Annotated in this window: 74 protein-coding genes, 1 other RNA gene, 3 pseudogenes and 1 riboswitch (1 of these 79 cut by a window edge); of the genes and pseudogenes, 19 read left to right on the top strand and 59 right to left on the bottom strand. The window is 41.3% G+C overall.

What is annotated here, in order from left to right:
• The 5 genes from HMPREF9957_RS09100 to HMPREF9957_RS13800 all read right to left on the bottom strand — a co-directional run.
• Positions 1-735, bottom strand: a 735-nt coding sequence (locus tag HMPREF9957_RS09100) for a glycosyltransferase family 8 protein (protein WP_000709335.1), incomplete at its 3' end; no start/stop codon positions are given.
• A gap of 52 nt (positions 736-787) precedes the next feature.
• Positions 788-2,251, bottom strand: coding sequence for a glycosyltransferase (locus HMPREF9957_RS09095; RefSeq protein WP_000219491.1), 1,464 nt, complete (start codon positions 2,249-2,251; stop codon positions 788-790).
• A gap of 15 nt (positions 2,252-2,266) precedes the next feature.
• The gene (locus HMPREF9957_RS12290) at positions 2,267-3,538 is read right to left on the bottom strand and encodes a hypothetical protein (RefSeq protein ID WP_000966483.1); all 1,272 of its coding nucleotides are present in this window, start codon (positions 3,536-3,538) and stop codon (positions 2,267-2,269) included.
• Between the two features lie 52 nt (positions 3,539-3,590).
• Positions 3,591-4,763 carry a glycosyltransferase gene (locus tag HMPREF9957_RS09085; protein ID WP_000413732.1) on the bottom strand — a complete coding sequence of 391 codons (1,173 nt, stop codon included), beginning with the start codon at positions 4,761-4,763 and terminating at the stop codon, positions 3,591-3,593.
• Between the two features lie 357 nt (positions 4,764-5,120).
• Positions 5,121-6,029 carry an LPXTG cell wall anchor domain-containing protein gene (locus HMPREF9957_RS13800; RefSeq protein ID WP_369665126.1) on the bottom strand — a complete coding sequence of 303 codons (909 nt, stop codon included), beginning with the start codon at positions 6,027-6,029 and terminating at the stop codon, positions 5,121-5,123.
• Here HMPREF9957_RS13800 and HMPREF9957_RS13795 point away from each other — a divergent pair.
• Positions 5,926-9,984: a leucine-rich repeat protein gene (locus tag HMPREF9957_RS13795; protein WP_369665125.1), complete on the top strand. Its 4,059-nt coding sequence runs from the start codon at positions 5,926-5,928 to the stop codon at positions 9,982-9,984. The genes HMPREF9957_RS13800 and HMPREF9957_RS13795 overlap by 104 nt on opposite strands.
• A gap of 32 nt (positions 9,985-10,016) precedes the next feature.
• On the opposite strand, the pseudogene HMPREF9957_RS13790 reads toward HMPREF9957_RS13795, so the two are convergent.
• From HMPREF9957_RS13790 to HMPREF9957_RS09055, 8 genes and pseudogenes are all read right to left on the bottom strand, one after another.
• Positions 10,017-18,104 (bottom strand): annotated as a pseudogene (locus HMPREF9957_RS13790) (accessory Sec-dependent serine-rich glycoprotein adhesin); the annotation flags it as partial.
• A gap of 847 nt (positions 18,105-18,951) precedes the next feature.
• Positions 18,952-19,323 (bottom strand): annotated as a pseudogene (locus HMPREF9957_RS0102505) (Rpn family recombination-promoting nuclease/putative transposase); the annotation flags it as partial.
• Positions 19,324-19,328: 5 nt separating this feature from the next.
• Positions 19,329-19,727, bottom strand: a pseudogene (locus HMPREF9957_RS13420) (hypothetical protein); the annotation flags it as partial.
• 5 nt (positions 19,728-19,732) lie between these two features.
• Entirely contained in the window at positions 19,733-20,707 is a 975-nt protein-coding gene (locus HMPREF9957_RS09075) for an Rpn family recombination-promoting nuclease/putative transposase (RefSeq protein WP_000218321.1), read from the bottom strand.
• Positions 20,708-21,478: 771 nt separating this feature from the next.
• Positions 21,479-22,756 carry a glycosyltransferase family 8 protein gene (locus tag HMPREF9957_RS09070; RefSeq protein WP_001072752.1) on the bottom strand — a complete coding sequence of 426 codons (1,278 nt, stop codon included), beginning with the start codon at positions 22,754-22,756 and terminating at the stop codon, positions 21,479-21,481.
• A gap of 110 nt (positions 22,757-22,866) precedes the next feature.
• Positions 22,867-24,099 (bottom strand): glycosyltransferase family 8 protein, encoded by a 1,233-nt coding sequence (locus tag HMPREF9957_RS09065; protein ID WP_255263234.1) that lies wholly within the window; start codon positions 24,097-24,099, stop codon positions 22,867-22,869.
• A 146-nt stretch (positions 24,100-24,245) separates the two neighbouring features.
• Positions 24,246-25,451 carry a glycosyltransferase family 8 protein gene (locus tag HMPREF9957_RS09060; protein ID WP_001204109.1) on the bottom strand — a complete coding sequence of 402 codons (1,206 nt, stop codon included), beginning with the start codon at positions 25,449-25,451 and terminating at the stop codon, positions 24,246-24,248.
• Positions 25,452-25,909: 458 nt separating this feature from the next.
• The gene (locus HMPREF9957_RS09055; protein WP_001025437.1) at positions 25,910-27,454 is read right to left on the bottom strand and encodes a peptide chain release factor 3; all 1,545 of its coding nucleotides are present in this window, start codon (positions 27,452-27,454) and stop codon (positions 25,910-25,912) included.
• A gap of 224 nt (positions 27,455-27,678) precedes the next feature.
• On the opposite strand from HMPREF9957_RS09055, the gene HMPREF9957_RS09050 reads away from it, so the two are divergent.
• From HMPREF9957_RS09050 to nusB, 8 genes are all read left to right on the top strand, one after another.
• Complete coding sequence (locus HMPREF9957_RS09050) at positions 27,679-27,930, top strand: hypothetical protein (RefSeq protein WP_000471832.1); 252 nt, start codon at positions 27,679-27,681, stop codon at positions 27,928-27,930.
• Positions 27,923-28,168: a DUF4160 domain-containing protein gene (locus tag HMPREF9957_RS0102495; protein WP_001127467.1), complete on the top strand. Its 246-nt coding sequence runs from the start codon at positions 27,923-27,925 to the stop codon at positions 28,166-28,168. Before HMPREF9957_RS09050 ends, HMPREF9957_RS0102495 begins: the two co-directional genes overlap by 8 nt.
• Before the next feature lie 396 nt (positions 28,169-28,564).
• Entirely contained in the window at positions 28,565-28,867 is a 303-nt protein-coding gene (gene gatC / locus HMPREF9957_RS09045) for an Asp-tRNA(Asn)/Glu-tRNA(Gln) amidotransferase subunit GatC (protein WP_000705419.1), read from the top strand.
• On the top strand, positions 28,867-30,333 hold the full coding sequence (gatA, locus tag HMPREF9957_RS09040; protein ID WP_000143718.1) for an Asp-tRNA(Asn)/Glu-tRNA(Gln) amidotransferase subunit GatA: 1,467 nt from the start codon (positions 28,867-28,869) through the stop codon (positions 30,331-30,333). Before gatC ends, gatA begins: the two co-directional genes overlap by 1 nt.
• A complete protein-coding gene (gene gatB, locus HMPREF9957_RS09035; RefSeq protein WP_001008674.1) occupies positions 30,333-31,775 on the top strand; it encodes an Asp-tRNA(Asn)/Glu-tRNA(Gln) amidotransferase subunit GatB in 1,443 nt (480 codons plus the stop codon). Before gatA ends, gatB begins: the two co-directional genes overlap by 1 nt.
• A 131-nt stretch (positions 31,776-31,906) precedes the next feature.
• On the top strand, positions 31,907-32,467 hold the full coding sequence (gene efp, locus HMPREF9957_RS09030; RefSeq protein ID WP_000568643.1) for an elongation factor P: 561 nt from the start codon (positions 31,907-31,909) through the stop codon (positions 32,465-32,467).
• 21 nt (positions 32,468-32,488) lie between these two features.
• Positions 32,489-32,878 carry an Asp23/Gls24 family envelope stress response protein gene (locus HMPREF9957_RS09025; protein WP_000510577.1) on the top strand — a complete coding sequence of 130 codons (390 nt, stop codon included), beginning with the start codon at positions 32,489-32,491 and terminating at the stop codon, positions 32,876-32,878.
• The gene (nusB, locus tag HMPREF9957_RS09020; protein WP_000203634.1) at positions 32,871-33,296 is read left to right on the top strand and encodes a transcription antitermination factor NusB; all 426 of its coding nucleotides are present in this window, start codon (positions 32,871-32,873) and stop codon (positions 33,294-33,296) included. Before HMPREF9957_RS09025 ends, nusB begins: the two co-directional genes overlap by 8 nt.
• Positions 33,297-33,563: 267 nt before the next feature.
• Here the strand turns inward: nusB and HMPREF9957_RS09015 are convergent, their stop codons facing one another.
• The 13 genes from HMPREF9957_RS09015 to HMPREF9957_RS08955 form a co-directional block, all read right to left on the bottom strand.
• The gene (locus HMPREF9957_RS09015) at positions 33,564-34,331 is read right to left on the bottom strand and encodes an acetyl-CoA carboxylase carboxyl transferase subunit alpha (protein ID WP_001017385.1); all 768 of its coding nucleotides are present in this window, start codon (positions 34,329-34,331) and stop codon (positions 33,564-33,566) included.
• The gene (gene accD / locus HMPREF9957_RS09010) at positions 34,328-35,194 is read right to left on the bottom strand and encodes an acetyl-CoA carboxylase, carboxyltransferase subunit beta (protein WP_001173360.1); all 867 of its coding nucleotides are present in this window, start codon (positions 35,192-35,194) and stop codon (positions 34,328-34,330) included. The genes HMPREF9957_RS09015 and accD overlap by 4 nt, the downstream gene beginning before the upstream one ends.
• Positions 35,195-35,230: 36 nt before the next feature.
• Positions 35,231-36,598, bottom strand: a complete 1,368-nt coding sequence (accC, locus tag HMPREF9957_RS09005) for an acetyl-CoA carboxylase biotin carboxylase subunit (RefSeq protein WP_000488680.1) — start codon at positions 36,596-36,598, stop codon at positions 35,231-35,233.
• 11 nt (positions 36,599-36,609) lie between these two features.
• Positions 36,610-37,032: a 3-hydroxyacyl-ACP dehydratase FabZ gene (gene fabZ, locus HMPREF9957_RS09000; RefSeq protein WP_000565515.1), complete on the bottom strand. Its 423-nt coding sequence runs from the start codon at positions 37,030-37,032 to the stop codon at positions 36,610-36,612.
• Complete coding sequence (accB, locus tag HMPREF9957_RS08995; RefSeq protein ID WP_001052233.1) at positions 37,029-37,514, bottom strand: acetyl-CoA carboxylase biotin carboxyl carrier protein; 486 nt, start codon at positions 37,512-37,514, stop codon at positions 37,029-37,031. The genes fabZ and accB overlap by 4 nt, the downstream gene beginning before the upstream one ends.
• Positions 37,515-37,516: 2 nt before the next feature.
• The gene (gene fabF / locus HMPREF9957_RS08990) at positions 37,517-38,752 is read right to left on the bottom strand and encodes a beta-ketoacyl-ACP synthase II (RefSeq protein WP_000774074.1); all 1,236 of its coding nucleotides are present in this window, start codon (positions 38,750-38,752) and stop codon (positions 37,517-37,519) included.
• Positions 38,753-38,773: 21 nt separating this feature from the next.
• The gene (gene fabG, locus HMPREF9957_RS08985) at positions 38,774-39,505 is read right to left on the bottom strand and encodes a 3-oxoacyl-[acyl-carrier-protein] reductase (protein ID WP_001176205.1); all 732 of its coding nucleotides are present in this window, start codon (positions 39,503-39,505) and stop codon (positions 38,774-38,776) included.
• Positions 39,506-39,545: 40 nt separating this feature from the next.
• Positions 39,546-40,469, bottom strand: coding sequence for an ACP S-malonyltransferase (gene fabD, locus HMPREF9957_RS08980; RefSeq protein WP_000167632.1), 924 nt, complete (start codon positions 40,467-40,469; stop codon positions 39,546-39,548).
• Positions 40,462-41,436, bottom strand: a complete 975-nt coding sequence (fabK, locus tag HMPREF9957_RS08975) for an enoyl-[acyl-carrier-protein] reductase FabK (RefSeq protein WP_000857457.1) — start codon at positions 41,434-41,436, stop codon at positions 40,462-40,464. The genes fabD and fabK overlap by 8 nt, the downstream gene beginning before the upstream one ends.
• 223 nt (positions 41,437-41,659) lie before the next feature.
• The gene (locus HMPREF9957_RS08970; RefSeq protein ID WP_000257838.1) at positions 41,660-41,884 is read right to left on the bottom strand and encodes an acyl carrier protein; all 225 of its coding nucleotides are present in this window, start codon (positions 41,882-41,884) and stop codon (positions 41,660-41,662) included.
• A 58-nt stretch (positions 41,885-41,942) separates the two neighbouring features.
• Positions 41,943-42,917 carry a beta-ketoacyl-ACP synthase III gene (locus HMPREF9957_RS08965; RefSeq protein ID WP_000852961.1) on the bottom strand — a complete coding sequence of 325 codons (975 nt, stop codon included), beginning with the start codon at positions 42,915-42,917 and terminating at the stop codon, positions 41,943-41,945.
• On the bottom strand, positions 42,917-43,351 hold the full coding sequence (gene fabT / locus HMPREF9957_RS08960) for a fatty acid biosynthesis transcriptional regulator FabT (RefSeq protein ID WP_000386353.1): 435 nt from the start codon (positions 43,349-43,351) through the stop codon (positions 42,917-42,919). The genes HMPREF9957_RS08965 and fabT overlap by 1 nt, the downstream gene beginning before the upstream one ends.
• A 93-nt stretch (positions 43,352-43,444) precedes the next feature.
• Entirely contained in the window at positions 43,445-44,230 is a 786-nt protein-coding gene (locus HMPREF9957_RS08955; protein WP_000400063.1) for an enoyl-CoA hydratase, read from the bottom strand.
• Positions 44,231-44,637: 407 nt separating this feature from the next.
• Here HMPREF9957_RS08955 and HMPREF9957_RS08950 point away from each other — a divergent pair, with 407 nt between their 5' ends.
• The 3 genes from HMPREF9957_RS08950 (at position 44,638) to serS (ending at position 47,864) form a co-directional block, all read left to right on the top strand.
• The gene (locus HMPREF9957_RS08950; protein ID WP_000869666.1) at positions 44,638-46,002 is read left to right on the top strand and encodes an aspartate kinase; all 1,365 of its coding nucleotides are present in this window, start codon (positions 44,638-44,640) and stop codon (positions 46,000-46,002) included.
• 2 nt (positions 46,003-46,004) lie between these two features.
• Positions 46,005-46,376: a DUF956 family protein gene (locus tag HMPREF9957_RS08945; protein ID WP_000079358.1), complete on the top strand. Its 372-nt coding sequence runs from the start codon at positions 46,005-46,007 to the stop codon at positions 46,374-46,376.
• Between the two features lie 213 nt (positions 46,377-46,589).
• Positions 46,590-47,864 carry a serine--tRNA ligase gene (gene serS / locus HMPREF9957_RS08940; RefSeq protein ID WP_000884231.1) on the top strand — a complete coding sequence of 425 codons (1,275 nt, stop codon included), beginning with the start codon at positions 46,590-46,592 and terminating at the stop codon, positions 47,862-47,864.
• A 24-nt stretch (positions 47,865-47,888) separates the two neighbouring features.
• Here the strand turns inward: serS and HMPREF9957_RS08935 are convergent, their stop codons facing one another.
• From HMPREF9957_RS08935 to zapA, 6 genes are all read right to left on the bottom strand, one after another.
• Entirely contained in the window at positions 47,889-48,788 is a 900-nt protein-coding gene (locus tag HMPREF9957_RS08935; protein ID WP_000735975.1) for a TDT family transporter, read from the bottom strand.
• A gap of 108 nt (positions 48,789-48,896) precedes the next feature.
• A complete protein-coding gene (locus HMPREF9957_RS08930; protein WP_000206767.1) occupies positions 48,897-49,445 on the bottom strand; it encodes a carboxymuconolactone decarboxylase family protein in 549 nt (182 codons plus the stop codon).
• A gap of 132 nt (positions 49,446-49,577) precedes the next feature.
• Positions 49,578-50,900 (bottom strand): alanine/glycine:cation symporter family protein, encoded by a 1,323-nt coding sequence (locus HMPREF9957_RS08925; RefSeq protein ID WP_000891481.1) that lies wholly within the window; start codon positions 50,898-50,900, stop codon positions 49,578-49,580.
• Between the two features lie 90 nt (positions 50,901-50,990).
• A riboswitch (glycine riboswitch) is annotated at positions 50,991-51,079 on the bottom strand.
• A gap of 163 nt (positions 51,080-51,242) precedes the next feature.
• Complete coding sequence (locus tag HMPREF9957_RS08920) at positions 51,243-53,579, bottom strand: endonuclease MutS2 (RefSeq protein ID WP_001035055.1); 2,337 nt, start codon at positions 53,577-53,579, stop codon at positions 51,243-51,245.
• A gap of 218 nt (positions 53,580-53,797) precedes the next feature.
• Complete coding sequence (locus HMPREF9957_RS08915; protein WP_000624511.1) at positions 53,798-54,346, bottom strand: CvpA family protein; 549 nt, start codon at positions 54,344-54,346, stop codon at positions 53,798-53,800.
• Complete coding sequence (gene zapA / locus HMPREF9957_RS08910; protein WP_000002023.1) at positions 54,343-54,645, bottom strand: cell division protein ZapA; 303 nt, start codon at positions 54,643-54,645, stop codon at positions 54,343-54,345. Before zapA ends, HMPREF9957_RS08915 begins: the two co-directional genes overlap by 4 nt.
• Before the next feature lie 86 nt (positions 54,646-54,731).
• Between zapA and rnhC the strand changes: the two genes are divergently transcribed.
• From rnhC to recD2, 3 genes are all read left to right on the top strand, one after another.
• Positions 54,732-55,613: a ribonuclease HIII gene (rnhC, locus tag HMPREF9957_RS08905; RefSeq protein WP_000146890.1), complete on the top strand. Its 882-nt coding sequence runs from the start codon at positions 54,732-54,734 to the stop codon at positions 55,611-55,613.
• A gap of 3 nt (positions 55,614-55,616) precedes the next feature.
• Positions 55,617-56,231 (top strand): signal peptidase I, encoded by a 615-nt coding sequence (gene lepB / locus HMPREF9957_RS08900; protein WP_001083986.1) that lies wholly within the window; start codon positions 55,617-55,619, stop codon positions 56,229-56,231.
• 279 nt (positions 56,232-56,510) lie between these two features.
• Complete coding sequence (gene recD2 / locus HMPREF9957_RS08890) at positions 56,511-58,877, top strand: SF1B family DNA helicase RecD2 (protein ID WP_000454516.1); 2,367 nt, start codon at positions 56,511-56,513, stop codon at positions 58,875-58,877.
• Between the two features lie 47 nt (positions 58,878-58,924).
• Here recD2 and tig read toward each other — a convergent pair whose 3' ends face one another.
• The 17 genes from tig to HMPREF9957_RS08810 all read right to left on the bottom strand — a co-directional run bounded on the left by tig (position 58,925) and on the right by HMPREF9957_RS08810 (position 75,564).
• Positions 58,925-60,208 carry a trigger factor gene (tig, locus tag HMPREF9957_RS08885; protein ID WP_000116488.1) on the bottom strand — a complete coding sequence of 428 codons (1,284 nt, stop codon included), beginning with the start codon at positions 60,206-60,208 and terminating at the stop codon, positions 58,925-58,927.
• Between the two features lie 221 nt (positions 60,209-60,429).
• Positions 60,430-61,614 carry a PspC-like choline-binding domain-containing protein gene (locus HMPREF9957_RS08880; protein WP_000748700.1) on the bottom strand — a complete coding sequence of 395 codons (1,185 nt, stop codon included), beginning with the start codon at positions 61,612-61,614 and terminating at the stop codon, positions 60,430-60,432.
• A gap of 245 nt (positions 61,615-61,859) precedes the next feature.
• On the bottom strand, positions 61,860-62,492 hold the full coding sequence (locus tag HMPREF9957_RS08875; RefSeq protein WP_000698428.1) for a response regulator transcription factor: 633 nt from the start codon (positions 62,490-62,492) through the stop codon (positions 61,860-61,862).
• A gap of 13 nt (positions 62,493-62,505) precedes the next feature.
• On the bottom strand, positions 62,506-63,501 hold the full coding sequence (locus HMPREF9957_RS08870; RefSeq protein WP_000743652.1) for an envelope stress sensor histidine kinase LiaS: 996 nt from the start codon (positions 63,499-63,501) through the stop codon (positions 62,506-62,508).
• Entirely contained in the window at positions 63,498-64,196 is a 699-nt protein-coding gene (gene liaF, locus HMPREF9957_RS08865) for a cell wall-active antibiotics response protein LiaF (protein WP_001224644.1), read from the bottom strand. Before liaF ends, HMPREF9957_RS08870 begins: the two co-directional genes overlap by 4 nt.
• Positions 64,197-64,272: 76 nt before the next feature.
• Positions 64,273-65,283, bottom strand: coding sequence for a type 2 isopentenyl-diphosphate Delta-isomerase (fni, locus tag HMPREF9957_RS08860; protein ID WP_000210649.1), 1,011 nt, complete (start codon positions 65,281-65,283; stop codon positions 64,273-64,275).
• Complete coding sequence (locus HMPREF9957_RS08855; RefSeq protein ID WP_000562399.1) at positions 65,267-66,274, bottom strand: phosphomevalonate kinase; 1,008 nt, start codon at positions 66,272-66,274, stop codon at positions 65,267-65,269. Before HMPREF9957_RS08855 ends, fni begins: the two co-directional genes overlap by 17 nt.
• On the bottom strand, positions 66,261-67,214 hold the full coding sequence (mvaD, locus tag HMPREF9957_RS08850) for a diphosphomevalonate decarboxylase (RefSeq protein ID WP_000373470.1): 954 nt from the start codon (positions 67,212-67,214) through the stop codon (positions 66,261-66,263). Before mvaD ends, HMPREF9957_RS08855 begins: the two co-directional genes overlap by 14 nt.
• The gene (mvk, locus tag HMPREF9957_RS08845; RefSeq protein ID WP_000163298.1) at positions 67,196-68,074 is read right to left on the bottom strand and encodes a mevalonate kinase; all 879 of its coding nucleotides are present in this window, start codon (positions 68,072-68,074) and stop codon (positions 67,196-67,198) included. Before mvk ends, mvaD begins: the two co-directional genes overlap by 19 nt.
• A 228-nt stretch (positions 68,075-68,302) precedes the next feature.
• On the bottom strand, positions 68,303-69,280 hold the full coding sequence (locus HMPREF9957_RS08840) for an N-acetylmuramoyl-L-alanine amidase family protein (protein WP_004242503.1): 978 nt from the start codon (positions 69,278-69,280) through the stop codon (positions 68,303-68,305).
• 82 nt (positions 69,281-69,362) lie between these two features.
• Positions 69,363-70,052 (bottom strand): response regulator transcription factor, encoded by a 690-nt coding sequence (locus HMPREF9957_RS08835; protein ID WP_000518028.1) that lies wholly within the window; start codon positions 70,050-70,052, stop codon positions 69,363-69,365.
• Positions 70,053-70,063: 11 nt separating this feature from the next.
• Entirely contained in the window at positions 70,064-71,488 is a 1,425-nt protein-coding gene (gndA, locus tag HMPREF9957_RS08830; protein ID WP_000158787.1) for an NADP-dependent phosphogluconate dehydrogenase, read from the bottom strand.
• 75 nt (positions 71,489-71,563) lie between these two features.
• A complete protein-coding gene (gene mapZ, locus HMPREF9957_RS08825) occupies positions 71,564-72,970 on the bottom strand; it encodes a cell division site-positioning protein MapZ (protein WP_000039296.1) in 1,407 nt (468 codons plus the stop codon).
• A gap of 12 nt (positions 72,971-72,982) precedes the next feature.
• Positions 72,983-74,140 (bottom strand): THUMP domain-containing class I SAM-dependent RNA methyltransferase, encoded by a 1,158-nt coding sequence (locus HMPREF9957_RS08820; protein WP_000711409.1) that lies wholly within the window; start codon positions 74,138-74,140, stop codon positions 72,983-72,985.
• A gap of 84 nt (positions 74,141-74,224) precedes the next feature.
• Positions 74,225-74,605: RNase P RNA component class B (gene rnpB, locus HMPREF9957_RS12730), an RNA gene on the bottom strand.
• A gap of 20 nt (positions 74,606-74,625) precedes the next feature.
• Positions 74,626-74,967: a cell division regulator GpsB gene (gene gpsB, locus HMPREF9957_RS08815; protein WP_000146531.1), complete on the bottom strand. Its 342-nt coding sequence runs from the start codon at positions 74,965-74,967 to the stop codon at positions 74,626-74,628.
• A 69-nt stretch (positions 74,968-75,036) separates the two neighbouring features.
• Entirely contained in the window at positions 75,037-75,564 is a 528-nt protein-coding gene (locus HMPREF9957_RS08810) for an SLOG family protein (protein ID WP_000179545.1), read from the bottom strand.
• A gap of 66 nt (positions 75,565-75,630) precedes the next feature.
• On the opposite strand from HMPREF9957_RS08810, the gene recU reads away from it, so the two are divergent.
• Both recU and pbp1a read left to right on the top strand, forming a co-directional pair.
• Positions 75,631-76,227 (top strand): Holliday junction resolvase RecU, encoded by a 597-nt coding sequence (gene recU / locus HMPREF9957_RS08805; RefSeq protein ID WP_000248774.1) that lies wholly within the window; start codon positions 75,631-75,633, stop codon positions 76,225-76,227.
• Complete coding sequence (gene pbp1a, locus HMPREF9957_RS08800) at positions 76,224-78,380, top strand: penicillin-binding protein PBP1A (RefSeq protein ID WP_001040008.1); 2,157 nt, start codon at positions 76,224-76,226, stop codon at positions 78,378-78,380. The genes recU and pbp1a overlap by 4 nt, the downstream gene beginning before the upstream one ends.
• Before the next feature lie 160 nt (positions 78,381-78,540).
• On the opposite strand, the gene HMPREF9957_RS08795 is transcribed toward pbp1a, so the two are convergent.
• From HMPREF9957_RS08795 to HMPREF9957_RS08775, 5 genes are all read right to left on the bottom strand, one after another.
• The gene (locus tag HMPREF9957_RS08795) at positions 78,541-80,520 is read right to left on the bottom strand and encodes a peptide ABC transporter substrate-binding protein (RefSeq protein ID WP_000857589.1); all 1,980 of its coding nucleotides are present in this window, start codon (positions 80,518-80,520) and stop codon (positions 78,541-78,543) included.
• Between the two features lie 234 nt (positions 80,521-80,754).
• Positions 80,755-81,855: a UDP-galactopyranose mutase gene (glf, locus tag HMPREF9957_RS08790; protein ID WP_000272520.1), complete on the bottom strand. Its 1,101-nt coding sequence runs from the start codon at positions 81,853-81,855 to the stop codon at positions 80,755-80,757.
• A gap of 183 nt (positions 81,856-82,038) precedes the next feature.
• Positions 82,039-83,997 (bottom strand): peptide ABC transporter substrate-binding protein, encoded by a 1,959-nt coding sequence (locus HMPREF9957_RS08785; protein ID WP_001093133.1) that lies wholly within the window; start codon positions 83,995-83,997, stop codon positions 82,039-82,041.
• A gap of 225 nt (positions 83,998-84,222) precedes the next feature.
• A complete protein-coding gene (locus tag HMPREF9957_RS08780) occupies positions 84,223-86,190 on the bottom strand; it encodes a peptide ABC transporter substrate-binding protein (protein WP_001190859.1) in 1,968 nt (655 codons plus the stop codon).
• Between the two features lie 274 nt (positions 86,191-86,464).
• Entirely contained in the window at positions 86,465-88,075 is a 1,611-nt protein-coding gene (locus HMPREF9957_RS08775; protein WP_001156816.1) for a glycoside hydrolase family 13 protein, read from the bottom strand.
• 152 nt (positions 88,076-88,227) lie between these two features.
• Between HMPREF9957_RS08775 and HMPREF9957_RS08770 the strand changes: the two genes are divergently transcribed.
• Both HMPREF9957_RS08770 and HMPREF9957_RS08765 read left to right on the top strand, forming a co-directional pair.
• Positions 88,228-89,712, top strand: coding sequence for a DUF1846 domain-containing protein (locus HMPREF9957_RS08770; protein WP_000743586.1), 1,485 nt, complete (start codon positions 88,228-88,230; stop codon positions 89,710-89,712).
• A 94-nt stretch (positions 89,713-89,806) separates the two neighbouring features.
• Positions 89,807-90,289 (top strand): S-ribosylhomocysteine lyase, encoded by a 483-nt coding sequence (locus HMPREF9957_RS08765; RefSeq protein WP_000032548.1) that lies wholly within the window; start codon positions 89,807-89,809, stop codon positions 90,287-90,289.
• Positions 90,290-90,350: 61 nt separating this feature from the next.
• On the opposite strand, the gene HMPREF9957_RS08760 is transcribed toward HMPREF9957_RS08765, so the two are convergent.
• The 5 genes from HMPREF9957_RS08760 to rsmH form a co-directional block, all read right to left on the bottom strand.
• Positions 90,351-92,453 carry an ATP-dependent Clp protease ATP-binding subunit gene (locus tag HMPREF9957_RS08760; protein WP_001063446.1) on the bottom strand — a complete coding sequence of 701 codons (2,103 nt, stop codon included), beginning with the start codon at positions 92,451-92,453 and terminating at the stop codon, positions 90,351-90,353.
• Positions 92,454-92,792: 339 nt separating this feature from the next.
• Positions 92,793-93,773 (bottom strand): phospho-N-acetylmuramoyl-pentapeptide-transferase, encoded by a 981-nt coding sequence (mraY, locus tag HMPREF9957_RS08755; RefSeq protein ID WP_000470842.1) that lies wholly within the window; start codon positions 93,771-93,773, stop codon positions 92,793-92,795.
• A gap of 1 nt (position 93,774) precedes the next feature.
• The gene (pbp2x, locus tag HMPREF9957_RS08750; RefSeq protein ID WP_000872307.1) at positions 93,775-96,027 is read right to left on the bottom strand and encodes a penicillin-binding protein PBP2X; all 2,253 of its coding nucleotides are present in this window, start codon (positions 96,025-96,027) and stop codon (positions 93,775-93,777) included.
• A gap of 3 nt (positions 96,028-96,030) precedes the next feature.
• Positions 96,031-96,348, bottom strand: coding sequence for a cell division protein FtsL (ftsL, locus tag HMPREF9957_RS08745; RefSeq protein WP_000840840.1), 318 nt, complete (start codon positions 96,346-96,348; stop codon positions 96,031-96,033).
• Positions 96,349-96,359: 11 nt separating this feature from the next.
• Positions 96,360-96,896: the 3' portion of a 16S rRNA (cytosine(1402)-N(4))-methyltransferase RsmH gene (gene rsmH, locus HMPREF9957_RS08740; protein ID WP_000159417.1), read on the bottom strand. 414 nt of this gene lie beyond the right edge of the window; only the last 537 of its 951 coding nucleotides appear in the window; the start codon falls outside the window, past its right edge — the gene reads right to left on this strand; its stop codon occupies positions 96,360-96,362.

The raw sequence follows: 96,896 nt of genomic DNA, 5'->3' as shown, positions 1-96,896 counted from the left end.
TTCTTCATTCCAAGGTTTATTATATCCTAAGTAATGTAAGATACGAGGCATTCGATTCTCTTTTATAGTGGTTCTCTCTTTTTTAAATTCACTAATCTCGTATGCATCATATCCGACTAAAAAATTATATGTATCTTTCAAGGGTAACCATTCTTCTCCAAATGCCATAATCATAATTGATTGATCTCCATTTGGTACATGCATATAATGTTCTCGAGTCAATTCTATCAATTTTTCTCGTACATTTTCTTCTCTCCAACGCTTTAAATTAACGACTAATACTCCCGCATTCAGTTCTTTTTTGATATCATTGTGCTTTGACGGATCCAGGTCGCTATCATTTACTGCTGCTACATAACAGCCATCTAAATCATACTCTAACAAATGATCTACTTTTCCTGTTACCAGTAAATCACAATCTAAATAAAGTGCTACATCTTCTTTCACAAAATCCGCCATATAATAAATAAGAAATTTAGTTGCTGATATATGCTTACTATTATTAACATTAAACTGTCTCAATTCCTGTTCTTCTTCAGACAATCGAATATTACAAACCCTAGAATCAAATGGAGTTAACCAATTTTGCAGAGCTCCAAACCATTCTTGTGGAATACTCCCGTTATTGAAAATATATATTTTCAAATTTCTATGATAAGCACACAATGATTTTATAGTTACAATAGCTTGTTCACAATAACTTCTATCAAAACATAATACAATAGCTTTTTTCATTTTGTATTTACTCTTTCTGAATTTTACAAACAGCTTACTAAAAAGCACAAATTTAATCTTTTATCAATACTCTCCACTTTTCTGCAATGACCTCATCCAAATAAGAGGCTGCAATGCGATATGAATGCTGCGATACTTCATTTTGATTCAAATCAAAAAACTCCAATACGGCCTTCGTCATTCTTTCAACACTTTCTTCTTTATCTTGACCTTCAGAATAGGGAACTAAATAACCATTCTTCCCATTTTGAATAAAGGTAGGTGCTCCGTAAGGGACATCTAAACCTACTAATCCCATACCAGAAGCCACCCCTTCAAGTAAGGTTAGCCCCAAGGTTTCCCAAGAAGAAGTTGATAGATAGAGCTGGTGTTTTTTATACTCTTCTTTTAAATTTTGATAACCACGTAACCTTATATACTCTTCCGCATTTAGCTCTGAAATCAGTTGGTTCAATTTATGATAATCCTCCCCTTGACCATAGATATCCAAAGTAAATCCTGGTATTTTCTCTTTGACCTTTGCTCCTACCTTAATCGCTATATCGACTTGTTTGCGATAGTTTAAGCGAGCAGCAAGCATAGCCGAATAAGGAACCATCGTCTCTACATTGCTCTCGATACTTTCGATACTAGCAGCTGGTATCACACAAATCGGACAGCTAGGTAAGCCCATCTCTCTTAGATAGTTCTCCAAGTCTGTTTTTTGTGCTTCTGTCGAAACAATCATAAAGTCAAAAGAAGTCGCATGTTGAAATAAATAATGATACTCATTATTCATCGCTCCCGTTTTATATTGATGGAGAGAGTGAAGAAAAACTCCTATTTTTGCATGATTGCCATATTCCAAAATTGCCTGTGAAAAGGAAAATCTAGAGACCCTGTCCATAAGGACGACATCAGCAGAAGAAAGGGACAAGGATTGGATAAAATATTGCATCAAGTCATATTCGCCTTCAAGCCATTCTGAACCAAATCGATACCGTGTTTTTCCTAACGATTGGAAACCTTCATAGACCACTTCACTTTCGGAATTATAGAAACACCTTTTGCTCCACTGATAAGTCCCTTGGTCAAACCACTCTCTACATATCAAATGAGAAGTATAATGATCTCTCTGATAGAGTGTATCTTGATAAAAATGATCAACCTGATAAACTATTCCATCCTCACATTTCAGAAATAGCCTATGATCTTCAGATATTTGATAAACGATTTGATGCTGGTCTCTCTCAACTATCGGACTATTCTCTAGATGCAGTCTACTAATCATCTCTTCACTAGTGATAGTTGATTGTACACCTTTTTCTCCTGCTAAGTAAAAGGGAGCAATCATCATTTTATCCAGAGGAATCCCTATATGTTGAAAATAAAGAAAATCTTCTCTTGGAGGAAGGACAGAAAAGATGTAATGAACATCCAAATCCATCTTTTTAAAGATCCTAGCACGATTGGCCTGAGAACGATCTACACCATTTGGTTCGTACCCTACTAATAAGTCGAATAGATAAACTGTCACTTAATTTTTCACCTTTCAAAAAGCTCTATTGTAATCTTCTTTAGTAGAAGATTGAATCCATTTCCATTGCTTTTGCAAAGCCAAATGATACATTTCCTCTGAAACGACAACCTTTTTGATAGCATCAATCAAATCAGCCGCAGCTTGACTGGAAGATAGATGCTCAGGACAGATAAAACCTCTCCTATGCTGGGTCTCCTTAAAAGCAAATAAAAGCAACCCTTTTTCTAAGGATTCTTCCACGGCATTCAATATTTCTATACTATGGTTAATATCTAAATACAAACTACACTGAGCTAGCAAACTTTCATACTCTGCCTGGCTAATCCCTGGATGTAAATAGACATTTTCACATCGTTCAAGATCCAATAGTCTAGGTCCCATATTCGTCAGAGCAGCGATATGAAACTCAATCATCGGCAGCTTCTCAATAATTTCCTCTATTTTTTCAATTTCTTGTGTGTGAGTCATGATGAGCGCGCGATGGTGATTCACATTCATTTTTGAAGGATACAAGGGACTAATATGATGAATTTTATCGTTTGGAGCAAGGGATTCAAATACCGAATAATGATAAACGTAGAGTCGATCTACTCTTGATAAGTATTCTTCTATTTCTTGGATTTGAATCGGTTCTTTAGAAGAATAAACTGCAGAAACTTTTTGACGATCTAAGTAATCCGCTATTTCTAAATCTCCAACAACTAGCACTTCATTTTCTAAATCAAAGAGCTCTAAACAAGCCTGCCATAGTTCATCTTCAGTATAAATATGGGTGATTTCATCTTTAAATAAAGTATATAAGCTTCGCTCTACATTTTTAATCATTAGTAGAGTATTTTGAGCATCATAATAATGAACCGAGATACTCTTTTCTGATTCATCCATTATTTCCTGCTTATAACGCCAACCATTTTCTAAATAGTAATCGCAGCTTATAACTTTTCCCTGACTATCCCACCATTCAACCCTGTCTACTGTATATAATTCTTTACAACGATAGAAAATCTGACCTCGTTGAATATCTTTATCCCATATGGTTGCGCAATCTTCTTCCATACAAATTTCCCAATATTTAGGAACCACCACCCTCAAAGCTATCAATGATTCACTTTTATATTGATTTAATGATGATTTCTTCGCAAGTAGCATCGGTAAAAAATGAATGTAATCTTGAGGTCTTTCTACATAATCCAGGGTTAAAACATGAACCTCAGTACCAGAAGAAAGTACATCTTCTACAAATTGCTGCTCGGCTGGACTATACTGCTTTGTTAGATAAAGCATCTATATCTCCTTTAATTCCTCCATAATCATAAGCTGATTAAAACGACAAATCCTATAAAGATAGAATGTAATCACACATCTTTTGCGGTTCTGAACTAGAGAATACCTGATCTACATGATAGGGATTCACTACCGTATCAAATGTTAGGATTGGTTTTCCTTTTTGTTTTGCAGTTTCAATTACTTGTTGATTTTTTTCCTCATAGTTAATGTCTAAATAAATATCACACTCATCAACCAACCGATTACGATTCCAATCTAAAATAGCTGGATATAATCTCACATTTTCATATTTTCGTAAACAATTCAGAACATCACCCATCAATGTATTAGCTGCTATATGAAACATGAAATTTGGTAAATGAGTCACTAGATAATCGATCTGTTCCAATGACTGACTATCTGTCATAATAAATAGGTCACGTTTTTTTCTAGGTGTTTTATGACCCGTAATTTCTGACCAGTCCATCATTGAATATCTCCACCATACTTCTCTTAAACGAGAAAAGGATCTTAAATTCCAAGGCTTATCTCCTGAAAGATAATGAATAATCGCTGGCAATGGATCTGTCGACATCTCTAAAATAAAATACTGCTGTCTCTCCTCTGCAATTCGATCATAACCAACTTGAAAATTGTAAGTATCATCTAATACGATATAGCGTTCCCCTGCCACTCGATTAAAGACAGTTTGATCGGATTCTAGCAATGTTTCATGATCCCTATCAGTGATTTCGATTAAAGTCGCTTGAATATTTTCTTCTTTCCACAACTTATTATTAACTAGTAAGACACCCGAATTAAATCTATCTTCTAATCCATAAACAACTTTGGCCGCTGCCAAAAGTTTATCCCCAAGTTCGATTTCAAATAACTCATTTAGCGTTCTCGTTACAATCGTATCACTATCCAAATACAGCACCTTATCTTCTTCCACAAATTGTGGGATAAAGTATCTCGCAAAAGACATATGGTTCATATGAGCCCCAAACGGAGGTAACTTCCATGTTTCTGAGACCAATCCACTTGTCAGCTTCACATCAACTAATTCACTCTGTTTCTGACTCATTTTTTCACGAACACTGATAAACCATTCCTGAGGAATATCTTGATTCAAAATATAAACTTTGCAATTGTCATGATGATAGCAAATTGACTTTAATGTTGCTTCTATATATCGAATATAGCCATAATCACCAGCTAAAACAAATGTTAATTTTTCCATTGTATTTACCTATTTCCTATTTCTATTTATTTTCCAGATAATTTATAATTTATTTTCAAACTCAACAAACATCAAAGAGCACTACATACCTATAGTAGAAGAATGTTAAAAACGCTTAAAAAGATTGTGAAAGAGTATAGATTCAATTCAAATCTCGGGCTTTCTTTATACTAAATCATTTGACCTTGTCTTTAGAATATCAAATAAAATTATAAAATATTGAAAGATATTTCCATTCTAAATTATATCATCATTTTCCCTCACAAGACAACCAAAAACCCTTGAAAAGTTTAACTTTTCAAGGGTTTTCTTTCAGTATTTTTTGCTTAATAAGAAAACTTTTTATTGGTATTCTTATTAATCTTCCTGATCATTTTTACGGCGTTTCGCAAACAGACCTAGACCAGTCACAGCTGCCAAAGCTCCTAAAAGTACAGATGATTTAGAGGCTTCTGTACCAGTATTTGGCAATTGTTTTCTTGACTTACCTTCTGATTCTGTTCTTGTCTCAGAAGATAATACGTCCGCTGATGTCGATACGCTTGCTGAAGCTGGCGTATTTGCTGATGTTGATACTGAATCACTTGCTGAAGCTGATCCGCTTGTTGAGGCAGATACAGATTCAGAAACAGATGTACTTACTGAAGCTGACGCACTTGTTGACTCTGACGTTGCTTTAGAAACTGATTCGCTCACTGAGTTACTTGTTGATGCCACTTCTGAGGCTTTTTCTGAAGCTACCTTAGATGCTGACTCGCTCACTGAGTTGCTGGTTGAAGCTACTTCTGAGGCTTTCTCTGAAGCTACCTTAGATGCTGACTCGCTTACTGAGTTGCTGGTTGAAGCTACTTCTGAAGCTTTCTCTGAAGCTACCTTAGATGCTGACTCGCTCACTGAGTTACTTGTTGATGCCACTTCTGAGGCTTTTTCTGAAGTTACCTTAGAGGCTGATTCGCTCACTGAGTTACTTGTTGATGCCACTTCTGAAGCTTTCTCTGAGGTAAGTTTAGATACTGATTCGCTTACTGAGTTGCTGGTTGAAGCTACTTCTGAGGCTTTTTCTGAGGCTACCTTAGATGCTGATTCGCTTACTGAGTTGCTTGTTGAAGCCACTTCTGAGGCTTTCTCTGAAAGAACTTTAGAAACCGACTCACTTACTGAGGTGCTTGTTGAAGCTACTTCTGAGGCTTTCTCTGAAGTTACCTTAGATGCTGATTCACTTACTGAGTTACTTGTCGAAGCTACTTCTGAGGCTCTTTCTGACATAAGTTTAGAAACTAATTCGCTTACTGAGTTACTTGTTGAAGCCACTTCCGAAGATTTCTCTGAAGCGAGTTTAGACGCTGATTCGCTTACTGAGTCGCTTGTTGATACTGACGCACTTGTTGAAGCTGACTTGGATACAGATGTACTTGTTGAATCATCGACACAAGAACATTTCGGTGAAGCAGAAATACTTGCACTAATTGAAGTAGAAAGTGAAGCTGATTCTGAAGCTTTCTCTGAAGCGAGTTTAGATGCTGACTCACTTACTGAATTACTTGTTGAAGCTACTTCTGAAGCTTTCTCTGACATAAGTTTAGAAACTAATTCGCTTACTGAGTTACTTGTTGAAGCTACTTCCGAAGATTTCTCTGAGGCTTTCTCTGAAGTTACCTTAGACGCTGACTCACTTACTGAGTTACTTGTTGAAGCTACTTCTGAGGCTTTCTCTGAAGCTACCTTAGACGCTGACTCACTTACTGAGTTACTTGTCGAAGCTACTTCTGAAGCTTTCTCTGAAGCTACCTTAGAGGCTGATTCGCTTACTGAGTTACTTGTTGATGCCACTTCTGAGGCTTCTTCTGAAGTTACCTTAGAGGCTGATTCGCTTACTGAGTTACTTGTTGAAGCTACTTCTGAGGCTTTTTCTGAAGCTACCTTAGAGGCTGACTCACTTACTGAGTTACTTGTTGATGCCACTTCTGAAGCTTTCTCTGAAGCTACCTTAGATGCTGACTCGCTTACTGAGTTGCTGGTTGAGGCCACTTCTGATGCTCTTTCTGACATAAGTTTAGAAACTAATTCGCTTACTGAGTTGCTGGTTGAAGCTACTTCTGAGGCTTTTTCTGAGGTAAGTTTAGATACTGACTCACTTACTGAGTTACTTGTTGAAGCCACTTCGGAAGCTTTCTCTGAGGTAAGTTTAGATACTGACTCGCTTACTGAGTTGCTGGTTGAAGCTACTTCTGAAGCTTTCTCTGAGGCTACCTTAGAGGCTGACTCGCTCACTGAGTTGCTGGTTGAAGCTACTTCTGAAGCTTTCTCTGAAGCTACCTTAGATACTGACTCGCTTACTGAGTTGCTGGTTGAAGCTACTTCTGAAGCTTTCTCTGAAGCTACCTTAGAGGCTGACTCACTTACTGAGTTACTTGTTGAAGCTACTTCTGATGCTTTTTCTGAGGCTACCTTAGATGCTGATTCGCTTACTGAGTTACTTGTTGATGCCACTTCTGATGCTTTCTCTGAGGCAAGTTTAGATGCTGATTCGCTTACTGAGTTACTTGTTGAAGCTACTTCTGATGCTTTTTCTGAGGCAAGTTTAGAAGCTGACTCGCTTACTGAGTTGCTGGTTGAAGCCACTTCTGAGGCTACCTTAGATGCTGATTCGCTCACTGAGTTACTTGTTGATGCCACTTCTGAGGCTTTTTCTGAAGCTACCTTAGATGCTGACTCGCTCACTGAGTTGCTGGTTGAAGCTACTTCTGAAGCTTTTTCTGAAGCTACCTTAGATGCTGACTCGCTTACTGAGTTACTTGTTGAAGCCACTTCTGAAGCTTTCTCTGAAGCTACCTTAGATGCTGACTCACTTACTGAGTTACTTGTTGAAGCCACTTCTGAAGCTTTTTCTGAAGCTACCTTAGATGCTGACTCGCTTACTGAGTTGCTGGTTGAAGCTACTTCTGAAGCTTTCTCTGAGGCTACCTTAGATGCTGATTCGCTTACTGAGTTACTTGTTGATGCCACTTCTGAAGCTTTCTCTGAGGTAAGTTTAGATACTGACTCGCTTACTGAGTTGCTGGTTGAAGCTACTTCTGAAGCTACCTTAGATGCTGACTCGCTCACTGAGTTGCTGGTTGAAGCTACTTCTGAAGCTTTTTCTGAGGCTACCTTAGAGGCTGATTCGCTTACTGAGTTACTTGTTGATGCCACTTCTGATGCCACTTCGGAAGCTTTTTCTGAGGTAAGTTTAGATACTGACTCACTTACTGAGTTACTTGTTGAAGCTACTTCTGAGGCTTTTTCTGAAGCCACCTTAGATGCTGACTCGCTCACTGAGTTACTTGTTGAAGCCACTTCTGAGGCTTTCTCTGAGGTAAGTTTAGATACTGACTCGCTTACTGAGTTGCTGGTTGAAGCTACTTCTGATGCCACTTCTGAGGCTTTCTCTGAGGTAAGTTTAGATACTGACTCACTTACTGAGTTACTTGTTGATGCCACTTCTGAGGCTTTTTCTGAAGTTACCTTAGAGGCTGATTCGCTCACTGAGTTACTTGTTGAAGCTTTCTCTGAAGCTACTTCTGAAGTTACCTTAGAGGCTGATTCGCTTACTGAGTTACTTGTTGAAGCTACTTCTGATGCTTTCTCTGAAGCTACCTTAGATGCTGATTCGCTTACTGAGTTACTTGTTGAAGCTACTTCTGAAGCTTTTTCTGAGGCTACCTTAGATGCTGATTCGCTTACTGAGTTACTTGTTGATGCCACTTCGGAAGCTTTCTCTGAGGTAAGTTTAGATACTGACTCGCTTACTGAGTTGCTGGTTGAAGCTACTTCTGATGCTTTCTCTGAAGCTACCTTAGATGCTGATTCGCTTACTGAGTTACTGGTTGAAGCTACTTCTGATGCTTTTTCTGAGGCAAGTTTAGAAGCTGACTCACTTACTGAGTTGCTGGTTGAAGCCACTTCTGATGCCACTTCTGAGGCTTTCTCTGAGGTAAGTTTAGATACTGACTCACTTACTGAGTTACTTGTTGAAGCTACTTCTGAGGCTTTCTCTGAAGCTACCTTAGAGGCTGACTCGCTCACTGAGTTACTTGTTGATGCCACTTCTGAGGCTTTTTCTGAAGTTACCTTAGAGGCTGACTCGCTCACTGAGTTACTTGTTGATGCCACTTCTGAAGCTTTTTCTGAAGTTACCTTAGAGGCTGATTCGCTTACTGAGTTACTTGTTGAAGCTACTTCTGAAGCTTTTTCTGAGGCTACCTTAGAGGCTGACTCACTTACTGAGTTACTTGTTGAAGCTTTCTCTGAAGCTACTTCTGAAGCTACCTTAGAGGCTGACTCGCTCACTGAGTTACTTGTTGAAGCTACTTCTGAGGCTTTTTCTGAAGCTACCTTAGATGCTGATTCGCTTACTGAGTTACTTGTTGAAGCTACTTCTGAAGCTTTTTCTGAGGCAAGCTTAGAAGCTGACTCGCTCACTGAGTTACTTGTTGATGCCACTTCTGAAGCTTTCTCTGAGGTAAGTTTAGATACTGACTCGCTTACTGAATTGCTGGTTGAAGCTACTTCTGAAGCTTTCTCTGAGGTAAGTTTAGATACTGACTCGCTCACTGAGTTGCTGGTTGAAGCTACTTCTGAAGCTTTTTCTGAAGCCACCTTAGATGCTGACTCACTTACTGAGTTACTTGTTGAAGCCACTTCTGAGGCTTTTTCTGAAGCTACCTTAGATGCAGATTCGCTTACTGAGTTGCTGGTTGAAGCTACTTCTGAAGCTTTTTCTGAGGCTACCTTAGATACTGACTCACTTACTGAGTTGCTGGTTGAGGCTACTTCTGAAGCTTTTTCTGAAGCCACCTTAGATGCTGACTCACTTACTGAGTTACTTGTTGAAGCTTTCTCTGAGGCTACTTCTGAGGCTTTCTCTGAGGCTACCTTAGATGCTGACTCGCTTACTGAGTTGCTGGTTGAAGCCACTTCTGAAGCTTTTTCTGAAGCCACCTTAGATACTGACTCACTTACTGAGTTACTTGTTGAAGCCACTTCTGAGGCTTTCTCTGAAGCTACCTTAGAAGCTGATTCGCTTACTGAGTTACTTGTTGAAGCTACTTCTGAAGCTTTCTCTGAGGCCACCTTAGATGCAGATTCGCTTACTGAGTTGCTGGTTGAAGCTTTCTCTGAGGCCACTTCTGAGGCTTTCTCTGAAAGAACTGTTGAAGCACTTGCAGACATTGACTTGTAGATCACGTCTGATACAGGTGGTTTCACCGTATTCTGCGTACCATCTTTATAAGTAATAGTTACAGTACCGTCTGGAGATATGCTATAGCCAGCATCTCCTGATTTAATACGATTTGCAACTTCAGGGTTTGAAGCTTTCACCGCAGCAATGACAGCTTTCTTGTCTTCTTCAGTCAAGGCAGTTGCATTGGTTACTGGTACTGTCAAAGGTGTAACAGCTGGGAATTTCTCTTTCAATTTCCCTTGAACAACGATAAAGAGTTCTGTTTGTGCTTCGTTATCATTCACGTCTCTTGTAACAATTCTGCGTGTCCAACGGTTTGTTGGATACTCAGGAGTTGTTGTTCTTAAACCACTACCTTGCACCCAAGTTTCTTCTGGATTTAATCTACCCGTTGTTTCTACAGTAGCAGGATTTGTTTCTGTAGCATCCTTTACTGGACCTTCGAAGGTAGGTTTCTGAACGTTTGCACCCTCTAGCATCCCGTCTGAGGCGTGGGTAGTATCCAAGAAGTTTGTTTGTTTTTGTCTATTATCTGTAACTAGGAATTTTTTGATTTTACCACTGTTATCTTTGGCAGTAGCTACAAATCGGTATTCATCTCCAGCAAAGATTTCATAACCATCTGGTTGCCCTTGGATGATTGTCTTCTTAGGCGCCGGAACCCATTGACCAGTTGCATCCTTAATTTCAAGACCGTATGTAACTTCTGGAACTTGGTTTTCTTTGGTAATTGAACCATTTCCAACTTCTGAAGTAAAGGTGTCAGTTGTGTTTGCGCCTGCTGGAACTGATTGGGTAGCAGTCAAGGTCGCATTCTTAGTCAACAAACCATTAGCGTCATATTCGTTAACCAAGTCTGTCTTATCAAATGTAACTTCTGTTGCGCCTTGAGGAACTTCCTTGGTGTATGAACGTGTCGCATTTCCTTCGGTAACGTTCAAGGTTACAGTTGCACCTGGTTTAACATCTGTAATCGTAATTGACTGGTCTGGCAAACCACCTTTTTCAGTCATATTTTGGATAACAGGTGTCTTCAATGAAACAGCTAGGTCCGTAACAGGGATATCACGTGTTGTCGTATCCTTGTAGGTAACCCTTACAACACCATTTTGGATGGTAATGTCTTGAATACGCTCAGCTTCTCTAGCATCCCTTGTATCATGCGCTGCGCGAACTGCTGCCTTAATATCGGTTTGGTCTTGTTCAGTAAGGCTATCTGTATTCGCAACTTTAAGCAGACGACTTGGGTTGAGGCTAGCGTTCTTGTCGCTCAGTTTTCCTTGTTTCAGACGGAATGTAGAACCTAACTCTGAAGTGTTGTTCTGAGCATCGGTCGCTGTAATCGAACGAGTGACACTCCAATCTCGATAAGCGAGATCTGGTTTAACTGATCCTTCATTTGTTACATTTGTTACGGTTGCTGGATTATCTTCTGTTGCAGTAGTAGCACCAGAAATCATGGTATTTGTTGTCGTACCCCATTGACCAGCCAGAATATTCGTAGTTACATTACCTGTGTTGTCTCCTATACGAACTCCAGATGATACAACCTTACCACTATTATCCGTAAATTTCGTTTCAAATTGAAGTTTATCACCTGCATAGAAGGTATAAATAGGCCAACCGTTTTCAGTTACTGGTGTCAGTTCTTTCCATGTATTGGTTGCTTTATCCCATACCTTAACCGTGTTGCTCTTAACGAGAGGTGCTACCCTTTCACCAGTGATACTTGCAGTTGCAGTTGCTGATGTCAAGGCCTCTGGCTGGTTATTGGTTGGATTTGTTTTGGTAACTGACTGAGTGACTGTTACATTGTTGGTTCCTGATGGAAGCACACCATTATTTGCTGAATATACCGCTGCCAACTCTTCCTTGGTAAAGGTTACTGTTCCATCTTGACCAGCTGTTTTCGGAGCAAGCGCTACTCCAGCGACAGTCATGTTAACTGTTGCGCCAGGAAGGGCATTTTCTACCGTGATTGCTTGGTCTGGCAAGCCACCTTTTTCTGTTACTGTATCAGCCTTGATAGTCGGTGCTTGTGGTTTGACCTTGATGAGAACCCGAGGATCGTCTTCATGTCTTCTGTCTGGACTTGAATCAGCTGGTAGGGCTACATCTACATTGTGAGCATAGATACCTGGAGTAGCAATCTCTGTTACTAGCTGATCTTTTCCACCTCTCCAAGTAAAGGTTGTTGCTTCAGGTGCTGTTGGAGATTGTGTAGTTGGCTGAACAGCTTGTTTAGCGTCATCGATGATATATCTTAGGGAATCAACGTCACCAGCAGTTGTTTCATAGACCTGTTTTGCCTCGTATTTATAATCATTAAAGGTGAAGGAAGCAGTCGATGTCAAGGCAGGATTTGAAGCCGTTGCTGTTCCAAAACGTCCATTAGGGTATTGAGCAGTTACTGTGTAAGTCGTGCTGCTAGGACGGGCCTGAACTCCATTTTTAGTTTCGTGCAACCAGAGGTCACCAAAGTTACGACTATTGAAGCCTGTAGTGATTGGATCACCTTCATTGTTGTTTCGATAAGTATAAGACCATTTCGTTCCACTTGGAAGATCATCCGTTTTAACATATTGAGCTGTTCGTCCACCCAATTTATTGGTCTTACCAAATACTGAGTAGAAGGTACCTGTCAAACCATGTTCTGTGTAAGTTTCTAGTTTTTTGTAGACATCGTACTTGTAGTTGACTTCGTCTACCGAACCGTCTGCATAGGTCACGACTAGAGTAGCTGTTTTGTTTGTTGCATCTTCAGATACTTTCGGTACAACTTTATTGGTTGTAGGGTCAGTTACTGTCTGGTCTGCAAGATTTTTCCATGCTACAGTTGCACTAGATGGGATATCACCTGAAAGGAAGGCTCTTGGGTCTTGTTGGGACAAGTCTGTCTCGCCTTGAACAGCATAGAATTTACCAACACCATCTGCCGTTTGGTTTTTGGCCGCTGGTCTATACTTATCCGCCTGACTTTGAACAGTGATGGAAATATTTTTGGTTGCTGGATTATTTTTCTTATCCTGTGCAGCAATCGTAGTATTCAGTGTTTTCCCTTTTTGATCTACAGCTGGTGTTCCTACGATTTTACCATTTTCATAACGAAGACCTTTTGGAAGATTAGTTACTGTTGGATAGCCTTCTTTGACCCCTACACCTGCATCCGTTACACTAAGTTGGATATCTGTATCAGAAAGCGGCTCTCCTGCTGTTACCGTAAATCTTGTAGTTTCAGTTGTTTCATTATTTTTAAATGTTTTGATAACTGGTGGCGTAGTATCAACTGAGATTGCACGAGTTGTATCAGTATCACTAGTGACACCATCCGCAGTTGCTCTAGAGATCACATCTGTACCATCTTTAACAACGCTATCTGGAAGAGTGATTACACCTGTGTTTTGATCGATTGTCACTCCTGTAGGAGCATTTGGAATCGTCCATCTTCCATTGTTTTTCCGTGCTTCGATCGTTCTAGGCGCTGTCTGTCCTGTAGGTGTATAGGTTACGCTAACACGATCAGTGGTTGTCTCGCTTGCCTTTGGTGTAACCGTAATATTACCATTTTGACTGTTTACATCACCGTTTGGAGCTGTTGGTTTCACCTTAAATACAACCGTTTGTTGTTTGTCAACTGCGAAGGTTGTACGTGTTTCACTGTTTTGGTTCTTAGTTTCTGTAGGGAAAACCGCCTTGGCGATACGAGTGTATGTACCTGGATTGCTAAACGTTTCGTTAGCATTAGTGCCGTTCCATTCAAAGTTCATACCTGATGGGAAGAAAGTATCATCTTGGACTGTTCCATTATTCGTAGTTGCCAGATAATTGTGGGCATCTCCAAGTGTCGTATTAACGTTAGTCAAAACTTCGTTGTTATTAGGAAGGTTTTTCTTGACTACATCAACCACACGATATTTCATGTAGTAGGTTGCTGTATTGCTGCCATCAGATGCATGAATCTTCGCTGTATGCACACCAAGTGTCTGACCAGAAGCGACAGTACCCGAAAATTGACGATTTGCGTATTTATTTGACTCTGTCTTACCTGTTTGTGACGTAAAGTTACTTGCCGTAACTCCTCCAGGAAGATTTTCCACACGGAGAGTCGTTACTTTACCGGAGTTATCCCATGCTTTCAACATCGGATTGAAGTTTGCACCTCTGTATACAGTAAAGAGGGGATCGGTTGGTTCTGTGGTTGGCAAGTCATAACCTTGGACTTGCACTTTAGGTGCCACTCTATCAGTTACAGTAAAGTTAACTGGCACCTCATCCATCGAACCATCTGGATAGGTTACTACAACTGTACGTGTCAAGCGTCCGTCAGAAACGGTTGGATTTTCTCCAGTCTTCCATGCGTAGCTAATTGCAGCTCCAGGAGTTGTTCCCTTAACTGGCAAGGCTGATTTATTGGTAATGTATGCTTCTGCTGGTTGGTAGCCTGATAGTTGACCATTTGCTGGCAAGTCTAGTCTAGCGTTTGTAGCAGCTGTCGGATTGTATTTATCTGACTGTTTACGAACCTCGATACGGACGTAAGCATTGTTTGTATCGTTATTAGCAGCATTGTTATTGGTTAGATCAGAAGCATCATATCCAGAAATATAACGAGTCCATCCTACTGAAGCATTCGCAGCTGCACCGATTTCTTGCCCTCTACCAACTTGACCTTTAATATTTACCTTGTATGGATTGGCATCCGTTGCATTTCCAGCACGTCCCAAGTTATTGCTTTTATCTGTAAAGGCAATATTTGTTCCTTTTGAAGTATCCGTGATGCGTGCTTCATTTCTCACTGCAAACGGACTTGTACCATCAAAAGTCGTTGTCTGTCTATCATCTACCTTGACTTTATTCAGCTTACCGCTGTTATCTGTCAAGTTGACATCAACATCAAAGGCTTCTTCACGGTAAACGATAATCTTGTGTCCTTCAATCGTTGCGCCTGTGTTAGCAGTGATATTTTTGAGAGTTGGGGCAACTGTATCTGGTGCTAGGGCTGTTCCATTAGATGTCGCTCCGTCAGAGTTGAAGTTATAGCCTGTTGCTGAAACTGGGCTAAGGTCTTTAACTGTTGGTTCTGTAATAGAAACCACACCGGTACTTGCATTCACCGTTACTCCTGATGGAAGCGTATCTGTCGTTTGCCATTGAGTTCCAACTTTGTTTAGGCTGATATTCGTAGGAGCATTGGCATCTGACGGAACATAAGAAACCTTCATGCGGTCGGTATTTGCCTGTGGAGTAATTGTGACACTACCATCAACTGGTGTAGTGATTACAGGAGCTACTGGTGGTCTCTCTTTTGCTACATTCTCAAAGAAGACTTCTTTGGTATCGATAGAGTCTTTTCCTTCATTATCTTTATAGACAACTTGGACTTCTTTTGTCAATCCAACTTTACCACTTGTAATGGTTGCACCGGTCAAACCATGACTGTTCAAAACTTCTTGTTTTTCAGCTTCTGTTAGGGTTGAACCCAACTTGCTCTTGTCCATTGTTGCAGGCAAGGTTAGGTAGACTGTCTTCCCATTATAAGTCGCTTTTACAGCCATATCTTCATGGTCACCTGAACCAAACTGTGTAGCATTTCCTACCCAGTTTACAGAAGCGACGCGCAAGTTCGCAAGGTCATTGCTTTGTCCAGAAGCAACAAGACGCGTATTTGGTAGAACTTCTGCTCCACTACCGTTTTGGTTTACTTGTGTTTTATACTCGTCCATATCAGCTGGCATAGCCAATTTGTCAGCAGCTGACATTACTTTGTCAAAGCCTTGGATTACAGATGCCGCAGAAGGGATAGTTGTTCCCTTGGCGATTTCACCCGCAGTACGTCCTTCATTAATGACAGGTTCATAGACATCTGACTGGGTTACAATACGGAAAGGAAGGTCGTAGACCCCAGCACCTTTAACATTCGCTTTTAGATTGTAGCTTCCCTTCGAAAGTTTCATACCAGAACGTAGATTCGCGGTATACTGGATAGTAGTACTACTGTCATTACGTCCATCCATAGCATAGGTGACTGTTGCGTTAGAAAGTTCCGTTTTTCTTCCATCTACTCGGTCATAAATCTCTGCTATCTCATTAAGACCACTAGGTCTGGTAAAGTCGTTCAATCGCCCCCATTTTAGGAAGGTATTTGGCACACCGTCCTTCAATTGCAGATAGTAACGTTCCTGAGAACCGTTCATCTGCATGTAGTTTCTATGACGTGAGTTTTCCAAAGAACGGAAACCAGCCATATAGTAGTCTTTGGTATTTGGATCACTTGTTGTTGTATAAGTGATACGGTATCCTTCTAGACGGGCAGAACCTCTAGGGTGGAAGGCATAGATGTTTGCGGTTGCACTGTTAATTGTTTGAAAAGCAAAGTCACCTGCTTTTTTCACTTTGTCAGTAATTTTATCTGTCTGATAAAATACAGATGGATCTCTATGGGCAAAGTCATCCAAAGATGTCAAACTTCCTTTTCCGACACCGTTCGGTCCAACACCACTGGCATCGTCATAATAGAAAGAGCCACCGTTGTTGTCGGCATTCCCGACAGCCCAACGCATATCGCCTTGCTTGCTGTTGTTACGGAAGGCACCATCTCCATCATTACTAGTACCCAAAAGATTCCATCCACCACTTTGTCTATCTTTTTGATAGAAGTTCATCTGGGTAATGGTGTGACCTTTTGGTACAGTAAAGTAGAAGTATGGGTTATCGTGTGGTTCTCCACCGTCATTGAAAGTAACTTCCCAGTTCGTTGTTCGACCTGAACGAGTAGCCTTCATATAGACTTGGCTTTTAATATCTGCAACTTGAACACGAGTGGCAACATTGGCTTTCCCTGGCGGTCTATCATTTGCCTGTCGTCCCTGAGTCGCATAAAGGAAGGTTCCTTCTTTATAGATACCTTGCGCCGCAGAGTTGTGGGCAGTTGCATCATCTCTCGTCACTACATATCCAACTGTAGCTGTGGAGTAACCATATCTTGCATTGTTAGGATCGTTTTCAGCTGCACCTCCTGGAGCCTCTCTGAAACTTACCCCTCGTTCCATTTGCGTGCCATTTACAGCACTGCGTTTACCATTGCTTGCGCGGAGGACAGCATTGGCAATAGAAGCTTCTGCAGCCTTGGCTTGCTTGATAACTGCTGTAAGGTCAGCAGTTGGGTTTTTAAGAGCTTCCTCAATAGCTGTTACGGCATCATTGACCTTCGCAACTGCCGCATCTGTATTTGGTAAACCAACAGACTTAGCTAGGTATTCACCCATAGAGGCTGAAATCTTAGAAAGACGTTTGCGGTCTTCTTCAGCCTTTTTCGTTGCTGTCGCATCTGCAGATGCTGCAACCGCTGCATCTGTTGTCGCTGTCGTCAAGCTATTTGCTACAGAAGTAGGGGCGTCCAAGCTTTGACCGATATGCGCAATCGCAGTCAAGTTACGATTGATAGCATCAGTAAGAGCTGTAGTTGGTGCTGGCTCTTCCTTACGAGTAGAAGCTGCACGATCTGCAACCGTCTCTGAAGAAGCAGTTGTCACAGACTCTGCAGTTGCAGGTTTGCTTGATTCTGAACTTGCTGTTGATTGACTAGCTGATTCACTTAGAGAAGCTGACTCGCTGAGAGAAGCTGACTCACTGAGAGATTTACTTGCGCTTTCTGACAGGCTTTGAGATTGACTATCGTTTTCTGATAGACTTTGAGACTGAGTCGTAGACCCTGACTCTGGCTGACTAGCAGTTGCTGCTCCTTCTTCTGTCTTGTCTTTTACTGTCCCTAGGACTGCTGAATCTTTCAAGGCAAGAGGTTTTTCTCCTCCTACTTCTTTTTCAACAGTTACATTCTCATTTGCATATACAGGACCTTGAGTAGCCATCGCTCCCCCAAGCACCGTCCCAGCTGCTGCTATCCCTCTCAGGATATCCAGTCCAGTCAATGTAGTGGATGCTTCCTCTTCGATAACTTCAGTTGTTACCTGAGCAGTATCTACACCACCTCTCAAGACTTTAAAGAGACCAAACTGAGAAGTCGAAGCACGTAACCAATGCTTACCAGACTTGATCAATTTGAAACGGGTCACACGATCCGTCTCTCTATATTCACCGTTTTGGCGTCTAAAAAACATATTTTTAGTTTCCTTTTCCTTTGTATTTATGTGTATTTAGCAATAAAATACCAAACTATATTATACACTTTGAATTCAAGTTTTTCAATACTATACAAAACATTTTTACCTAAAAAAAAAAGCATTTTGCACGCATATTATTGCTTTTTGCGCTATTTTTTATAAAGATACTTTAAATTATTATTCAGAGCCATTTTTGGCTTCAAAATCGAGTTTTTAAGCGTTTTTATGTTATTAAATTGAGAAATATTAAATTTTCGTTACAGAAATTTGACAGCAAATTCCCAAAAATTTTTATAAAAGTTTAATTTGATTTTTTATGTTAGTTTATTAATATATTGGTTATATATTTTATCTTTTGAATACTCTGTTTTATACTCAATAAAAATCTAAGAAGGAACTAAGACGCTAACCACAGATCGTTCACTACACTACTTTGATACTCTCCATCAATCAGAAAACAATATAAACCATCAGCAATTTACGGCGAGTCCATTGATTAACATGTAATTTTAACTTCAGTTTCAAATCACTATTTAAAGCTATCGGAGACACGTTTTGTGATTTACTTTTTGTTTGGTATGAAATTTCGTTTTTTCCAGCTATGTTAGTATACTTATAGAAACAATACTTTAGAAACCTTGGTGTACTCTTCTAGCTTCAATAAACTATATCTTCCAATAAAAAAATCACATCAAGTTAAAACAAATCGATTGGGAGATGGGAGATTTAAGCCAATTTCTAACAATGTTTCAGAAAATGTATTGTACTATCTCAGATTCAATCCACTAGAAAAAAAACAGATTATTCCATCTGATGCGGAAAAATCTGTCATTGTTCTACTGATTTATAAAAATTCCTTAAACTCCGCAACGGTCATACCTAATTGCTGGCTGGCAATTTCAGGTGCCAGAAGACCTTGGCGAACCATATCTAGGAAGGCAAAAAGTTTTCCACGCTCTAGTCCCTGTTCAAGACCTTGTTCAAGACCTTCAGCCCTAGCTGTTTCCAAGGCATAGTCCTGTGCTAACAAGGCTTGTTCTTCACGCATACGTAATTGACTAAACATCTTCCTGTCCTCCTCGGACCAGCTCTTGTAGTCCAGCAGTTGATCTGCTTGGCTGATGGCTCGCTCAGGTTCTTGGGTAAAGGGTTTGTTGCCGAAAAACTCCAACCACGGCTTGCGAACGCTATCCTTGCTGGTTTCTCTGTATTTTTTAGGTCTTATTTATGATGCTCTTTCAATAGTTCTTCAAACTCAGCCACGGTCATGCCTAATTGCTCACTCGCAACCTCCGAAGTCAGAAGACCTTGGCGAACCATATCCAGGAAGGCAAAAAGTTTTCCACGCTCAAGACCTTGCTCTAAACCTTTTTCGATTCCTTGTTCAATACCTTCTGCTCTAGCTGTTTCCAAGGCATAGTCCTGTGCTAACAAGGCTTGTTCTTCACGCATACGTAATTGACTAAACATCTTCCTGTCCTCCTCGGACCAGCTCTTGTAGTCCAGCAGTTGATCTGCTTGGCTGATGGCTCGCTCAGGTTCTTGGGTAAAGGGCTTATTCCCGAAAAACTCCAACCACGGCTTGCGAACCTCGTCTTTGCTGGTTTCTCTGTATTTTTTAGGTCTTATTTATGATGCTCTTTCAATAGTTCTTCAAACTCAGCCACGGTCATGCCTAATTGCTCACTCGCAACCTCCGAAGTCAGAAGACCTTGGCGAACCATATCCAGGAAGGCAAAAAGTTTTCCACGCTCAAGACCACGTTCCAACCCTTGTTCAACTCCCTCTGCTCGTCCTTGTTCAAGCCCCTCTGCACGACCGCGTTCAAGACCACGTTCTAAGCCCTTTTCTTCAGCTTGTTCCAAGGCATAGTCCTGTGCTAACAAGGCCTGTTCTTCTCGCATACGTAATTGACTAAACATCTTCCTGTCCTCCTCGGACCAGCTCTTGTAGTCCAGCAGTTGATCTGCTTGGCTGATGGCTCGCTCGGGTTGTTGGGTAAAGGGCTTATTCCCGAAAAACTCCAACCAGGGTTTACGAATGCCATCTTTGCTGGTTTCTCTGTACTTTCTTAATTCCAAGAATGCCATCTTAACCAGATGGTTTTCCTGTCCATTGTTTGTAATTGTTAAAACCTCACCTGTCGTGTCCTCGCGCATACTAAAACTATGAAAAGCTTGCTCATCTGAGAAGTAATTACTATCTACAATAGCGATTGCGTAAACTGGTGCGATGTGCTTGTAACTCTGGTGGGTATCACCTTCACGTTGACGAATTTTTTCTAGGTTTTGATTGACCTGACTGCACAGATAAGCCCACAGGCGATTGATGAAAAAATTCTGATGATGAACTTGAATTTCAATAATTACTTGCGTACCATTATCCAACTCTGCCAAGACGTCTATACTGGTATAGAAATCCTGGGCCGAGTACGGCAGGGAAGGCAAGACATGAATATTACTCCCCTCCAAAATGGTCACATTTTTTGCTGGCAAGTCCAGCATATCGCGGATAAATTGACAAGTGATCTCTGGATTGCTAAAGATTTTCTTAGCAACCAAATCATTAGTTGGGCTGATGCCCGGATGACGTACCGTCATATTTCTTCTCCTTTCATTATAGCACATTTTTAAATCTAATTTGCTAGATTTAATGCTTCTATCTATTTATTCGGAAAAAGAGAGGAAATTGGTAGCAAATTTAAAACAATTCTATTCTTCTTCATTTCATTCTCAAATTTCCGGTCACAATCCACTTCACACTCCTCTTAAGAAGCACAAGAAGATTACCTGCAATTCAAGCATTCTATCTCCTGTAAAACAAAACCTGAGCAAATGGAAATTCCAGCAAAACTTGCTCTGATAGCCGTTTCAAATGTCTAGTTGGAATTATTAAAAGAAATGAAATAAATGATAAAAATCCTCATAGAACCCTATCAAACGACACAATCTAAGGATGACCGAAAATCAAAGGTGACTTCAGAGGTTAATCAATTAGACAGTTGATATTATATAAATTTATGTAGAAAGTCACCAAATTTTGTTAGATGTAAAGAAAATCCTTCATCAGGTGCTGACGAGAATGTAGTTTCAGACTAAAATACCATAATACATTGAAGCTGGAATAATACTCTAAGAGTTCTAAACATTGCTAGAAATTGATGTGACTTTCCCAATCGATTTGTTCGTATTTTATTTCAATCTACTACACTTGACAATATCATTCAAATCTACTGTAAACAAAAAGGACATTCTGATTAGCAGAACAGTCCTTTTTTCATATTTTATCATTGAAAGCAATTTTTTATACTATAAATCTAAGACTTTTTTGAATTTGTCAAGCTTCATAGCTAGACTCTGATTGCCCATAGACTAAAGTATATTCAAATGCTTCTTATCTGCTATCAGCTGTTTTACTCGATTCGCCATTAGTTGCGATGTTTCATAAACTTGTGCCTGTTCTCCAACATGATTGGTCTGAGGGAAAGCAAGGACTGGCGTCTTCAGTCTCAATGCAGTATCCATAGGGTCTTGCCAAGCCATTCCTTGGCTAATATCTAGCACTGCTACCGCAGTCTCTAATACATTGTCATACTTTATCGGATTAAAAGCGCTTTGATAAAAGTGAACATTGGGATATTGACCATAAGCTAGTAAAACATTACTCATCATAGTTGGGGCAAAAATATCAAAATCACACTCAGGCAAACTTTGAACAAGCTCTTCTAGACGCTCTAACTCCTCAACAGTAGTAAAAACTACTAATCTCGGACGAAGTATTGAGTGATTATATTCTGACAAGGCTAGGTTAAATAGATAAGTATTTAAAATCGTTGACCAGTCCAAGCCATAGTAAAACCACCATAGACTAGTAAATCGGTTACGGCTCATCGTTCCCCACGGCTTTTCGCCACCTATATAATGTAGCACTAAAGGTAATTGATTATCCACTAACCTTGTACGAGAAAGTCTATATTCACTTTTATCATAAACATCATAGCCTGCAAAAAAATTATAGGTATCATCAAGCGGTAACCATTCTTGACCAAAGGCCATAATCATAATAGACTGTTCACCATTTCTTACTTCTTGATAGTGTTCCTCAGATAAGTTCAACAACCAATCGCAAACATTTTCTTGTCTCCAACGTTTGATATTAACAAGCATCACACCCGAGTTTAGTTCCCATTCAACATCCTTATTTGTTCTAGGATCCAGCTCGCTATCATTAACTGCCGCTATATAATAACCGTCCAAATCATAGTCCAAAAGATGAACCACATCTCCTGTTACGATCAGATCACAATCCAGGTAAAGCGCTATATCCTCCTTAACATAATCTGCGATATAATAAATCAAAAATTTCGTAGCAGATATATGGGCGCTATTCTGAAGATTAAAGTGCCTCATCGCTAACTCTTCCTCTGGTAAACGAATATTGACAATTTCCGAATCAAAGGGCTTCAGCCATCCTTGAAGTGCAGAAAACCACTCTTGTGGAATATCCCCCTTATTAAACACATAAATTCGTAATCCACGTTGATGTGCGCATAAAGATTTAATGGTTACAATAGCTTGTTCACAATACGGCCTATCAAAGCATAAAATAATAGCTTTTTTAGCCAGTTGATTTTCCTGTAATTGATTCATCAATTCCCTTTCTATACTTTTTACACCCGATAAGAAGTAACATTTTTAGGTCAATCTATCATAGTGACTAATACCGTATGGATTTTGTCTACTCTTAAGCTTGAAGGCAATCACTTCGATAGCAGCTTTTCAATGAGTTCAAGCATTTCTTGAGGATTCTCTTCCGAGACGATTTGGCTGTATGATTCTGTATCACGATTCGTTGTATCCCATGCTAAAATAGGAAGTTGTCTTGCTTTAGCTTTACTTATCACATCAAACATCTCACGATCAGCATTGATATCCAAATAGAAGTCCAATTGGGAAAGAACACTATCTACATTGTAAAGCGTGCAATTTGGATATAGTCTTACGTTGGTGTATCCCTGAAGAGCCATAATAGATCCCGCAAAATTGGTAGGCGCCAAAAGATGAAACTCTACGTCTGGACAATTCTTCACAAGAAATTCTAGATGGGGCATCTCTAATGTTATAGTCACAACCGCTGTACGAGCTCGTACCTTTTTCACCAGTCCTCTATAGCCTGACTCTAGGGAAAATTTCCTTAATAAGACATCCGACCACTCTAAACCATAGTAAAACCACCATTCTTCTCTCAGACGGTTGAGCGTAATTTGTTGCCAAGGTTTCTCACCTGTATAATGAATCATTTTTACAGAAGCTTCTAGTAACTCAGCGTGTGGGTACCAATCATTTATATTTTGAATATAAGCGATAGAATCCATCCCTACCATGAAATTGTAGATAGGTTCTAGTTCTTTCCAACGATTTTCAAAAAGACGATTCAAAATTCCTTGATCCCCAAAATCTGTTTGATGATATTGATTGGTTAACTCAATTAGGTCTTGCGTGACGTTTTCTGCTCTCCACATATCGTTGTTAATTAACAAAAAACCAGAATTAAAAATATTCTTATAATAATCATCTCTAACTGCAGCTAAAGGAATATCCGTCAAATCTAAGTCCCACAACTCATCTATCGGTTTTCGTACAACAATATCTGAATCCAAATATAGTACACGAGACTCACTTACATACTTTGGAATAAAATACCTAAAAAAGGCCGCATATGAAAGTCCCTCAAAGGGGAGACGATAACCTTTCAGAATACTACTGTCAATCTGAACATTCACAATCTCACTATTCAAAGTCTCTAGTCTTTTTTCCATCAATTGGAACCACTCTCGCGGAAGGTCATCATTAAAAACATAAAACTTAAGATTATCATGATGAACACAAAGGGATTTTATTGTTGTCTCAACTTTATTCATATAAACATTATCTGCACCTAAGACAATCACCTTTTTCTCTTCTTTCATTCTTTGTCTCATTTCTTTTTTCATTCCCATCATATATTTGTGGAGCTTACTTTTAAATATATTTTTTAGTTTGGATTAAGTCATACACCAAAAATCCAATTAATACACACACAAGTATTTAATAGTGACAGTAGCTTATTCACAATAGGAGCTATCAAAAAGATTTTCAGCTAATTTAATAGCTTTTCAATGAGTTCAAGCATTTCTTGAGGATTCTCCTCAGAGACGATTTGGCTATACGATTCTGTATCATGATTCGTTGTATTCCATGTCAAAATAGGAATTTGTTTTGACTTAGCTTTACTTATCACATCAGACACTTCACGACCAGCATTGATATCCAAATAAAAATCCAATTGCGAAAGAACTCTGTCTACATTGTAAGGTAAGCAACTCGGATAAACTCTTACATTGGTATAAGTTTGAAGAGCTAGCACACAATCTGCAAAAGCTGTAGGCGCCAAAAGATGAAACTCTACATCTGGACAATTCTTCACAAGAAATTCTAGATGGGGCATCTCTAAGGTTGCAGTCACAACCGCAGTACAAGCTCGTACCTTTTTCACCAGTCCTCTATAGCCTGACTCTAGTGAAAATTTTCTTAATAAGACATCCGACCACTCTAAACCATAGTAAAACCACCATTCTTCTCTCAGACGATTGAGCGTAATTTGTTGCCAAGGTTTCTTTCCTGTCAAATGAATAATTTTTGCAGAGGGTTCCAGTGAATCAGCGTATGAATACCAATCATCTTTTTCATAAAGGTCAGCGATAAAATCCATCCCTACCATGAAATTGTAGATAGGCGCTAATTCTTTCCAACGGTTCTCAAAAAGACGATTCAAAATTCCCTGATCCCCATAAGCTGTTTGATGATATTGACTGGTTAACTCAATTAGGTCTTGCGTGACGTTTTCTGCTCTCCACATATCGTTGTTAATTAACAAAAAACCAGAATTAAAATTATGTGTATAAAAATCATCTCTAACTGCAGCTAAAGGAATATCCGTCAAGTCCAAGTCCCACAACTCATCTATCGGTTTTCGTACAACAATATCTGAATCCAAATATAGTACACGAGACTCACTTACATACTTTGGAATAAAATACCTAAAAAAGGCCGCATATGAAAGTTCCTCAAAGGGGAGACGATAACCTTTCAGAATACTACTGTCAATCTGAACATTTACAATCTCACTGTTCAAAGTCTCTAGTCTTTTTTCCATCAATTGGAACCACTCTCGCGGAAGGTCATCATTAAAAACATAAAACTTAAGATTATCATGATGAACACAAAGGGATTTTATTGTTGTCTCAGCTTTATCCATATAAGCATTATCTGCACCTAAGACAATCGCTTTTTTCTCGTCTCTCATTCTCTATCTCATTTCTTTTTTATTCCCATCATATGTTTGGGGAGCTTACTTCCCATTATGACGGCAAAGCGTTTAGGTAAGGCTATTTTTTACACCACGACACAGAGTTTGGCAAATCGATTCTATTTGCCAAACGTAGTTAGTAAAGCAGTTAGCTAGGCCACTCACTACCAGTTACGACGGAAAGTTTTACGAATCGATACCATTCGTGGACTTTGCCTAGTGAAGCGTTTAGGTAAGCCGATTTTTACACTACGACACTGAGTTTTACAAATCGATTCCATTTGTAAAACTCAGTTAGTGAGGCAGTTAGCTAGGTCACTCACTACCAGTTACGACGGAAAGTTTTATGAATCGATACCATTCGTGGACTTTGCCTAGTGAAGCGTTTAGGTAAGCTGCCAAAGCGGTTACCGTCAAATGACAGCAACTTTATGTTGCTAGTCATTTGTAGCGATTTACATTTTTTCTTCCAACTCTACATCTGGATACTTGTCCGCAAACCAACGGAGGGCAAAGTCATTTTCAAAGAGGAAGACTGGTTGGTCAAAACGGTCTTTGGCCAAGATGTTGCGGCTTGATGACATGCGTTCATCCAAGTCCTCAGGCTTGATCCAGCGAACGGTCTTTTTACCCATTGGGCTCATGACTACTTCCGCATTGTACTCGCCTTCCATACGGTGCTTAAAGACTTCAAACTGGAGTTGACCTACAGCGCCTAGCATATACTCACCTGTTTGGTAATTCTTATAAAGCTGAATGGCACCTTCTTGCACCAATTGCTCAATCCCCTTGTGGAAGGATTTCTGCTTCATGACATTCTTAGCAGAAACTTTCATGAAAATTTCAGGTGTAAAGGTTGGCAGGGGTTCAAATTCAAACTTGTTTTTTCCAACTGTCAAAGTATCCCCAACCTGATAAGTACCTGTATCATAAACCCCGATAATATCTCCTGCCACAGCATTGGTCACATTCTCACGACTTTCAGCCATAAACTGGGTAACATTCGACAGCTTGGCGCCCTTACCAGTACGAGGTAGATTAACACTCATACCGCGCTCAAATTCACCTGATACGATACGGACAAAGGCAATACGGTCACGGTGACGGGGATCCATGTTGGCTTGGATTTTAAAGACAAATCCTGAGAAATCCTTGTCGTAAGGATCTACAATTTCGCCATCTGTTTTCTTGTGACCATGTGGTTCTGGAGCAAACTTAAGGAAGGTTTCAAGGAAGGTCTGCACACCAAAGTTTGTCAAAGCTGAACCGAAGAAGACAGGTGTCAATTCTCCAGCAAGAATAGCTTCCTCTGAAAATTCATTCCCAGCTTCATTTAAAAGCTCAATGTCATCCTTGACTTGCTCGTAGAAAGGATTGCTACCAAAAAGCTTATCCCCATCTTCTAAACTAGCAAAACGCTCATCCCCTTTATAGAGCTCCAAGCGTTGATTATAAAGGTCATACAAGCCCTCAAAGGCTTTCCCCATCCCGATTGGCCAGTTCATCGGGTAGCTCGCAATGCCCAAGACTTCTTCCAATTCTTGCAAGAGGTCCAGTGGCTCACGACCGTCACGGTCCAGCTTGTTCATAAAGGTAAAGACTGGAATACCACGGTGCTTGACAACCTCAAACAATTTCTTGGTTTGCGCCTCGATACCCTTGGCAGAGTCCACGACCATGACCGCAGCATCCACCGCCATCAAGGTACGATAGGTATCTTCTGAGAAGTCCTCATGCCCTGGCGTGTCGAGAATATTCACGCGCTTGCCATCGTAGTCAAACTGCATAACAGATGAAGTCACCGAAATCCCACGTTGCTTCTCGATATCCATCCAGTCAGACTTGGCAAAAGTCCCTGTTTTCTTCCCTTTTACCGTACCAGCCTCACGAATCTCGCCCCCAAAGTAGAGCAACTGCTCAGTGATGGTTGTTTTCCCCGCGTCCGGGTGGGAGATAATGGCAAAGGTACGACGTTTCTTAATTTCTTCTTGAATATTCATAAGTTCTCTTTCTTTGATTCTCTATTTTTCTTGTTTCACTAGCTAAGAATGATTTCTACATTGGATTTTACCATTCCTTTCAACACTCCATTATATCGGATTTTAGCATTTTTTTCAATTTCTATCTTTATATTGAATAAAAGCTTTCCCTTGTGGTCAAATAGATAGAAAACCGTGACAATTCTAGCAAAAATGATATAATAAAACAAAAAGGAGATATAATCATGTTCAAAGAATTTGGTGTAACTAATTTAGAAGTGACAAAAGATGATATTTACAAGAATCCAAATAACCCTATTTTGCGCATGTATGATGACGATGAATTAATTGGAACCTTTAGTATTCTAACTGGAGAAGTATTGGAAAATTTGGACTTAGCAGACTATGACATTCGTTTTGCTCAAAAGCAAATTGAGCTGAATCGCGATAACTACCTTGAAACATGGAAGGATTACGTGGGACTACTACATGCCTAAATATTCTTTCTTAAAGTATGGTATTGAAATTCGTCCTAACGAACATAACCATAAAGGTCAAAAAGCACATATTCACATTTATATCCACGGAGAAGAGGTCGGCTCAATGTTTCTGAACGGTGAACTGAGAGATGGTAAATTAAAGGCAAAAGACCTAAAAATAATAAGGCAATATGTTTTAGAAAATGCAGATGAACTTCAGGCTTTATGGAATGAATACCAAAAGAGTGCATATTAAAAAAGAGTGCATATTAAAATCAAAGAATCTTAGTTTGCTAATGTACAATAAACAAAAACTATCTAGCAATTTTAATGCCTACTATTCAACTAATGCCCTACGTAGGTACTAACCATCCTACTCTCCTTGCAATTTTTAAAATAAACGTTACAATGAATACAAAAAAAGTGTTGCGTCAACAATACCCCACAGATCCGTTTAAGACGGTGGCTGTAATTACATAACTAAAAAATAGCTCGTTAACTCGCCAAAGTTAGGACGGCTATTTTTTTATCTCTTTCAAAAACCCGTTCTCCATCCTATACCTGGCTTTTTTCATCTTTCCCTCCCTTATTTATAGGAAAATATGGTAAAATAGAACAGACTAAAAATCATCATTTCACGAAAGGATGCAAGATGAAAATTACGCAAGAAGAGGTAACACACGTTGCCAATCTTTCAAAATTAAGATTCTCCGAAGAAGAAACTGCTGCCTTTGCGACTACCTTGTCTAAAATTGTTGACATGGTTGAATTGCTGGGCGAAGTTGACACAACTGGTGTCGCACCGACTACGACTATGGCTGACCGCAAGACTGTACTTCGCCCTGATGTGGCCGAAGAAGGGACAGACCGTGACCGCTTGTTTAAAAACGTACCTGAAAAAGACAACTATTATATCAAGGTACCAGCTATCCTAGACGATGGAGGAGATGCCTAATGACTTTCAACAATAAAACCATTGAAGACTTGCACAATCTCCTTGTCTCTAAGGAAATTTCTGCAACAGAATTAACCCAAGCTACGCTTGAAGATATCAAGTCTCGCGAGACAGCTATCAATGCCTTTGTCACCATCTCTGAGGAGCAGGCTCTTGCTCAAGCCAAAGCTATTGATGAAGCTGGAATTGACGCTGATAATATCCTTTCAGGAATTCCATTGGCTGTTAAGGATAACATCTCTACAGACGGTATTCTCACAACTGCTGCCTCAAAAATGCTCTACAACTATGAGCCAATTTTTGATGCGACAGCCGTTGCCAATGCAAAAGCCAAGGGCATGATTGTTGTCGGAAAGACCAACATGGACGAATTTGCCATGGGTGGTTCAGGTGAGACTTCTCACTATGGGGCCACTAAAAATGCTTGGGATCAAGGCAAAGTTCCTGGTGGCTCATCAAGTGGTTCAGCCGCAGCTGTAGCCTCAGGGCAAGTCCGCTTGTCACTTGGTTCTGATACTGGTGGTTCTATCCGCCAACCTGCTGCCTTCAACGGGATTGTTGGTCTCAAACCAACCTACGGAACGGTTTCTCGCTTCGGTCTCATTGCCTTCGGTAGCTCATTAGACCAAATCGGACCTTTCGCACCAACTGTTAAGGAAAATGCTCTATTGCTCAACGCTATTGCCAGCGAAGATGTCAAAGACTCTACTTCTGCTCCTGTCCGCATTGCCGACTTTACTTCAAAAATCGGTCAAGACATCAAGGGCATGAAAATTGCTTTGCCTAAGGAATACCTTGGTGAAGGAATTGATCCAGAGGTTAAGGAAACCATTCTTAATGCCGCTAAACACTTTGAAAAATTGGGTGCTATTGTCGAAGAAGTCAGCCTGCCTCACTCTAAATACGGTGTTGCCGTTTACTATATCATCGCTTCATCAGAAGCTTCTTCAAACTTGCAACGCTTTGATGGTATCCGTTATGGCTACCGTGCAGAAGATGCAACTAATCTTGATGAAATCTATGTAAACAGCCGTAGCCAAGGTTTCGGTGAAGAAGTGAAACGTCGTATCATGCTAGGTACTTTCAGTCTTTCATCAGGTTACTACGATGCTTACTACAAGAAAGCTGGTCAGGTCCGTACCCTCATCATTCAAGATTTCGAAAAAGTTTTTGCGGATTATGACTTGATTTTGGGACCAACTGCTCCAAGTGTTGCCTATGACTTGGATTCACTCAACCACGACCCAGTTGCCATGTACTTGGCTGACCTTTTGACCATCCCAGTCAACTTGGCAGGTCTCCCAGGAATTTCGATTCCTGCTGGCTTCTCTCAAGGTCTACCTGTCGGTCTGCAATTGATTGGTCCTAAGTATTCTGAGGAAACCATTTACCAAGCTGCTGCTGCTTTTGAAGCAACAACAGACTACCACAAACAACAACCCGTGATTTTTGGAGGTGACAACTAATGAACTTTGAAACAGTCATTGGACTTGAAGTCCACGTAGAGCTCAACACCAATTCAAAAATCTTCTCACCTACATCTGCCCACTTTGGAAATGACCAAAATGCCAACACTAACGTGATTGACTGGTCTTTCCCAGGAGTACTTCCGGTTCTCAACAAAGGTGTTGTCGATGCCGGAATCAAGGCTGCTCTTGCCCTCAACATGGACATCCATAAAAAGATGCACTTTGACCGCAAGAACTACTTCTACCCTGATAATCCTAAAGCCTACCAAATTTCTCAGTTTGATGAGCCAATCGGTTATAACGGCTGGATTGAAGTCGAACTAGAAGACGGTACGACCAAGAGAATCGGTATCGAACGTGCCCACCTAGAAGAAGACGCTGGTAAAAACACCCACGGTACAGATGGCTACTCTTATGTTGACCTCAACCGCCAAGGGGTGCCTTTGATTGAGATTGTATCTGAAGCCGACATGCGTTCGCCAGAAGAAGCCTACGCTTATCTAACAGCCCTCAAGGAAGTCATCCAGTACGCTGGTATTTCTGACGTTAAGATGGAAGAAGGTTCTATGCGTGTGGATGCCAATATCTCTCTTCGTCCGTATGGTCAAGAGAAATTCGGTACCAAAACTGAGTTGAAGAACCTCAACTCCTTCTCAAACGTTCGTAAAGGCCTTGAATACGAAGTTCAACGTCAAGCTGAAATCCTACGCTCAGGTGGTCAAATCCGCCAGGAAACACGCCGTTACGATGAAGCTAATAAAGCAACCATTCTCATGCGTGTCAAGGAAGGGGCTGCAGACTACCGCTACTTCCCAGAACCAGACCTACCTCTCTTTGAAATTTCAGACGAGTGGATTGAGGAAATGCGTACTGAATTGCCAGAGTTTCCAAAAGAACGCCGTGCGCGCTACGTGGCTGACCTTGGCTTGTCAGACTACGATGCTAGCCAGTTGACTGCAAATAAAGTCACTTCTGATTTCTTTGAAAAAGCTGTTGCTCTTGGTGGTGATGCCAAGCAAGTCTCTAACTGGCTCCAAGGAGAAGTTGCTCAATTCTTGAATGCTGAAGGAAAAACACTAGAACAAATCGAATTGACACCAGAAAACTTGGTTGAAATGATTGCCATCATCGAAGATGGCACTATCTCTTCTAAGATTGCCAAGAAAGTCTTTGTCCACCTAGCTAAAAATGGTGGTGGTGCGCGTGAATACGTTGAGAAAGCAGGTATGGTTCAAATCTCAGATCCAGCTGTCTTGATTCCAATTATCCACCAAGTATTTGCGGATAACGAAGCTGCTGTTGCCGACTTCAAGTCAGGCAAACGCAACGCAGATAAGGCCTTTACAGGATTCCTTATGAAAGCAACCAAAGGCCAAGCCAACCCACAAGTCGCCCTTAAACTCCTTGCCCAAGAATTGGCGAAGTTGAAAGAAGATTAATATGTAAAAGAAACCAGCCCTAAGGTTGGTTTTTTTCGCTCCTAACAAATCCCAATAACTATTTTGGCTTTATTTCCAGAAGATTTTATGGTAAAATGAAGAGTAATAATATTTATTAAAGAGGTAAAAACATGATTGAAGCAAGCAAATTGAAAGCTGGTATGACATTTGAAACTGCAGACGGAAAATTGATCCGCGTTTTGGAAGCTAGCCACCACAAACCAGGTAAAGGGAACACGATCATGCGTATGAAATTGCGTGATGTCCGTACTGGTTCTACATTTGACACAAGCTACCGTCCAGAAGAAAAATTCGAACAAGCTATTATCGAAACTGTGCCAGCTCAATACTTGTACAAAATGGATGAAACTGCCTACTTCATGAACACTGAAACTTACGACCAATACGAAATCCCAGTCGTAAACGTTGAAAATGAATTGCTTTACATCCTTGAAAACTCTGATGTGAAAATCCAATTCTACGGAACTGAAGTAATCGGTGTAACTGTACCAACTACTGTTGAATTGACAGTCGCTGAAACACAACCATCTATCAAAGGTGCTACTGTTACAGGTTCTGGTAAACCAGCAACTATGGAAACTGGACTTGTTGTCAACGTTCCAGACTTCATCGAAGCTGGACAAAAATTGATCATCAACACTGCAGAAGGAACTTACGTTTCTCGTGCCTAATCTCTAGAAAGAGGTCATTCTATGGGAATTGAAGAACAATTTGGCGAAATCGTTATCGCTCCACGTGTACTTGAAAAAATCATTGCCATCGCAACTGCTAAAGTTGAAGGTGTCCACTCATTTTCAAATAAATCCGTATCTGATACCCTATCAAAACTCTCTCTTGGTCGTGGTGTCTACTTAAAAGAAAGCAACGAAGAGCTAACTGCTGACATTTATCTCTACCTTGAGTACGGTGTGAAAGTACCAAAAGTGGCTCTTGCTATTCAAAAAGCAGTCAAAGATGCTGTCCGAGATATGGCTGATGTGGAACTTGCTGCTGTCAACATCCATGTTGCAGGAATCGTTCCAGATAAAACACCAAAACCTGAGTTGAAAGATCTATTTAACGAGGACTTCCTTAATGACTAGTCCATTATTAGAATCTAGACGCGAACTTCGTAAATGCGCTTTTCAAGCTCTTATGAGCCTTGAATTCGGCACAGATATGGAAACAGCTTGTCACTTTGCCTACACGCATGACCGTGAAGATGCAGATGTGCAAATCCCAGCCTTTCTGCTAAACTTGGTTTCTGGTATCCAAGCTCAAAAAGAAGAGTTGGATAAACAAATCAACCAGCACCTCAAGTCAGGCTGGACAGTTGAACGCTTGACCTTGGTCGAAAAAAACTTACTACGCTTGGGTATCTTTGAAATTACATCATTTGATACACCTCAGCTTGTAGCAGTCAATGAAGCCATTGAACTCGCTAAGAATTTTTCAGATCAAAAATCAGCCCGTTTTATCAACGGACTGCTTAGTCAATTTGTGACAGAAGAAAATGAATAATCGAAAAGGTGTTTGGTCTTCCAAGCACCTTTTGACTTTCCCCTCTGCACAGAGTAAGAACCACATAAAAACTAGAACTGGCAGTCAGTTCTAGTTTTTTGCATATTCTAAAGAATTATACTCAATGAAAATCAAAGAGCAAACTAGGAAGCTAGCCGCAGGCTGCTCAAAACACTGTTTTGAGGTTGTGGATAGAACTGACGAAGTCAGTAACCATATATACGGCAAGGCGAAGCTGACGTGGTTTGAAGAGATTTTCGAAGAGTATTAGTATTTTCTAAACCGTTGATAGCGCTCTTCCAACAACTCTTCTAACGGTTTTTGTGAAAGTAGAGCTAGCTCATCTTGGAGTTCTTTTTTGACACTCTTAATCAGTTCCTTACTAGAAAGTCCTGCTTCAGAAATCACCTTATCTACCACGTCCATTTCTAACAGCTCATGTGAAGTGATTTTCATCAGTTCTGCCGCTTCCATGGCACGACTGCCATCCTTCCATAGAATGGAAGCAAAGCCTTCTGGGCTGAGAATGGCATAGATAGAATTTTCCAGCATCCAGACACGGTCTGCGACTGCCAGAGCCAGAGCCCCACCAGAACCACCTTCACCGATAATGATAGCAATAATAGGAACTTTCAAATCACTCATTTCCATGAGATTGCGAGCGATAGCTTCCCCTTGACCACGTTCTTCCGCTCCTACACCAGGATAGGCACCTGCAGTATTGATAAAGGTCACAACTGGACGGCCAAACTTTTCAGCCTGTTTCATCAAACGTAGGGCCTTGCGGTAGCCTTCTGGGTGTGGTTGTCCAAAATTCCGTTTGAGGTTGTCTTGCAAACTCTTTCCTTTTTGGATACCAACCACTGTTACAGCTTGATCACCAAGCCAGCCAATACCACCAACAACTGCACCATCATCGCGAAAAGAACGGTCACCATGTAATTGGATAAAGTCATCAAAAATGCCTGTCGCAAAGTCCAAGCTTGTCAAGCGACTCTGCTCACGCGCTTCTCTGACTATTTTTGCAATATTCATCTTGGACTCCTTCCATGCAATCTGACTAGGCTAGCAATCGTATCTGGCAAGTCTCTTCTTTTGACAATCGCATCCACAAAGCCATGTTCCAATAGGAATTCTGCCTTTTGGAAATCCTCAGGCAAGCTTTCACGAACCGTGTTTTCAATGACACGACGCCCAGCAAAGCCGACCAAGCTCTGTGGTTCAGCTAGAATGATATCGCCTTCCATAGCGAAGGAAGCTGTCACACCACCTGTCGTTGGATCTGTCAAAATGGTCAGGTAAAAGAGACCTGCATTTGAATGGCGTTTAACTGCCGCAGAAATCTTGGCCATCTGCATGAGACTCATGATTCCTTCCTGCATACGGGCTCCACCAGAAGCTGTGAAGAGAACAACTGGCAATTGTTCGACAGTCGCATACTCAAACAATCGAGTGATTTTTTCACCTACAACCGTACCCATAGAAGCCATGATAAAGTTGGAATCCATAATCCCAAGAGCCACAGTCTGACCTTTAATAAGAGCAGTTCCTGTCACAACAGCTTCATCCAGCCCTGTTTTTTCTCGCATAGTTGCTAGTTTCTTTTGGTAACCAGGGAAATGCAAGGGATCCTTGCTTTCAATCCCTGTAAACAATTCCTTGAAGGTTCCCATATCAATCGTCAAAGCCAAGCGTTCTTGGGCAGAAATACGAAAGGTATAGCTACAGTGCGGACAGATACGCTCACTTCCCAGATCCTTCTGATAGATGGTATGCTTACAACCTGGACACTGGGAGAATAATTCATCTGGAACCTCTGGCTTGGCTTGAGGTTTTTCCCTAACCGAACGATTGGGATTGATTCGAATATACTTATCTTTTTTACTAAATAGAGCCATTGATTCCCCTTTTCGGTTTAAACTCTTGAAGTCATTTTATTCTTTTTCTTGATATTTGGGTAAGAAGGTTTCCATCAAGAAGGAAGTATCATAATCTCCAGCAATGACATTGCGATCTGAAATGAGGTCAAGCTGGAAATCTGCATTGGTCTGCACTCCTTCAATCTCTAATTCATAGAGGGCACGTTGCATTTTCATCAAGGCATCAAAACGATTTTCACCGTGAACAATGATTTTGGCAATCATACTATCATAATAGGGCGGAATAGTATAGCCTGGATAAACTGCTGAATCCACGCGCAAGCCAACTCCACCACTTGGCAGATGGAGATTAGTAATCTTACCTGGACTTGGAGCAAAGTTAAAGGCTGGATTTTCTGCATTGATACGACACTCGATGGCATGGCCGCGTAGGACAATATCTTCTTGCTTAACAGACAGGGGCTGACCTGCCGCAATGCGAATCTGTTCCTTAACGATATCCACACCTGAAACAAACTCTGTTACTGGATGTTCTACTTGTACACGAGTATTCATCTCCATGAAGTAGAAATTGCCACTGGCTTCATCAAGAAGAAACTCAATGGTCCCTGCATTTTCATAACCAACAGACTCTGCAGCTCGAACAGCAGCAGAACCAATTTCATTGCGTAGCGTTTTGCCGATTGCAATTGAAGGACTTTCTTCCAAAACCTTTTGGTTATTCCGTTGAAGAGAACAATCCCGTTCCCCCAAGTGAATCACATTTCCATGCTCATCTCCTAGGATTTGAACCTCAATGTGACGAGCTGGATAGATAACCCGTTCAATGTACATGGCACCATTGCCATAATTGGCCTTGGCTTCACTAGAGGCAGTTTCAAAGGCTGAAACGAGGTCTTCTGGTTTTTCAACCTTACGAATCCCTTTACCACCTCCACCTGCTGAAGCCTTGAGCATAACAGGATAGCCAATTTTTTCAGCAACAATCAAAGCTTCTTCAGAGTTATGCACTTCTCCATCTGAACCTGGAATGACAGGCACGCCTGCTTTAATCATCTGAGCACGCGCATTGATCTTATCCCCCATCATATCCATGACATGACCAGATGGACCGATAAACTTGATACCAACTTCTTCACACATGGTTGCAAATTTGGAATTTTCACTGAGAAATCCAAAACCTGGGTGAATGGCTTCTGCCTCAGTCAAGACTGCAGCTGATAGAACCGCATTGATATTGAGATAAGACTCTGTTGCCTTGCCAGGGCCGATACAAACTGCTTCATCTGCCAAAAGCGTATGAAGGGCTTCCTTATCAGCAGTTGAATAGACTGCTACGGTCGCAATGCCCAATTCACGCGCCGCACGGATAATACGAACCGCAATTTCACCACGATTGGCAATTAAAATTTTTCGAAACATGGAGAACCTCCTTAGTTCCCAATTGCAAAAGTAAGAGTACCACTGGCTGCAAGCTTGCCATCCACTTCAGCCTTTGCTTCAACCACGGCTATGGTGCCACGACGTTTTACAAAAGTCGCTGTCATAACCAATTGGTCGCCTGGTACAACTTGCTTCTTGAATTTAACCTTATCCATACCAGCGTAAAAGACCAGTTTTCCTTTATTTTCAGGTTTTGACAACTCCAACACACCAGCTGTTTGCGCCAAGGCTTCCATGATCAGAACACCTGGCATAACTGGATATTGAGGAAAGTGACCGTTAAAGAAAGGCTCGTTGATGGTCACATTTTTGATAGCAACAATAGTATCCTCGCTCACTTCCAAGACACGGTCCACTAGGAGCATAGGATAACGGTGGGGAAGCGCTTCTTTGATTCCTTGAATATCGATCATTTGATTCGTACCAATCCTTTACCAAACTCAACCATTTCTTCGTTAGAAACGAGAATTTCCGTTACCACACCATCCTTAGGTGCTGGGATTTCATTCATGACTTTCATGGCTTCGATAATGACCAGTGTTTGACCTTTTTTGACACTATCACCAACTGTGACGAAGGCAGGTTTATCAGGACCAGCAGCCAAGTAAGCCACCCCAACAAGTGGGCTCTCTACAATATCTCCCTCAGCAGCCACACTTGTTTCAGCTGGAGCTTGAACTTCTTCTGTTACAGGCTCTGCTGAAGCAGATGAAGGAGCTACTGGACTTGGTGTTGCTAGAACGGGCGCTGGAGCGACTGGAGGTGTAACTTCAGATACAAGTCTAGCCTCATTCTTGCTAAACTGCAACTCATCCGTCCCATTTTTATAAGAAAATTCTCTCAGACTTGACTGGTCAAATTGAGCCATCAAGTCTTTAATATCGTTTAAATTCATACTTATTTATTCTCCCAACGTTTGAAAGCAAGAACTGCATTGTGGCCACCAAAACCAAAAGTATTTGAAATAGCGTATGGAATTTCTTGCTCCAAGCCTTGTCCATAAACGACATTGGCTTCGATATAATCTGATACTTCACTTGTTCCAGCTGTCATTGGTACAAAGTTATGACGCATAGCTTCGATTGTGACGATAGCTTCTACAGCACCTGCAGCACCCAGCAAATGTCCTGTGAAAGACTTAGTTGATGATACAGGTACTTCCTTACCAAGAACAGCTACGATCGCACCACTTTCTCCTTTTTCATTAGCAGGAGTTGACGTTCCGTGAGCATTGACATAGGCTACTTGCTCTGGAGAAATCTCAGCTTCTTCCAAGGCTAGTTTGATGGCTTTGATAGCTCCTTGACCTTCTGGATGAGGAGAAGTCATATGGTAGGCATCACAGGTATTTCCGTAACCAACTACTTCGGCAAGGATGGTTGCCCCACGTTTTTCCGCGTGTTCAAGACTTTCAAGAACTAACATCCCTGAACCTTCACCCATAACAAACCCATTGCGATCCTTATCAAATGGGATAGAAGCACGAGTTGGGTCCTCTGTAGTTGAGAGAGCAGTTAGGGCTTGGAAACCAGCAATAGCAAAAGGTGTGATAGATGCTTCTGAACCACCTACCAACATTACATCTTGGAAACCAAACTTAATCGAGCGGAAGGCATCCCCAATCGCATCATTTGATGAAGCGCAGGCAGTATTGATTGATTTACAAACACCGTTTGCTCCAAAACGCATAGCAACATTTCCTGAAGCCATATTTGGCAAGGCTTTTGGAAGGGTCAATGGTTTCACACGTTTTGGTCCTTTGTCATTTAGGCGGAGCACTTGATCTTCAATTTCTTTGATTCCACCAATACCAGAGGCAACGATAACACCAAAACGATCTTTATCAAGAGCCTCTACATCTAAATTGGCATGATTAACGGCTTCTTGGGCTGCATACAAGGCATACAAAGAATAGTTATCAAAACGATTAGTATCTTTTTTTACAAAGTATTTATCAAAAGGGAAATCTTGGATTTCTGCTGCATTATGCACATCAAAGTCACTATGATCAAATTTTGTAATTTGACCAATTCCGATTTTTCCAGTTGTCAAACTATTCCAAAATTCTTCTGGTGTATTTCCGATTGGAGATGTCACTCCATAACCTGTTACTACTACACGATTTAGTTTCATCTTTTTTACCTCTAGCTTCTGCTACATACTGAGGCCGCCATCAATGGCAACCACTTGACCAGTTAGATAATCTTGGCCTGCTAAAAATACTGTCAAATCTGCAACCTGCTCTGCCTGCCCAAATTCTTTCATAGGAATTTGCGCTAGCATGGCATCTTTTACCTTGTCTGATAGGACAGCTGTCATATCAGACTCAATCATTCCCGGTGCAATAGCATTAACTCTGATATTGCGATTAGCCACTTCACGCGCCACAGACTTGGTAAAACCAATCAAACCAGCCTTAGAAGCAGCATAGTTAGCTTGACCAATATTTCCCATCAAACCAACAACACTAGACATATTAATGATAGCACCTTCTCTGGCTTTTATCATCGGTTTCAAGACTGATTGTGTCATGTTAAAGGCACCAGTCAAGTTAACCTTGAGCACTTTTTCAAAATCCGCTTCTGTCATCTTAAGCATCAGGGTATCTTGGGTAATTCCTGCATTGTTGACCAAAACATCTACTGAACCCAGCTCTGCAATAGCTTGTTCAACCATACGCTTAGCGTCTGCAAAATCCGACACATCCCCTGAAATGGGAACTACCTTGACACCATAGTTTGAAAACTCGGCTAGCAAGTCCTCTGAAATTGCCCCACGGCTGTTTAAGACAATGTTGGCTCCTGCTTGAGCAAACTTGTGGGCAATGGCAAGACCAATTCCACGACTCGAACCTGTAACAAAGATATTTTTATTTTTTAGTTGCATTCTTTTCTCCTGTTTCCTCCTGTATTTATGGGAGAAGGGATTACTTGTTTTCTAGCAAGGCTTCCAAACTCGCCTGATCTTCAACATTGGCTAGTTTAGCTGTCTTATCAATTTTTTTGACAAAGCCTGACAAGACTTTCCCCGGTCCAATCTCGATAAAGTTGGTTACGCCTGCTTCTTGCATAACTGCAATACTTTCATAGAAACGAACTGGCTCCTTGACCTGACGCGTCAAGAGTTGAGCAATGTCTTCTTTTTGCATAACTGCAGCTTCTGTATTACCAACTAGGGGACAAGTGAAATCTGAAAAACTCACCTGAGCTAGAGTTTCAGCTAGTTTCTGGCTAGCAGGCTCAAGGAGAGCGGTATGAAAGGGACCTGAAACCTTGAGAGGAATCAAGCGTTTGGAACCTGCCTCCTGCAAGAGTTCAACAGCTCGATCAACTGCAACCACTTCTCCACCAATCACGATTTGTGCAGGTGTATTATAGTTGGCTGGGGTAACCACTCCAAGTTCAGAAGCTTTTTGACAGACTTCTTCAATAACCTCTACTGGCGTATTGAGAACTGCTACCATCTTGCCAGAGCCAGCAGGAGCCGCTTCTTCCATATAGGCTCCACGCTTAGCAACCAAGGCAACCGCATCTTCAAAATCCAAGGCACCACTGGCCACCAAGGCAGAGTATTCTCCAAGAGACAAACCAGCAACCATATCAGGCTGATAGCCCTTTTCTTGCAGTAAACGGTAGATAGAAACCGAAGTCGCTAGAATGGCTGGTTGGGTATAGCGGGTCTGATTGAGTTTGTCTTCTTCCGTATCGATGAGATGACGCAAATCATAATCGAGCACCTGACTCGCTTGATCAATCGTTTCTTTGACAATAGGGTAGTGATCATAGAGATCCCGTCCCATACCTAGATACTGGGCACCTTGACCAGCAAATAAAAAGGCTGTTTTAGTCATTTCTTACAACTCCTGCCCAACGAGAGGCTTCTTCTTGAATTTTCTTAGCTGCTCCGTAATACAAATCTTTTAAGATTTCTTCAGCTGTTTCTTCTTTGGAAACAAGCCCCGCAATTTGACCTGCCATAACAGAACCACCATCCACATCACCGTGAACAACCGCTTTGGCTAGAGCACCTGCTCCCATTTGTTCAAAGATTTCCAAATCAGGATTTTCTTGTTTAAAGGCATCTTTTTCAGCTTTTTCAAAATCACGAGTCAATTGATTTTTAATTGCACGAACAGCATGGCCAAAGTGTTGAGCTGAAATCGTAGTATCAATATCTCTAGCTTTTAAAATTTTCGCCTTATAATTTGGATGGGCATTAGACTCTTTTGCAACGACAAAACGAGTTCCAACCTGAACAGCCTCTGCACCTAGCATAAAGCCAGCTGCAGCACCTTCACCATCCGCAATCCCTCCTGCCGCAATAACAGGAATAGATACAGCTGCCGCCACTTGACGCACCAAGGTCATGGTTGTTAATTTACCGATATGTCCCCCAGCTTCCATTCCTTCTGCAATAACAGCGTCCGCACCAATTTTTTCCATTCGTTTAGCTAGGGCAACGCTTGGTACAACAGGAATAACTGTAATCCCTGCTTCATGGAAACGTTCCATGTATTTACCAGGATTTCCTGCACCTGTTGTCACTACCTTAACCCCTTCCTCGATAACGAGATCTACAATATCTTCCACAAAGGGAGACAAGAGCATGATGTTGACACCAAAAGGTTTATCAGTCAACGATTTGATCTTGTCAATATTGGCCTTGACGACTTCTTTCGGTGCATTCCCACCACCGATAATGCCTAGTCCTCCAGCCTTGGAAACAGCTCCTGCCAAATCACCATCAGCAACCCAAGCCATTCCTCCTTGGAAAATAGGATACTCAATATTCAATAATTCTGTAATACGCGTTTTCATAGTGCCTCCATCGTTTCTTGCTTACGTAATAGTTCGATACCGTCATAATTTGACAATCAAACTATTGCCTAAACAAGAGGGAGCGGGTTTCCCTACTCCTTCTATCTTATATTCTTCTTATACTCTTCGAAAATCAAATTCAAACCACGTCAGCGTCACCTTGCCGTACTCAAGTACAGCCTGCGGCTAGCTTCCTAGTTTGCTCTTTGATTTTCATTGAGTATTATTTTGTTTGCTCTTCAACGTAGGCAACCAAGTCACCAACTGTTTTCAAGTCATCCTCTGCTTCGATTTGGATATCAAAAGCATCTTCGATTTCTGAGATTACTTGGAACAAGTCCAATGAATCTGCATCCAAGTCATCAAAAGTTGATTCAAGTGTTACTTCTGATGCGTCTTTCCCAAGTTCTTCAACGATAATTTCTTGTACTTTTTCAAATACTGCCATGATAGGACTCCTTTAAAATAAATAGTTTTTTATAACAATGTGTTCACCACATGATTACCTAAATTGTAAGAATGAGCGTGCCCCAGGTCAAGCCTCCACCGAAGCCTGATAGAAGAACAGTCTGGCTACCATCTAAAGGGATGAGACCTTGTTCTACACACTCTGAAAGTAAAATCGGGATACTGGCTGCACTGGTATTGCCATATTCCATCATATTGGCTGGAAGTTTATCTCGGTCGACACCAATTTTTCTAGCCATTTTATCCAAAATACGGTCATTAGCCTGATGAAGTAGCAGATAATCCAAGTCTGTCGCCTCTATAGGAGATTCATCAATAGTCTGTTTGATAGACTTGGCTACATCTCGAATAGCAAAATCAAAGACTGCGCGTCCATCCATCTTCAAAAATGAATCTGCATTTTCTTGATCTGAAAATGGAGAATGTAAGCCTGAATGTCCGTACGTTAGACATTCGCTACGACTTCCATCACTATTGAGACTCTCAGCCAAGAAATGCTCTTGCTCGCTAGCTTCTAGCAAGACACCACCAGCACCATCTCCAAACAAAACAGCTGTTGATCGGTCTGACCAATCAACTGCCTTAGAGAGGGTTTCACTACCAATCACCAAGCCTTTTTGAAAGCGACCAGAAGCGATAAACTTTTCAGCAGTTGAAAGAGCAAATACAAATCCACTGCAAGCCGCTGTTAGGTCAAAAGCAAAAGCTTTTTTTGCACCAATATTAGCTTGAACACGAGCAGCTGTAGAGGGCATCATCGAATCTGGAGTAATGGTGGCTAGGATGATAAAATCCAGCTCTTCCCCTGTGATTCCAGCTTTTGTCATCAGTTTCTTAGCAACCTCTGTAGCCAAATCACTGGTAGATTCTGTTCTTGAAATATGCCTTTGTCGTATTCCCGTCCGACTTGAAATCCACTCATCATTGGTATCCATAATCTGAGCCAAGTCGTGATTTGTAACCACTTGCTCTGGCACATAATGAGCAACCTGGCTTATTTTTGCAAAAGCCATTATTTCAAATCCTCCAAAAATTGATAAAGATTGGTCAAACCTTTGCTCATAACATCAATTTCTTCCTTACTCATACCATCAATGATTTTTTCAACCATGGCCTTGTGGAAGCGTTTATGTAGCCTATGAACCAAGCGACCCTTCTTTGTCAAATGTAGATGCACCACACGACGATCCTGCTCTGAGCGAATGCGTTCAATGTAACCCTTGCGTTCGAGATTATTCAAACTAGTCGTAACTGTCCCAAGAGTCACCATCAACTCTTTTGACACTTGACTTGGTGTCACGTCTGGGAATTTCCCAATCACATCAATCGTATGCATTTCTTTGATGGAGATATCCTTGAAACGACTACCTCTCAAGCTCACTTCCTCAATGACAAGGACATTGTTAAATATAGATGTTAAATATTCATTAATTCGTTGGTAGTCCAATCTTTCTTTCCCTCCTTCTCAAAAAAACTTTTACAATCAAAACATTTGACAAGAGAATTATATCAAAGTTCAAAGAATGATGCAAGTATTTTTTTATTTTCCTGTAAATTTAGGCCGTCTTCTCTCCGAATGAGCTCGCACTCCTTCTTTGAAATCCTCTGTTTGAGCTAAGGATTCCTGTAGATTCAGTTCTAAAGTAGCGTAATCCTGCCAGTCTTTAAATTGGCTCTCCCAAACCAACTTCTTAATGGCAGCATAGGAATTACTTGAACCACGTCTTAATTTTTTAAGAAGCTGTTCTCTCGTCTTTTCAAGTTTATCAGCTTCGGAAACACGGTAAACTAGCCCCCACTCCAGAGCTTTTTCTGCGGTCAAAGCCTCTCCTGTCATAGCTAATTGAGCAGCACGCGTCACACCGATACTGCGGCTCAAGAGATGAATTCCCCCTGCATCTGGAGCCAAGCCAACGCCAACAAAGGCTTGGATAAACTTAGCCTTATCCGTTGCAAGACAGAAATCTGCCGCAACAGCTATATTGGCTGCGGCACCTGCAACAGCACCGTCAACTTCCATTAAAACAGGTTTGGCTATTTGTTTGATTTTATAAGAAATAGCATTGACCAACTCTGCGATTTTTGTCAATGATGGAATATCATCCTCATCCACTGCCCGCTTCATCTCTACCAAATCTCCTCCAACTGAAAAGACTTTGCCATTGGCATTGATTAAGATAAAATGCACAGCCGGATCCTCTTCTGCCAAAGTCAAGGCTTCTAAAATCTCCTCACACATAGGAATATGAAAGCCATTCGCGACCTCAGGACGGTTTAAGGTAAGGATTGCCAAGTCCTCATCAAGCTGATAAATAATGTGTTCCATCTGGACTCCTTTTTATTTTTATAAGCAGTTTATACTCTTCGAAAATCTCTTCAAACCACGTCAGCTTCGCCTTGCCGTAGGTATGGTTACTGACTTCGTCAGTTCTATCCACAACCTCAAAACAGTGTTTTGAGCTGACTTCATCAGTCTTATTTACAACCTCAAAGCAGTGCTTTGAGCAGTCTGCGGCTAGCTTCCTAGTTTGCCCTTTGATTTTCATTGAAAATTAAATTATTTTATTTTCAAAATATATCTTTTTTAGGAACAGAAAGCAAGAAAAAATTGACTGAAAGTGTCTCAGCCGATTAGAAAGCATCGTTTTAGGCTAGAAAGCATCTTATTTTCTTCATTGAAAAAAGGCTTTCTTTCTGCTATAATCGTATAAAATACTTACTTTAGGAGTTCTTATGAAAGTTGTTAAATTTGGAGGTAGCTCTCTTGCCTCTGCTAGTCAATTAGAAAAAGTTTTAAACATCGTCAAAAGCGATTCAGAGCGTCGTTTTGTAGTCGTTTCTGCCCCTGGTAAACGCAATGCTGAAGATACTAAGGTTACGGATGCCTTGATTAAATACTACCGCGACTATGTTGCTGGTAACGATATTAGCAAGAGCCAAAACTGGATTATCGACCGCTATGCTGCGATGGTTAGTGAACTAGGTCTTAAACCAGCTGTGCTAGAAAAAATTTCCAAAAGCATTCGTGCCTTAGCCACTCTTCCTATCGAAGAAAATGAATTTCTCTACGATACTTTCCTAGCAGCTGGTGAAAATAACAATGCTAAATTGATTGCTGCCTACTTTAATCAAAACGGGATTGATGCACGCTATGTGCACCCTAGAGAAGCTGGTATTGTGGTCACAAGTGAGCCTGGTCACGCTCGCATCATTCCATCAAGTTATGACAAGATTGAAGAATTGACAAATACAAATGAAGTCCTTGTCATTCCTGGTTTCTTTGGAGTTACCAAGGAAAATCAAATCTGTACCTTCTCACGTGGAGGATCAGACATTACAGGTTCTATCATTGCTGCCGGTGTTAAGGCAGACCTCTATGAAAACTTTACAGACGTTGATGGTATCTTTGCAGCCCACCCTGGTATTATTCACCAACCACACTCAATCCCTGAGTTAACCTACCGTGAAATGCGTGAGTTGGCCTATGCAGGATTCTCAGTCCTTCATGACGAAGCGCTTCTTCCTGCCTACCGTGGAAAAATTCCTCTCGTTATCAAGAATACCAACAACCCTGACCATCCAGGTACTCGTATCGTTCTAAAACACAGTAGTGATGAATTTCCAGTTGTGGGAATTGCTGGTGACTCAGGCTTTGTCAGCATTAATATGTCGAAATACCTCATGAACCGTGAGGTTGGATTTGGCCGCAAGGTTCTGCAAATCCTTGAAGACCTTAACATCGGCTGGGAACATATGCCAACAGGTATCGACGATCTTTCAATCATTCTCCGTTCTCGCGAACTAACTCCTATCAAGGAAGAAGAAATCCTTCGTCAGTTGGTTCAAAAGGCTGAGGTGGACCATGCAGAAATCGAACACGACCTTTCTATCATTATGATTGTTGGAGAAAAGATGAAGAGTCATATCGGAGTAACTGCTACTGCAACTCGCGCTCTATCTGAAAATAAGATCAATATCCAGATGATGTCTCAAGGTTCTAGTGAAGTTTCTATCATGTTCGTTGTCAATAAAGACCAAGAAAAAGCAGCAATTAAAGCCCTCTACAATGCCTTTTTCGGCGAAAGTAAGGAAGACTAATCATGGCCCAATCTCTTAACAAAACAGTGCTTCTCAGCACGACAGGCACTTCCTACCTCTCTATCGCTGGGAAAGTTGGGAAATTCCTGGTCGGAGATCAGGCCTTAGAATTTTACCCCGATGTCAATGTCGAACAATTTATCCAGATTCCTTGGAGCCATATCAACCAGATTGGAGCCAATGTCACTGGGAGGAAAATCAGTCGCCACTTCGAAGTCTTTACAGACAAAGGAAAATTCCTCTTTGCTTCAAAAGATTCAGGTGCCATTCTCAAAATTGCTCGTGAAAAACTGGGGAATGACAAGGTCGTCAAACTTCCGACCCTGATTCAGACAATTAGCCAAAAATTTAAAAATCTATTTGCAAAAAAGTAGAAACTTTAGTATAATCATAGCAACGGATAAGTAGGTTATCTTCTTCTTTCAGAAAGTCTGCGGATGCTGCGAGCAGATAGGAGGGATAGGTGAAATTCTACCGTTAGTAACAATTACATACACAATCAAGTGCACACCTGTGAAGTTGGATGGAACCGTGGCCCTGCCACTCCAACGCTTTGTCAGGTGTGCTTTTTTCATAAAGGAGTTCTTATGTTAGATATCAAACGTATTCGTACAGATTTTGATGCTGTCGCAGAAAAATTGGCTACACGTGGTGTAGATGCTGCTGTCTTGAATGAGATGAAAGAAATCGATGCTAAGCGTCGTGACATCTTGGTCAAAGTTGAAACTCTCAAGGCAGAACGTAACACAGTTTCTGCTGAGATTGCCCAAGCTAAGCGCAACAAGGAAAATGCAGATGACAAGATTGCTGCCATGCAAACTCTATCTGCTGAAGTCAAAGCCTTGGATGCTGAATTGGCAGAAATAGATGCTAAATTAACAGAATTTACAACGACTCTTCCTAACATCCCAGCTGACAGTGTTCCTGTTGGGGCTGATGAAGATGACAATGTGGAAGTTCGCCGTTGGGGTACTCCACGCGAGTTTGACTTTGAGCCAAAAGCTCACTGGGATCTCGGTGAAGACCTTGGTATCCTTGATTGGGAACGCGGTGGTAAGGTAACAGGCGCTCGCTTCCTCTTCTATAAAGGCCTCGGTGCTCGTTTAGAACGTGCTATCTACAACTTTATGTTGGATGAACATGGCAAAGAAGGCTATACTGAAGTCATCACACCTTACATGGTTAACCATGACTCTATGTTTGGTACTGGTCAATATCCAAAATTCAAGGAAGATACTTTTGAATTGAGCGACAGCAATTATGTCCTTATCCCTACAGCTGAAGTTCCTCTGACAAACTACTACCGTGATGAAATCCTTGACGGCAAAGACCTGCCAATTTACTTCACTGCTATGAGTCCATCATTCCGTTCTGAGGCTGGTTCAGCTGGCCGTGATACTCGTGGCTTGATTCGTTTGCACCAATTCCACAAGGTTGAAATGGTCAAATTTGCCAAACCAGAAGAATCTTATGAAGAATTGGAAAAAATGACAGCCAACGCTGAAAACATTCTTCAAAAACTCAACCTTCCATACCGTGTCGTTGCTCTCTCTACTGGAGATATGGGCTTCTCAGCTGCGAAAACTTACGACTTGGAAGTTTGGATTCCAGCCCAAAATACTTACCGTGAAATCTCAAGCTGTTCAAACACAGAAGATTTCCAAGCCCGTCGTGCCCAAATCCGTTACCGTGATGAAGCAGATGGCAAGGTGAAATTGCTCCATACCTTGAATGGTTCTGGACTTGCAGTTGGACGTACAGTGGCTGCTATTCTTGAAAACTACCAAAATGCAGATGGTTCTGTGACCATCCCAGAAGTTCTTCGTCCATACATGGGTGGAGCTGAAGTCATCAAACCATAAAAAATAAGGTTTAGCTATTTCTAGCTAGACCTTTTTTCGTAACCAAATCAGATAAGCGCCTAATACAAAGAGTAAAATAATTAAGCAAATAGCGGTTTCAGCCACTACCAAATAATCCAAAAATGGAAGTTTCAAGATTCCCTGAGCCATCTTAAGCGAAGTAGCTGTGATAATGGTCGGGAAAGTGAGGGCTGAGAAGGCTGGTTGAAAGCCTTGCTTTAAAATATTGGGTAGGCGAGTTAAAACAAAGAAAAAGAAGGATTGAGAAGCCAAAATCATAACGATTAAGAGCCAAGTTGGTAGACTCTCTCCTCCAACTCGAACTAGAGAAGCCAAGAGTAGAGAGAAGGGAGCGCAATAGATTCCTTCTTGTCCAAGCAAGGCTAGTGGGAGTGGATGTTTCTTTAAATCGCTATAAATAAGGGGATAGAGATAGAAGGTCAAGAGAAAACCAAAACTCAAGGTCGCATAGGCAATTTCGATGATGCCTACCAGAGGATAGGTCAAGGCAGCCACCGCTATCCCCACATAGAGAACCGTCCAGCTAGGAGTCGCATGAACCCTACGACCTGGACAGGCAAACTTGATGGTGAAATCAGCAATCAAGGCCAAGTCCAAGAGAAATGAAAACCACCAGAGCCCTTGCGCTACCAAAGGAAGATGAGGGAATACGCGAAAGACATAAGTTGATAAAATCATCCCAGCCATGGGAAAGGTCGCCATCCCTGACAAAAGAGGAGGCTTGGTCAACTCTTGCTTGCTTTCCTTCCAATTAAAGAGATGAAGAATCAGAAAGTAAATCCACAAAATCAAACCTGTCAGACTCAACAGATGGGACAGAACCGGCAACGTATCTAAAATAAGATTTCCAGCTCCTGCCAAACCTAGCAAACAACCTGAAAATACTAAGGGGAGTTTTTTCATCCTAACCTCCAATAATCATGTTAGTTTCAGTATAGCATAAAAGCGCTTAAATGAGGGGATAAAAAATGAAGTCCGATTATTTCAGACTTCATTTTACTCAGATATGAATTAAGCATAAGGTTGCAATTCTGGGTTAATTGGGGTATTAGCTAGATTGTTGGCATAGTTACAGAGGCTTGCTAGACTGACACCAAGAACCACATCCAAGGCATTTTGTTGGCTATAACCAGCTTCTAAAAACTCAGCTAAGGCTTCATCTCCTACACGACCCTTGGTATTGATAACTGCCAAGGTAAACTTAGCTAGGGTGTCCAATTTAGGATCTGTTTCAATTGGAGTACGATTGCGAAGGGCTTGAAGCAGATCATCATTCATCTGGATTTGTTTGATTGAAAAGGCTGTGTGACCTGCAACACAGAAGGCACAACCATTGGTCACGGCTGCCGTGATTTGCACGACTTCGCGCTCAACGGGTGTCAGGCTATTGCGACGGTTGATAGCTCCGACAGTACGATAAGCCTCTAAAGCAGTCGGTGCATTAGCCAAGAGACCGATTAGGTTGGGAATATAGCCATTGTTATCTTTTTCTACTGTTTCAAGAACCTCTTTCACTTCTGCTGGCGCTGATTCTACTGTATGAATTGTAAATGTTGTCATTATAAAACCTCTTTTCATGTTGTTGAAATCTAGTCTATCACAGATTCTATACCGTGTATAATATATATTTTAAATTACACCGATAGAAATTTTTTATGAAAGCAAAAAAATCACACGAGCTGTGTGATTTCATTATTTGTCAAAATACTTTTTAGTCTCAGCAATGACGACTGGTGACAAGACCAACAGAGCAATCAAGTTTGGCAGAGCCATCAAAGCGTTGACAATATCTGCGATAATCCAAACCATATCCAACTCGATAAATCCTCCCAACAAGACCATGAGTACAAAGACCACACGGTAGAGCCAGATAAAGCGAACCCCAAAGAGGAACTCGAAACAGCGTTCTCCATAGTAGTTCCAACCTAGAATCGTTGTAAAGGCAAAGAGCACAAGGAAGATGGTCAAGAGGGCAGGTCCAAAATGTGAAAAGACTGTTGAGAAAGCCGACTGAGTCAAAGCCACTCCATTCAAGTCACCACTCCAAACACCAGTTACCAAGATGGTTAAACCAGTCAAGGTACAGATAATGAGGGTATCAATAAAGGTTCCTGTCATGGAAATCAAGCCCTGCTCTACCGGTTCATTTGTCTTAGCGGCAGCAGCTGCAATGGGAGCCGAACCCAGACCAGATTCGTTCGAGAAAACACCTCGCGCTACACCATTTTGAATAGCCATCCGAATGCTAGCACCGGCAAATCCACCTACCGCAGCAACAGGACTAAATGCTGATGTCAAGATTAAAGCGATTGTGGCAGGGATTTTCCCAATATTAAAGAAAATAACTGTAAGAGTTCCTAAAATATAAATGATGGCCATAAAAGGAACAACGGTTGTTGAAACCTTTGAAATGGACTTGAGTCCACCAAAGACTGCAATTGCTACAAATACAGACAACACAAGAGCTGTGATGGCTGGCGAAATAGTTGTTGTATTTTGGATAGATTCTGTAATCGAGTTAACTTGGGTAAAGGTCCCGATCCCCAACAAAGCCACTAAGACACCTGCCAGGGCAAAGAAGATAGCAAGTGGACGCCACTTTTCTCCCATACCCAGAAGGATATAGTGCATTGGACCTCCCGCTACTGCACCATGGTCGTCCTTGGTGCGGTATTTAATAGCTAGTAGTCCTTCCGCATACTTGGTAGCCATCCCAAAGAAAGCAGTCATCCACATCCAAAAGAGGGCTCCTGGGCCACCGACCTTGATAGCCGTCGCCACTCCGATAATATTTCCCGTACCAACTGTCGCTGCTAGGGCTGTACACAAGGCCGCAAAGCTGGATACATCGCCATGCCCCTTGTCCTTAGTAAAAATAAGCTGGAAGGCCTTGGGCAGACGCAAAACCTGCAAGAGTCCTAGCCGAATAGTTAGGTAAATCCCTGTTCCGACCAATAAAATCAAGAGGGGCGGTCCCCAAGCAAAAGCATCGATTGATTTAAGCAATTCTAACATTTCCTTCTCCTATCGTTTCAACCCCAAAAGAAAGAGCACATGCAAGATACATGTACTCTGGAATGCTTAGATAAATGCTAAAAAGCGGTCTATCCTAGCTCTGTCCTTTTACCTGAGAGTTTGAGCAGTTGCCTGCCTTGCCCCTTCGGTGCCTTTACGGTCTCTCCAGAGTTCCGTCCATTTACAGTCATGGAAAATCAAACGATTCCCCACTTCTATTAAACTTCATTCGGTGTTGGTATTTAATTGATTCTTATTTTACAAAAAATGTTGGCTTTTGTCAATGTGTTTATTAGTAAAAATTAGTTCAACAGTTTTTACTTTATAAAGTCCAGAATACTGCTATCCTTTAAAAGTGACAATAGTTGCGCCACTCCCTCCAGCATTTTGTGGGGCATAGCCGAAACTCTTGACATGTTTGTTTCTTTGTAGGTATTTGGTGACACCTTCACGGATGACACCTGTTCCGATACCATGGATGATATCAACTTGAGCCATATTATTAAGCAAGGCTTGATCGATAAAGGCATCTAGCTCATTCATGGCTTCTTCATAGCGCTTGCCTCGAAGGTCCAGTCTGGCTTGAGGTCCTCGACTAGAAGTTCGTTTCACGACATTGACCTGTTTCTTCTTGACTTGCTTTTCTTGCTGGGCTTGAACAAGGTCAAACTCTTTCTCTTCCAAGGTCATCTTGATCAAGCCTACTTGGGCTTCCCAGCGGCCATCTTTGAGTTGACTGGTCAAAGTACCACGCTGTCCATAACTGAGAACAACGATATCATCTCCTACCTTTGGAGCACGTTTTTTCTTGGCTTTTTGAAGAACCTTATTTTTAGACAAATCTACTTTTTCAGGAGCCAATTTTTTCAGCTTGGTCTTGGCTTCAATGATTTCATGGGGTTTGAGCTGGGACTTACTGTGGAGATTTTTGAGAATCTGGTCACTCTCACTTAGGGCCATGTCCACAATCTCAGCAGCCTGTTCACGCGCCTTATTAAGCTCGGTTTCCTTTTCACGATTGAGCTCATTGTAAAGTTTTTTTAGAGCACGGTTCATCTTGAGATTTTCTTGCTCCACCTCACGGATATTGTCCAAACGTTTACGGCTTTCCAGCGTCTGCTCTTCCAGCTGCTCAATAATCCGATTGACATCATTGTCCTGATCGACCTGCTGACTAGCATCCCCTACGATAACTTCAGATAGGCCTAGACGTTTGGCAATCTCAAAGGCATTGCTTCGACCAGGAACTCCCTGCATAAAGCGATAGGTCGGGCGTAGAGTTGCAGTATCAAACTCCATGCTGGCATTTTGCACAAAGGCTGTCTCAATACCGTAGGCCTTGAGTTCTGGATAGTGGGTGGTCGCCATAGTCTTGACTTGACGCAGGCGAAGATTCTCCAGAATAGCCATGGCAAGGGCAGCTCCCTCTTGGGGATCTGTACCAGCCCCCAACTCATCCAAAAGTAAGAGTGAATGCTGGTTGACCTTACCAAGAATATCCACAATATTGGTCATGTGGCTAGAGAAGGTAGACAAGCTCTGCTCAATAGACTGCTCATCGCCAATATCGGCAAAGATTTCTTCAAAAATACCAACACGACTTCCCTTGTCTGCTAAAATTGGCAAACCAGACTGAGCCATAACCTGCGTCAAGCCCAGAGTTTTGAGCATGATGGTCTTCCCACCTGTATTGGGACCTGTAATGACAATGGCTGTTAAATCTTGGCCAAAATGGACATCATTTGCAACGGCATTTTTGACCAAAGGATGGCAAACATGGAGCAATTGAATCTCCTGATTTTCTGATAGCTTAGGAACGACTGCTTGCCTTTCTTGGATAAAGCGGACCTTGGCACGAATCAAGTCCAGATGGCCGATAATCCAAGCATCATTGGCAATCTCAGCCGCATAAGGGCGGACACGCTCAGAAATTTCTTGGAGAATGCGAAGCATTTCATAGCGCTCATCTGCTCGCAGACTAGCAATTTCTTCGCTCAGTTTGACCACCTCACGGGGTTCGATATAGACGGTATTTCCACTAGCAGAAATATCATGAACGACACCTGCAATCTTATTGCGGTAGGTGTTTTTGACTGGTAAAACCTGACGACCATTTCTGCTGGCAACAATCCCTTCTGTCAACATCTGCGCTTTTTGCTTGAGCAAATCTTGCAAGACATCGCGTACCTGACTCTCGCTATCATGGATTTTTCGACGGATTCGCGCCAATTCTTCACTGGCAAAATTTTCAATAAAACCTGCATCATTAAAGGCTTGGAGATTTCCTTGTAATTGCGGAAAATCGTGTAATTTTTCAAACCAAAGGGCTAATTCTGTCAAGTTGACATTTTCCAGATTGGCATAAAAACTTTGCAGCTCTCGGCTAGACAGAAGCACGCGCTTCAAGAGGAGGAACTCCTCAATATTGAGGTCCGCCCCCATCTCCAAACGCTTGCAGACTCCTGCGATTTCCTTGGTTGAGAGAATAGTGAAATGCGGTTGCTCGACAAAGAGAGCCTGCATTTCCTTCATCTCAGCAAAAGCCTGTTTGATTTTATCTGCTTTAGCAGTCGGAACCAACTGTCTCAATTGCTCCAAGCCCTGCTCGGTCAACAAATGGGGTTCAAACAAAGCCTTGACCTTATTGAACTCTAATGTTTCTAATATTTTCTTATTCATCTTTATTTCCTTGTCTTTGAATGTCTAGGTGTATGATACTCAATAAAAATCAAAAAGCAAACTAGGAAGCTAGCCGCAGGTTGCTCAAAACAGTGGTTTGAGGTTGCAGATGGAAGCTGACGTGGTTTGAAGAGATTTTCGAAGAGTATTAGCTTTTTACATTCTGATAGATTCTAGCCAAATCTGTAAACAAAGGGCTAGGAAAACTCCTGCCCTTTTTATCCGATTAAATTTGTCACCCAGATTTGTTTGAGCCAACTGGTTGTTACTGGTATGCTCTGGATGATGTGTTTTGCGACGATACTCTTTTCAAGAGGATTTTGTATAGCTGCCATGGGAATAGTTGCTAGTATGGTCAAGGCCATTTGCAAGACAAATAAGGTCACCAACATGGACAAAATCCCTGCTGAAACTTGGAACAACTTACCACCCAGTTTTTTACTAGGAAGTAAGTGTAAGAGGAGACCAAGCAAACGACCGATGCTATAGACTATCCCGAAAACCAACAAATAGCCGATACCTGCATAAAAGACCTTATCCAACTGAAAGAGTTGATCCGATGGGAAAAAGAAAGTCCCCTGACCTTCCTGCGGATTTGCATAAGGGAGCAATAAATGGAATTGCTCTCCAAGCCCCTTATAAAACTGGCCAGCCATAAAAGCCGATGCCATGGCTGAAATCAGGTAATAAACCTGCAAGAGCAGACCTCTCCGATAGCCGATATAAAATCCCCAAGCCAAGACCAATAGAAGAAGGAGTGAAATCATAAGGAATCCTCAATCTTGCTCTGTTCTTGCTTGCAAGTCACAAGTTTGTGACGGAGTTCTTCTAATTCTTGCTCCTTATCATCAAATTCAATCTCACGGCTGAGCTGAGTTGATAAACAGTTGACTGCCAACAAAAGAGCGATGGTTTCATCATCTGCACTAGGCATTTGTTCTTTAATTGCTTGGTATTTTTCTGTCGCAACCTTGGCGATTTCCTCCATAAAGAGATTATCATGCTCGCTTGTCAAGGTTAACGTTTTTTTCCCGAATGTAAATTTGAATCGATTTAGATTTGCCATAAAATTCACCTCACGATATTATACCAAAATTCGCTAATTTTGTCAGTTTTTACAAATTTTACTGCTTTTGTGGTACAATAGAAACTATGGCAAGTATAACACTCACACCAAGCGAAAAGGAGATTCAGTCTTTTCTTGAACACTATCAAACCAGTCTGGCTCCCAGCAAGAATCCCTATATTCGCTACTTTTTGCGACTACCTCAAGCAACGGTTTCTATCTATACTTCTGGAAAGGTCTTGCTTCAGGGTGAAGGGGCCGAGAAATACGCTCGTTTCTTTGGCTATCAAATTGTAGAAGAAAACAGCGATCAAAATCTTCCTTTGATTGGGACGGATGAGGTAGGGAATGGTTCCTACTTTGGTGGGCTTGCAGTTGTGGCTTCCTTTGTCACACCTGACCAGCATGACTTCTTGCGAAAACTCGGTGTGGGGGATTCCAAGACACTGACCGACCAAAAGATCCGTCAGATTGCCCCTATTCTCAAAGAAAAAATCCAGCACCAGGCATTGCTTCTCTCACCAAGCAAGTACAACGAGGTCATCGGAGACCGCTACAATGCTGTTTCGGTTAAGGTAGCCCTCCATAACCAGGCTATCTATCTCCTTCTTCAAAAAGGCATTCAGCCTGAGAAAATTGTGATTGATGCCTTTACTAGTGCTAAAAATTATGACAAGTACTTGGCACAAGAGGCCAATCGTTTCAGTAATCCTATCAGCTTAGAAGAAAAGGCTGAGGGCAAATACTTGGCTGTCGCAGTTTCTTCTATCATTGCGCGTGATCTCTTTCTGGAAAATCTTGAAAATCTGGGACGAGAACTGGGCTATCAACTTCCAAGTGGAGCTGGAACGGCTTCTGATAAGGTAGCTAGCCAGATTTTGCAAGCCTATGGTATGCAGGGACTCAGCTTCTGCGCCAAGCTACACTTTAAAAATACTGAAAAAGCGAAAAAACGCTTAGAAAGGTAAGTTATGAATTCATTTAAAAATTTCTTAAAAGAGTGGGGATTGTTCCTCCTGATTCTGTCATTACTAGCTTTGAGCCGTATCTTTTTTTGGAGTAATGTCCGCGTAGAAGGGCATTCCATGGATCCTACCCTGGCGGATGGTGAAATCCTCTTTGTTGTCAAACATCTCCCTATTGACCGATTTGATATCGTGGTTGCCCATGAGGAAGACGGTAATAAGGACATCGTCAAACGTGTTATCGGAATGCCTGGCGACACCATCCGTTACGAAAACGATAAACTTTACATCAATGACAAAGAGACGGACGAGCCTTACCTAGCAGACTACATCAAACGCTTCAAGGACGACAAACTCCAAAGCACTTACTCAGGCAAGGGCTTTGAAGGAAATAAAGGAACTTTCTTTAGAAGTATCGCTCAAAAAGCCCAAGCCTTCACAGTCGATGTCAACTATAACACCAACTTTAGCTTTACTGTTCCAGAAGGAGAATACCTTCTCCTCGGAGACGACCGCTTGGTTTCGAGCGACAGCCGCCACGTAGGTACCTTCAAAGCAAAAGATATCACAGGGGAAGCTAAATTCCGCTTCTGGCCAATCACCCGTATCGGAACATTTTAAGAAATCGAAGAGGCCGAGAATCAGCAATCTCAGCCTCTTCTTCTATCGTGATAATATGATTATTCACTACCCAGTTTGATTAAGATAGAAACAAAGTTATACTCAATGAAAATCAAAGAGCAAACTAGGAAGCTAGCCGCAGGTTGCTCAAAGCACTGCTTTGAGGTTGTAGATAGAACTGACGAAGTCAGTAACATATATACGGCAAGGCGAAGCTGACGTGGTTTGAAGAGATTTTCGAAGTGTATTAACTCTCACCTATTTATGCAAAGGAATCTTATGGAAGTTTATTTTTCAGGAACCATTGAACGGATTATTTTTGAAAATCCCAGCAATTTTTATCGCATCCTTCTCCTAGAAATCGACGATACGGACGCAGAAGATTTTGATGATTTTGAAATCATTGTCACTGGCACCATGGCTGACGTGATTGAGGGAGAAGACTATACTTTTTGGGGACAAATTGTCCAGCACTCCAAGTATGGGGAACAACTGCAGATCAGTCGATATGAACGCGCAAAACCAACTAGCAAGGGCTTGGTCAAGTACTTTTCAAGTAGCCATTTCAAGGGAATTGGTCTCAAGACAGCTCAGAAAATAGTGGACACCTATGGCGACAATACCATTGACGAAATTTTGCAACACCCAGAAAAGTTAGAAGGCATCGCAGGACTATCTGCCAAAAATCGCGAGGCTTTCGTCTCCACTCTCCGTCTCAACTACGGAACGGAGATGGTCTTGGCCAAACTAGCCAACTACGGCATCCCAAATAAATTAGCCTTTCAAATTCAAGACTTTTACAAGGAAGAAACCCTTGATGTGGTTGAAAATTATCCCTACCAGTTGGTCGAGGATATCAAGGGTTTGGGCTTTACTATTGCTGACCAACTAGCTGAGGAACTAGGCATCGAAAGTCAGGCTCCTGAACGCTTCCGCGCCGGTCTAGTTCACAGTCTTTTTCAGGTCTGTATGGAAACAGGGGACACCTATGTTGAAGCACGGGAACTGCTAGAACAAACCCTTACTCTCCTTGAATCTTCTCGTCCCGTGGAACTGGACCCCAGCCAAGTAGCCCAAGAACTCTCCTACCTGATCGAAGAAGACAAGGTTCAGCAGGTTGATACCAAGATTTTTGACAACAGCCTCTTTTTCGCGGAGGAAGGCATCCGCAGTCACTTGGTTCGTATCCTTGAAAAAGGAAAACAGAAGAGCCAGGATTTAGAAACCATTCAAAAACATATCGCTACTGTCGAGGAAGAGCTGGGAATTGAGTATGATAGCATTCAAAAACAAGCTATCTGCGATGCTATCCAAAACAAGGTCTTTATCCTTACAGGTGGGCCTGGTACTGGTAAGACAACTGTTATCAATGGGATTATCGCTGTTTATGCCCTTTTAGAAGGACTTGACCTCAGGAAAAAAAGCAACCTGCCGATTCTTCTTGCCGCTCCAACTGGACGAGCCGCTCGGCGCATGAATGAATTGACAGGCTTGCCTAGCGCGACTATACACCGCCACTTGGGAATGACAGGTGACGATGATACCAGTCATCTGGAAGATTATCTGGATGCTGACTTTATCATCGTAGATGAATTTTCCATGGTAGATACTTGGCTGGCCAACCAACTCTTCTCCAACATCTCTTCTAACAGTAAGATCCTCATCGTGGGCGACAGCGACCAGCTACCGTCTGTCAGCCCTGGACAGGTTCTAGCTGACCTGCTTCATATTCCTTTGATTCCTCAGACTCGCTTGGAAAAAATTTATCGGCAAAGCGAAGAATCAACCATCGTCACCCTAGCTAGTCAGATTCGACAGGGTATCTTGCCAGCTGATTTCACCCAGAAAAAAGCTGACCGTTCCTACTTTGAAATTGCTAGTGGCCATATTCCTGCTACCATTGAAAAGATCTTAGGCGCTGCCCTCAGAAGTGGTATTCCTGCCCGTGATATCCAAGTTCTGGCTCCCATGTACCGAGGGACGGCAGGGATTGATGCCATCAACCAGCTCATGCAAGACCTCCTCAATCCACCACAAAAAGACCAACTTAGTTTTGAGGCTCCCCAGTGTCACTATCGCAAGGGAGACAAGGTCATTCACTTGGTCAATGATGCTGAAATCAATGTCTTTAATGGGGATTTAGGAGCTATCACAGACCTGATTCCTGGTAAATACACCGAGTCGAAACAAGACGAGATTGTCATTGATTTTGATGGCAACGAAGTCTCTTACCCACGTAACGAATGGTACAAGATTCGCCTAGCCTATGCCATGAGTATCCATAAGTCTCAGGGAAGTGAGTTTCCTGTTGTCATCCTACCTATCACCAGTGCTAGTAGGCGTATGCTGGAGCGCAATCTCATCTATACAGCCATTACACGCGCCAAAAGCAAGCTTATCTTACTAGGCGAATTACAGGCCTTCGACTATGCTACCCAACACATCGGAACTGCCCGAAAAACCTATCTGATTGAACGCTTCAGTGATTTATTGGAGAATGTTGAAGAAAAGCGACCAGCTGTCTCTGAAACAGCCACATCAAGTACCTCTGAACAATCCTACATCCTAACCGAAGAAAACTGGGATAGCATCCCCGCCATGATTGGGATTACAGACGCAGACCTCAAAGAGATTTTTGGAAAATAGCGCATCAGAAAACCCACCTAATCAGGTGGGATTTTATCTTATTAAGATTATTTAACTGTTGCTGTGCTTGTAATCAATTCAACTGCTTTTTTGATTGTGATATCGTGTTTCAACATATCAGCTGAAAGCAAGCTTTGTACTTGAGCAACTTCCATGTTGTAATCTGCTGCCAATTGCTCGATTTCTTTTTGGATTTCTTCTTCTGATGCATCAAATCCTTCAGCTTTGGCAACTGCTTCGATAACAAGGTTAGTCTTAGTACGTGACTCAGCTTCTGCTTGGTATTGATTGTGAAGGTCTTCTTGAGTAGTTCCAGTGATTTGGAAGTACATGTCAGGGTTGATACCTTGACGTTGCAAGTTTCCAAGGAATTCGTTTACTGAGCGGTGAACTTCTTCGTGAATCATTTCTTCTGGAAGTTCTACGATTTCAGCGTTTTCTACAGCTTTATCAATTGCTGCACCTTCAACGGCATCTTTGTAAGCTTCTTCTTTAGCTTCAGACAATTCTTTGCGGTATTTTTCTTTCAATTCAGCAAGTGTTTCAACTTCTTCGTCAATGTCTTTTGCAAGCTCATCGTCAAGAGCTGGAACTTCTTTTGCTTTTACTTCGTGGATAGTTGTCACGAATTTAGCTTCTTTACCTGCAAGGTCTTCTGCTTGGTAGTCTTCTGGGAATGTTACGATAACATCAACAGTTTCGCCAGCTGAGTGACCTACCAATTGGTCTTCGAAACCAGGGATGAATTGACCTGAACCAAGTCCAAGTGAGAAGTTTTCACCTTTTCCGCCATCAAATTCAACACCGTCGATAGAACCAACGAAGTCGATGACAACAGTGTCGCCGTTTTCAGCAGCAGCTTCTTTGATAACCAATTCAGCCAAGTTGTTGCGTTCGCGTTCGATACGCTCTTCAACGTCAGCATCAGTTACTTCTTTTTCTACATCTACTGATACTTCAAGGTTTTTGTAGTCACCCAATTTTACTTCAGGTTTTGTAACAACTTCAGCAGTGATAACCCAGTCTTGACCTTTTTCCATTGAAGTTACGTCAATTTTTGGTTGTGCAACGACTTCAAGACCAGCTTCTTTTACAGCTGCTTCATAAGCGTTTGGCAAAAGAGCGTTCATAACGTCTTGATAAAGTGACTCTTCACCAAACTTTTTGTCGAAGATAGGACGTGGAAGGTGACCTTTACGGAAACCTGGAACATTAAGAGATTTCTTCACTGAGTTGAAGACACGGTCCAATTCTGGTTTGATTTGGTCTTGAGAGATAGTGAAAGTCAAGACACCACGGTTTGTTTCTTTGTTTTCAAATGATACAGACATTCTGTCATTTCTCCTTAAAATTTTTTAAATACAGTCTATTATAACATAAACGAGCGAATTTTTTCAAGTAATGACTGCGCTTTTCAATCATGCTGGAAGTATGGTTTCTTCTTGTTTTTCTTTAGGTTTCGAATATAATCTTATAAAAGATGTTTAGTGATGGCTGATTACAGTAAAAAACGAATCGCCCACACATCCCTCATTAGGCGATTCGTTTTGTATTATTTAACCACAAGAACCTTGTAATATTCATACTTATTTGGCTGTGTAATTTTAATTTTTTGACCATAGAAACCATCGATTTCTTTGTCAAAATAATCTGAAAATCTTGATGGCAAGCGTTTCATCTTAAGAACTTCTCCAGATTGGTCTGCATATACAAGGAAATGATAGTGGGTTGTAGACATACCGTCATCAATCAATACAAAGTAACCTGTTTTAAGCTTACCTTGTCCATTATCTAAATGGTATAGTTTATTGTTATTGATTGTGAAGTTAGTAGATGGAAGTCTAAGTCGTACACCTGGGTCTTCTAGATAAAAATCATTTCCAACTTTTTTGATTTCTGATCTAGTTGTCATCTCTGGAAGTGGTAATACTCTACGACCATCTGCTCCAAAGTAATATCGACCTGGTAGATTTTGGAAATTACGAATAACAGCTTTAGGATCAATTTCTTGTCCTTCTTCTTTATTATCTACTAAAGCTAAGATTGTATTTGAAACTTGATCCCCATATTTTTCGGAAAACTTCTTGAACTCAGGTTTGATATACCAAGTGTTTTTATCCACGATAACATCAGTAAAGTTATTTCCGTCAAATTTTGCTGTAACCAGATATTCATATCCATCACCTAAACGAACAATGTCACCATTTTTATAAGGGCTATTTTGTAAAGTGAACATATGCCCATCCTTGCTGAGAATATAGCCTGTGCCATCACTAGAATTTACAACTCTATCAGAGGCCATTGCACCTGATTGTTCGAAATAATACCAATTATTATCTATGCACTCCCAACCTGTCTGCATAGAACCACTAAAACGAAGATAGTACCAAGTAGACCCTTCTTTGTACCAACCAGTGCGCATGGCGCCACTATCTGCTAGGGAGTACCATGTGCTACCTTCTTTGTACCAGCCAGTACGCATAGCACCACTATCTGCTAGTGAGTACCAGGTATTGCCGTCTTTGAGCCAGCCTGTCTGCATTTTACCAGAACCATCGAAGTGGTACCAAGAACCAGCGTTTTGTACCCATTTATCCTTAGCGAGGCTACCATCTTGAGAAAGATTCCAGTCAGCACCATTTTTAACCCAAGTATCTACAGCCTGTGCTTGATTGATAGACAAAAGTAGACCAGCACCTGCAAGTAAACCAAGTGTAAGTAGTTTAGATTTTTTCATAGCCATTTCCTCCTGTCATGAAAATTTAAAGTTGCTGTATGATTTTAACCTCCTTTTGGATTTTTTATATTTTATAATATATATGTTAATCTAAATATTTCTAACTCTATTTTACTCCCCTATAAAATGAATGTCAACAAATAACATAAAAACATTGTGAAAAAAATATTTTACCGTACTAGAACTACTTACTCACTTCTTGGTACTAAATTAAGTCATTTCTCCGATATTATTTTATATAACTACTAAAAATCCTCATGCCCCACCAAGTGGTGCTGAAAGGCATAGACAGCCGCCTGGGTACGATCGCTGACTTCAAGTTTGGCAAGAATGTTGGACACGTGGGTCTTAACCGTCTTGAGAGAGATAAAAAGTTCGTCTGCGATACGCTGATTTTCGTAGCCCTTGGCGATGAGTTGTAGTACATCTCGCTCACGCGCAGTCAGGTCCTCATGAAGCTCCATATGATTGCGGTGGTATTCGACCTTCTTGCTGACCTCTTGCTCAATGGCCAACTCGCCAGCAGCCACCTTACGGACAGCGTGAAGCAATTCATCTGCACTAGAAGTCTTGAGCATATAGCCTTTGGCACCAGCATTCAAGACAGGCATGATTTTTTCATTGTTCAAATAAGAGGTCACAATCAAAATCTTGGCATCAGGCCATTCTTTAAGGATAGCTAAGGTCGCGTCAATTCCATTCATCTCAGGCATGACGATATCCATGACAATGACATCTGGACGTAATTCCAAGGCCAAGTCAATGCCCTGAGATCCGTTGGATGCTTCACCCACAACTTCTACATCGTCTTGGAGGTCAAAGTAGCTTTTCAAGCCCAATCGGACCATTTCATGGTCATCTACTAGTAAAATTTTCATCTTTACTCCTTTATCATTCCTTATCGAGCAAGGGAATACGGATATCAACTGCCAGCCCTTGCTTGGGAGCTGTTAATAACTGAACCGTTCCTGCCATATCTTCAACCCGCTCCTTGATATTGCGGAGTCCATAACTCAAATCATCGAAGCTCCCCGACTGGAAACCAATCCCATTATCCACCACCTTCAGTTGCAATTCAAGATCCGTCTGATAGAGATAGACATCCAAACAAGAGGCCTGAGCATGGCGGAGAGTATTGCTGATCAATTCTTGCAGAATACGGAAGATATGCTCCTCGATTTTTTTAGGTAATTTCGTCACATTTTGCTTAAAACTAACCTTGAGATCACTCTTGTCCTCAAGCTCTTTTAAGAGGACTTGAATCCCTTCAACCAGACTCTTCTGTTCCAATTCAACCGGTCGCAAATGCAGGAGCAAGACTCTCAAATCCTTCTGGGCGGTTTCTAAAATAGCTGTGACACTCTGCAACTGGGTCTGCATCTTTTCTCTATCCAATTTCAAAGACTGCTGACTGACACCTGACAAAATCATATGGGCCGCAAACAACTCCTGACTGACTGTATCGTGCAAATCCCGAGCAATCCGCTTCCGTTCTTTCTCGATGATTTCCTCTTCCCGAGAAAGGCTGTGATTTTCAGCCTTTTGAAGAGCTTCTGTTAAAAGGTTAAGTTTCCCTGACAAGGACTTGAAACTGGCATCCAAATCTGGATCTGCAACCTGTATCACTTCTTGCCCTGCCAATAAACGCTTGAGATTAGCCTGCATTTTTCTTAGAGAAAGCTCTTCGACACCTCGCCAAAACAGGACCAAGAGAAAGGTCATGGACATGCTGAATACCAACAATAAAAAGACAAATTTTTCTGTTTTTTCGACATCGTGCAAGAAAATAGACCAGTCAAAATCAAGGATTTCCAGCAAGCTGTGGGAGAAAAATAAGACAAACAGGAAGGAGGTAATGGCAATGATTACATAGGCTTGTTTTTTCATCCTCTGACCACCTCCACATCGCCAATCATAGTAGTCAAGAAAATCTTGACACTCTTGTTACTCTTGAGATAATCTCTCGTTTCCTGATGATAGTGTTCATTGCGGAGGGCTCGCTTGGGCTGGTTGAAAAAAGTCAAATCCCCATAGAGACAGTTAACGCTGAGACTGACTTCCACATCTACAGGTACAATGATTTTGGTCGTTCCTACCATCTTTCTGAGGATAATGACATTGTCATGATTGGTTAGAATCACCCTCTCCAAATGAATAGTATCCTTACCCATGAGGCGAAAGAGATTGATATCATCGAATTGGCAAGTCTGGTAGCTTGAAAAATGATGAAGATTTCCAAACCAACGATTTTTCTCCTTCTTAACCGTTACCACCTCTTCAAAAACCAAATTGGTCTGCTCTTTTTCCTGGTTCATCATCGGATAAAGAAGAAAGAGACTGTATATAACCGCAACAAAAATAGCTAGAATCACAAAAGGATTGAGCATGACGATGAAAAAGAAGAGAATGCTTGCCACCACTAAAAGAAGATTATTGCCCTCTTTACCAGTGTAATAGCGAATCAAAAGCAAAAAGAGGAATAAAATCAGCAGAAAACGTGAAAAATGCTCTGAAACCATCAAAATCAGAGCTCCCGTCAAAAGACAGGCTTCGATAAATAAAAAGATTTTAAATTTTCTCATAGGTTCATCCTCTCCCTTCTATTTTATCACAATTCAAAAAAGGCACCTCAGTCTAAAGATGGAAAAAAGGCGGTGGTTACGCCTTTTTCATCTGATCCTTTGCTTCTTTTAATTTTCCATAAAGAATGTAATCTACGCTTTGCAAATCTGCTATGGTAGCACAATTAAGAGCACACATGATTAAGCGTAAATCTTCTTTCCAGCCTTGAACAATGCCAATCACTTCTTCGACTGAATAGATTTCAACCAATTCCAGAACTGTTCGAGACAGTCCTACAGCCTTGGCGCCAAAGACCAGGCACTTAATCATATCCAGCGGATTCCGAACGCCTCCACTGACCAAGAGTTGAACCTTGTCTTTCCAGTCTTGGGCATTGAGAAGGGCTTGCATAGTAGATTGCCCCCATTGATTGAGGTAATCACGCTGACCACTGCGACGGTTTTCGATATAGGCAAAGCTGGTACCACCACGACCTGATAGATCCACTGTACGAACACCCAGTTCATAGGCTCTCTCGATGGTCTTCACATCCATTCCAAAGCCCACTTCCTTGAGAACAATAGGGACAGGGATTTGCTTGCTATAGTCTGCTAGATGCGATTGCCAGCTTCTAAACTTTCTTTCTCCCTCTGGCATGAGTAATTCCTGCATGACGTTGACGTGCACTTGTAAAAGTAAAGGATTCATCTCCGTCACAGTCTGCAAACCAAGTTCAACCGGCTTGTCTAATCCAATATTGGTTCCAAGAAGGAGATTTGGATGATCACACTTGACAGAAAAAGTGTCGTCTGTTGGATCCTTAAGGGCTGCGCTATAAGAACCCGTCACAAATAAAATTCCACAGGCTTCTGCCACCTGAGCCAACTTTTGATTGATTTCTCTTCCCTTATCGCTTCCACCCGTCATGGCATTGATATAAAAAGGAAAATCCCACTTTCGACCAGCAAATTCTGTCGACAGATCGATTTCATCCAGATCGTAAAGAGGCAAGGAAGAATGAATCAGCTCCACCTCATCAAAGCTATTATAGGAACTTTTCTGCTCAAGAGCATAGCGGATATGCTCGTCCTTACGATTTGTCGTCATGTCCTATCCTTTCTTGATATAAGAGCTCAATCCCCAGATCGGCCCAGCGATTTTTTAATGTTTCGGTTGATTGCACATCAAAACTCAAGGCAATACCACAGTCACCACCACCAGCACCGCTACTCTTGGCAACGGCTTGCAAATCTTGACTGGCTTCTTTCAGTTGTCTAAGCGAAGGTGTGTAAATATCTGCGCTCAAGCCTTCTAAGAGCTTGCTGGCTCTTTCTACCTGCTCGATAATTTTTTCTGATTTCCCATGCTCCAAGGCTTCTACCAAACAAGCCACCGTTTCTTTTGAGGAACTTAAAAAATTCTGATTGATATTTTGCTTGATTTGCTGGACCATATCACTAGACACAGCCACTTCCTTGGTCCACCCCACTAGGAAATCACATTCTAAAGTTGGTTTCACTTGTGAAATTGAAAAGCCCCAATCACGCTCTAAAACTGTCGACAAATTTTCTTCTTCCAACCAAGCAACCACCTTCTGGCGATCAAAAGACTGGTAAAGAACCAATTCCTCTGCCACAATACAGGCAATGTCCCCCATAGAACCATTGTCTCCTCGCTTGAGCAAGACAGCACTGGTCAGCTTGAACAAGAGATCCTGATCAACCGAAAGATTATACAGAGCCAGCAAAGCCTTGACAACCAAGACAATGACGCTGCCACTAGAGCCTAAACCAAACTTTTTCCCTTCTCGTTCCATTTTTCCTCGAATCTCTAAAGAAAAAGGTCGCAAGGTCTGCCCACGATAAACGAGGAAATCTTCCACTAAAGCAATCGTTTCTTGAATCAAGCTATAGTCAGGATTTGGCGTCAAATCAACTGTGAAATCAAACAGATCTGAATAGATACGGTAACTATCAGAAAAAGCAATCTCGCCCTTCATATAGATAGGAATGGCCTTTATCAAGGCCAACTGCCCTGGCTCTAAAATAGCATATTCGCCTGCCCAATAGAGTTTTCCGCAAGTTTTAACAGCAATCATCTTGACTCAAATCCTTTGTTTTTGACACAATCAAGCGATAACGCTGACCTAAGATTTCTGATAAATGCTCCAAATCTTTCTCTTGACAGAGGACTTTAACATTGGGACCAGCATCCATAGTAAAGTAACAAGCCCCTCCTTGCTCACGGAGCTGGCGAACAAAGTCCATGGCTTCATAGCTTGCATCCGTCAGATAAGAAAAGGCTGGTGATGCTGTTTTGGTCGTAGTGTGCATAGCCAGTGCATTTTTCTCCGTTAATTCCCCAACCTTGGCAAAATCATTTTCCTTGAGATAAGCCAGCATATTCTGATAGTCCTTCTCAGACTGACGCACCCAGTCATCAAAGGTCGTCGAAGTTTCCACACAAAGTTTCATACCGTCACGGCTAGAAATTGGTTTTTTCTTGTCCTCCAGCACCAACATCATCATAGCTAGTTTCAAGTCTGTCTCTACAGGGTAAATTTCTCCACTATCCTTATCCCAGGCACCTAGCGGTCCATAAAAACTCCGAGAAGAAGAGCCTGAGGCAAACTTAGCCTCCTGTGCCAACTGGCTCCGAGTCAATCCAAGCTGAAAATAAGCATTACAAGCCTTGACCAAGGCAGACAAACCACTAGAACTTGAGGACAGACCCGCCGCGGTAGGCATATTGTTCTGAGTATCGATACGGACAAAGCCTTCTCCAACTGGACGGTAGCGGTCAATAATCTTACTCATCTTGGCATGCTCAGCCTCATTTTGTAGCTTACCATTGATATAAAAGGCATCAGCTGTCGCATCCGTCGGTAGAGATGACAAAGTTGTCTCCGTATACATATTCTCCAAAGTCAGAGAGATACTGCTAGTAGCAGGCACCATCTCTTTTTCTTTTTTCTTTCCCCAATATTTGATAATAGCAATATTTGCGTAAGAACGTACTGTTACAGGCTCTCTATCCATGTCTGAACAGCTCCTTTCTCTTCTAATCTTTCTGCTAGTTCTTGTGCGTGTGTCAAATTGTCTGCCAAGGCTATGATACAGCCTCCAAGCCCACCACCGCTCATCTTAGCACCCAGAGCACCATGGCTAAGAGCCGTTTCAACCAGATGGTCTGCCTCAGGGCTACTGATCCCAATTTCTTTTAAATGTAAATGCGCTTGACTGAGGATTTGTCCCAATCCTTCAGCATCTTTTTGTGAAATCGCATCTTCTGCCTGCTGAGTCAATTCCCCCAAGGCATGCAAAAACGGCAGGGCATCCTTGCCCTTGTTTTGAACCACTTGAATGGCTTCACGAGTGTGACCATAGACGCCCGTATCTGCAATGACCAAATAGGCAGATAGATTCATCTCAAGCTCTGTAAATCCTACGTTCTTAATAAAGCGAATGGGCTGGTCACTGAGACAGGTCTTGGCATCCAAACCACTTGGATTCATATGGGCAATCATCTCCGCCCGATTGACCAAGATTTCTAATACATCATGAGGCAGTTCTGCCTGATAGTAGTCAAAAACCGCACGAATGGCCGCTATGCTGATAGCTGCTGACGAACCCATTCCCCGTTTCTCAGGGATAGCCGAGTCAATTTCACAGCGAATGCAGGCTTCTTTGATATCCAAATACTCCAGTGAAGCATAAACTGCCATGGACAAGGTATCCTCCTCATAGAGGCGCCAAGGACTCGCTGCAGGAACTACCTTACAAGTCACTTCTACCTCCAAAAGAGGCAGGGAAATGGCAGGATAACCGTAAACGACCGCATGCTCCCCTATTAAAATAATCTTACTATGTGCCTGACCGACACCAACTTTTTTTGTCATGTTTTCCTTTTACTAGACGAAAAAGCCGTCTCATACTCAATGAAAATCAAAAAGCAAACTAGGAAGCTAGCCGCAGGCTGTACTTGAGTACGGTAAGGCGACGCTGACGTGGTTTGAATTTGATTTTCGAAGAGTATTATTTTTTCCTACAAGTATTTATTCTCTCCTATCTATTTTATTATATTTTCACAAAAAAAGCGATTGTTTCCTTCACAATCGCCTCTTTCATTATTGAACCCATTCACCATTATAATTGACAGAATAGTCATCTACGGTCGTATTCACTGCCAAGGCACCTGAGCTATAAGCATAGTACCATTTACTACCGACCTGGAACCAACCAGTTGCCATAGCTCCTGATGAACGGAGATAGTACCACTTGTTACCAAGGTTTTGCCAGCCCGTTTTCATATCACCATTTTCAGCATCTAGATAATACCAAGTTGAGCCGTCTTGATACCAACCAGTTGTCATAGCTCCTGATGAACGGAGGTAGTACCACTTATTGCCAAGTTGTTTCCAACCAGTTTGCATAATACCAGTTTCTGGATCTAGATAGTACCATGGAGCAGCTTTTAATTTATCTTCATCATATGTAAGAGGAAAATCCTTAGCCCAACCACGTGCTAGCTCCCCAACAGTCAATCTGTTGATGCGAGAATCAAAGCCACCATCCTTCAGTAAATAATACCAGTGCCCCTCATCATAAACCCAACCAGTTTTTAAGGTGTGATAACTACGTTGATCTTCAAAATAATAGACTCGTTTCTCTGCTGGACTATTATATTGTTCCCCATGATGCTTGTTGACATTTGTAGCTGTTTTTGCTTCTAAAACTTGCTTACCAACAAATTCTTGTAGAACCCCATCTTGTCCAAAGTAGTACCACTTCGGTTGAAGGGCAATTTCGAAAACTGGTCGATTATCAAATAAATCATCACGATAACCTGTCCCAGGGATTTCTAAGTATTGCCAACCGACTACCATTTCTCCACTATCACCAAAATAGTAGGTTTTACCGTCTATTTTATGCCAATAGATTGCTTTATGGTCATCTTTTATATAATATTTTCTATTATCCTTATCAACAAACTGTCCACCTGTAGTATCCGCCAATACTGCACTTGTTGCTAGCACACTAAAGAAAAAGACTGCTAATGCGATTGGCATCAATTTTTTTATTATTTCATTAGACCTATCCTCCATAACTGATTGTAGCAAAGACCCGACTGCATGTCAATATATAGAAATCTTTCAAAAAAAGCAGTTACATAACTGCAACTGCTTTCTATTCTTGCATGGTGTAACCGACACCACGAACGGTTTTAATATAGCTTTTCTGACCTTTTACATCAAGCTTGCTACGTAGATAACGGATATAGACATCCACGATATTGGTTTCGGTCGCACTTTCATACTTCCAGACACTTTCCAACAATTGCTCACGAGTCAGAACTTTCTTGCTTCCCATAAGAGTAGCCAAAAGGTCATACTCACGGCGCGTCAGAGCAATCATCTCCTCGCCACGATAAACGGTATGATGCTCTACATCCATACGCAGATTGCGATAAGACGTTGGAACCTTCATCTGACTACAGTGTTGATCTATAAAGTCCCGACCTCGGAAAATCGCTGAAATACGAGCTACCAGATTCTCAATAATAACTGGCTTATAGATGTAAGAAACGGCAAAGCGTTGGATTGTTTCAATCTGATCTTGCAATTCTTCGCGATGGTCCAAGACCATGATGACCGAGGCTGGCTTAGTCCGACTCAGCTTGTCTGCAAAATCCTGGGCTGTCATATCCCCCAGATGAGCATTCAATAAAATCAAGTCATAGTCTGTCTGAAGAGCCATGGAGAGGGCTTTTTGCCCCTCCTCCACCTGATCAACTCGGTATTGCTCTTTTTGGAGTTCCAAACTTAAAAAGTGAGCTAGATTTCGTTCTTTCTCAAGTAATAAAATCCGTTTCCCCATGGCAGACCTACTTATTTTTCGTCATACCAAGAGTAGTGGAAGGTTCCTTCTTTGTCTTTACGTTGGTAAGTGTGGGCACCAAAGTAGTCACGTTGCGCTTGGATCAAGTTAGCTGGAAGGTCAGCTGAACGGTAGCTATCAAAGTAAGTAATAGCTGCTGAGAAAGTTGGCACTGGCACACCAGCTTGAACAGCAAGAGCTACGATATCACGCACTGCTTGTTGGTACTTAGCAGTAACATCCAAGAAGTACTCATCCAAAAGAAGGTTGGCAAGGTCTGCATCACGGTTGTAAGCATCTGTAATCTTTTGCAAGAAACGAGAACGGATGATACAGCCATCACGCCAGATAGATGCGATGTCCGCAAATGGCAAGTTCCAGTTGTTTTCTTTAGAAGCTACACGCAATTGAGCAAAACCTTGTGCGTATGAAATGATTTTTGAGAAGTAAAGGGCTTGACGGATTTTTTCGATCAACTCAGCCTTGTCTCCTTCAAATTTGAAGGCAACTGGTTTTGGAAGAACCTTGCTTGCATGCACACGTTCTTCTTTGTAAGTTGAAATGTAACGGGCAAATACTGACTCAGTGATGAGTGACAATGGCACACCAAGGTCAAGAGATGATTGGCTAGTCCATTTACCAGTTCCCTTGTTACCTGCAGCATCAAGGATGTAATCTACGATTGGTCCATCTTGACCTTCATCGTCTTTGCGGCTCAAGATATCAGCTGTGATTTCGATCAAGTAGCTGTCCAATTCACCCTTGTTCCACTCAGTAAAGATTTCAGCCATGTCTTCTGCAGAAAGGCCTAGCAAGTGTTGCATAAGATCATAGCTTTCTGCGATCAATTGCATATCACCATACTCGATACCGTTGTGAACCATTTTCACATAGTGACCAGCTCCATCAGGACCGATGTAAGTCACACATGGTTTGCCATCTTCTGGTGCTTTAGCTGAGATTTCTTCAAGAACATCCGCAACCAATTCGTAGGCCTCTTTTTGTCCACCAGGCATGATAGAAGGACCTTCAAGGGCACCTTTTTCACCACCAGAAACCCCAGTACCGATAAAGTTGATACCTGAGTTTGCCAATTCTTCATTACGACGGATGGTATCTTTGTAGAAAGTGTTTCCTCCGTCAATCAAGATATCACCCTTGTCAAGGTGTGGAAGAAGGGCTTGGATAGTAGCATCTGTACCAGGTCCAGCTTGAACCATCAGCATGATACGGCGAGGTTTTTCGATTGAGTTTACAAAACTTTCAACGTCATAGCTTGGTACAAAGTTCTTTTCAGGATGGCAAGCAATTACATCTTCCGTTTTTTCTTTACTACGGTTGTAGATAGCAACTGTGTAACCACGAGATTCAATATTAAGGGCAAGGTTACGACCCATTACGGCCATACCTACGACACCAAAGTTAGCTTTTGTCATTTGACACTCCTCTTGTTTCATTTGTTTTATTTTATCATTTTTACTTTTGAAAAGAAAGAATTTTGTAACAACTGCTTAGTAGTCCAAGTCATCCGCATGACCAGCACCATTTCCGACAAAATATCCTGTCTTACAGTTAAGGGTAAAGAGATAGGTTCCATCTGGCTTGTAGAGGTTGTAATAACCATTGCCATTAACGATATTGACACGTTCAAGGATGTATTGGTCTCCAGTGATATAGCCACGTGAACGTGAAGTCGCTAGAATTTGTTCCAAGACACCATCCGCAAAATCCCAGGCAGAGTTGTTACTATCATCAATAGCAGACTGGTTATAGGCAACACGACTGGCACTTCTTTGAACAGCAACCCCTGCACTTGATAGACCCATATTGACTTCACTGCGAGTACTTCTAGTTTCATTTGATGCAGTATTTGAGCTACTTGGGCTTGTCTCACTAGTCGTATTTGAGCTTGTTTGACTTGAACTTGAGCTACTAGTTTGACTTGAACTTGAGCTCGAAGTATTTGTTTGCTGGCTCTTACCAAGGCTGATAGCCTTATCTAGCACTTTATCAAGCTCCGTATTTCCAGTTTTAATATCTGTAAATTTAGCATCCGATTTGGCTTTGGCATTGGTATCCAATACACCATCCACAATAGCTGGTTTTTCAAATTGTGCATTGACATCTTGAATGGCCTTGATTTGCGTTGCTAGACTATCATATTTAGATTTGGCAAGCGTATGTTCACGACTACCTTCCAGCTTATCAAGTAAGGTCTTGAGTTGACTCAGTTTATCAAACTGGCTATTTTTCAAAGCCGTTTTATTGCTGTCTGTGTAGAAGGCGTCATAAAGTGTATTAAAATCATCCACATCCGATTGATTGGCTGTAGTTGATTGAGAGGTCTGAATTTCCTTGGTCGAGCGATTCACTTGACGGTAGACATAATAAGCACTGACACAGATAATTACTGATACAAGCGCTAAGACAGTCAAAATAAAGCCTTTTTTACTTTTCTTTTCTGAGTCTTCTTGTTCCAGACGAGAAAGGTTTTGCTCCTCTTCCACTTCTTCAGTCATTTCTGTTGGATTTTCATCCTCTAGTAATAGAGGATCCAAGCTTTGCCCCTCGTCGTCCAGAGGCAAGGGTGGTAAAATGTCTTCAGAAGATGGAACTTCCTCCGAAGAAGCTTCTGACTCTTCTACAGCCTCACGCATCTCTTGAATTAAATCATCCAGACTCTGAGTTTCGACTAACTCCTCTTTTTTGTATTGGCGAGTCGCAAACTTATCTGCTTCGATTTCATCTTTGTGTTGCTTGACATACTTGTCCAAAATGGAATCTTCAGGCAAGACTCCTGCTTCCACTTCTTCATTTTTACGAATCGCTTGACCAACTGTTAGCTCTTTTGCTTCATCAAAATCAAATCGCGATTCTTGGTTTTCTTTTTTATGACGATTCCGTCTTTTCTTACTCATGAGTATCCCTTTCTATTTTAACTCTTGACGTTTGACACGCTGACCAAAATATTGATACAGATCCACTTTCAAGGTTCCGTTGTATAACTTACGCTTCTTATCTGCTTGGCTACCATACTTGCTTTCAAAGGCTTCATCACTAGTCAGGATAAATTTGCTCCAAGTTTTCAGTGGTGCAAATACTTGACCCATCGCAGCATAAAGCTTGGTCACCCCTGCATCATCTGATAAACGCTCCCCGTAAGGCGGATTGGAAATAATCACACCATTGATTTTATCAGAACGTAAATCCTGCACGCGCATCTGCTTAAAAGTAATATCCCCTGCAACACCAGCTGCCTGAGCATTGGCCTTAGCAATTTCCACCATGCGAGCATCAATATCACAGCCCATGATATCCAATTCCAGCTCACGGTCCACTTTTTTAGCCGCCTCTGTGCGCACTTCTTGAATCAAGCGATCGCTGACCCAATTCCATTCCTCAAAAGCAAAGGAGCGACGAAGTCCTGGTGCCATCTTTCGAGCAATCATAACTGCCTCGATACAGAAAGTTCCTGAACCACAGGTCGGATCAATCAAAGGCTTATCTGGATACCAGTTAGAAAGTTGTAAAATAGCTGCCGCCATGTTTTCCTTGATAGGAGCCCCACCTTTTTCGGTACGATAGCCACGTTTAAAGAGACTTGAGCCTGTCGTATCAATCATGACAGTTGCCACATCTTTGAGAATAGAGACCTCAATCTTAAACTCTGGGCCATTCTCCATCAAAGGAACCCCTTCTGGGCGAGCATAGTGTTTCTGCAATTTCTTAACAACAGCTTTCTTAGAAATAGCCTGTACACTCGGCTCATTGTGAAGTTTAGATTTAACACATTTTGCTTTTGAAATCGGGAACCGAGATCCAAGTGGTAAATAATTTTCCCAATCTAAAGCGAAAACTCCCTGAAACAGCTCTTCAAAAGTCTTAGCTGGGAAGGTTCCTACGATAATCTTGATACGATCTGCTGCCCGAAGCCAAAGGTTGGTTTCGATAATAGCTCTCACGTCTCCTTGAAAACGAACACGTCCATTTTCAACCTGACAATCGTAGCCCAACTCTCGAACTTCACGTCCCACAACAGCTTCAAGACCTGCTGCCACAGTTGCAATTAAATTAAATTCTTTTTTCATGTTACAGTCTTGCAAGACCTTTCTATATGTCCACTTTAAAAAATGAGGTTGAGAAAATTTCTCAGCCCCAACCTATATGCAATTTTCTATAAGCCATGTTTTGTTCCAGAAGTGACTAGGACCACTTCCTTCGATAATCATCTGTCTACCACTAACAGCTCTAGCTGATAGCAGTCAGAATACTACGTTCGTTTCCGCGTACTCCATGCCCCGACCAAAATTTGGGTTGCTAGCTTGAGGGGTTTACCGCGTTCCACTCTCTCTGTTTCCAGAAAGACTCCGTCACTGTGGCACTTTCAAGCCTACTCTGACCTATCCAAGGACTTAGCCATTTCAACTGCCGTAACGATTTCTCGTCCCTAGGCTTATGGTTTCGCCTAGCACAAACACTACAGGCATCACAGCCTGTGCTAGCATGGACTTTCCTCATGAGAAGCAATTCTCCTCACGCGATTATCCAAAAATTGCATGTAACAAGACCTGAATTACAAATCAGTATTGTCTAAAATTTGTTTACCAAACACTTCTTTTTCAAGACGATTCAAGCGTTTCAAAATATCAAAATTCGTCATAGAAGATGAAGCAGCCACATCAATTGTATCTGGGTGACTAGGATTTGGAGCCGAACTCACTTGCGGTTTACGAGTTAATTCTTCCTTCAAATCCGCAATTTCCTGACGAAGTGACTTGACCAAGGCAGCATAGGTTTCATAGTCCTTGATGACATCGTCTAAAAACTCATCAACTTCTACCTTACTATAGCCACGGACTTCACGCCCAAACTCTTGTTCAAAAATATCTTTCGCTGAAAAAATAATACTTGCCATGTCTCTCTCCATTCTCGCTTGCTAGTATTATTATATAAAAAAAGGCAAACAAAAATCAAGGTCAAAGCTTCAATTTTCGGAAAAATTTTCAGCAAGTTCATTTAATTGATCAAATGTTAATCTCTTTATAAAATAGTCCTCTTGATTTTTCATCTTTTGGTAAAAATAAGCTAGTTTCGTTTCATTTTCTTCATCATAAAAAAGATAGGAACTGTTCGTGTTTTCCAGCAAAAACTGCTGGTAATCTCTTAACTGCCCCTTGTGTTCATAGCGAGGATAAGCATATTTGACAAAGTCTACCTGCTTAAAGCGACTCAGTTTCATCTGATTGCCTTCATTCCAATTTTCCCCATGGGTTTCAAAAGCAAAAATGGTCGCCAACTGGAAACCGTACTCTGTTTTCATCTCCTGAGCAACCTCTAAAACCCAATATTCAAAACCCAAACTTCCTGTAAACACAAGCCAAGACACTCCATCTGCTGCCATAGCCTCTAAATCTTTACGTATTGCTTTTTTTATCAATTTAAGACGAGGATCCTTGTCAGAAAATAAACCCAAATCAAAAGCAGAATAGCCTAAAACCAAAGCTGTAGCCATTTTTAACCCTTTCTGTGCAAATTTATGGTATAATAGAGTGATGTTATTGTACCAATAAGGAGAATTATGGTCAACTATCCACATAAACTTTCATCACAAAAAAGACAACCATCTCTTTCTCAACCCAAAAATTTCGCAAATCGAGGAATGTCTTTTGAAAAGATGATCAATGCTACCAACGACTACTATTTGTCTCAGGGCTTGGCTGTTATACACAAGAAACCAACTCCTATTCAAATCGTACGAGTGGACTATCCACAACGAAGTCGTGCCAAGATTGTTGAAGCCTATTTTCGACAAGCTTCAACGACAGACTATTCTGGCGTTTATAATGGATATTACATCGACTTTGAAGCCAAGGAAACAAAACAAAAACGTGCGATTCCGATGAAAAATTTTCATCCACATCAGATTCAGCATATGGAACAAGTCCTTGCCCAACAAGGAATCTGCTTTGTCCTTCTTCACTTTTCTTCTCAGCAAGAAACCTACTTATTGCCGGCATTCGATTTGATTCGCTTCTATCATCAAGATAAGGGACAAAAATCAATGCCACTTGGATATATTCGAGAATATGGATATGAAATCAAGGCTGGTGCCTTCCCTCAAATTCCTTATCTCAATGTTATCAAAGAACATTTATTAGGTGGTAAAACAAGATGAACAAACCAACGATTCTGCGCCTAATCAAGTATCTGAGCATTAGCTTCTTAAGCTTGGTTATCGCAGCCATTGTCTTAGGTGGAGGAGTTTTTTTCTACTATGTTAGCAAGGCTCCTAGCCTATCCGAGAGTAAACTAGTTGCAACAACCTCTAGTAAAATCTACGACAATAAAAATCAACTCATTGCTGACTTGGGTTCTGAACGCCGCGTCAATGCCCAAGCTAATGATATTCCCACAGATTTGGTTAAGGCAATCGTTTCTATCGAAGACCATCGCTTCTTCGACCACAGGGGGATTGATACCATCCGTATCCTGGGAGCTTTCTTGCGCAATCTGCAAAGCAATTCCCTCCAAGGTGGATCAACTCTCACCCAACAGTTGATTAAGTTGACTTACTTTTCAACCTCGACTTCCGACCAGACTATTTCTCGTAAGGCTCAGGAAGCTTGGTTAGCGATTCAGTTAGAACAAAAAGCAACCAAGCAAGAAATCTTGACCTACTATATAAATAAGGTCTACATGTCTAATGGCAACTATGGAATGCAGACAGCAGCTCAAAACTACTATGGTAAAGACCTCAATAATTTAAGTTTACCTCAGTTAGCCTTGCTGGCTGGAATGCCTCAGGCACCAAACCAATATGACCCCTATTCACATCCAGAAGCAGCCCAAGACCGCCGAAACTTGGTCTTATCTGAAATGAAAAATCAAGGCTACATCTCTGCTGAACAGTATGAGAAAGCAGTCAACACACCAATTACTGATGGATTACAAAGTCTCAAATCAGCAAGTAATTACCCTGCTTACATGGATAATTACCTCAAGGAGGTCATCAATCAAGTTGAAGAAGAAACAGGCTATAACCTGCTCACAACTGGGATGGATGTCTACACAAATGTAGACCAAGAAGCTCAAAAACATCTGTGGGATATTTACAATACAGACGAATACGTTGCCTATCCAGACGATGAATTGCAAGTCGCTTCTACCATTGTTGATGTTTCTAACGGTAAAGTCATTGCCCAGCTAGGAGCACGCCATCAGTCAAGTAATGTTTCCTTCGGAATTAACCAAGCAGTGGAAACAAACCGCGACTGGGGATCAACTATGAAACCGATCACAGACTATGCTCCTGCCTTGGAATACGGTGTCTACGATTCAACTGCTACTATCGTTCACGATGAGCCCTATAACTATCCTGGGACAGATACCCCTGTTTATAACTGGGATAGGGGCTACTTTGGCAATATCACCTTGCAATACGCCCTGCAACAATCGCGAAACGTCCCAGCCGTGGAAACGCTAAACAAGGTCGGACTCAACCGTGCCAAGACTTTCCTAAATGGTCTCGGAATCGACTACCCAAGTCTTCACTACTCAAATGCCATTTCAAGTAACACAACCGAGTCAGACAAAAAATATGGAGCAAGTAGTGAAAAGATGGCTGCTGCTTACGCTGCCTTTGCAAATGGTGGAACTTACTATAAACCAATGTATATCCATAAAGTCGTCTTTAGTGATGGGAGTGAAAAAGAGTTCTCTAATGTCGGAACTCGTGCCATGAAGGAAACGACAGCCTATATGATGACCGACATGATGAAAACTGTCTTAGTATACGGAATCGGACGTGGAGCCTACCTACCTTGGCTTCCACAAGCAGGTAAAACAGGTACTTCTAACTATACTGACGAAGAAATTGAAAAGTATATCAAGAACACTGGTTACGTAGCTCCAGATGAAATGTTTGTAGGGTATACCCGCAAATATGCAATGGCTGTATGGACAGGCTATTCTAACCGTCTGACACCACTTGTAGGCGATGGCCTTACGGTCGCTGCTAAAGTTTACCGCTCTATGATGACCTACCTGTCTGAAGGAAGCAATCCAGAGGACTGGAATATGCCAGATGGCATCTATCGAAATGGGCAGTTTGTTTTCCAAAATGGAGCAAGACCGACTTGGACTGAAACGACATCCCAATCATCTTCAACCGAAAGCTCATCAACAAGTGCAGAAAGCTCTACTAGTCAAGCACCAGTAACAAGTCCTGATGCTAGTACTAATGGTCAAAATCAAGCACCAAATGCACCAGGAGCCAATCAAAATCCAGCTCCACAGACTCCTCAAGTCCAACAACAACCACAACAGTAAACGAAAAATCCTGAGAACTCTAAACTCAGGATTTTTTCATTGTCAAAATGAAATACAGAAATCAAGTACATTTTCCCACAATAAAACGCATACGATCAAGGCTTTCACCTGACAATATGCGTTTTGCTTTTAAGGACTTTTTGCTCAGTCTCTTTTTGTTTTATTTGACATGTTTGGCAAGTTCTTCTTGCGCTTTTTTATTGGATTCTGCTTTTTCTTTCATCCATTTTTCTTGAGCTTTTTGGTATTCATCTGCAGTAACTGCCTTGTCTTGAATTTCAAGGTATTTATACAAGACTGGGTCACTTGTACCTTTATTTCCTGACAATGCAAATGGTATTGTAAATGGTACCATCTTAGACAAGATTGGACGACCAGTTTTAGAAGTTGTTGGGATGATCAAGGCACTATCTGTCAACCAAGCTTGGGCTGCAGCGTATTTATCATATCGTTTAGCAACATCTATAGTCTCATCACCAGCCTCAGTAACCAATTTTTCGTAGTCATATAGACCTACTTTTTTAGCAGCTACATTATCTTCCCCTGAGTCAAATCCTAAATATGTTTTAGTGCTTTCTCCTACAGATGGTTTGATAATATCAAGGTAGGTTGATGGATCGGCAAAGTCTGGACCCCAACCGACATTATCTGATAAATCCCAGTCTTCGCCAGCAGCATTTTCGGCAAATAGAGTTACATTAAGCAATTCATCTTTTTGCAATTGTTGGATATCAATAATGACATTATCAGTTCCTAAAGTTGCTTCCAAGGATTGTTTCATAGATTGGACACGTTGAACTTTTGTAGTTGCTGTCTGGTCAACTGGCATATCCAAATGAATTGGGAAAGTCACACCTTCTGCTTGTAAAGCTGATTTAGCTTTAGCAAATTCAGCCTTGGCTTTTTCTGGATTGTAGAGACCATCTTGTGAATCTGCAAGATTGACATCCTTCCATTCATCCCCATAAGTCACTAATTTCTCTTTGACCATATCGCCAAAGTTTTTCCCATCTGCTTGAACAAATGTTGGTGGAACAAAGAGATTACGCAAGATTTTGCTTGCTCCAGTTTCTCCATTCAACTGAGAGGCATAGGCTGTACGGTCAAAACCAAAGGCAATAGCCTGACGGAAATCCTTGTTTAAGAGAGCCTTTTTAGTTGAAGTCTTTTGTTCTTCGCTAGTCTTAGATGTGTGTTTATAAGATTGACGGTCAATATTTGTCCCTACTAGATAAGTCGTAGAGTCTTGTTGCGTATAGACGATATTGTCTTTCATACTCTTCTCAAGCTCTGCGAAACTTGCACTTGTTGGATAAAGACGAGCTGCTGTAAGGCTACCATCTTTAAAGTTTTCTGCTGGTTTGCTGGTATCTTGCCCATCCCAGAATGACAATTTAACTTTGTCAATATGCACATTGTCCTTATCCCAGTAGTTCGGATTTTTCGCAAATTCAACGGAAGATTTGGTCACAATGGATTTCAACAAATAAGGGCCGTTATACAAGAGACTACTTGGATCCGTCGCTTTGGCAAAATCATCCCCTTTTGAATTCAAAAACTCTTCATTGACTGGCGCAAGCACACCCATGGTTGTTTTTGAGTTCCAAAAACTTTCAGGTTTGTTCAAGGTGTATTGGATTGTTTGGTCGTCAAGGGCCTTAATCCCGACTTGAGCGAAGTCTGTGATTTCACCTTTGGCATAGGCATCCAGACCTTTGATTGAATCCTGTACCAAGTAAAGGGCTTCTGCTTTCTTATCTGTTGCATATTTAAGTCCTGTTACAAAGTCCTGAGCTTTAACAGGAGCGTACTCTTCTCCCTCAGATGTATACCACTTGGCATCCTGACGAATCTTATAAGTATAAGTCAAGCCATCCTTAGAAACTGACCAGTCCTCTGCCAATGAAGGAACAAGGTTCCCGTATTTATCATTTTCAAGCAATCCATCAATCACATTACTAGTAATCTCAGAAGTTGCTGCCTTACCAGTTGTCAAATAGTTGAGATTATCTGGATGTGTCTCGTAAGTAAATGCAAAGGTTTTTTCACCTTGAGCGCCTGAACCTCCAGAACAAGCAGCTAAAACACCAGCTGCTAATAAGGTTACTCCCGCAAGAGCCAATACTTTTCTTGTTTTCATAGTATTCTCCTTTGTTTTTTTATTCATTATAGACCCTTTTTCAAGTCCTGTCAATAGAATTTTCTGAATTTTAAGAGTTATTTGTTATATTTGATATATTCTGAAAAATAAAATTGTTCATTTATGCCAAAAAAGCCAACAGAGATTCTCTTCTGATAACCAGAAAAGAATCTTGTTGACCTTACTTCTAAAAATCTTAAGTAGCAAAGATTCTAAAATGACAGAATCCTTGCATCATTGTCCCAACTCTTCCTCGACCACTTCCAAAGCCCGTTCGATGACCACATGCATGTCATAGTATTTATAATCTGCTAAACGACCACAGAAAATAACCTTGTCATTTGTTGCTGCTTCTTCTTGATATTTAGCAAACAGGACATTGTTTCTCTCGTCATTGATTGGATAATAAGGCTCATCTCCTCGTTTCCAATCAGCTGGGTATTCACGAGTAATGACCGTTTTAGCTTGTGTACCATACTCAAAGTGTTTATGCTCAATAATGCGAGTATAAGGAATTTCTCGTTCTGTATAGTTGACAACAGCATTTCCTTGATAGTTTTCTTCATCTAAAACTTCATGATCAAAACGAAGACTACGGTATTCTAACTCACCATGTTTATAATCGAAGTATTGGTCAATCATCCCCGTAAAGACAACTTTTTCAGCAGAAACTTCTAATTCCTGACGATTGGCAAAAAAGTCAACTCCAAGTTCTACTTCTACATCCTTGAGCATATTTTCGATGATGACATTGTAGCCTCCAATTGGAATCCCTTGATAACGGTCATTGAAGTAGTTATTATCAAAGGTTAAACGAACTGGTAGACGTTTGATGATAAAGGGTGGAAGGTCAGTCGCAGAACGTCCCCATTGCTTTTCAGTATAGCCTTTGATCAACTTTTCATAAATATCTGGACCGATTAACTTGATAGCCTGTTCTTCCAAGTTTTTAGGTTCAACGTCCTTCATATGAGCCGTTTGCTCAGCAATCTTATCTTTGACTTCTTGAGGAGTTTTTGTCCCCCACATAGCATAGAAAGTATTCATATTGAAAGGTAGATTATAAAGGCTACCCTTGTAATTAGCTAGAGGCGAGTTGATGTAGTTGTTAAATTCAGCGAATTGATTGACATAGTCCCAAACTTTCTTGTTAGAAGTATGAAAGATATGGGCACCATATTTATGAACATTAACTCCTTCTACATTCTCACAGTAGATATTTCCACCAATGTGGTCACGTTTATCAATAACTTTTACTTTTTTTCCACGCTTGGTTGCTTCATAAGCAAAAATTGCTCCCGACAAACCAGCACCAACGATTAGATAGTCGTACATAGTCTCTTCCTTATCACTTATCTTTACATCTCCTTAACTATAGTAAAAGAGAGGATCTTAGTTTCAATCTATTTTAGCACAAAACAAATCATTTCTTAGTTTTCAATAGCCGAGTGATTTAAAAAGACAAGCACCAAAACTGATGTTTGTCTTTATGATTTTGCTTGAAAAGGCTATTTCTAACTATTTAACATGTTTTTCTGCTTCTTTTTGAGCTTTTTCAATTGCTTTTTTGCTTTCTTGTTCCCATTTACTTTTAGCTTCTTCAAACTGTTTGGTCGTCACAGTGTCTTTTTGCAGTTTCATGTACTTGTAGTTATTGCCATCACCCTTGATACCAACCAATGAATAGCCTCTTGTAAATGGCGTTACTTTGGTTACAGATGCTGTTCCACCACTTGACATAGCTGACATAATCAGAGAGTTGTCAATCATCCAAGCCTGTGCTTCAGCATATTTTTCATAGCGTTTGGCTACATCTTTGTTTTCACTATCTGCATCTTTGAGCATCTTAGTGTAGGTATCCAGACCTAGACTAGTGATTTTTTCCTTGTCTTCCTTGGCATCTAGACCAAAAATCTTGAGGTAGAACCCATCCTCTGCATTGAAAGGATTAAGATAAGTTGACGGATCCTGATAATCACCCACCCAACCATCAAAGTTCAAATCGTAGTCTCGATCAGCTGCTGTCGGTGCTAAGAAGGCTACGTTATTAAAATCATCTGTTGAAAGTTGCTGAACGTCAATGACAATGTTATCAGCACCCAAAACTGACTCAAGGGTCTGCTTAACTGAGTTCATACCTGTCACGGCATTTTTACTTGTCTGATCAACCGCCACATCCAAGTGAATAGGGAAAGTCACACCTTGACTTGTCAATTCTTTTTTAGCTTCCGCAAATTTTGCTTGGGCTTTTTCTTTGTTGAAATAGGCATCCTGAGCATCTGCCAAGTTAATATCTGACCATTCTGTGCCATAGTTGACCAATTTAGAAGCGACTACTTCTCCAAAGGTCTTGTCTCCAACTTGGACAAATGTAGGAGGCACCAAGGTGTTACGAAGGGTCTTGCTAGCTGCCTCTTCCCCATTTGACTGGGCAGAATAGGCTGTGCGGTCCAAGGCAAAGTTCACCGCTTGACGGAAGTTCTTGTTCAAGACAGCTGTTTCAGTTGACTTCTTCTGCTCATCTGTCGTTTTAGACGTATGGTTGTAAGCCTTACGGTTGACGTTGAAATTGAAGTACCAAGAAGTCTTGTCCTGCAAGCTATAGACGATATTATCCTTATATTTCTCCTTGGTCTTGGCAAAGTTAGAACTATTTGGATAAACCCCAGCGATTGAATAAGCTCCACTTTCAAAGTTACGGATGGTCAATTCTTGGTCTGAGCCATCAAAATAAGCTAATTTCACATGTTCAATTGATACTTTGTCATGATCATAGTAATGCGGATTTTTCACATACTCGATAGATGATTTTGATGTGAAATCTTTTAACAAATAAGGTCCGCTGTAGAGAATGCTATCTGGAGATAGGGTCCCAAAATCTTTCCCTTTTGAGTTTAGAAACTCTTCATTGACTGGGAAAAGGATACTGTTGGTTGTTTTTGAGTTCCAGTAAGGCTCTGGGCGTGTCAAAGTATACTCAACAGTCTGGTCGTCAATGGCCTTCACCCCAACCTTAGAAAAGTCAGAATCCGCTCCTGTAATATAATCATTCAAGCCCTTGATTGAGTTTTGAATCAGGTCAATGGCCTGGGATTTATTGTCCACTGCATACTTGATACCTGTCACAAAATCTTGTGCCTTAACTGGGGCGTACTCTTCACCGTCAGCCGTGAACCATTTGGCATCTTTTCTCAATTTATAGGTATAAGTCAGACCATCGCTTGAAACAGACCAGTCTTCTGCCAAAGATGGAACTAGGTTCCCGTAATTGTCATTTTCAAGCAAACCATCAACTAGATTGGTTATAATAGCTGTATTATCAGCGTAGTAGTCTAACAAGTAGTTAAATGTAGTTGGATTTCCACTAAAGGTTGATGAGTAAGTTTTTGTATCTGAACCTGATTGTCCGCAAGCAACTAAAAGCAAAGCAGCCGTAAAGGTCAGGCCTGCGCTAAGGACACGCTTTTTTGTATTCATCTTCTTTCTCCTTTATGTCAGTTTTTGTAACATAGGTTTATTTTACCAAAATAGTGGGAATTTGTAAAGTTAATTGAATTTTGAGAATGAAAGTTTATAAATCTTGGCCATAAAAAACAAAGGATTTCCGCCTTTCATACAGTCCTCCCTTGTTTTTATGCGATTTATCATTTAAATATCAATGAATTAACTGATAACCTAACGAAAGCAAGATTCTCATTCACATTATTTTATGTGCTTTTCTAAATCCTTTTGATACTGAGCATTCGATTCCAGTTTTTCCTTTTGCCACTTTTTGAAGGCCGCATCATACTCTTTAGTTGTCACAATATCATTTTGAAGTTCCATTCCTTTAAAAATAAATGGATCCCCCTTAATACCAACCTGTGAATAAGCTTTGGTAAATGGAACAGTACGACTAACCATAGGAGAGCCCCCTGAAGAAGCAACTGGAATAAGAAGTGAACTATCAGTAACCCAAGCCTGTGCTTTGGCATACTTTTCGTATCGTTTATCAAGATTACTTGTCTCAGAAGCCGCATCATCCAAGAGCTTCTTGTATTCATCCAAGCCAACTTTCGCCACAACTTCAGGATCCTTACCCTTTGTTATACCTAGATGTTTCAAGGCAGAACCCTTCTTAGCATCTAAAATATTGAGATAGGTTGCTGGATCTTGGTAATCTGGTCCCCAACCTGTTCCGTTCAAATCATAATCTTTTTGGGTTGGAACTTTAGCTTGAGAAGTAATACTTTCCTTCTCATTATCTGTCATTTGAAGAACATCTATAATGACATTCTCAGTTCCCAATGTTTCTTCAATCGATTGTTTTAATGAATTTGTCTGTTGAACTGCAACTACATCTGTCTGTTCTACTGGTACATCCAAATGAATCGGGAAACTTACTCCCTTAGCTTGCAATTCTGACTTCGCTTTTTCAAATGCAGATTTAGCCTTTGTTGGATTGTAAATTGTATCCTTACCATCTGTGAGAGTCACATCTTTCCACTGTTCTCCATATTTCAGTAGTTCATCCTGAGCCAACTGTCCGAAGGTCTTCCCAGCTACTTGAACGTAATTATCTGGCACTAGACTATTACGAATAATCTTATCCGCACCCTCTTCACCGTTTAATTGAGCTGTATAGGCGTGGCGATTAAATGCAAAATTAAGAGCCTGACGGAAGTTCTTATTGAGAAGAGCTTCTTTTGTTGATGTTTTTTGTGACTCATCTGTTTTAGCTGTTTTATTGTAAGACTGGCGGTTTACGTTCACAGTGAGGTAGTAGCTTGTTGCCTCTTGTGGACTATAGACAATCTTATCTCCGTACTCTTTCTTAGTTGACTCAAAGTTTGAGCTTGCTGGAAAAAGACGTGCAGTGGTATAGGCACCTTGTGTAAAGCTACGAATTAAGGATTCTTGATCTGAACCATCATAGAATGTCAATTTAACATTATCAATTTTGACATTATCCTTATCCCAATAGTTAGGATTTTTTTCATATTCAATCACAGATTTAGAAATCAAAGATTTCAAAAAATATGGGCCATTGTAAAGAATACTTGATGGAGTTGGCGCTCCGTAATCCTTGCCTGTTGCATTCAAAAATTCTTCATTTACAGGAAGCATGGTTGCTGTGGTTACTTTAGAGTTCCAAAAACTTTCCGGTTGATTAAGGGTATATTCTACCGTATAATCATCAAGAGCCTTCACACCTACAGTTGAGAAATCGTTTGTCTCACCACTAACATAAGCCTCCAATCCTTTGATAGATTTCTCGACCAAAGAAAGACCATCAGACTTTCCATCTGCTGCATGTTTCAGACCTGTAACAAAATCCTGAGCTTTAACTTCCGCATACTCTTCTCCTTCTGAAGTATACCACTTCACACCTTTACGAAGTTTGTAGGTATAAGTCAAGCCATCTTTAGAAACTGACCAATCCTCTGCTAGAGAAGGAATGAGATTCCCATATTTATCATTCTCTAAAAGACCGTCGACGACATTACCTATTACGTCAGAAGTTGAACTTTTACTTGTAAGGCTATAATCCAAGGATGATGGATCAACTGCATAAACATAAGAGAATGTTTTGGGAGCATCTGCATTCTTTTCACTTTTCCCACAAGCTGTTAAAAGAATGGCTGTGCTCAAGGTCACTCCTGCTCCTAAGAGCCACTTTTTCGATTGCATAAATAATCTCCTTCAAAATAGTATTTTCACTATTATACCCTATTTTTTTATAAATGCAAGAGTTCTTATAGAATTTGTTAGAAAATTCTAACAAATATTTTTAAAAGAGTTTTTACACAACTTTTAGCAAAAAGAGGCTGGGAAAAAAGTCTTTAAAACAAAAAACGCATAATATCAGGTCAGTACAATGAAAACCTTGGTACTATGCGTTTTATTGTGGGAAGATTTACTTCATTTTCTCCTGAAGTCGAGTTTTTACCCAATCTCTCTCATTTTAGTCAGTCAATTCCACACAGAAAGCATCCCATGGGGCTAAGACTTGTTTTTCAAAGACTTCTTGAGCTAGGGTGTTTTCAATCAAGACAGATTTGACATTTCCTTCTACTACAAAGACTTGCTCTTCATTGGACAAGTTAGCCACAACTAGGACGCGACGGTCCCCATCTTTACGGATATAGGCAAAGACCTTGTCAGCCGTGTCAAGTAATTCAAAGTCAGCTCGAATCAGCCAGCTGTTTTCCTTACGGATTTGGACCAACTTCTGATAAGTATAAAAAATAGAATCTGGATTTGCCAGCGCTTCTTGAACATTAATTGCTTGATAGTTTGGATTGACTGCCAACCAAGGCTGACCTGTCGAGAAACCAGCGTTTTTGCTTTCATCCCATTGCATTGGGGTACGGGCATTATCACGTCCAATGACACGGATACTGTCCATGATTTCTTCCATCGGAACGCCTTTTTCAAGAGCCTCACGCGCATAGTTGAGGGATTCAATATCTTCTACTTGATCCAACGTTTCAAACGGATAGTTGGTCATCCCAATCTCCTCACCTTGGTAGATATAAGGTGTTCCTCTCATGAGATGAAGCAAGATGGCAAAGGCTTTGGCAGATTTTTCGCGGTATTCTTGGTCATTGCCCCAGATTGAGACGATACGAGGAAGGTCATGATTGTTCCAGAAGAGCGAATTCCAGCCATCCTCAACTCCTAATTCTGTCTGCCATTTGTTGAAGATTTCTTTTAACTTAGCAATATTCAGTTCTTTTTGATAGTGCCATTTAGGCTGACCTTCCTGATACTGAAGACCGATATGTTCAAACTGGAAAACCATAGACAATTCTTGCCCCTTTGGATCTGAGTAGAGCTTAGCAATATCTGGCGTTGCTCCCCAAGTTTCTCCCACCGTCAAGAGATTCTTATCTCCAAAGGTCGCTTGATTCATCTCCTTGAGATAGGGATGGAGCATAGGACCATTATTAACCACCTTCTCGTCAGGAATTTTCCCAATCATATCAATAACATCCATGCGGAAACCACCAATCCCTTTATCAATCCAGAAGTTCATCATCTCATAAATTTTCTGGCGAAGTTTTTCATTTTCCCAGTTGAGATCAGGCTGTTTCTTGCTGAAAAAGTGGAGATAGTATTGACCTGATTTTTCATCATATTCCCAAGCAGACCCACTAAAGATAGACTCCAAATCATTGGGTTCGTCCCGCCAGATATAGTAGTCTCTCTCAGGGCTATCAGGATTTTCACAAGCCTCGACAAACCAAGCATGTTCATCTGAGGTATGATTGACCACCAAGTCCATGATGATACGAATATCACGTTTCTTAGCTTCCGCAATTAGTTGGTCCATGTCCTCCATAGTTCCGAAAATAGCTGCAATCGCTTGATAATCAGCAATATCATAGCCATTATCATCCATAGGACTGTCATAAACTGGAGAAAGCCAAATCGCTGTAATCCCCAGCTTGGCTAGATAGTCTAACTTACTAGTAATTCCTTGCAAGTCGCCAATTCCATCTCCGTTGCTATCCATAAAGCTCTTAGGATAAACTTGATAGACTACGGCATTGTGCCACCACTTTTCTTGCATCTTCTTACCTCATTATTTTAATAATCTATAGTCTATGATAGCGCTTTTCAGAGTTTTATGCAAGCGTTTGCCTAATCTTTTTGATTCCTTTTTTAACTCCATAGTTTCCTAACTTCCAATTTTTTATTATAATAGAGGTCAGAGGTAAAAAAATGAAAAAACAAGCTTTTAGTTCTGAACAATATTTGAATCTACAGCGCGACCACATTTTGGAGCGCATTAACCAATTTGACGGCAAGCTCTACTTGGAGTTTGGTGGCAAAATGTTAGAAGATTTCCACGCTGCTCGTGTTCTTCCTGGTTATGAGCCTGACAACAAAATCAAGCTCTTGCAAGAATTGAAAGAGCAAGTCGAGGTTGTAATTGCCATTAATGCTAGCAACATCGAACATTCCAAAGCACGTGGTGACTTGGGCATTTCTTATGACCAAGAAGTTCTTCGTTTGATTGATAAATTCAATGAACTGGGAATTTTTGTTGGCTCCGTTGTCATCACACAGTACGCTGGCCAACCAGCTGCAGATGCTTTCCGCAATCAACTCGATAAAAACGGAATTGATTCTTATCTTCATTATCCAATCAAAGGATATCCAACAGATATGGATCACATCATTTCTCCAGAAGGTATGGGGAAAAACGATTACATCAAAACCAGTCGTAACTTGATCGTCGTAACCGCTCCTGGACCTGGTTCTGGAAAATTGGCAACCTGTATGTCCAATATGTACCACGATCAAATCAATGGTATCAAGTCTGGCTACGCTAAGTTTGAAACCTTCCCAGTTTGGAATCTTCCCCTTCATCACCCAGTCAATTTAGCCTACGAGGCTGCCACAGCTGACCTTGATGATGTCAACATGATTGACCCCTTCCATCTCCAAACCTACGGAGAAACCACTGTCAACTACAACCGTGATATCGAAATCTTCCCAGTACTCAAGCGCATGTTAGAACGTATCCTTGGTAAATCTCCATACGCTTCTCCGACAGATATGGGGGTCAACATGGTTGGTTTCGCTATTACAGATAATGAGGCCGCTATCGAAGCCTCTAAACAAGAAATTATCCGTCGCTACTATCAGACTGTTCTTGATTTCAAAGCCGAAAAAGTTGGCGAATCTGCTGTCAAGAAAATTGAGTTGCTTATGAACGACCTAGGTATCACACCTGCAGACCGTAAGGTTGCTGTTGCTGCACGCCAAAAAGCTGAAGAAACTGGCGGACCAGCCCTAGCCCTTGAATTGCCAACTGGGGAAATTGTCACTGGTAAGAACTCAGAACTCTTTGGTCCTACAGCCGCTGCCTTGATCAACGCCATCAAGAAATCAGCAGACATCGCTAAAGAAGTAAAACTAATCGAACCTGAAGTTGTTAAGCCAATCCAAGGTCTTAAAATCGATCATCTGGGTAGCCGCAATCCACGCCTGCATTCAAATGAAATCCTGATTGCACTTGCTATCACAGCTACAGAAAATCCTGATGCTGCTCGTGCTATGGAAGAACTTGGCAACCTCAAAGGAAGCGAAGCCCACTCAACCATCATCTTAACCGATGAAGACAAGAATGTCCTTCGCAAATTGGGTATCAATGTAACCTTTGACCCATACTACCAATACGACCGCTTGTATCGTAAGTAACGATTTCAACCTCTCCACTCTCGGAGAGGTTTTCTCTCTGTCTCAGGAGCCGGCTTTATGTTATAATGAAAAGAGAAAACTGAAAGGATTTACCATGTCAAAAGAAGTTATTGTTGAAAGTTTTGAACTTGACCACACTATTGTTAAAGCACCTTATGTCCGCTTGATTGGGGAAGAAACAGGCCCAAAAGGAGACATCATCTCCAATTATGATATTCGCTTGGTACAACCAAATGAAGACTCGATCCCTACCGCTGGACTTCACACCATCGAACACCTCTTAGCCAAACTCATCCGTACCCGCATTGACGGTATGATTGACTGTTCACCATTTGGTTGCCGTACAGGCTTCCACATGATTATGTGGGGACGTCATACTAGCGCTGAGATTGCAGCAGTTATCAAGGATTCGCTCAAGGAAATCGCTGAGACTACTACTTGGGAAGAGGTTCCTGGAACAACCATCGAATCTTGCGGAAACTACAAGGACCACAGTCTCTTCTCTGCTAAAGAATGGGCGAAACTCATCTTGGAACAAGGAATTTCAGATGATGCCTTTGAACGTCATGTGATTTAAATACAAAAAAGGAACCAGTTTTTTCAGCTGGCTCCTTCTTTTTTATTCTCAAAATTTTGTCTTAGGCTTTCTCACGAATAACCAAACCACCATCTTCCATATCTGCTTCTAGGTGTTTGGCATCTAGGTGATCCAAATGGAAGTCTGTCACCTTATCACGAATTTCTTGTTCAACCACGCGACGGAGCGGACGAACACCCATGACTTCGTCATAACCTTCTTCTGTGATATAGTCCTTAGCTGCTTGACTGACTACCAAATCAATGTCTTTCTTAGCCAAGGTTTGGTTGACTTCGGCTAACATCAAGTCCACAATCTTAGAAAGGTCTTCCTTCGTCAAGTGTGAGAACTCGATAACTGCATTAAAGCGGTTGAGGAATTCTGGACGGAAGAATGGTTTCAAACGATCCATCAATTCTGGTTTATCAGCATCTTCTGTCAAGTTAGCTTCGTAACCAAATCCTGCGTTTGAAGTTGCGATAATCACCGTATTCTTGAAGTTGACAGTGTTACCTTGACCATCTGTCAAACGACCATCATCCAAAACTTGAAGGAGAAGGGTGATGACTTGAGGGTCAGCCTTTTCAATTTCGTCGAGAAGGACGATTGAGTATGGATTGCGACGGACGCGTTCTGTCAAGGTATTGTTGTTGTCATCGTAACCAACATAACCTGCAGTTGTACCAATCAATTTAGATACGGCTGTGCGGTCGCTGTATTCTGACATGTCCAAACGGATGATAGCATCTTTCGTTCCGAACATATCTAGAGCCAATTGTTTAGCCAACTCAGTCTTACCAACACCAGTAGGACCTACAAAGAGGAAGCTACCGATTGGACGGTTACCTTCATCAAAACCAGCACGGTTACGACGGATAGCACGAGCTACCGCTTCTACCGCCTTGTCTTGGCCAATTACCTTATCTTGCAGACGATGAGCCATATCTTTCAAACGTTCAATGTCTGACGCTCCCATTTGAGACACTGGAATACCGGTCATTCGTTCTACAGATTCAGCCACATCGTTGACACTTGCAGTCACTTTCATATCTTCTGTGTGGTTTTCGATTTTCTTTTCCAATTCTGCGATGCGTGTTTTATAGTTTAGAGCTGCTTCAAAATCTTCCGCCTCGACAGCTTTTTCTTGCTTGTCTTTTTCTGCCTCAATTTCACGTTCAACAGCATGTACATCTGTTACAGGATGTTGTGCTGCCAAGTGAGCCGCTGTTACATCGACAAGGTCAATAGCCTTATCTGGCAAGCTACGTTGAGGAATATACTGAACAGAATAATCCACTGCTGCTTTCAAAACTTCATCTGGCAAGATAACATTGTGGTGTTGTTGATAGAGATCACGAATTCCTTGAAGAATTTTAAAAGTATCCTTTGCTGAAGGAGCATTGACCTTAACTTCGTTGAAACGACGAGCAAGAGCTGCATTCTTCAAAATCGTGTTACGGTATTCATCTTGAGTCGTTGCCCCAATCACTGTCAATTCTCCACGAGAGAGAGCTGGCTTGAGAATATCCGCAAGCCCCTTAGAACCACTGTCACCTCCAGTAGAACCAGCACCAAGTATTTGGTGAATTTCATCAAAGAAGAGAATAATATTCCCTGCTTCTTTGACTTCATTGACTAAGTTTTGAACGTTTTCTTCAAAGCTACCACGGTATTGAGTACCAGCCTCAAGACCAGAGATATCAATAGAAATAATTTCCTTGTTTTTAATAGCAGCTGGAACATCACCATTCACAATAGCTTGTGCTAGGCCTTCGACAACGGCTGTCTTACCAACACCTGCGTCTCCGACCAAAACAGGATTGTTCTTGGTACGGCGTGAAAGAATTTCAGACGCTTCTTGAATTTCCTTGTTTCGTCCGATAACAGGATCCAACTTGCCCTCACGCGCTTCTGCTGTCAAGTTTCGACCTAGTTTAGCAAGGACACCGTCTTGTTTCATACCTTTACCTTGAACGTACTGAACTTGTTCACTTCCTTCGCTTGGAAGTTGACCAGTTTGACGGTAAATAGCGAATTCTTCAGGCGTTACTTCACGGCCGTTAATCAAGTAACGACGATTTTCAGAACTGTATCCTCGCATACCACCCATCAATTGGTTAAACAAATCATCCATGTTGTTAAAATTATTAAAATTGTTGTTCATATTCTTTACCTCTTTTTATTTACTTAATTATGATTACTGATATTGACTATCTTTGACCTTTGTTTTAAAAAATTTAGACTAGCTAAATCGCTACTCTACATACTATTTCTGGTTTTTCTTTTTCAAGCAGGAGTAGACTATCTTTACTTCTAAAGATTTCTAGATTAAACATAGACCCCACCTCTTTCTATTTTACTTTAAATAAGTGTTCTAGTAAGGCTTTCATTTACCTTACGTTCATAATATACTACATTAGTCAGAAAAGGTCAAGGGTTTTGACTTTAATTGACCAATATTTTTTAAACAGCAAAAACACCCTGAAACATCAGGGTGCCATTCTTACATCAAATACAAAATTGCTAGGGTCAGGAGACTTGCTAGAAGCCCAACTCCCCAAAAGAAGAAGTCAACCTTCCACTCGCTCCAAGGATTTCCTTTACCAGAAAATCCTCCAAGCTCAAAATGGTGATGTACAGGCGTCATACGGAAAATACGTTTGCCACCAGTCAGTTTGAAATAACTGACTTGCATCATGACCGAAGTTGTTTCAAAGACATACACAATTCCGATAATCAAGAGAGTCCATTCTTGGTGGAGGGCCATAGAGATAGCTGCCAACATTCCACCTAGGGCCAAACTTCCCACATCTCCCATAAAGACCTTGGCAGGCTTATGGTTAAAAACAAAGAACCCGAGCAAACCACCAATCATGGCAAGAATCACTAGAAGAATATCCATCTGGCCTTGCACATAGGCAATAACTCCATAGGCAGACAAACTAATCGCCACTGAAATACTAGCCAGACCATCAATTCCGTCTGTCAAGTTGACTGCGTTTGAAAAACCGACTAGCCAGAAAAGGGCGAAGAAAATATAGAAAAATCCCAAATGAACTGGATAACCAAATACAGACAGGATATCACCTCCACGCTCATAGAAAAGATAGAAGATAACTCCACCTAGAAGCTGAAGAGCCAATTTCTGCTTGGGATTTAGCCCCTCATTGATCTTACGAAAGACCTTGAGAAAGTCATCTAAAAATCCGACCAAGCCATACAAGACCAAGATAAACAAAATCATTCCCACATTATTGCTGAATTGGCTACTAAATAGGGCGAAAAAGAAAGCAACCAAAACAGAAGTAATTAAGAAAACCAAACCTCCCATTGTAGGAGTCCCAGCTTTTGCCTGATGCTGTTTGACATCCTCATGCATCTGCTGGCCTGTAATTTGCGCCTTTCTATAAAATTTGATAAAGGCCGGAATTCCTACTACAGTTAGTAAAAATGTCACAATTCCAGCACTGATGGAAATAAACATATTAGTCTCCTAAAGTTAATGTAATTTTTTTAATGCCCTTGATAGCTGTGTTAGCACGAACATCTTGCTTCTGCACAGTAGAGCCCGAACCTTCAAATTCAAGGTCTATATTGAGCCACTTAGCAAAGGTCTCAGCAGTCGCTCTTGTCCAACCATACATGTCTGGAACTTCCTCTGCTTTATCAGATAAGATTAGGACTTGCTGATTCGGGGCAAGATTCTTCCCTTCTTCAGCAGAACTGTTTTTAATCTTCGTCCCTGTTCCCACAACGATGGGTTGTACAAGATTGCGACGCAATTCTTCTGCTAAATCACCAGGTGAAATATCCTTGACACTAGGCATAGGATAAGGACTTTGTTGACTTACTTGCTCCAAAGCTTTAGCTGTTGTTTGAAGATTGAGAGAGTCTTTCATAGCTGAAGCCCGCTCCAAGATAGGATTGGCAAATTCTCCCAACTGAATACCTGAATAATGTTCAGGTTGTTGGACCGTCACATACAAGATAAAATCAGGATTTTCAGCCGGATTCATCGATACAGCCGAGAAAATATAATTGGTTAACCCGACTAGATAACCACCATTTTTCTCGTCAGCAATCTGAGCCGTACCAGACTTGAGGGCTACATTTTGCCCAGGAACAGTTACAGTTGGCTTGCCTGTGCTGTGGTTATACATGGTTCCATAAACCGGATCCGTCCCTACCAAAATCATGTTAGTCCGAGTTAGACTAGCTGCATCTTTAGAAACAGGATTTCCCACAACTTCTTTTTGAGATTTCCGAGCAGTTTGATCATTTGGATCATAAATGGCACTGATAAATTTAGGTTCTAACATGACTCCATCGTTGGCAATAGCCGTGAAAGCACGAATCATTTGCGTCTGAGTTACTGAAATCCCTTGTCCAAATGAACTCTGAGCAATATTAACAATATTGTCAGCTGGAAGTTGACCAGCGTATTCATCTGTCAAGCCAAAGCGAGTTGGGACCCCAAATTTAAAGCGGTTTAGATAATCCAACCAAGTAGTATCTCCCATTTTTTGTTCAAGAAGACTCATTCCAACATTACTGGAGAGAGCGAAACCTTGTAAGAAAGTCATCATCCTACCAGTAGTCAAACCATCATTAACATCCCAATCTCGAATCGTCACATCCGCTATTTTTAATTCACTGCTATTGAAGTATTCTCCACTTGGGAAGGTATTATTATCAATAGAAGAAGCTAACGTCATAACCTTCATGGTTGATCCTGGTTCATAGTTACTTTGATAGAGGATATCACGCCAAACAAAGTCCTTGGTAAGTCCTTCCTTAGTATCAGCATCGAAGGTCGGCCGTTGCGTTGTTGCAAGAATTTCCCCTGTTTTAGCACTGACCAAGGTAGCCGTCATATACTTGCCTTTTACTTTTTCTTGAAAGGCATTCATCTGTGTCTCCATGAAGGACTGAAGGGTGCTGGAAATAGTCGTATAAACATCCTTGCCATCTACTGTTTGCTGGGAAACTTGTTCTGTTCCAGGGACAATATTACCCAGACGATCTTTTTCATAGGTAATAATGCCGTCTGTCCCTGCAAGAATTCTATTTAAAGAACTCTCCATTCCAGAGGTTCCCAGCAAGCTCTTGCTGCCATCTTCATTTTCATGGAGCTGAGCTAGACCGATAAAACTAGAAGCAAATTGTCCGTTTGGATAACTACGATTGGGACTGGTTGTAAAATCAATCCCCTTGACCTCTGCAGTTTCCAACTCTTTTTTAATAGCCATCATATTGGCATAGGTAATCCCATTGCCCTTCGAACCAAAGGAAACTTGCTTGAGATTAGGTTGCGAGAGTTGCTCTCTTACATAGGATTCTTCCATGTCCAGATACTTATGAAAGACCTCTGCAACCTTGTTAAATTGTGTTTTTTCTACGTAAAGAATCTTACCCGTTGCTGACTTATAGTTCTCATCAATGACCGCATAGACATTATAAGATGTCGCATCCTCAGCAATCGGGACTCCATTTCGGTCATAAATAGTCCCACGTTTGGCAGGAACTGTACGGGTGGTTTGATGAACCTTCTTAGCTTCCTTCGCTAAATCTGTTCCAAAGCGAGTGCCCGTCCCAATAATGACCGCAAAATTGACTAAAAAAACGGCAAAAACAAAGACAGATAATAAACTCAGACTTTTTCCAACTCTGCGTCTGTTTTCAGCCGGCGATTTCCGATTTTTCGTCGCATAACGGATTACTCTTTTTGTCCACTTCATATCTTACTCCGCTATTCGAATATTTTCATTGTTTAATTGCAAATCGTGTGAATTGGCAATTTCTTTCAAACGTTCTGCACGTAATAGTTCATTGACCTCTTGCTTGGCATCGTCCAATTCGGTCTTCTTTTCCTCTATCTGCGCATTGATTTTTGTCAAATCATTCTGCACTTGCAAGAGCTTGGTCTGCATAAAAATAATACTAATGGCTACAATAAGAGTGGTTACAGCAATGGAAAAGTAAAAAGCTTTTTCCACACGCGAAAACCGTTTAAGTTGCATCTGTAGTATTTGACCTGTTTTTTCCATTCTTTCTGCCATCTTTTTCCCTCTTACTTGTGAATTTTTCTGGCCACGCGCAACTTGGCTGAGTGCGAGCGGTTATTGGCTTCTAATTCTTCTGCACTTGGCAAGATTGGCTTACGGGATACCAATTCCATCTTGGGCTTGAGATCATCTGGGATGAAAGGCAAACCTTTGGGAACTTCCACTGTTGAAGCTTCCTTGAATAATTGCTTGGTCAAGCGGTCTTCCAAGGAATGAAAGGTAATCACTGAAATTCTACCATCCAGAGCCAACATATCCATAGCCTGCTGGATAGATTCATCTGCTGCTCCCAATTCATCATTGACTTCAATTCGAATAGCCTGGAAGATCTGCTTGGCAGGATGGCCCTTCTTCTTGAGTTCCTTGGCAGGTTTGGCCGACTTGATAATTTCTGCCAGCTCAGTCGTTGTCTCGATTGGCTTGACTTCACGTACTTGTTCAATCTTGCGGGCAATCTGTTTAGAAAACTTATCCTCGCCATACTTGAAGAAAATTCGAACCAAGTCATGATAGTCATAGTGGTTCACCACTTCATAGGCTGT

It is taken from the genome of Streptococcus mitis SK1080 (assembly GCF_000220085.1).
GTDB lineage: Bacteria > Bacillota > Bacilli > Lactobacillales > Streptococcaceae > Streptococcus > Streptococcus mitis_K.
This window is presented reverse-complemented; position numbering and strand designations above follow the sequence as displayed.

Excerpts from the sequence above, each read along its gene's own strand:
- HMPREF9957_RS12290 (WP_000966483.1), bottom strand. The coding sequence starts at position 3,538 with ATGCTTTATCTAACAAAGCAGTATAGTCCAGCCGAGCAGCAATTTGTA.
- HMPREF9957_RS09085 (WP_000413732.1), bottom strand. The coding sequence starts at position 4,763 with ATGGAAAAATTAACATTTGTTTTAGCTGGTGATTATGGCTATATTCGA.
- HMPREF9957_RS13800 (WP_369665126.1), bottom strand. The coding sequence starts at position 6,029 with ATGTCAGAAAGAGCCTCAGAAGTAGCTTCGACAAGTAACTCAGTAAGT.
- HMPREF9957_RS09075 (WP_000218321.1), bottom strand. The coding sequence starts at position 20,707 with ATGACGGTACGTCATCCGGGCATCAGCCCAACTAATGATTTGGTTGCT.
- HMPREF9957_RS09070 (WP_001072752.1), bottom strand. The coding sequence starts at position 22,756 with ATGAATCAATTACAGGAAAATCAACTGGCTAAAAAAGCTATTATTTTA.
- HMPREF9957_RS09065 (WP_255263234.1), bottom strand. The coding sequence starts at position 24,099 with ATGAAAAAAGAAATGAGACAAAGAATGAAAGAAGAGAAAAAGGTGATT.
- HMPREF9957_RS09060 (WP_001204109.1), bottom strand. The coding sequence starts at position 25,451 with ATGAGAGACGAGAAAAAAGCGATTGTCTTAGGTGCAGATAATGCTTAT.
- HMPREF9957_RS09055 (WP_001025437.1), bottom strand. The coding sequence starts at position 27,454 with ATGAATATTCAAGAAGAAATTAAGAAACGTCGTACCTTTGCCATTATC.
- HMPREF9957_RS09050 (WP_000471832.1), top strand. The coding sequence starts at position 27,679 with ATGTTCAAAGAATTTGGTGTAACTAATTTAGAAGTGACAAAAGATGAT.
- HMPREF9957_RS0102495 (WP_001127467.1), top strand. The coding sequence starts at position 27,923 with ATGCCTAAATATTCTTTCTTAAAGTATGGTATTGAAATTCGTCCTAAC.
- gatC (WP_000705419.1), top strand. The coding sequence starts at position 28,565 with ATGAAAATTACGCAAGAAGAGGTAACACACGTTGCCAATCTTTCAAAA.
- gatA (WP_000143718.1), top strand. The coding sequence starts at position 28,867 with ATGACTTTCAACAATAAAACCATTGAAGACTTGCACAATCTCCTTGTC.
- gatB (WP_001008674.1), top strand. The coding sequence starts at position 30,333 with ATGAACTTTGAAACAGTCATTGGACTTGAAGTCCACGTAGAGCTCAAC.
- efp (WP_000568643.1), top strand. The coding sequence starts at position 31,907 with ATGATTGAAGCAAGCAAATTGAAAGCTGGTATGACATTTGAAACTGCA.
- HMPREF9957_RS09025 (WP_000510577.1), top strand. The coding sequence starts at position 32,489 with ATGGGAATTGAAGAACAATTTGGCGAAATCGTTATCGCTCCACGTGTA.
- nusB (WP_000203634.1), top strand. The coding sequence starts at position 32,871 with ATGACTAGTCCATTATTAGAATCTAGACGCGAACTTCGTAAATGCGCT.
- HMPREF9957_RS09015 (WP_001017385.1), bottom strand. The coding sequence starts at position 34,331 with ATGAATATTGCAAAAATAGTCAGAGAAGCGCGTGAGCAGAGTCGCTTG.
- accD (WP_001173360.1), bottom strand. The coding sequence starts at position 35,194 with ATGGCTCTATTTAGTAAAAAAGATAAGTATATTCGAATCAATCCCAAT.
- accC (WP_000488680.1), bottom strand. The coding sequence starts at position 36,598 with ATGTTTCGAAAAATTTTAATTGCCAATCGTGGTGAAATTGCGGTTCGT.
- fabZ (WP_000565515.1), bottom strand. The coding sequence starts at position 37,032 with ATGATCGATATTCAAGGAATCAAAGAAGCGCTTCCCCACCGTTATCCT.
- accB (WP_001052233.1), bottom strand. The coding sequence starts at position 37,514 with ATGAATTTAAACGATATTAAAGACTTGATGGCTCAATTTGACCAGTCA.
- fabF (WP_000774074.1), bottom strand. The coding sequence starts at position 38,752 with ATGAAACTAAATCGTGTAGTAGTAACAGGTTATGGAGTGACATCTCCA.
- fabG (WP_001176205.1), bottom strand. The coding sequence starts at position 39,505 with ATGCAACTAAAAAATAAAAATATCTTTGTTACAGGTTCGAGTCGTGGA.
- fabD (WP_000167632.1), bottom strand. The coding sequence starts at position 40,469 with ATGACTAAAACAGCCTTTTTATTTGCTGGTCAAGGTGCCCAGTATCTA.
- fabK (WP_000857457.1), bottom strand. The coding sequence starts at position 41,436 with ATGAAAACGCGTATTACAGAATTATTGAATATTGAGTATCCTATTTTC.
- HMPREF9957_RS08970 (WP_000257838.1), bottom strand. The coding sequence starts at position 41,884 with ATGGCAGTATTTGAAAAAGTACAAGAAATTATCGTTGAAGAACTTGGG.
- HMPREF9957_RS08965 (WP_000852961.1), bottom strand. The coding sequence starts at position 42,917 with ATGGCTTTTGCAAAAATAAGCCAGGTTGCTCATTATGTGCCAGAGCAA.
- HMPREF9957_RS08955 (WP_000400063.1), bottom strand. The coding sequence starts at position 44,230 with ATGGAACACATTATTTATCAGCTTGATGAGGACTTGGCAATCCTTACC.
- HMPREF9957_RS08950 (WP_000869666.1), top strand. The coding sequence starts at position 44,638 with ATGAAAGTTGTTAAATTTGGAGGTAGCTCTCTTGCCTCTGCTAGTCAA.
- HMPREF9957_RS08945 (WP_000079358.1), top strand. The coding sequence starts at position 46,005 with ATGGCCCAATCTCTTAACAAAACAGTGCTTCTCAGCACGACAGGCACT.
- serS (WP_000884231.1), top strand. The coding sequence starts at position 46,590 with ATGTTAGATATCAAACGTATTCGTACAGATTTTGATGCTGTCGCAGAA.
- HMPREF9957_RS08935 (WP_000735975.1), bottom strand. The coding sequence starts at position 48,788 with ATGAAAAAACTCCCCTTAGTATTTTCAGGTTGTTTGCTAGGTTTGGCA.
- HMPREF9957_RS08930 (WP_000206767.1), bottom strand. The coding sequence starts at position 49,445 with ATGACAACATTTACAATTCATACAGTAGAATCAGCGCCAGCAGAAGTG.
- HMPREF9957_RS08925 (WP_000891481.1), bottom strand. The coding sequence starts at position 50,900 with ATGTTAGAATTGCTTAAATCAATCGATGCTTTTGCTTGGGGACCGCCC.
- HMPREF9957_RS08920 (WP_001035055.1), bottom strand. The coding sequence starts at position 53,579 with ATGAATAAGAAAATATTAGAAACATTAGAGTTCAATAAGGTCAAGGCT.
- HMPREF9957_RS08915 (WP_000624511.1), bottom strand. The coding sequence starts at position 54,346 with ATGATTTCACTCCTTCTTCTATTGGTCTTGGCTTGGGGATTTTATATC.
- zapA (WP_000002023.1), bottom strand. The coding sequence starts at position 54,645 with ATGGCAAATCTAAATCGATTCAAATTTACATTCGGGAAAAAAACGTTA.
- rnhC (WP_000146890.1), top strand. The coding sequence starts at position 54,732 with ATGGCAAGTATAACACTCACACCAAGCGAAAAGGAGATTCAGTCTTTT.
- lepB (WP_001083986.1), top strand. The coding sequence starts at position 55,617 with ATGAATTCATTTAAAAATTTCTTAAAAGAGTGGGGATTGTTCCTCCTG.
- recD2 (WP_000454516.1), top strand. The coding sequence starts at position 56,511 with ATGGAAGTTTATTTTTCAGGAACCATTGAACGGATTATTTTTGAAAAT.
- tig (WP_000116488.1), bottom strand. The coding sequence starts at position 60,208 with ATGTCTGTATCATTTGAAAACAAAGAAACAAACCGTGGTGTCTTGACT.
- HMPREF9957_RS08880 (WP_000748700.1), bottom strand. The coding sequence starts at position 61,614 with ATGAAAAAATCTAAACTACTTACACTTGGTTTACTTGCAGGTGCTGGT.
- HMPREF9957_RS08875 (WP_000698428.1), bottom strand. The coding sequence starts at position 62,492 with ATGAAAATTTTACTAGTAGATGACCATGAAATGGTCCGATTGGGCTTG.
- HMPREF9957_RS08870 (WP_000743652.1), bottom strand. The coding sequence starts at position 63,501 with ATGAAAAAACAAGCCTATGTAATCATTGCCATTACCTCCTTCCTGTTT.
- liaF (WP_001224644.1), bottom strand. The coding sequence starts at position 64,196 with ATGAGAAAATTTAAAATCTTTTTATTTATCGAAGCCTGTCTTTTGACG.
- fni (WP_000210649.1), bottom strand. The coding sequence starts at position 65,283 with ATGACGACAAATCGTAAGGACGAGCATATCCGCTATGCTCTTGAGCAG.
- HMPREF9957_RS08855 (WP_000562399.1), bottom strand. The coding sequence starts at position 66,274 with ATGATTGCTGTTAAAACTTGCGGAAAACTCTATTGGGCAGGCGAATAT.
- mvaD (WP_000373470.1), bottom strand. The coding sequence starts at position 67,214 with ATGGATAGAGAGCCTGTAACAGTACGTTCTTACGCAAATATTGCTATT.
- mvk (WP_000163298.1), bottom strand. The coding sequence starts at position 68,074 with ATGACAAAAAAAGTTGGTGTCGGTCAGGCACATAGTAAGATTATTTTA.
- HMPREF9957_RS08840 (WP_004242503.1), bottom strand. The coding sequence starts at position 69,280 with ATGGAGGATAGGTCTAATGAAATAATAAAAAAATTGATGCCAATCGCA.
- HMPREF9957_RS08835 (WP_000518028.1), bottom strand. The coding sequence starts at position 70,052 with ATGGGGAAACGGATTTTATTACTTGAGAAAGAACGAAATCTAGCTCAC.
- gndA (WP_000158787.1), bottom strand. The coding sequence starts at position 71,488 with ATGACAAAAGCTAACTTTGGTGTCGTAGGTATGGCCGTAATGGGTCGT.
- mapZ (WP_000039296.1), bottom strand. The coding sequence starts at position 72,970 with ATGAGTAAGAAAAGACGGAATCGTCATAAAAAAGAAAACCAAGAATCG.
- HMPREF9957_RS08820 (WP_000711409.1), bottom strand. The coding sequence starts at position 74,140 with ATGAAAAAAGAATTTAATTTAATTGCAACTGTGGCAGCAGGTCTTGAA.
- gpsB (WP_000146531.1), bottom strand. The coding sequence starts at position 74,967 with ATGGCAAGTATTATTTTTTCAGCGAAAGATATTTTTGAACAAGAGTTT.
- HMPREF9957_RS08810 (WP_000179545.1), bottom strand. The coding sequence starts at position 75,564 with ATGGCTACAGCTTTGGTTTTAGGCTATTCTGCTTTTGATTTGGGTTTA.
- recU (WP_000248774.1), top strand. The coding sequence starts at position 75,631 with ATGGTCAACTATCCACATAAACTTTCATCACAAAAAAGACAACCATCT.
- pbp1a (WP_001040008.1), top strand. The coding sequence starts at position 76,224 with ATGAACAAACCAACGATTCTGCGCCTAATCAAGTATCTGAGCATTAGC.
- HMPREF9957_RS08795 (WP_000857589.1), bottom strand. The coding sequence starts at position 80,520 with ATGAAAACAAGAAAAGTATTGGCTCTTGCGGGAGTAACCTTATTAGCA.
- glf (WP_000272520.1), bottom strand. The coding sequence starts at position 81,855 with ATGTACGACTATCTAATCGTTGGTGCTGGTTTGTCGGGAGCAATTTTT.
- HMPREF9957_RS08785 (WP_001093133.1), bottom strand. The coding sequence starts at position 83,997 with ATGAATACAAAAAAGCGTGTCCTTAGCGCAGGCCTGACCTTTACGGCT.
- HMPREF9957_RS08780 (WP_001190859.1), bottom strand. The coding sequence starts at position 86,190 with ATGCAATCGAAAAAGTGGCTCTTAGGAGCAGGAGTGACCTTGAGCACA.
- HMPREF9957_RS08775 (WP_001156816.1), bottom strand. The coding sequence starts at position 88,075 with ATGCAAGAAAAGTGGTGGCACAATGCCGTAGTCTATCAAGTTTATCCT.
- HMPREF9957_RS08770 (WP_000743586.1), top strand. The coding sequence starts at position 88,228 with ATGAAAAAACAAGCTTTTAGTTCTGAACAATATTTGAATCTACAGCGC.
- HMPREF9957_RS08765 (WP_000032548.1), top strand. The coding sequence starts at position 89,807 with ATGTCAAAAGAAGTTATTGTTGAAAGTTTTGAACTTGACCACACTATT.
- HMPREF9957_RS08760 (WP_001063446.1), bottom strand. The coding sequence starts at position 92,453 with ATGAACAACAATTTTAATAATTTTAACAACATGGATGATTTGTTTAAC.
- mraY (WP_000470842.1), bottom strand. The coding sequence starts at position 93,773 with ATGTTTATTTCCATCAGTGCTGGAATTGTGACATTTTTACTAACTGTA.
- pbp2x (WP_000872307.1), bottom strand. The coding sequence starts at position 96,027 with ATGAAGTGGACAAAAAGAGTAATCCGTTATGCGACGAAAAATCGGAAA.
- ftsL (WP_000840840.1), bottom strand. The coding sequence starts at position 96,348 with ATGGCAGAAAGAATGGAAAAAACAGGTCAAATACTACAGATGCAACTT.